This is a genomic window from Caproiciproducens galactitolivorans (genome assembly GCF_026672255.1).
GTDB lineage: Bacteria > Bacillota > Clostridia > Oscillospirales > Acutalibacteraceae > Caproiciproducens > Caproiciproducens galactitolivorans_A.
Window position 1 is genome coordinate 115,343 of record NZ_JAPOHA010000004.1, and the last position, 115,343, is coordinate 230,685.

Below are 115,343 nucleotides of genomic sequence, written 5' to 3' on the forward strand. Positions count from 1 at the left end.
CCGGAGCGGTGCTGCTCGGTAAGGCCCAGACGCACGAGTTTGCTGCGGGAATGACGACAAGCAGTAAGTACTTTGGCCCTTGCCGAAATCCGTGGAACCTTGATCGGGTTCCGGGAGGATCGAGCGGCGGTTCGGCGGCGGCCGTTGCAGCGGGGCTTGCTTATCTGGGCACAGGTTCGGACACGGGCGGGTCAATCCGCATTCCCGCAGCCTGCTGCGGAGTGGTTGGAATGAAACCGACCTACGGTCGGGTCAGCCGATATGGCATTATAGAAATGGCATGGTCGCTTGACCACGCGGGTTCCCTGACCCGCAGCGTGGTGGACGCCTCCCTGTGTCTGGATATCATGTCCGGCTTCGACCCGAAGGACAAGGCAACGGTTGATCTTCCAGCCTCTGGGATGCGACAGTATTCAAATGAACTAAAGGGCGTGCGTATCGGGCTACCAATGCGACATTACTATGAAAATCTGGATTCTGATGTGCAGGCGGCGATGCAGGAGGCAATAGAGAAATTTCGCGAGCTGGGAGTGGAGATCGTTGAGGTTGACATACCGTCTGTCACACAGATGCGCGGCGCGGCAATGAACATCATGATGGGCGAAATGCTGGCGGTCCACAAGCATTGGCTTGACACATGCCCCGATGATTACGGTTCCGATGTACGGATGTTTCTGGAAAGTGCCGGGCAGGTTCCGCTGCTGGATTATTTGCAGGCGCAACGAGCCCGTCAAGCCTTTACGGATGAATTTTTGAACGCACTGTCCAAAGTCGATGTCCTGCTTACGCCGGCAACACCGCTGACGGCGCCAACCGCAGACAATTATGAGGACGCGCTCCGCCTGACAAGTTTTACAGCGCAGACCGACCTGACAGGACTGCCCAGCCTGTCGATGCCCTGCGGCTTTTCCTCCGCTGGAATGCCTGTAAATATGCAACTGATCGGCCGCCCCTTTGATGAAGCAACCGTACTCGGTATTGGCTACGTTTATGAGTTAAACACAGACTGGCATACAAGGCACCCGAACTTATAGTCGGTTAAGACAACACCTTCTATCTGCTTGATACTTATTTTTCTTGTTACTTGTTTAATTTTCGAACCCGTTTTGTTAACGTTTGAACAGACCGATTATAACTAAATTACACCTGAGGCAGACAGTTTTCGCTGTCTGCCTCAGGTGCAGTTTATGCAATGTTTTCCTATTCTATATTACAGTACAGTACTATTTTATCACTTTATCATGAATTTATCGTATACACAAAAGTACGCCATACCCCCGAATTATCTTTTATATTAATCCCTCTTTTCCCGCCGGAAGCGGAATCTAAATAATAAGGATAGCCTTTCCCTTTGGTAAACATCTTACTGAAATCTCCAGAAAAAACGACTGTGATTGCATCAAACTGCAGCTCTTTTTCTGTCAATTTCAGAACCTTTGTAGTATCCTTTGAGTTCCCATAATTCTCCTCAAATATTTTTTGATCACCGCTATCTTTCACATACGATCCCGTTGCTGGTTCCTCAGCTTTTTGGCCGCTGCTATCCGAATTTCGCTCTAATTCAAAGTAGGTTCCTCCGGCTATGAAAATAATCGTATTGTTACTCTTTATTAAAAATGTGCCGGCAGTCTTATCTGATCCGGTCACATTCACCATTGTTACATAATTTTCTTTTATACCAAGCTTATCGAAACTAATTTGATAATTCGTCTGAAAGTCGGAGTCTGATTCAGTTGTTACCTGATACTTCGGAGCAGTGATACTTACCAAAGGGTTGGACGGCTCATCAGTAATGATAGTGGCTTTTGCTGATGAAAAGTTCACGCTCTGGCCAATAAGTTTTTCAGCGCTGTCGCTGCTGTACGTCCCGCTCGAACCGTAAGCCAGAATTTTTTGAATAACCCATTTCCCATAGTAATCCTTTTCATTACTCTTGCTGCTCTGCTCGGTCATCGTGTCGCTTGAAGATTCAGCCGCGCTGCTTGAAGGAGTGGACTCACTGGCCGAAGAAGCAACCTCACTTTTCAAATTTTCCACAGCTTTAGGCGTGGTCGCACAGCCTACAAACAGAAATGTCAGAAGTGCTGCTGATACGACTGCTAATGTTGATTTCTTTTTATTATATGGCACAATATTTGCCAACCTTCCTTTCGAGCTCCGCATAATCTTGTGAAAAGTACCCTGAGAGACAATTTTGAAGTAATATAAAAAATGCACTGTGTTTGTCTTATGAATTTTGAATTCAATATGGAGCATTGACAAAAAAACGGATCGTAATGTGGTATTTAAAAATCAACAGTCAGCAGATACAATGCAAAGGTTTCCTTTGTCGTTGTATCATAATTGAGAGATAAAAAAATGTCATTATACTTAAAGTGTATGTCACCATTTCGGTCACTTACAGGCTTCCCGAATACCTCCTCGAATTTATCAATTGTGTCGCCAATTTTGACGCCGTTGAGATCAATATCCTTGTTTTGTGTAAATAGCTGGTTCACCGTACCGGATTTTGCGTCAAACCAAACACGAATATCCGCCTTTTTAAAGTCCTGCCCTCCCTCATCGGAGGAATCCGGTTTTTCACCCACCGCTTTCACCAGTTCGTCCTTGTCAAGGCCCAGTAATTTGACATAACCGTCCAAAGTGTTTTCAAGCGTCTTGTCGCCTGATTCGGCCGGCGCGTTTTGGGTGCTCTGTACGGGCGGCACCCCTTCGGTCGTTTCTGCGTCCGATGAAGCGCTGTTATCCGTTGCACTGCCCGAAGCTGTGACGCTTGTATTCGCCGATGGACTTGCTGACGTTTCTTTTGCGCCGCAGCCGGAAAGGACCGCCAGACCGGCCGTCAGGAAAAGGGCCGCACTCAGTGTGATCAGGGAAACGTTATTGCGTTTTTTATTCATTTTCAGTACTCCTTGTATTTATGACTAATTCAAATTATTTAAGTGTAATGATATACGTATTGTCAACGAGCGTCATCTCCTTGACGGTGCTGATGCTCGCAAGTAATTTATTACCGGAAGGACTCCAGAAAAGACCGCTATCGGCATTCAGAAAGTCGCGGGAAATATACAAATCTTCGCGGCTCATCACATCGAAGATATGCAGCCCATTTTTGCTTTCGTCGCTGGACGTTACGAGACAGGCCAGCTTACTTTGATCCGGTGACCAGCTGATGCCGAACACCTGATTTCCCTCTGTCAGCGTGACCGTTTCTTTTCCGGACAAATCCGTTAAAACCAAAGCGGTTTTGCTGTCGCTCACCCTCTTTTGAATCGCAAACAGGTTTTTATCGGGCGAGAGCTCGAACTCCAGCACATTGCTTTTCACCACGGAGCTACGCTTGCTGGGAATATCATAAGCAACCAGGCTCCTGTCGGTTGAAACATAATAGATGGTATTGCCGACTTTAGAAGCATGGTCTGTCTGCATCAGCCCGATGTTGCTTACTTTGGTAACATCCGAATTCACATTGATCAGGCAGACGCCGTTATCTGAGGACGGGACAAGAACTTCCTCGTTATTTACCCACTCCGCCTGCCTGAACGACAGGTTGAGTCCGTGTTCGGCATCCACAGGAACCGATGCAACCGCGGCGCCTTCTAGAGTTGCGAGGATACCGGTATACTGACCCGCTTCAAATTTTTCGTAAAATATGTGCTTGCCGTCAGGCGAAACAATCGGTGCCCAGATATATGCCGTTTTTTCCGCCATGCCTTTCTCTTCGCCCGTCTTCAGATCATACGCATAGAGATTCCGTACGCGGCTCATTTGATCAAATACCTGTATGGGGGCGATCTCCGGGTTTTCCTGAGTGACCAGAATCGAATCGTCGCTCAACCAGCCCTCGCTCTTAATTCCTTCATACCGATCAATCTTTCCATAATCCAATGTATCGGAGGCGGCTGTATAACCCGCTCCTGATTGAGGCTTGGCATCCAGGACGGTGATCTTCTGGCTCCCAACTTGAATTTCCTCGCGCCCCGCCGCCGTAGAGGCGCAGCCGGAGGACAGCGTCAGCGCTGCGATCAGTACCGTCCCGATGAGGCCTCTCAGCCTGAATCTGCTCATGTTTTTCTCACATCCTTTCGTTTGCAAGGCAATTCTAAGAGACAAACTTCTCAGCAGAATAAACAAATATTTCAAAATTGTAAACATTTCATCGAAGGGGCAGCTTTATTTCAAACGCTGTCCCGTCTTCCACGGTGTCGAGTACCAAAATGGTGCCTCCATGCTTTTCAACGAGACCTTTTACAAGCGCTAGACCCAGTCCCGTTCCGCCGATCTCGCTTGAACGGGCCTGCTGTGCCCGATAGAACGGTTGGAACACGTTGTCCCTCTCTTTCAGGGGGATGTTCATGCCCGTATTCCGCAGGACAATGTTCAGCCAAGGGGCTTCTTCGGCGCAGGTGATCCAGATTTCTCCGCCCGGACGGTTATACTTGATGGCATTATCCATAAGATTGATAAAAATCTGAGTCAGGCTTTCTTTATCGGCAGCAATGATATGATGCTCCAGGCTTGTGTGCAGATGCAGACCGAATTTTTGAATTTTTCCCTTGACATTACCGCAAATTTCGGTCAGCACGTCAGCAATGTCAATATCGACCATTTGCAATTCAAAATCATACTTCTCTAAAGCGGACAGCTCGAGTATTCTTTCCACCATGACGGATAAGCGCTGCGTCTCCCGCTCGATATTGTCCCTGGCCTCCGCAATCAGATTGGGATCCTCTGCATACATACTCATCAAATCGGTATAGGCTTTGATCACCGTGAGTGGGTTCTTAAATTCATGCGTCACATTGCCGATGAACTGCTTTTGCTGATTTCCCAAAATCTCAAGCTTGTTAACCGCCAAAGAGAGCTTGTCTTTCTCCTGCCTCATCTCGTCGATATTTTTCTCAATCGTGTGTCCCATGTAATAGATGCCCTCGCTCAGCTCACCGAGCTCATCATTTCTTTTCAGACGGGGGAGCTGGTCAAAGCTGCCGTCCTGAATTCTTTTTACCGCGGTTTTCATGCGCATTATCTCCCGCGTCAGGCGATGGACGTAGATGTATGCCGCAATGAGGCATAACGCAAACGCAAAAGAAGCGGAAAGCAAAAAAAGGCGCTCAGTATCCTTATAGAAGCTCTTGCCCTTTTCAACCGAATAGACAAACTCCACCGCGCCGATCTGCTCATTCGCGCTGAAAACAGGCGACATAAAGACAATACTGCTTCCTTGTTCATAATAGGCGTTTTTGCCCTGGAGGGCATAAGTCAGCAGACTGCTTACATCTTCCTTGTCTTCGGCCGGCCTAGAACTCGATAATTCGTTTCCCGTGCCGTCAAAAAGAGCAACTTCCATACCGCTCATCAGCTCCAGTTCTTTCGCCAGCGCCTGAGATCGTGCGGAGAGATATTCCCGAACGTTTGATACGGCCGTCTGCATCAGATATGTCTTTTTGATATAGTTGTTTGCCGCCTCGCCCTGCTGTGTGAGATATTCTTCATATTGCTGCTTTTGATTGTTTTGGATACCGCGCAGCACCATAATGCTCAACAGTCCGACGGCTGCCAGCAGCATGATTGCAAGAAATACACTCAGCTTGACTTTTATACTGATTTTCATACTATTCTCCAAGCGCTTTATACCCGATGCCATAAATGGTCTGGATCATATAAGCATTTTGCTCTCCAAGCTTGCTTCTCAGCCTTTGAATATGAATATCCACTGTTCTTGTGCCCCCAACGTAATCAAACCCCCAGATGGCATTGAGCAATTCATCCCTTGTGTAAACCCGTTCGGGATGCGATATGAGAAGATAGAGCAGGTCGAATTCCTTAGGGGTCATTTCAAGCGCATCGCCGCTCAGAAGCACCCTTCTCTGGCTCGGAAAAATCACGAGCCGACCCGCTTCAATTTTTTGGACGGGCTCCTCGGCATTTTTTTGAAGCCTCCTGATGATCGATCTTGTTCTGGCAAGCAATTCCCGTACATCAAAGGGCTTTGTAATATAATCGTCCGCTCCGAGCTCAAGGCCTAAAATTTTATCCACGACATCGTTCTTTGCTGTAAGCAGAATGATACCAATATCTTTTTTGTCACTGAGCTGCCTGCACACTTCGAGACCCGTCATTTTCGGCATCATTACATCAAGAATTATCACATGAGGACAAAAGGCTGATAACTTCTCCAGCGCCTCCTGGCCGTTACCTGCCGTTTCAACGAGATACCCTTCCTTTCGGAAAGCAAAAGCGATCGCATTGACAATTCCAAATTCATCATCAACAATTAGAACCTTTTCTTCCATACTTATAATCATTCCTTTCCGCTGCGCTCAAATGCACAAAAGGGTACAAAACGAGGAAACTGCCCGCAGCTCTGCGAAATTTATTACAAAGTGTACTCGATAAAATAGCCACACTATCAAAGATCATTTTTTCATTGCCTATATATTAAGTATATATTCATTTCCATTTGTGCGTACTCGCGACTGAATCTAAATAGATCTTTTACGATCACCAAATTGATGTTTCCCGGCTCGACATCGTCCGACATCCGCTTGAAGTCTAGAAGGTCGAAGCTTGTGCCTGACCAACCACCATCGTAAGGATATCCTTCGATGGTAATGTGGTGGTTGCTGCAGCATTGCTTAAACAGTGTTTTTGCGTCTGAGTATTGCCCGTTTTATCTGCGCTGCCGTTATTCTAGCTGATTCGGTAATAAATCACGGCTGTTGTCATACTATTGCTCCCATTCGCAACACACAATACCGTTATTCTTTTTCCAAATCCATACTGGAATCCAACAAAATTTCATTTGTAATTTCGTCAGGTTAAGATGCTTAAGCGGAATCGAAAATTAAATCTAATGTGTACACCCAAGAAATAATAATAAATTTCTCATTCGCAGGTGTTTTGGGACAGGTGTATATTGGTTTGACGCTTACGGGCGCTATGGCGCAATAATTAAGAATGACAATGCCTGTGAGAAATCCTGCCTACTTACAGACAACCGACACATTGTCCAGGTAGTATTCAGTAAAGCCTTCAAATCCCGAGTCCGTACCGATCAGCAGGTAGACGCAGCCGTTCGAATCAGACTCAGAGTTGATCTTTGTGCTGAAAGATTTCCATGTGAAGCTGTTGTCCGATTTCCTGTCCTCTCGGGCCAAATTCCCGATGACGAGTGCGTCTTCTCCGCTTTGACTCTGGCGACCGATATCAATATTGCTAAACCGCAACACTCCCGTTGCGTCCTTTTCAAGTTTTGGCTCCACTGAAAGAATTCCGGTTTTTACGTAGACGCTGTCGGAGGGACTTCCGCCAATCCCGAAGCTCTCCGCGGTGACATTGGTGGCCAGCTTAAACGTAATGTTGAACTGATATCCGGTATTCGGCTTGAGACCTTCTAGCTTCTTAACATAGCCCATAAATAGGTCATCGCTGCGGTTGGCAGAGCAAAGATACAGGCTTTTGCTTTCCGCGTTCGATACAGGAGCTGTCGCATATTCCGATTTCATCTGATAGCTTTCGTAGTTGTTGCCATCATCATGATAGTCGGCAAACAACGACTGAAAGCCGCTGTCATCCTGAGAAAACTGGAAAGAAAAGCTCACCTTGCCAAAAGTCTGATCAAACTTCATGAGGAGGATGGCAAGCTGAGCGCGGGTAACGGTTTCCCCGGGATCAAAGCTGCCGTCTTCCTTCCCAGAAAAAATTCCGTTCTTCGTAAGCCACGCCACGCTTTCGTAAGCGCCGTCAGAAATTTTGCTTCGATCTGAATAATCCAGGGAATATGTCCAGTTTCCGGTGAAGCCCTTACCGAGAGACTGCGCGTAGCGATAGAGGACGGCAGCTATCTGCTCTCTGGTTATGGAATTTTCCGGTCCAAATCTGCCATCGCCGTAACCTTTGATTAGATTGTTTTCCGCAGCCCAGCCGACGGCGTCTTGATAATAGACGCCATTTTTCACATCGGTGAAGGGATTGCCGCCCGAAAACTCCGCGCCATCCAGTCGGTAAATGGCCTGTACCGTCATGCCCCGACTGACTGTTTCGCCGGGTTGGAAGACATTTTCCGATACGCTATCCATCAGGGAATGGCTTGTCACATACTGAACAGCTCCAAAATACCAATCACTTTTCTTTACATCTGAAAATTTTGAATCAATGGAGCCTCCGTTTGTTGTCGCAAAGGCTGCTGTCGGCAGGATGGCCGCCAAAATGCATAAGCATAGCAGCCACGATACAATTCTTTTTTTCACGATAAATCTCCTTCCCGATTCTGCATCCACAGAGTTCTATCATTTAGATGCAGCGATAAGCTGTTTTTGCTGGCCTTTTTTCGAATTTTTTAATTGCTTGACTGCATTTGCGGCAGAAACTCATACCTTTAAAAAGAACGGTCTTTTCCCGTATTTGAATACAAGAATCCAAAAAACACTTCGAGGTTTCTGCTATAAATGCAGTCAAAGGCTTATTTGTCAGACTTTTTGAACCTGACAGTATGGCGGATGACACGACAAAGTGGGATCAAAGAGAGAAGAAATGCGATGCCCAGCGCGATGGCAGCTAGACTGACGGTAGGAATACTGGAAATGCCAATCATACCGGTGTCGACAGGATGCAGATCTTTGTAGAGCTTTCCCGCGAAACATAAGCAGAGAATGACGCTGATCGCTGTCGAGACTCCAATCTTGGTGCGTAGCTTTACCATCGCTGTGCTGTAAATCCAACGGACAGTTCCAGCCTTCATATGGAGTTGCTGGGCAATTTCCCTGTAAGTCATATTACCACTCAGTTTCAGGGTAATGATTTCTTTCTGCCGTTCATTCATGCCGAAAAGGATGGAGCGGAAGTATTCCATATCTACAAATTCATCGATTTCCGTATAGGTCGACGGAAGATCGAAGGACTCGCTCAGGGGCAGCGTACCTTTACCCCTGCGCATTTCCTGAAGTGCTTCGTTTTTCGTAACGGTATACAGCCAAGTCATTTCGCCGGAAGAAGGAAGTTTGTCATTGGCGAGCGTTTGCAGCCGAATCATGACATTCTGAACAATGTCATAGCTTTGTTCCTGATCTTTGCAGATGGAAAAAGCCACTCCGTAAATGGTTTTAAAATAAGACTCGTACAGTTGTGTCAGCGCTTCATTCCGGGATGTCTTCATCTCAGAAAAAATTGTTTGAATATCTTTCGTTTGTTCCATTATCATAAATCCTTAAAATTTCTTATTTGCTATTCGGACATTATATCATCCGTTGACACATTTTCCTATCTTTTCATAGGCTCGTGTCAAAGAATAGCTTGGCAGGTCCGACATTTTTCTGCGTATGTGATCGAGATGAAAAAAGTCATGCTTTCGAGAGGGAAAGCATGACTCCGGAAAAGTACAGGGAAAGGAAAAAGCAGTCTATCCATATGATTATCTGAATTTTCTGGTGCCGAATCCTGCCTTTTACCTTTCCGCGCCAGCCGAACCCCTTTTTCTGCCCAATCAGGTGCTCCCAGTAAAACAAGCATACAGCACAACTGCCCTGCATGAACCTCAACTATCCATTATGGAAGTTTTATAAAATAAAGCAGAATCCGAAAGAGAAGGGGGATTTGCGAGAGTAGTTTTTTCTTGTCTGATTGAAATAGCAAATTTCTTCCACTGCGATCTTATAAACTATAAATTAAAAAGATATTCTGCATTTCCGTGCTCGATACGCTCTTTATCAATTAGACTTATTGGAAGCTGATTTAAGAAGGTGAGTGCTGCAGTCATTGATCCGTATGGATAATCTGTTGAGAACATGATTCTACCATCGATACCGCCGCCATCAGCGCCCGAATTGAGGAAGTGGACAGCGTCATGATGGATTTGGTGGAATTAAGCTCCCGCTCCTCCGCCAGCGCGGATTATTTCGACGCAAAATTCAAGGAGATTTCCGATGAACGCACAGAACTGCAGAACAGGCTGAGAGGTCACGAACAGCGGCAGGTCATCGCCCAAAACAACAATGCCCGGATGAAAGAACTGTTCGAGATACTGGAACAGGCAAATTTCAATCTCAATGAATACGACGAAGCACTGGTGAAACAATTGATCGCCAAGGTGACTATAGTTTCCGCAGAAAAGATACAAATCACCTTCAGGGGTGGTTTTGAGGTGGAGCAGGCATTATGAGTCGGGCATAGGCACAAGGAAAAATCGCACCATAAAGATATGTACGGGTAAAACACGGAATTCTTGAAATATAATGTTCGTTCGCAAATTTGTGTATAACGTTCTTGATTTATTCCATAATAATTGATATATTTTAATAATCGTTCTTTACATTTTACAATCGTTCGTATATAATATGGATAGAGGTGAGCAAAATGAAGTACTCAATAGAAATAGGAAAGATAGTAGAGGGGGCTTTGAAACATGATCAACTAAAAGTGCTTAATTATACAAAACAACTTATAGCGAAATTAGAACAAGACCGCGAAACCCGTGCAGCTAATAAATTCAGTAATATGCTCGCGATGCAAAATGAAACGTCTCTTTCTGCTATGGGTATGAATAAGGAAACTAATGTACCTGTGGACGCTGAATCCCGTACAAGGCTGGCTGATGTAATCTATCCCACAGAAAATAACATTGAAGTTATTTTATCAAAAAGCAATTCAGAAAAACTGAATTCCTTTATTTTGAGCTATAAATATGCCGATAAACTAAATTCTTTAGGCATCGGGGTTTCCAATACTTTACTTTTATATGGCCCGCCGGGATGTGGAAAAACAAAATGTGCTTATTTGATTGCCAAAGAATTGCATTTGCCTTTAGTACTTGCGCGTTTAGATAGTTTAATATCTTCCTATTTAGGAACTACCGCAAAAAACATCCGAACATTATTCGAATTTGCGCAAAAAACACCTTGTGTATTATTTCTTGATGAGTTTGATGCTATCGCAAAAGCTCGTGATGATAGCAATGAACTCGGAGAGCTAAAACGAGTGGTAAACAGCTTGCTGCAAAATGTAGATTCAATGAGTAGCGACAGTTTGTTATTAGCTGCAACAAATCATGATAGTCTGCTTGATCCCGCTGTTTGGCGACGTTTTGATTATAAGTTGGAGATTGAATTACCAGACACGGAGGCCATTGTTAAAATGATTGATCTATTTATCAATGGGGTTGTGGAGTTTAGTAATAAAGAAAAACATGAATTAGCGGCCGCTTTTTTAGGATTGAGTGGTGCAAATGTTGAAGAAATAATTAAAAAATCTCTACGAAATGCAGTCATCCATGAAAATGATTTCTCCAAGATGAGTATATATGAGGAACTCTTTAATTTTAAAAAAATACTGCCCCAAAGCAGTGCAGATGAAAAGGTTCTTTTGAAAATAAAAGCTAATTTTTTGCGCGAATGTAATGAGAAGGTATTCAGTTACGCAATTATTGCAGATATATTGAATGTTTCAAAAACGACAGTATCAAAACTAATTAAGGAGGAGGATGGACAATGAGTGAAAAGAATTTACCTATAAAAGTGGTTCTTCAAAAAGCTACAGATACACAGAAGAATCTAGGAGGTGGCGGCCCAAAATTTTTTGGAGAAGTGACTCCAGAATTGCAAGCCGAAATTTCACACAAGTTTCAAGATGTTCTTGATTTTTACGACGATGTCTTTACGGAAAATGAACTTGTACCTGCTGTTGGCAAAATCACTGTTAAGCCTGAAGCTATAGCTAAATCGCACAAGCCAAGCGATCTCTGCCGCAAATGCCCTATTATTGGCAGTGATGATTTAGACGAAATTTATATAAGGGTTACTAAAAAGGCAATCGAAGAAACTGTTGCATTGATTCAAAATCCACCAACCAAAGCATTTCGTGCAAATATGACAGCCGTCTCTGATATTCAGCCTATAAGAACAGACGAAAAAATATCAGAAGACCTTGTTGAAATTTCAGCTCAAGGAAAATTTGAAACAATTAAAAATAAAATTAAAGTAAAAATCTTTAATTTCGATGATGCCTTTGATGATAACCAAATTATGAGCTATATTATGAAAAAGCTTTCAGATTATGGTTTTTTAGAAAATCATGAACTTATCACATACGGAGATCGTATTAAATTTATAAAAATTGAAGTGTCTTCATATGAGGATATAGTAAAAATAGCTTCAATAAATGGCGTAAAGTCAATTGATTTTTTTCAAGAATACTCGCTTCCATTAAGTGAATTTATTAAAACCAATTTAAAATCATTTCTGGACGACGAGCATTCTAACAGCGATATTATGATAGGAATCATCGATGGTGGGATAAGCGATGACAATGCATTTCTAAAACCTTACGTTGTAGCCCGCGAAAAATATGTGAATGAGGCTTACCAAAATTCAAGCCATGCAACATTTATTGCATCCACCATACAATATGGTAACAAGTTAAATGGAATCATAGCAACCAACAAACAAAGATTCAAGTTTGTTGATATAATCGCCATGCCAAATAGTAATCCGGATTTTGGCCCAACAGATACTATCGGCGAAGAAGAACTAATGGAAATCATAGAAGAAGTAATGCAGAAATACTCTTCCAACGTTAAAATCTGGAACCTTTCACTGGGAATTGAAAGCAAAGTTTGCAAAGGGTCTATGTCTGATTTAGGCACTTTCTTAGACTATATTCAAGATAAATACCAAGTCCAGATATTTGTCTCAAGTGGTAATCTAAATTCACTTCCTCTAAGAGAATGGCCAACTCAGACAAATATGGGGGAACGAGATAGAATTATTTCGCCTGCCGATTCTGTTAGGGCAATCACAGTTGGATCTGTAGCTCTTTACGACTCCGAAAATTCGATTGTAAAAGAAAATGAGCCATCACCTTTCAGCAGGAGAGGCCCTGGTGCAAACTATATAGTCAAACCTGATGTGGTTGATTATGGTGGCAACCTTACAAAAGATTTACATATCAATGGACTTGGTATGAAAGGTTTGGATATAAAAGGAAACGTTATTGAAGGAAATGGTACAAGTTATTCTAACCCTAGAGTGGTACAAAAATTTGCTTCTGTCTACGACGAAATGATTGAAAAAGATATTTTGTTAGCAAAGGCAATGATTATCCATTCTGCCAGAATGACATCTCGTGATCTTTTGGAGAAAAATCAGGATAATATTAAATACTATGGCTTTGGCATGCCAGCCGTTAATGTGCAAGACATCTTACAATGCAGTGAGGACGAGGTGACTCTTGTATTTCGTCAAAAAGTACCTCAAGGATCACACCTAGAAATGTTCGATTTCCCCTATCCCAATTCGCTAATTAATAATGGGAAATGCTATGGTGAAATAGGAATGACACTTGCTTATAATCCTATTCTAGATGATCGCTATGGCAGGGAGTACTGCAGAACCAATATTGATGTAAGCTTTGGCACTTACAAATATAATTCGAATTCCGGAAAGATCGATTTTTCTGGAGAGGTTCCTCTTGAATGCTCGTGGGATGAAAAATTTGAAAAAGCCAGAGTTGAGAACGGGTTTAAATGGAGTCCGATTAAATCTTATTACAGAAAAATAAGTAGAGGAATTCAACTTGGAGATGGATGGAAAATTCGTATTGATATGAATCCAAGAAACGGGTTAAATGTCTTATCTCAGGAATTTGTTTTGATTTTAACCATAAAAGATCCTACAGGACATGATATTTATTCAGAAGTAGTAAATGGGCTTAGAACAAGAGGATATGTCACCAATAACCTCGAAACCAGACAACAGATTCGTCAGAGGCAATAACACTATGCATCTAAATTGAGCAAATGACACAAGAAATCAGCTCAGTCCGCAGGACTGGGCTGATTTCTTTGTTGCCGAACGCTGGGTGAGAACCCACCGGCACAAGTACGGAGATACAGGCGGGTTATTTGCCCCTTCATAAAAAACGGAGGGAATCGCGGTACGCGGGCTATTTCCGCATCACCTTCGAATCCCACCGCTTCCGCCACGGGCACAGCCCGTTTCGTGGTACTCAGCTAATCGCTGAGTACCTTTGCTATGGTATAAAATTTGTCAATCTTAAAAATCAAAGATCGGTTCAATATACTCTTTAATAAGCCCTATTCTATCCTTAGCGTCCGGCATAAAAAGAGAAGCAATCGAAACCACTATTTTTTTCTTTGTATTGACATAGATTACATTGCCGCCGTCGCCCAGAGCCGCGTAGCTATCCCCGTCAATGATCCACCAAAGATAGCCATAGGCCAGATTGCCCCATTGGACGCATCGGCTATGTTCGCTTGTGCTCTCAGCAATCCACCCGGCCGATACAATTTGTTTACCATCCCACATTCCGCCATTCAGGTACAATTGGCCTATCTTGGCCATCTCCGAAGGCGTCAGGAAAAGACCCCAGCTTGCCGTGTTTATCCCTTGCGCGTCAACAGCCCAGCCACTGGTGTTTTTATTATTCATAACGGCGATATGCTCTTCTTTATTACGCAGCACCACGTTGTGCGGAACATTGATTCCCAGCGGCAAGAATAAATTTTCTCTAGCGAAATCAAGTATGGACTGTCCTGTCGCCCTTACAAGGATCCCTGACAAAATGTGGGTTCCTCCGATGGCGGAATAATTGAATTCCCCGACGGCTCCATCCCCGCCTAATAAATCGAGTGCATCCTGAATCGGGTTCCGGCTTGCAAAGAACTTTTCGTATGGTTCCGTCTTATATTTATACGGAGCCGTCATGGTAAGCAGATTTTTAATCGCAACGCCCTGTATTGTTTTTTCGCCTGTTTGAACAGTGTAATCCGGAAAAAAGTCCAACACCTTCCGGTCTACACTTTTGATATAACCTTTATCAATGGCGATGCCAACCAACACGGAAAAAACGCTCTTTGTCACCGAATACACATGAACGGCGTTATCGGCGGTATATCCATTAAAGTAATTTTCATATGATTTCATGCCGTTTTTTTGCATAACAATGCCTGTGATATTGCTATAATCACTGTTTATTGTTTTTTCAAGCTCTTTGATTTTTTCCTGATGCATAATCAATTGCCTCCTTTAAGTTATAAAGGATATCCTTGAAATATAGGATATATCGATTAAAAATATTTTTCAAGAATTATTTTTAAATAATGAAAAACTTGATAACTACTTACAATTTCCGGTAAGTTTTTCTTAATCTGCTCTATACGAATCCTTCATGCAAAACGAGGGAATCGCGGCACGCGGGCTGTTTCAGCGCCACCTTCAAATCCCACCGCTTCCGCCAAAAAAGCAGCGCAGTCCAAAGGATTGCGCTGCTTTTTTGTTGCCGAACGGCTGGGTGGGAACCCACCTGACTTTATCTTAATGCGACGTAAATATCGATGTCTGCACTCTCCCAGTCACTGTTAAGATATTCCTCAAAATCGCCGGTAAAGCTTCTGTCCAAATCCATTTGCCAGATTTCGCCCCAGGCCTCGGCGACTGCTTTTACCATATCTCCGTGTACGGAAAATTTCGCATATTTGCCTGCCGGAATCACCTTTACCGTCAGTTCCTCATTCTCCGGCTTGGAGACCTCATTTCCGACTGTAACGCAATATTGGTCGTTTGCGTAATCCGAATAAAGCCCGATGGCATATTCGTTCACTTTGTTTTTGATCGCGGCATTTACTCCGCCCTGGTAGAGCTTTTCCCAAAGTCCGCTAATGACTTCGCCCATTTTGGGATCGGCGTTTCCTGTAATTGCGCTGAGCCCTACCACTGTTTTTTGCTCTAAATTTACGATTTCATAATTCATACGGATAACCTCCACATATTTGATGAGGCTATTATACTTTGTTTAATATGACAACTGCGTGTCGTATTAAAGATAATGATTCAATGTTTTTTGCAGTTCTGCTTTCACATCATTCCGCACGTTCTCCGGCTCTAAAACTTCACAATGGCTGCCGAAAGTTGCGATATAGTAAACGACCCATTCCCCTTTCGGATAGTCAATTTCCGCAAGAAAACTTCCGTCCTCCTGCTGTTCATAGCGGTCAAATTCATCATATATCCTGTAAGCAACCTCCGCAGACAGCTTTAATTTTAAGGTAACGTACTCTTCCTGAAACACATTCCTGCCGGAAAAAATTTGTTTTGGGGATTTCCGCTGAAAATTTTGCCCGGATACACAAAGCTCCCGGATTCGGCTTAATTTAAAGAACCGGAAATCATCTCGCGACTTACAATAGCCATATAGATACCATGCACCGCTTTTAAAGCAAAGCTTTAACGGCTCGACTTCACGTGACGTCCGCTGTCCTTTTGCACTGGCATAGGAAAAGGAAACCACCCTTTTGCCTATGATTGCAGGTTTCATTGTATTGAATGTTTCCGTTTCGTTCTGCGCGTTGGCCCAGGAAGAAAAATCGACTTCAATCCAATCGGTGTTGGATTCACCGAACAAACTGCTGAGTTTCTTAAGCGCGGTATCTGTTTTGCTGGGATGAACCGCGTTTACCGCTTTCAGCGAAGACAGAATATCTTCTTTTTCTTCATCTGTGATAACCGCTTTATTCAGCACAAAATCAGGCAGCAGGGATATACCGCCGCCCTTCCCTTTGCTCATATAAACAGGGATTCCGGCAGAAGACAGCGTTTCAATATCACGATAGATGGTTCTTTGGGAAACCTCGAATCGCTCTGCAAGGGCCCTCGACGTAACTGTTTTTTGATCAAGCAGGATATATAAAATTTCGAATAACCGATTAATTTGCATTTTACCACCCTGTTTCAGTATACGCCTATAACATGACATCATCAAGTCATATTATAGGCATGTATTACCGGTGGTTTTGCCATAAAGAAAAGGGCCCAATTTGCTGCTGTTAACGGAATGGTATGCACCTAAGTTGCGGGGGGTTGTTTCTTTTAACGGCCTGATGATAACCTGAAATTCACGCGGGATACATTCCACATGAATCGTTGGGTAATCTATATATAAAGGCCTCGTTTTAAAACCGGCGGCGGGTGGCTGCAAAACGGAAGGAAACGGCGTAATCTTTATGACTGCAAAACTGAACGAGTACAACCAAAAAAGGAATTTTGAACGGACCGGGGAACCGGAAGGTGAAACGGCAAATCACGAAGAACAGCTCCGGTTTGTCGTGCAGCACCATCTGGCCCGCAAAGATCATTATGATTTCCGCCTGGAATGGGACGGCGCCCTTTTAAGCTGGGCGGTTCCCAAGGGGCCTTCCTACAATACCCGCGACAAGCGGCTCGCCGTACAGGTGGAGGAGCACCCTCTGGAATACCGGAACTTTGAGGGAACAATCCCCAAAGGGGAATACGGCGGCGGAGTGGTCATGCTCTGGGATGAAGGCTATTGGGAACCCTATGCGGATGTGGAGGAAGGTCTCCGCCAGGGTTCGCTGAAGTTTGTTCTGAAAGGAAAAAGACTCAAAGGGAAATGGGCTTTGGTACGGATGAAGGCGAAAGCGGGCGAAACGAAAGACAACTGGCTTCTGCTCAAAGAAAAAGATGAGTACGCCCAAACGACCGACGGTATTTCCGAATTTATTACCAGTATCCGGACCGGACGCACCATGGAGGAAATTGAAAAAGGGGAAGATGAAAAAATTACGCGGAACCCTTTCAGCAAAGCCGACGTGCAGCTTGCCAAACTGGTAAATACGGTCCCCGAAGGCGACGACTGGCTCTATGAGCTGAAATACGACGGCTACCGGATTCTCGCGTATCTTGAAGGCAGCAGCGCCCGGCTGATAACCCGGAACGGCAGTGACTATACCAACCGGTTTCAGAGCGTCGCCTCCTCCCTCCTTGATTGGGCCGCCGGAAGGGCAATGGTTCTGGACGGCGAAATGGTCGTTACGGACGCATCGGGCAAAACAGATTTTCAGGCTCTGCAAAACTATATAAAAAATCCCACAGGCAAAAACCTCACCTATATCGTCTTCGACCTCCTTGCGCTGGACGGCGGAGACCTTCGGGAACGCCGCCTGAGCAAACGGAAAGAAACGCTTGAAGCGCTTATGAAAAATGCCCCGAAAAACCTCTGCTACAGTCAGCATGTCAGCGGAAACGGAAAGGAAAGTTTCGCCGCGGCCTGTAAGGCAGGGTTGGAGGGAATCGTGGGGAAAAAAGCCGATTCCGTCTACAGCGGGACAAGAAACGGCGATTGGGTTAAGCTGAAATGCGGAAAAAGGCAGGAATTCGTGATCGGAGGCTATACGCTTTCCGATAAGAAAACAAGCGGGGTAAGCTCCCTGCTTCTCGGCGTTTATGAAGGGGACGAACTGATCTATGCCGGACGCGCCGGAACCGGCCTGAGCGGGCGCGCCGTGAAAGAACTGGAAGTCGAATTTGAAAGCCGGAAGAGAACGGAGCCCCCCTTCAAACTTGCGCCCAAGCCCCGGTCGAATGAAAAAATTACCTGGCTTGAACCGGAACTGGTTGCGGAAATTCAATTTGCCGAATGGACCGAAGAGGATTTATTAAGGCATGCAAGTTTCAAAGGCTTGCGGACGGATAAAAATCCCCGCGATATAAAACGGGAAAAGGCGGATGACAAAGTCCCCTCATCCGTTGAAGAAAGGGAGACGCAAATGGAAACAGACGGAAACAGCATTATCATTCAAGGAATCAGGATCACCAACCCGGATAAGGTTATGTTTGACGACCCCGCCATCACAAAAGCGGACGTCATCCGTTATTATGAAAAGGTTTCGGAACGCATGCTGCCGTATGTGGGCCACCGGATTCTCAGCATTGTGCGCTGCCCCAAGGGAATATCCCAAACCTGCTTTTATAAGAAGCATCCCGGCGCGGGCAGCAAAGGAGTCGTCACCATACCGGTCTCCAACAGCGACGGGGAAACGGAGGAGTATTTCTATCTTGAGAACGTATCCGGACTGATATCGGAAGCACAGATGGGTACGCTGGAATTCCATATCTGGGGAAGCCGTGTGGATGAGCTTGAAAAGCCGGATATGATGGTATTTGATCTGGACCCGGATGAAGGAATGGATTTAGGTACGGTGCGTCAGGGTGTAAAAGACATGAAAAGTATTCTGACCGAGCTTTCGCTGAACTCGTATCTCAAGACCAGCGGCGGCAAAGGGTACCATATAGTCGTCCCTTTAACCCCGTCCGTTTCGTGGGATACGTTCCATGATTTCGCAAGGCGCGTCGCCGAAGTAATGGAGAAGAAGTGGCCCGACCGCTACACAAGCAACGTCCGAAAAGCCAAGCGGTCCAACAAGATTTTCATCGACTGGATTCGAAACGGCAGGGGTGCCACGAGCGTTGCCCCCTATTCGATCAGGGCACGAAAAGGAGCCGGAGTATCCATGCCCATCGCATGGGAGGAACTCGACACCGTCGCCCCCAACGGCATCACAATGGCGGACGCCCTTAAGCGGATCGAAGGCAGCGACCCGTGGAAAGATTTTTTCCAAAACCGTCAGCTTCTGAAATAATCCCGCGGGTGCGAATCCCACTGCTTCCCCCGCGGGCGCAGCCCGTTCTGTGGCACTCAGCTAACCGCTGGGTGCCTTTGTCATATGGAGCTTATTTCGGCAGGTAAGAACCCACCGGCGCAAATGCGGAGATATATACTGGCATTTATCCTTAAAAGCGGAAGCTGCACGGCATGCGGACATCTTTAAGCGAAAAGGTTCCTGTTGTCGTTTTATTCCATAACCGGGAATCTTTTTTGTACCGTCCGACAAATTTGGAAGTAACGAAAAAAATAATTAGTTAGCTATCTATTGTTTTTCGAAAATTTTTATGCTAAACTCATATCATAGGAAATCCCGTAGATAATATGATTAAAAAAGAGGAGATGCGCATATGTTAACTACATTTAAGGCTGCTGCCAAAAAGTGCCCCGAAGGGCTCAAAGTCGAAACAAACGCGAGAGGTTTTAAGATCGTTTTAGACGAACCGGAGGAAATGGGCGGAACCAACACCGGCATGAATCCGGTAGAGGCAATTCTGTGTTCCCTGGGCGCATGCCAGTCAATCGTTGCCAGCGCTTTTGCCGAAATGCAGGGCTTTTCGTTTGAGGAATTCCATGTTGAACTGGAAGGGGATCTGGACCCGGACGGGTTCATGGGTCTTGCTGACGTGAGAAACGGGTTCCAGGAAATTCGCTTTACCATGTACTTCAAGACAAAAGAAAGCCAGGAAAAGGCCGAAGCTTTCGCAGATTTCATTCAAAAGAGATGTCCTGTTGAAGACTGCCTCGTAAACGGCGTAAAGTTCGTCCGGGCCGGCGTTGTCAGAGAATAAAAAATTCGCGAAGGGGCTGCAAACGCAGCTCTTTCTGATTTTAAAGGAGGCTGGATCGTGGAGATTAAAATGTCTTTAATTCCCGGAAACAAAACGGGCAAGGTCGGGAAGATCAGCGTGAAACCCGGGGACAGCGTACAGGCGGGGGATATTCTGGCAAACGTGGAAACCGGGAAAGGGAACCGCCCCGTCAAGGCTCCCGAATCGGGAACCGTTACGAAAATAGTGTGCGGGGAAGGCGGCGAAGTTACAACCGGGCAAGTCCTTTTTGAACTGGACGCCGCCCAGCCCGAAACCGTACAACAGGCGGAAGCTCCGTCTGAGGCAAAGAAAGCCACCGATTTGGAAACCGAGCTTCTGATTATCGGCGCGGGCCCGGGCGGATATGTCGCCGCCATTTACGCGGCGAAAAAAGGGATAAAGACCACCCTGGTGGAAAAAGAGGAGCTCGGCGGCACCTGCCTGAACGTCGGCTGTATCCCAACCAAGGCGCTTATAAAATCCTCGGAAATCTGCCGGAACGTACGCAGTTCGGCGGAATTCGGCATTGTAACGGACGGCGCCCCGCGCGTGGATATGGCGCAGGTCATCCGGCGCAAAGACGCGGTCCGGGAAAAGCTGGTTTCCGGCATTGCCGCTCTGCTGGAGGGGAACGGCGTTCAGGTTCTTCACGGCAGCGCGTCTTTTCTGTCCGAAAACAAGGTTTCCGTGGAAGGAAAGGAAAATTACACCGTTTCCGCGCGGGACATCATCATTGCCACGGGGTCAAAAATTTCAAGAGTGAAAATTCCCGGAATCGATCTTCCGGTCGTCATGAACAGCACGAAAGCTCTTTCCTGTACGGAACTGCCGAAATCCATCACCATCATCGGCGGGGGCGTTATCGGCATGGAATTTGCTTTCCTGTACAATAATCTGGGCGTTAAAGTCCATGTCGTTGAATTTCTGGACTCCCTGCTCGCCATGCTGGACAAAGATATTTCGGAAAGCATCCGGGATTCGGCGGAAAAAGCGGGAATTTGTATCCATACCGGTTCGAAGGTAATGAAAATTCAGGAATCGGACGACGGGCAGGCCATTATCACCTACGAAGGCAAAAGCGGAGAAGGGGTTCTGGTCAGCGATAAAGTTCTGGTGGCCATTGGAAGGGAACCGAACCTCGACGGCCTTGCGATCGAAAAATCCGGCGTGCAGCTGCGGGGCAAAGGAATCGACGTGGACGCCCACATGCGTACAAATGTGGAACATATCTATGCCATCGGCGACGTAACAAACATCCTCCAGCTCGCCCATGTTGCTTCCCATCAGGGCATGGCGGCCGTAGACAACATTTCGGGGAAATCCGTATCGGTGGACTATTCCGCGATTCCCAACGTGGTTTTTACAAGCCCGGAGATTTCCAGCGTCGGCCTGACGGAAGAAGGATGCCAAAAACAGGGCATGGATTGCAGCGTAAGCACGATCTCCTATTCCAGCAACGGAAAGGCGCTTACCATGAACGAACCGGAAGGGTTTATTAAAATCGTACGGGACAACGCGACCCGCCGCATTGTGGGCGGTTCGATCATCGGCGCGGACGCCTCCTCCCTGGTCAGCGTTCTCACGCTTGCCATTTCAAACGGGATGACCGACCGGCAAATCGCGGAAACGGTTTTCGCCCATCCGACCACCGCGGAAATCATACACGAAGCCGCGCTCGGATTCGGGGTTGGAGCGATTCATCAGCTATGAGCCGGATTTACATTTCAGCGGAAACCGACCCTTACTTCAATGTTGCGGCGGAATATCAGCTATTGAAAGACACCGCCGGGGGAACCTCCCTGTTTTTATGGAGGAACAAGCCGTCCGTTATTTTCGGGCGGAACCAGAATGTTTTTGCCGAATGCGACGAAAAGCTCCTGAAAAAATACGGCGTTCTGCCGGTCCGGCGCTTTTCCGGAGGGGGCGCGGTATTTCATGATCTGGGGAATGTGAACTTCACGTTTCTGTCGAAGGAACAGGATGCGGATACCGATCGATACCGGAAGGTTCTTCGGCACGCCGTTTCTTCCCTCGGCATTTCCTGCACATTCGGCGGCAGGAACGACCTTCTGGCCGAAGGGAAAAAATTTTCCGGGCAGGCTTATTATGCCGAATGGGGAAATCTTCTCTACCACGGAACCGTTATGGTAAACGTAGACCTTGACCTGCTCTCCGCCGTGCTGAAGCCGTCCTTTCTGAAACTGCGTTCCAAAGGGATCGATTCCGTGCGAAGCCGCGTAGTCAACCTGTCGCAAATCGACGCGAGAATTACGCCGGAGCGCGTACAGGAAGCCCTGATGATCGCGTTTGCGGCGGAATACGGGGCGGAAAGGCCGGTATCCCGTATTGACCGCCGCAGTATGCAGCCGTCCGTTTATGAAAAAATCAGAAAGGACGACTGGATTTACGGCGAGTCCCCGGATTTTGACGTCCGTTTCGAAAAGAAGCTGTCCTTCGGGAATGTAACCGTTTTCGCAGATATCTCCGGCGGAAAGGTCTCCCGCGCCAAAATTTATACGGACAGCCTTGCCGCCCTTGATTTTTCCCCGTGTGAAAAGTCGCTGGCGGGGCTGTTGTTCCGCGAGGACGCGCTGGTTGCCACAATTGAGAATTTTGTTCAAAACAAGGCTGGATTTTAGGCCAAAGAAACGGTATCCCATTTGGAAAGTAAGGGAAAGTATGGTATAATAATAAAAATGTTTCTTGTAGGGGACTTGCAGGTGAATGAGATGTTCAATTTAGACGATTGCCTCGCCTTTATAACCAGCCAAAGCGCGAAAATCTTTGCCGAATCGATGGAGCAGAAATTCCGGCCGTATAACATTACAAGGACCCAGTGGATCGCCATGTATTATATTGCGACGGGCGAGTCGATCACGCAGCGGGAACTGGCCGACAAAATGTCCGTAAAAGGTCCCACCGTGGTGCGGCTGCTTCAAAAATTAGAACAGGACGGCCTTTTGGTTCGTTCCGGCATTGATTCCGACAAGCGGGTTAAGCAGTTGGTACTTACGGAAAAGGGCACCCGCCTTTACCGCAGTTTGCTTCCTGTTGCGGAAAAATTTAAAAACGACACCATCGCGGGAATCAGCGAGGAAAATCTGCAAATTTTAAAAGATGCGCTCGATACAATGGTGAAAAACGCGCAGGAGAAAGAGCCGGAGGATTAACATCCCGTTTCCTTACATAAACCTTGTTCGCAGCGAAACAACTGCAAAAGTATGTTATTTTGCATGAAAAGAAACAACACAAAAGCACTGTCCGTCCGGGCGGTGCTTTTTTTGTGGCGGTAACCGACAGCATTGCGGAAAATAAAAAAAGAATTTTTAAAGACAGCCGCCGGTCTGGCCGAACCGGATTCTTTTATAATTCCCATAAATAATCTTATATTTTGCATATTTGAAATATTTTCCCTTGCCTCAGACCGATATAATAGAAAGAGAATCATTTTGTCAACCAAAAATCAAGAAACATGGAGGACGTTAAAATGCAGAAAACATTAAAAATCGGATGCGCAGAAGGAATTGTGGATACTTTTGGCGGAGAACTGATCTCTTATAAAAATGGTGGAAAAGAATATATCTGGACGGGCGACCCGAAATACTGGAGCGGGCATGCTCCGATTCTCTTTCCGTTTGTCAGCGCGCTGAAAGACGGGAAAGTTTTGTTTGACGGAAAAAGCTACTCCATGGCGGGGAAACATGGATTTGCGCGGAAAAGTCAGTTTGAACTGACGGAGTGCACGGATACAAAGGCCGTTTTCACACTGGTCTCCAATGACGTGACAAAGGCGCAGTACCCGTATGACTTTGTTCTTGCCGTTACGCATGAAATTTCCGACGCCGGGTACAAGACCACCTATTCGGTAAAAAACACGGGAAACGGCGCTATGCAGTTTTGCATCGGCGGACACGCCGGTTTTTGCGTTGACGGTTCGGCGGAAGATTATGAGCTGAAATTCGAGAAAGCGGAAGACCTCAACCTTTACTATACGGACGCCAACAGCCTGTTCAGCGAAAATTACAAATTTAAAAAACGCCTCGAATCCGACACCTTCCCGATCGTTTACAGCGACTTTGACGTTGACGCGCTCATTGCAAAGGATATCAAGAGCCGCAAAGTAAAGCTCGTAAAGAAAAACGACGGGACGGGAATCGAATTTGATTTTAACGGCTTTGAGGTTCTCGTATTGTGGACGCCGCCGAAAAAGCAGGCGCCGTTTCTCTGCCTGGAACCGTGGAACGGGCTTCCGGCGCTGACGGACGAAAGCGGCCGTTTCGAGGACAAGCCTTACCGGATTGTGCTTCCGGCCGGTTCCGAATATTCCGTCGGATACAAAGTTTCAGTTATTAAATAAAAAAGATTTTAATCAGCCAAAATTTTAAATTTCAATCGAAACAGCATACGGAGCATAACGCTCCAAGGAAATTACATATAACGCATGTAGAGAATTGATCAATTTATTCAAAAAACGCCGTTCGAAAGAGCGGCGTTTCTTTTTTGCACTTTTGCCGAAGGAATACAGCGGGACGGAAATGGACAACCTATTTTATACGCAATTTATTTTACACAAAACCAACGAACAGCCATCTTATGTCTCGGATTTTGGAATGGACGGTTCGTTTTTTAAAGGAGATGTTTCCAATGAGAAAAGTTGTTTTAGCCGGTGCCTGCCGTACCGCGATCGGAAAAATGGGCGGCACCCTCAGCAATACCCCCGCCGCCGAACTGGGCGCTGTCGTTATAAAAGAAGCCATTACCCGCGCGGGTGTTCAACCGGAACAGGTCGATCAGGTCTACATGGGGTGCGTAATTCAGGCCGCGCAGGGGCAGAACGTCGCGCGGCAGGCTTCCATTAAGGCGGGGCTTCCCGTTGAAGTTCCGGCCGTCACGGTGAACGTAGTCTGCGGCTCCGGCCTGGAATGCGTAAACACCGCCGCCCGCATGGTTGAAACCGGCGACGCCGACATCGTGGTGGCCGGGGGCACGGAAAATATGTCCATGGCGCCCTACGCCATCAAACAGGGGCGCTACGGTTACCGTTTAGGCAACGGCACCTTGATCGACACGATGGTAAACGACGCGCTATGGGACGCTTTTAACGATTACCACATGGGTATCACCGCCGAAAACGTGGCTGAAAAGTGGGGGCTTACCCGCCAGCAGCTTGACGAGTTCAGCGCCGCGACCCAGCAGAAAGCCTGCAAAGCCATTCTGGACGGCGAATATCGGGACGAGATCGTCCCCGTTCCCGTGAAGATGAAAAAGGATATTGTGATGTTCGACACCGACGAAGGCCCCCGCCCCGACACCACGGTAGAGGTCCTTGCAAAATTAAGGCCCGCCTTTAAGCCGGACGGCGTCGTTACCGCCGGAAACGCCTCCAACATTAACGACGGCGCGGCGGCGGTCGTAGTGATAAGCGAGGAGAAGGCCAAAGAGCTTGGCGTTCAGCCCATGGCGACGTGGGTGGCCGGTGCGCTGGGCGGCGTGGAACCGTCCATCATGGGCGTCGGCCCGGTTGCCGCCGTGAAAAAGGTGCTGGCAAAAACCGGCATGAAGGTGGAAGACTTCGACCTGCTCGAAACAAACGAAGCCTTCGCCGCCCAGAGTCTCGCCGTTATTAAAGAACTGAACCTCGACACGAGTAAAATTAACGTGAACGGCGGCGCAATTGCCCTCGGCCATCCGGTGGGCGCTTCCGGCTGCCGCATCCTGGTCACCCTGCTGCACGCCATGAAAAAGCGCGGCGCGAAAAAAGGCCTTGCTACCCTGTGTATCGGCGGCGGCATGGGCTGCGCAACGATTGTGGAAATGGAATAATTGAGAACGGGGAGGACTGCCGCTTGCATTTCTTTGTCCTTCCTATAACGAAAACAAAAGGGGCTTGAATCATATGGTTCAAGCCCTTTTCCCAATCAATGAAAAACAAAAAAATATATTGCAAAAAGCCGCTAAGTTTTTTATCTTATTTTCAGAAGCGGATACTTTCTATGAATTTTTTCTTGCCTGTGGAATTTGCATGGGATATACTTTTAAAGAAGCTTTATGGGAGGGATATCATGAACAAAGAATTATCGGAAATGACCTTGGAAGAACTGTGGCAGTTGTTTCCGATTATCCTGAAAGAGCATAATGAAAAATACAAAGACTGGTACGCCGCCGAAAAAGAGTATCTGCTGAACTGCATTGACGCAAAATACATAAAGCGCATCAATCATATTGGAAGCACCTCTGTGAAAGGGCTGATTGCAAAACCGACCGTTGATATCCTTCTGGAAATTTCGGATGACTGTGATCCCGAAGCACTGGAAAACACCCTGGCAAACAACGGCTGGCTGCTGATGTGGTCGTCATCCGGGCCGGAACTTGATCAGACTTACAACAAAGGATACACGAAAAACGGCTTTTCCGAAAAAATATACCACCTTCATGTACGGCATTTAGGCGACTGGGACGAGCTTTATTTCCGGGATTACCTCATGGAGCACCCCAACGTTGCGGCGGAATATGCGAAACTGAAACTTGCGCTCTTTCAGAAATTTGAGCATAATCGGGATGCCTATACGGACGCAAAGACCGGATTCGTGCAGCATTATTCAAAAATAGCCAAAGAAGCATATCGGAATCGTTATAAGCCGGAGGGCTGATGGCAGATTTAGCATGGGCAACCGCATAAAGGAAGGGGACGGAATCCGGTTTTTGCCGGACGCCGTCCCCTTCTATTTTTATTTTATCTAAGGATGGTTGCCAACGCTTTGCATCACTGGTTCCGGAACCGTGCCAAAAACTCTTTTGTACTTTCCTGTTTCGGGTTGCCGAAAAGCGCCGACGGCTCGCCTTCTTCGGCGACGACGCCGTCCTTCATGAAGACCACATGGGAGGAAACGTCGCGGGCGAAGGCCATTTCATGGGTAACGATCACCATGGTCATGCCTTCCTCCGCCAGTTCGCGCATAACCTCCAGCACTTCGCCGACCATCTGCGGGTCCAGCGCGCTGGTGGGTTCGTCGAAAAGCAGCATTTCCGGTTCCATTGCCAGCGCGCGGGCGATTGCCACACGCTGTTTCTGTCCGCCGGAGAGCTGGTTCGGTTTCGCGTTGATGTATTCCGCCATACCGACCTTGGAAAGGTATTTCAGCGCGGTTTCCTCCGCCGTTTTCCTGTCCTTTTTCAAAACCTTCGTAACGCCCGCCATGCAGTTTTCCAGCACGGTCATATTGTTGAACAGGTTAAACGACTGGAACACCATGCCAACCTTGGATCGGTAGGTATTGATGTTCGTCCCCTTCTCCGTAATATCCCCGCCGTGGAACAGAATCTGGCCGGAAGTCGGGGTTTCCAGCATGTTAATGCAGCGCAGGAGCGTGGATTTGCCCGAACCGGAAGCGCCGATGATGCAGATCACGTTGCCATGATACGTTTCAAAGTCGATATCTTTCAGCACCTGATGGCTGCCGAAGCTCTTGCTCAGGTGCCGCACCTGCAAAATGGGGGATTTTATTTCGCTCATATCTTTTCGCCTCCAAGGTGAACGGGGTTGTGTCCGGTCGGGTCCGCCATCATATCGCTTTTTACGAGCGAGTAGTAGCTGGAGCCGTCTATTTTGTGTTCGATCCAGCGCAGCAGGCGCGAGCAGGTGAAGGTCATGATAAAGTAGATAATGCAGATAATAAAGAAGACCTCAAAGTACCGCATGAACGCACCGGCGGCGGAGTTGCCGGAAAAATACAGTTCCGTAACCTGAATCACATTCAATACGGAGGTATCTTTGATATTAATGATGAGGTTGTTGCCGATCTGCGGCAGAATGTTGCGAAGAGTCTGCGGCATAACGACATACGCCATAGCCTGCCAGTGGGACATCCCGATGGCCTTGGCCCCCTCCGTCTGGCCGATATCGATCGAGCCGATGCCCCCGCGCACCGTTTCCGCCATATAGGCGCCGGTGTTGATGGAAACAACGAAAAATCCGGCGAACATGGGCGACATATCCATTTTAAAGAGCTGCATGGAACCGAAATACACAACCATCGCCTGTACGATCATCGGCGTGCCGCGGAAAATTTCTATGTAGGCGGCAAGGATAAATTGCAGGAGCCCGTGCCCTATTTTTGCAAACAGGTTTGCATTTTTACGGATGGGGAGCGTCCGCAGGACACCGACCAGAAGGCCGATCACGCAGCCGATCAGCGTGCCGACCAGCGCCAGCTGGAGCGTTACGCCCGCGCCGTGAAGAAAGATCGCTCCGTACTTATGCAGGATTAAAAAGACCCAACCGAAGAAATCATTATCACTGGGAAGATTCATAGATGACAACTCACTTCCTGTATTCTCGCATTACTGCGCCAAGGGCTGCTTTGCGATTGCGTCCTGCATGATTTTGTCGCGGTCGGCCTCGCTGATGCCGGAAAGGGCCTTGTTGACGGCGGCCTTTAATTCCGGATTCGATTTGGAAACCGCGATACCGAGGTTCACGTCCGCATCCGTGGCCTTAAAGCCGTTTCCGTCCTGAAAGTCGAGCATGACCAGCTTCTTGTTCGCGTACACGGCGCCCATTGCGGTGGGCTTGTCCGTTACAAAAACATCGGTTTTGCCGGAAGTCAGGGATACGATCAGCGCGGGAACATTCTTCATTGCAGGCTGGATAGCTGCGTCCGGAATCTGCTTAAGCATGTCATACCAGACGGTGTTTTGCTGGGAGGTACAGGAAGCGCCTTTCAGGTCCTCCACGCTTTTTGCGGAGGCATATTTGCTGTCGGAGCGCACCAGCGCGTAGATGGTGGCTTTGTAATACGGGTCGGTGAAATCAACGGTTTTCTTGCGTTCTTCGGTAATGCTCATACCGGCGATGACCGCGTCCAGTTTGCCGGAAACAACGCTCGGCGCAAGGCCGTCCCACTCCGTTTTCACAATTTGCAGGTCATAACCGATGGAATCGGCGATTTTTTTGGCCATCATAACGTCGTATCCGTTGGTGTATTCGCCGCTGCTGTTGGCAATCGGGATCGCGCCGTTGGAATTGTCCGCCTGCGTCCAGTTGTAGGGCGCGTAGTTGCACTCCATCCCCACCTTCAGCACTTTTTTGGAACCGTCTGCGGCCGGTGCTGCCGTCTCGGACTTCGTGCAGCCGGCCATGGTTATCAGTCCCGCCGTTAGTACCGCGCAGAGCAGCACGGGTAAAATTCTTTTTGTAAATTTCATAAGTTTTACTCCTATCTGTCATCAAATGAATCCTGTTTCCCGATGGAAATGCGACCGGCGCCATAAATATGGCGCCGGGCAAAACCTGTATCGAAAATTGGGGGGAACGTCATAATTGAATTTAGGTAATAGGGTATTTCAAAGTTCTTATGTTTGCTTTTTGATCAGACCGGAAGCATACCGGAAATCGCCGTAAACGTAAGGCCGAGAACCGTCATGACGATGAACAGCTTCCAGCAGGTCTTCCACCACTGCTGGAAAGAAATTTTGCATACCGCAAGACCTGCAACCGTCATACCGGCGGTCGGGCTGATGGTGTTGATGCACTGGTTTGCATACTGGAGGCAGGTAACCGACGCTTCGGGGTTCACGCCCATCAGTCTGGTAAGAGGAGCCATAACCGGAATGGTAAGGGCAGCCTGGCCGGAGGAGGAAGGAATCAGCAGGGCGATCAGGCTCTGTGCAAAGTACATCATGGTCGTGAAGATCACGGTCGGAACACCCTGCAGGGAAGTTGCCAATCCGTTCAGAATGGTGTCGATAATCAGGCCGTTTTCCGCAACGTAAAGAATTCCGCGGGCAATGCCGATAATGACGGCCGCATAAGCAAAATCCTTTAAACCGATTACAAACTGATCCGCAATGTCTTTTTCTTTCAGACCGCCGATGATTCCGGCAGCCAGTCCCATTCCAAGGAAGACCATGGAGATCTCATCCATATACCATCCGAACTTTACAAGGCCGAAAATAATGAGACCCATGCCGATTGTGAAGGTAAGAAGAACGAGCTTCTGCCGTACTGTGAATTCACTCTCTTCTTCCTGTGTATCCACAAGGAATTCTTCTTTTTTTGCGATATCGTCGCGATACGTGATGGAGCTTTCCGGGTTCTTTTGGACTTTCTTGGCATACCACATGACGAACACGATACCGACCGCCATGAAAATAATCCACTGGATAAAGCGGAATCCAAGCTGCGGATTGCCGGCGATCCCCGCGATTCCCTGCGCAATCAATACGTTGAACGGGTTCGTTGTGGAGGCGCAGTATCCTAACTGCGGCCCCAGGAAAACGATCATAAACGCCGTCATGGAGTCGTACCCCATGCCCATAATGATCGGCATAAAGATGGCATAGAACGGAAGCGCTTCTTCGGACATGCCGAAAGACGTACCGCCAAGCCCGAACAAAAGCATGGAAATCGGGATAATCAGAATTGCTTTTCCGTGAAGCTTCTTTACCACGCGCTTCATACCGGCGTTAATCGCGCCCGTTGTGTTGATGATCTGGAAGGTGCCGCCGATCAGCAGGACAAACGCCACAACATCGGAAGCCGCCTGAATCCCCTTGGTAGGCGCCTGAAGGATATCGGCGATTCCCTGGCGGTGGTCGGTGCCGTCCTCGTCCACCTTCGGAACAGTATGATACGTTCCGGCGATGGCAATCGAACGGGTGCCGGCCGCTGTTTCAACTTCTTTGCGGTCAAATTCGCCGCTGGGCACGAACCATGTGAGAATAGCAACAAAAACAATGAGCATAAAGGCAATGGTGTAAACATGGGGCAGTGTGAACTTTTTCTTTTTTAATAGAGCTGAAGTTCCCGTAGACATAATTCTCCTCCTTAAAATCAGTTCCGCTTTCTGTGAGTGCGAGCGACGTCGTAATCGTATTAGCATGTCATATGTCGTAATACATCGTCATATAGAGATTAGCAATTTTCACATGGAATGTCAAGACCGATTTAACAGATTTGTTGATTTATTAAAAAATTCGTTCACATTTTCGTCATATCCGTCACTTTATTTGTCCCATATGAATCATTAACCTGTATCTCTTTCATTTTTTGCCTGTTTCCCCTTTTCTATACGGGAGAATCCGGTCCGTTTATAAAAGATCGTTTTAACAGAAATTCAGGAGAAAGAAACCCAGGTAGGTTTTTTTTGCACAAAAAAACAGCATTCCCGGAAAAGAATGACTTTTCAGGGAATGCTGCGGTTCTATTTTGTACAAATCAGGGAAGATTGAAGATATACCGGCTGCCGACAATATACTGCCTGCCGATATGTACCGGGCGGTTATTCGAGTCCATGATGTTCGCGATCATATAAAAAAGCGGCTCGCCGAGCGAAACATGGAGCAGCTTGGCCGTATAAGCGGTAGCGCGCACCAGTTCCAGCGTACAGGTTTCGGAACCGGCGGGATAGATTCCTTTTTTGTTCAGAAGGGTATATAACGAACTGTCCAGCTTTTCTTCGAGCAGAAATTCGTAGCCCTTGATTGGAAAATAGTTGTTTTCCAGCATGATGGGGTCGCCGTCCGCCGTCAGCACTCTTTGCGTAAAAATGATTTTGTCGTTGCTTCCGTGGTTTAAAAAGGCCTTTTCGTCCACGCCGGGCTTGATGATTTTCCGGTCAATCAGGGTATGCCCCGGCTTCATACCGCACGCAATGCAGGCGTTTCTAAAGCTTAAAACATTTTCGATTTTCCGCTTGAGCTTGGGCTTGTTTACGAAAGTGCCCTTCCCCTGTTTTTTCACGAGGTAGCCTTCCGTAACAAGCTCCTCCACCGCCTTGCGCACCGTAATGCGGCTGATGGAGTAGATATTCATAAATTCGGGTTCGCTTGGAATCTTATCGCCGTACCGGAATTCCCCGATGTCAATTTTCCTCTTAATTTCTTCCATTAGCTGTTGATACAGCGGAGTTTGTGACTCTATATTTAAAGAAAGATCCATAAAACTTATCCTCTCAATAACTTTCCTAGAATAACGTCCTAATTCAACTTATATTCATTATAATATATATTTTAGTTCTTTACAATCTATTTTTAATTCAAATATGGAAATATTTCCTTTAAAAATAGCTGGATTCTCCAGGATTCGTTACAATAGATTAAATTATATTTATAAATTATACAAATTTAATGATTGTATTCCGGGAATTCATATGCTATATTATAAGAGTAATCGTAGAATGAAATTGTTGAAATTGGTTCGTATGCTCGTTTTGCCCGGTGCAGAATGGGCAATTTTCTTAGCCCTTCATATGTCGTTCTAGCACGTCATATTGTTGAAGATGTTGGAGGTACAAAAATGTCCTGGATAAAGGATTTATTTCACACGGAAAAACCGATTATCGGGCTGCTGCATTTAAGAGCATTACCCGGTGACCCCTCGTTTTACATAAACAGCAGCTCCATGGGCGAGGTAATCAAGCGGGCAAAGGCGGATTTAAAGGCATTGCAGGACGGCGGCGTGGACGGCGTTCTGATTACCAATGAATTCAGCCTGCCGTACCAGAAAAAAGTTTCCGCCGTTACCTTGGCGGCAATGGGCCGCGTGGTCGGCGCGCTGGCGGACGACCTGAAAATCCCCTACGGCGTGGAGGCGATTTACGACCCGGACGCCACCATCGAAATCTGCGCCGCAACCGACGCGCAGTTTACCCGGTGCATGTTCACCGGCGGCTGGGTGGGCGACCTTGGCGTGGTCGACCGCGACATCGGGGAAACCATGCGGTTAAAAAGCGCACTCCGGCTCGATAATCTGCGCCTTACGTATTTTATTAACGGCGAAGGCGAAGTATATCTGAATGACCGGAGCCTTTCGAGCATTACACAGACCATGATTTTCAACTGCGCGCCGGACTGCCTTGTGGTGGCGGGAGGAATGGCGGGAAGCGGGCCGGAAACATCCCTGCTCGCCCAGATAAAAGCCGCCGCGGGCGAAACGCCGGTGTTCTGCGGAACCGGCTGCAACATCAGCAATGTGGAATCCGTCCTTCGTATCGCGGACGGCTCCTATGTCGGCACAACATTTAAGGAAAACGGGGAATTCGACGGGAAAATCGACGGAAACCGCGTTTCCGAATTCATGAAAAAAGTACACGCATTCCGAAAAGATTTATAATGGGTCATAATGGAAAAGAGGATAGAAATGAACTCTCAATTTTTCATGGGAATTGACGTCGGTACCAATGAAACGAAAGGTGTTCTGATTGATGCGGACTGTAAAGTCGTTGCGTTCCAGTCGAAAACGCACGATATTGAAAATCCGCGCCCGAACTTTTTCGAGCATGACGCGGAAAAAATCTGGTGGGGCGACGTTTGTGCCGTAAGCCGCGCGCTGCTTGCGAAATCCGGGATTCCGCCCGCAAAGGTCGCCTGCCTCGGCATCAGCGCGCTGGGGTGCGACTGCGTTCCGGTGGACGAAAACTGCACGCCGCTCTGTAAAGCGATTCTGTACGGGATCGATTCCCGGAGCCACAAGGAAATGGATTACCTGAACGAGTACTACGGAGAGGACGCGGAAGCCGTCTTTGGGCATCCCATTTGTTCCTCCGACATCGCCCCGAAAATCCTGTGGATTAAAAACAATCTTTTCGAGGTTTACACGAAAACCTATAAATTTCTGACCGCGTCGTCCTATATCACGGCGAAGCTGACCGGGCGTTACTGCATTGATAAATATCTGGCGGAAGATTTCGCCCCGCTGTATGACTTGAAAACCAACTCCGTAGACGAAAAAATGTGCGGCATGTTCTGCAAACCGTCCCAGCTGGCGGAGGTCATGAAGGCAACCGAGATTGCCGGCGGCGTCACCGCGCAGGCGGCGGCGGAAACCGGGCTTCAGGAGGGTACCAGCGTCCTTGTGGGCACCGGGGACTCCGGCGCCGAAGCGATCAGCACCGGCGTGTTCCAGCCCGGCGATATCATGGTTCAGCTCGGCTCCTCCTGCTATTTTGTTTATCTTGCGGACAAGCTTATCCACGACAGCAGGGTCTGGCCGGGTACGTTTATCATTCCGGACACGTACAGCGTCTGCGCCGGTACCAATACGGCGGGAACCCTGACAAAATGGTTCCGCGACAACCTGTATTTCGATCTGGCCGCGGTGCAGGCGGCGGGCGGCGAGAATGCGTTTGCCGCAATGGTGAAGGACATTGAAGCCATCCCCGCGGGCAGCGACGGGCTGATTACCCTGCCCTATTTCGCCGGGGAAAGAACGCCCCTGAACGACCCGTTTGCAAAGGGAATGTTCTTCGGCCTCAATCTCAGCCATACCCGGTCGCATCTTTACAAATCCGCGCTGGAAGGCATCGGTTACTCCATTGCGCAGCATTTTGATATTCTGGAAGAGAACCATCTGCCCGTCAAAAAGATTATGGCGGTCGGCGGCGGAACGCAAAACCGGGTCTGGCTGCAAGTCGTGGCGGACATCCTCGGCAAAACGGTCTGCACGTCCAGCATCACCTTCGGCGCTTCGTACGGCGACGCCCTTATGGCCGCTCTGGCCGCGGGAGCCTATCAAAGCTGGGGCGAACTGGAAAAGGTGATGAAACCGGCGATGGAAATCAAGCCGAATATGGAAAACCACGCGGTTTATCAAAAGAACCGCAAAATATTCGACGGACTGTATGCCGCAACAAAAGACCTGATGCATACTTTATAAAACGCAAAGGGCGTGATACCGATTCCGAAACAGTACTTATTTTTTGATATTGACGGTACGATCGCTGAAAACGACAACGCTCCCTCCAGACTGACAAAGTATGCCTTGCGGCAGCTTCGCCTGAAGGGCCACCGTATCTTTATCTGTACCGGCCGGACCCTGTGCGACGTATATCCCGCGATTACATCGATCGGTTTTCACGGGATTATTTCGGGAGCGGGCGCCAATATCACCCTGGAAGAAAAAACGCTGTTCCAAAGTACCATCCCGCGCGCTTTGCTGAAGGAAACCGTGTCCAGAATGCTCGCCCACAACATCTCCGGCGTTTTGGAAGGCACGAAGCAAATGTATATTGTAAAAGGGGAAACGCCGCTGGGATGGCACATCCCCATGCCGGTCATCTGCCGCTTGGAACAGCTCGGAATCGCGCAGAATATTGAGAAGTTTACCCTGCATATGCAGAACCCCGCGCAGATTGACCCCATAAAAGACTTTTTAGAACGGTATTATGACCTTTACTCCCATGAGGACGGGACGTTTTGCGAGCTCGTCCGCAAAGGCTGCAACAAAGGCTCGGCCATTACCCGCATCCTCGGGTATTATCATACACAGCCGCAGAATGCGGTCGCCTTTGGAGACAGCCTGAATGACTGCACCATGTTCGAAAGCGTGGGAACAGCCGTCGCCATGGGGAACGCACCCCAGGCGCTTTTGGATATTGCCGCCATGGTTACCGGAACCATCCGGCAGGAAGGCGTTTACCACGCGCTTGCACAGCTCCATTTCATTGAAGAATGTCCACAGATGAAGAACGACGAGGTATAAAAATGGGATATTGTGTGATTTGCGGAAACGAAACGCAAAACAAAGGAGACATCCATGTGGGAACTCCCCGCGCCGAACAGCCGGACCCTGCGCACAGCTTTGCATTCGACGACAGCCTTTACAGCGATTATGTTTGTGCGGGCTGTATCAATAAGAAGCTGAGCCGCGACTTTTCGGGGCTGGGCCTGTATCTGTTCCTCGAGCTTCTCTGGTTTAAAGTAGCCCAGAACGGGTTTTCAAATATCTGGGGGATTCTGTCCTTTCTGGTTGCGACCGCCGCCCTGATCCGGATTCTGCTGGTTCTGGCGCGCAAATTCATGCAAAGATTTTTCAGTGAAAAGGCGATTCCCCCGCTTCTTGACTGGGGGGAAGACCGGGAAGAAACGGCAAGCGCCCTGCTGAAGCAGAAAATGCTGGCTGAATTTCAGGCGGAAGGAAAACGGGTTCAGACGCTTTCCGAATACAAATCCGGCAAAAAGGTTCCCCGCTGAACGAATACACTCCTGTTTGTCCGTCCTTTCTTAAAACGGCAAAAGGCCGGCACCCCTTTTCGGAGGGTGCCGGCCTTTTGTCGACTGTGCGAACAGTGTTTCGGTTATTTTAAAATTTCTTTCACCCTGTTCCCGATTCCTTCGCAAAGCGCCGCATGATGCTGCGGATCGTAATGGATTTTATCGCAGCCGAGGCCTTTTACATAGTCGGCCGCATCCAGGAAATGACAGCCGAACCGCTCCGCAAGCTCCTGATAAATCGGCGCAAGCCTGCGGCTTTTTTCGATCGACTGCGCAGTAAACTCCACCGAATCGGTTTCCCCGATGGGAACCGGCGCGACGATCATAATCTGCGGCTTCTGCTCGCGGAACTGGAAATACCCCGTGATTTTCATCACTACTTCTTCCATCCCGTAGCCGATTTCCTCCGCGCATACGTGGTAGCGCTCTTTTATATCGTTGGTGCCCAGCATGATGATGATTAAATCGACAGGGGAATGGCTCATTACGCAGGGAAGGATATAATCCAGCCCCTTGCGGTAGGGTTCAATATCGTCGCCGAAAGCGGTGGTGCGGCCGTTCAGCCCTTCCTCCACCACATAATAGCCTTCTCCCAGCAGCTTTTGAAGCCTGCCCGGCCAGCGCACATCGCGGGGATAGCGTTCGCCGGAGCCGGGAATATAACCGTAGGTATTGGAATCGCCGAAGCAAAGAATTGTTTTCACCGAATTCACTCCATGTATTTCGTACTTTTTAAGAAAGGCTTATTCTCCCATAACCTCTACAAAAATGCGGCGTGCCTGAGGGCCGTCGAATTCCACAAGATAAATATCCTGCGCGCCTCCGCAGACTATTGTACCATCAATCACCGGAAAAAGGCAATGATTCCCGCTGAACATACTCTTGATATGGCCGGTAGAATTATTGCCGGTCGCTCCGTAACTGGGCAGAAAATGCGCATGCGCGTAAGGCGCTTCCAGCGGAACAATTTTGCTGAGCGTGTCGGCAATATCCACTTCCACGCAGGGAAGCCCTTCATTAACCATGATTCCGGTCGTCGTATGGGCGGTGATCACCGCCACCATCCCGTTTTTTACCCCGCTGTTTTCCACAATCCGATGAACCTGCCCGGTGATGTTAATAAATTCTTCCACTTTATGGCTCATTGTTTGAATCGTTTCAAGTACCACCATTATGCTTCCCCCTTCAAAAACCGGATTGCGTTTCCGCTGTAAAGCGCTTCCCTCGCATAATCACGCATGGGTATTTTGTCCAGCGCACGTTTAATCTTAAATGCGCGGAACCGGGGGCCATTGGATGCAAACAGCACTTGCTTATAGAAGCTGCGTTCAAACCAGAGCGGCCCCATATCCACCGTAAACACCCGCGCAATCGATTCTTCCGGAGAATCCAAATACAGTACGGACGTATCCGTATAGATATTCGGATATTTGATCATCAGCATAACCATCTCGCGTACCCACGGCCAGGCAAAATGGGCGAGGCAAATACGCAGATCCGGATGGTTTATCGCTACTTCTTCGAACGCGACCGGGTGGCAGTATTTTGTGGGGGTGTTGGGTTCCCAGGACAAGCCTGCGTGAAAGAGGATCGGTTTATTGTACTCGATACATTTCTGATAAATCGGCTCCATAAACGCATCAGTAGGATAGAATTTTTGCTTGGCGGGATGAAGCTTCAGGCCCTCGAGCTTTAAGGTTCCAAAAGCATAATCCAAAACCTCCAGCGCATCTTCCCTGTGCGGGTCCACACTGGCAAAACCAATAAACCGTTCCGGGTGGACCGATACAATTTTCGCAATCTGATCGTTATTAACAACCCATCCCCCCGCTGTGGTCGTTAAATCCAATGGGAGCAGCGCGGCTTTATCCACCGAGCCGGCCTCCATTTCGGCAAACAACTCGTCGAAGCGCATCGGGCCTTGCTTCCACACGCCGAATGTATCTTTGCGAAAGCCAAGCTCCTTTTCATTTTCGCAGATGATATCGTAAAATATGGGGTGAATATGCATATCAATCAGCATTTTTATTCCCTCGTTTCTTTAATACGGTTCAAACTGTGCAACGACTTTTGACGAAACCTCCGCGCCTTTTTTCATGCATTCCGGAATGTCCCAGCCGTAGATAATCCCGTAGGTGTACCCTGCGATATAACTGTCGCCCGCTCCCACGGTATTCACCACTTTCGCGGGCACAATTCCATAACGGTAAAGATGCTTACCGTCCCAGCTGATGCTTCCATTCTCTCCTAAAGTCGCGGTTACGATTTCAGGCCCATAGCTTTGTATTTTCCGAATCCAGTTTTCAATATACGCATCGTCCTGCTCATAAGAGAGGAACACATAGTCCACATAGGGGAAAATCTCTTCACAACGGTATTCCGGGTCCGCTGAAAAGGTGGAAAAATCCATTACAACTTTCACGCCCGCCTGGTGGAATTCCGGTAAATGGTCTAAAATTTTTCCGAATAAATCGGTGTGCATGTAATCATGGCCTTTGATAAATTCGATTTCTTCATCGGTTAAAGAATAATTTGCCATGACGCCTTCAATTTCCTGAAGATGGACGCGATCGGTACCGTTTTTCAGTTCCATCATCATTTTACAGGTGTCTCCCGGTTCCGTCCTTAAATGGGAAACGTCTATGCCTTCTTTTTGCAGGGCCTCTTTCATCCGTGTTCCATACTGATCCGTACCGACAACACTGACGATGGAAACCGGAATCCCCATCCTGCTCAGGTGCACACCCCAGTCCACCCCGTTTCCGGTCGGATAGAATTTATTCAGTTTTTCATAGACATCCGCGCAGCAAAAACCGACACCGGTAACCTTTACCATGACATTACTCCTCCCTTTTTAGAAAAGGGTAAAATGGAAAACCATTTTACCCTTCATTCCGAATTTTATTCGTAGATTTTCCCGTGGCCCCAGGCTCCGGCCATCCCGCAGACCTTGGAAGCGAACCCCGCGGCTTTTTCCAGGCATTCCGCTATCGCATTCTGGTCGGCTTTTTCTTCCTTTACCTTTTCCATATAGCTGACAAGGAAGGAGGTGAGCAGGCTGTCGCCCGCGCCCATGGTGTCCACCATCTTCTCCACGGGCAGCGCGCGCTGCTTATAGAAGCGGCTGCCGTCAAAGGCAATGCAGCCTTCGGCCCCGCGGCTGGCAACCGCAATTTTCACGCCGTAGCCGGTCACCTTTTTCAGGTGCTCCTCAATGGCGCTTTCGGGCATTTCACTGCACGACATAAACGCATAATCCACCAGCGGGGCAACCTGCTCATAATATTCGGGCGTGGAGTCATCCGAAAAGTCAAAGGAGATCGGGATTCCCGCCTCTTTGATTTTTGGAAGCTGGCGCTCGGTAAAGCAGTAATTTCCGCTGTGCACCAAGTCGAATTGTTTCATATATTCCAAATCGAAGCGGTCGAGCACGTACAGGGTTTCGCCGCGGATTCCGCCTTCGTTTGAACCCAGAAAGACGCGGTCGTTGTTAATAACGGTAGCGCGGGCACAGCCGTTTTCGCCCACGAGCTGTTTGCATTTCATCGTTTCGATTCCTTCCTGCCGAAGGGATTCGATGACATGCTCCGCTTCTTTATCGTCGCCGAAATAGCCCATATAGGCGCTCCGCTCGGCGCCGAACATTTTCGCGTAAACCGCGAAATTCACGGCGTTTCCGCCGGGATACATTGTTTTAATATGCTCATATTTGTCGACGACGTTGTCGCCAAAACCGAGAACTTTTACCTTATACTCCGCCATTTGTCCACCTTTTCTCCGCGCGTTCTATAATCTTTTGTAACTGCCTGCGGATTTCGCGCGGCAAATTCCGCAGGCAGATTTTTTATCCTATAAAACTTAGTAAGCAACAACGCCCATGTAGCGGCGCGTTTCCACCGGATGGTTATGCTTCTTTGCCAAAGCCTCGCGGAATTCGCAGTTCATGGCGTAGAACAGAATCGGATTGAAGTAGTCCACAACATCCGGGTCAATTTTATCCATTCCCAGCTCCAGCGCATCCAGAACCATGAGCTTATCCGTATGGGTTTTCAGGAAGTCTTCGGCGCGCTGATCCATTACGCGGCATTTTCCGGCGGATTTCTGAAGGAAATAGAACACGCCTTTTTCCGTGCACTCAAACGGGCCGTGGAAATATTCGCCGGAGTGGAGGTACGCGCAGTTTTTCCACTGCATTTCCATGAGAGAGCAGATGGAAAACCCGTAGGCCTGGGAGAAAGCGGTGCCGCTGCCTAAAATATAGAAGAAAGGCTCCTCCCCGTATTTTTCCGCAAATTCCCGCGTCATTCCGCTGTTCACCTTGGCAACAGCGCCTTTGATAATCTCGTCCATCCTGGAAACAGCGTCCATCATCTTCCCGTGGTTTGCAAAGCCCTCCTGCGCGGCGAGCAGTTCACTTGCCAGCGCAAGCGTAATGCAGCCCGGCGTTTCGCTTACCGAAACGCCTTCGCCCCATGGGTATACCCAGGAAATGAACTCCGGATGATCGCAGGCAGAACCGGCCTTGTCCGTTAAGGTGATTACGGCCGCGCCTCGCTCTTTTGCCAAATGGGAGGCATCTACCGTTTCCTTCGTATTGCCGGAGTGCGAGCAGGCAATGACAAGGCTGTCTTTGCCAAGCTTTTTGGGAGCGGCAATGATGAATTCCTTGCTGGTATACCAGCCGGACTCAATCGTGGAAGATTCGGCGTTCATCATATAGTGCGCGGGATATAAGTCGATTAAGGAGCCGCCGCAGGCAACCCAATACACCTGTTTTATCCGGCCCTTCTCCTTTAATACGTCTGTTATTACATTCTTTGCGTTCATTTTATTTCCTCCAAAAATATTGTTATATGGAAACAGAAATTAATCCATATACCTTTCAAAATTTCGCATGTTGCGTAAATCGTGTCCGGCGGGATCCGCGTAGTACCGGCCGTCGGTAATTTCCTGCCCGAGATACCCCTCGTAATGGTAATCATTCAGGGTTTGAATGAATTTTCCGAGGTGGTGCTTCCCGTCACCCCAGATCAGGTGCCCATAGGGTTCGCCGTCGATAAAATGCATATGCCGGATGTCGCCGCCGAACACCTTGAACCAATCCTCCAGCGTTTCCCCCGCCACGCCCATGGCGCAGGTATCCACCATCACTTTAAAGTTCGGATGGTTTACCTCGCCGAACATCCGCTTCGCGCTTTCAAGATTGATAACAAGCTGGGATTCCTCCGGCCGTATGGATTCCATAACCAGCGTAATGTCCTCCCGCGCGGCAATGTCCGATAAGCGGCGCAGCATCTCCCGCGAGCGCTTCCACGCTTCTTCCTTATCCTCATTCCAATAGCCCCAGCCGGAATTGACCTCCATATACCTGCACCCCAGTTCCGCGGCCACGCGGATTCCGTTTGCGAAATAGCGGAAGCTCCGTTCCCTGTGGGCAGGCTCCTTCGCGGCAAACTGATAGGGATAGGTGCAGTTTTCGGGGGTAAGCACCTGCACGGTCAGGCCGCGGTCCTTTATCTTTTTGCCGACCGCCTTTGTATCGGAATACGTCATATGATCCAGCCAGAAATGCGGCGCGGCACACCAAAGCTCAATCGTTTTAAAGCCGGCGCGCTGCTGGGCGTCCAGAAAATAATCAAGGGAATAGTTGATATAGTGGATATTCATACCCGCTACCTGTTCACGCCGAATCGTTGCCAAACCAGTTACCTTCTTTCTCAATCTACAAAATAGGGTTCAAAAGCCCTGAAATTACGAAGATCCGCCGCCTCGGGGTCATCCAAATAGTGGCCGTCCGTAATTTTCTGGCTGAGGTATCCCTCGTAATGGAAGTCATTGAGCACCTGAATATACCGGTCCAAAGGATATAATCCGTCTCCCCAGACAAGATGCCCGTAGGGCCGCCCATCCGTAAAGTGGCAGTGTACAATCTCTTTGCCGAACGTTTCAAACCACTGGCGGGGCGTCTCCCCGGCAACCCCCATCGCAGCCGTATCCAGCGCAACCTTTACCCCGGGATGATTGACATCTTTATAAAGACGTTCCAGTTCCGACAGCGTGTTGATGATTCTCGCCTGTTCGGGGCATGCCGTCTCCACAGCGAGGGTCACGCCGTTTTCAGCGGCCACGGGGCCAAGCTCGGCAAGGCTTTTTACCGCGCGCTCATAAGTAGCCTTCGGGTCTTCATCCCAGGTGCCTCCCAGGCAGCTGATCGGCATGATTTCTGCCCCCAGTTCGCCGGCCGCTTTGATTCCCTGCTTAAAATATTCCATGCTTCGTTTATGAAATGCCGGATCGGGCGAGCACAGAAGAAAGTGATATGCCGCACATTCCGGAGTAAAAGCCACGATTTTCAGGCCATGATCTTCCACCTTTTTGCGGATTTCTCCGGTATCCTCAAATCCGGTATAATCCATTAAAAAGTGCGGAGCGGCTCCAAGCAGCTCGATTGTTTGAAAACCTGCATTCTGCTGTACTTTCAGAAAATAGTCCAGCGGGTAATAGACATAATGGGCATTCATACCCGTAACCTGTTTTCTTTTTAAATGAGCCACGATAAATCCCCCTTTACCTTAATGTGTTGTGCACAATCCGTCCGTCCGAAATGGTAAGGCAAACCTTTGCATCACGGATTTTTTCAACAGGCGTGTGGAAAACATCCGCGTCCAGTACGGCGATATCCGCCAGCTTTCCAACCTCCAGCGTGCCAAGGCGGTCTTCGTTATAGCAATTGTACTGCCCGTTTATTGTCCATGCGGTAAGGATTTCCTGCACCGTGAGCATATTCTGCCGGTTAAAGCTTTCCCCGTCCTTGAAATAGCCGCCCACCGCGCAGTAAATGGATTCCGGGATATCCGGAATCAGGAGCGGAAGGTCCGTACCGCAGGTTACGCAGACCCCGCTGTCCCACATTTTACGGCGGTTCCAGTAGTTTTTGCCGCGGTCTCCGCCTAGCTGGGTTGCAATCATGTCCAGAATGTCCTGCTTCTTATCCAGCGATTGAATCTGCGGATAAACCTCCGCGATAACGCCCAGCCTGCCCATACGCTCCAGATCGGCGGGATTCGAGTATTCCAAATCGGTAATGGCATGGCGGTTTTTCAGCCTGCCGTTTACTTTTTCACATTTTTCATAAAGATCGACCGTATGGCGGACGGCCCCGTCGCCCTGGCAGTGCAGGGAATAGCGGAAACCGTGCCGGTCCGCTTCCAGCGTTTCCTTTTCGATCAGCTCCCACTCCACAGGAACAAGGCAGGTCGTTTCCGGCTTGGAGGCGTAGGGCTCGATCAGCTCGCCCAAAAAGCGGGCGATTCCGCGGTCGGTCATGCGGTTAAAGCCTTCAAAGCGGACAAAATCGCCCTTGAATTTTTCCCGCATCGCTTCGCCGTGGGCGAGATTGATTCCCTCCCCGACCGGCTGTGACATAAAGGCCACGCGCATGTTCAGGCGGTCTTCTTTTTCCAGACGCTCCATTACGTCCGTAAAGCCGTAGTACGTGTCGAAGCTCATTTCCTTAATGGCGGTTACGCCGCGTTCGTTCAGCATCTGTATGTAATCCAGATACTTCTGCTCAATGCCCTCTTCATTCAAATATTCGGGCATCATGCGGTAAATTTTTTCGGCGTAGCATTCTTCGGGCGTAAATCCGTATTGATCGCGCGCCGCCTGATTCATCCAGCAGGTATCGCGGTCGAAGGTAAAGATCACGACCGGTAAATCCGGGAATTCTTTGCTGAGCAAATCTTCCCCGCTGTACTGAAAATCGGCGGGTTCCCAGCAATGGCCGAAAACGGGCTTATCGGCAGGCCGGTTTTCCCGATATTTCTGAATGGCGGCGATTCCTTCCACATCCGAGCGGATTCCCGTAAAGTCAATTCCGATACTGCGCAGAACATAGCCTGTAAAAAAGGTGTGATTGTCCACAAAACCCGGGGTAACAACCCTTCTGCCAAGGTCAATCACGTGCCTTGCCTTCTGAACCCAGACTTCTGATTCGCTTCGCGGGCCAATCGCGAAAATCCGGTTTCCTTTTACCACAAGGAATCCATCCAACGGCTTTTCTCCCGTCGCTGTAAAAATATTCTTCGACAGCAACACCAGAAACTCTTCTCTTTCAGTTCGCATAAAATCCACCGCTTTCTTCATATGTTACTGTAACATACTATATCATACTATAACGTTATACGACAAGTAATAGATTGCCAAAATATTTTTCGCTTTTTTGTGGAGTTTGTTTATTTCGGCAGGATTTATGAAAGCGCTGGGATGAAAAATTGTTATATTCCGGAAAAATGGATTGTATGATGGGTTCAGCAGGCAATATTTCCGCTTCGATTCACTAAGGCTAGAGAGGATTTCCGCGCGCATTTCTTCCGGAAAAACAAACCATACCATAAAAACGCCCCCAAATCACGCTTACGATTTGAGGGCGTTTCAATCCGTGTTTTTCGATCAACAAGCTGTATAATATTCCATAAAAATTACCATTTGTCGTGATGGATTCTCGCTTTGTCGAAGCGGCCGGCCGGTTCTTTGTGCTCGGCGGGGTATCCCACCGACACGATGGAAAACGGATAGACGGTGTCGGGCAGGCCCAGCAGCTCTTTCAGGCCGTCCATCCGGTCTTTTTCCGGGTAAACACCCAGCCAAACCGCGCCAAGGCCCTTTTCCTGCGCCGTAATCAGGATATTTTCGGTGGCCGCGGCGCAGTCCTGCACCCAAAGCCCTTTGAATTTCTCCCTCGAAACATCCCCGCAGACGAGAATTGCCGCGGCCGCACCCGGCAGCATCTGGGAATAAGGATGAATCTTCGTAATCTTTTCACGCAGCTCCTGATCGCGTACAACAACAAACTCCCACGGCTGTTCATTCCCGCCGGAGGGGGCCGCCATCGCCGCCCGCAGCAGGTCTTCGACCAACGCGTCGCTGACTTTTTCGCCCGTATACCTGCGGATACTTCTTCTCTCTAAAATTGCATTCATTTCCATACCTCCTGATTGCAGTTTCTAACTTATGATATTATAATAAATAGTAATTTCAGGAAAATCAATACCGTTTGCTATGATCTTTCCCTTGAACAGCGTTCTTTTATGCGGCAAATAAAAAGGAGGCGGTAATACGCCCCCCTTTTTCACTTTAAAGATTGCTTTTTTACCATGTCCAATTCCTGTTTCATTTGTACAATTTCCGCTTCCCGGCTTTGTATGTACATCTCCTCTGTTTTGCACTGAACCTGTTGAAGGTCTTCTATAATATCGGTAACCTTATTAAACAAAATCGTATACATTTCTTTATAATCCACCATTTTATCACCTCGAATGCTATTTTAAAACATTATCCTTAAAAAATCATAATATAGAATAATCTGTTCTAAGTTATAATTTTCTCGGTGATAAAAATGCAGGTATATACACGAATCCGCAACCTCAGAGAAGATCACGATCTGACGCAGGCAAAAGTCGGCGCCGTTGTTAATGTATCCCAAAGGACCTACGCATACTATGAATCCGGCCAAAGGATGATTCCCCCGCATGTTTTATGCGCTCTCGCAGATTTTTATCAGGTCAGTGTCGATTATCTTCTCGGGAGAACCGAAAAGAAGGAAACCAATCGCTGATGAACCCATGAGTACCGTCTGCGGACGGTACTTTTTCTATCAATTTTAAAAATTCCTGTTGACTCTGACGTAACGTCATAGTGTATGGTATACTCAGACGGTAAGGAAAGAGGGAAAATCAAAGGCGTAAACACACTCCTGCCGATGACCCGCAAAAAACAAAACGGGGGGTACCAAAAATTGAAGATCAATGAAGTGGCAAAGCTGACGGGCGTAACCGTGCGCACGCTGCACTATTATGACGAAATCGGCCTGCTCAAACCAACGGAAACAACGGAATCCGGCTATCGCATTTATGATGAAAGTGCGCTGGTCAAGCTGCAGCAGATTCTGTTTTTCCGGGAACTGGGCTTCCCTTTGGACGAAATCCGGAAAATTTTATCCAGCCGTTCGTTCGACCCATCGAAAGCGTTAAAAAATCATAAAGACCTTCTTACGAAAAAGCGTGACCGTCTGAATCATTTAATTGATCTGACAGACAAGATCATGAAGGGAGAAACAACGATGAGTTTTCAGGAATTTGACACAACGGAAATTGAAAACACAAAAAAGAAATATGCCGAGGAAGCCAAAAAGCGCTGGGGAACTACCGACGCATACCGCGAAAGCGAAAAGAAAGCCGCCAATTACAAAAAAGAGGACTGGCAGAAAATCGAAGCGGAAAGCGGCGCGATTCTGAAAGCTTTCTCCGAAGTCCGGGAAAAACCGGCGGACTGCGCAGAGGCACAGGAGCTGGTAAAACGCTGGCAGGATTTTATTTCCGCAAAATTCTATGCCTGCACGAAAGAAATCCTTGCAGGTCTTGGCCAAATGTACACGGCCGATGAACGCTTCCGGAAAAACATCGACCAATACGGCAGCGGCACAGCGGAATTTCTGGCGAAGGCCATCGCGGTTTACTGTGCGAAAGAAAACACTTTCGATTACAGAGAATCGAACGGCGTATCCTAAGAATCGTTTTATCCGCAACAAGAAGCACCGTCCAAATCGGGCGGTGCTTCTTGTTTGCAACTATTTATTTGGAAAGGATTTTTTTGAGATCTTCTTCCGGTGTGGAAATCGGGGAGATCTGGAAGTTTTCCACAAGGTAGTTCAGTATATTCGGGGAAATGAACGCGGGCAGGGTTGGCCCGAGATAGATATTTTTGATTCCGAGCGACAGCAGCGTCAGCAAAATGCAGACCGCTTTCTGCTCGTACCAGGAAAGAACCATTGTCAGCGGCAGTTCGTTTACGCCGCACTGGAAGGCTTCCGCAAGGGCAACGGCAACACGGATGGCGCTGTACGCGTCGTTGCACTGTCCCATATCCATCAGGCGCGGCAGGCCGCCGATTTCTCCAAGGTCCAAGTCGTTGAAGCGGTATTTTCCGCAGGCAAGGGTAAGAATGACGCTGTCCTTCGGCGCTTTCTGCACGAATTCCGTGTAGTAATTGCGGCCGGGCTTCGCGCCGTCACAGCCGCCGACAAGGAAGAAGTGCTTGATTGCTCCGCTCTTCACCGCTTCCACAACCTTATCCGCAACGGACAGCACCGTCCCGTGGCCGAAGCCGGTGGTTACCTGTGTGCCGCCGTTGATACCCGTCATGGGGTGATCGTTTTCGTAGCCGCCCAGCTCCAGCGCCTTCTCGATGACCGGAGTGAAATCCTTCTTATCATCGATATGTACCATTTCCGGGTACTCCACCACTTCGGTGGTAAAGACGCGGTCGCGGTAGCTTTCTTTTACCGGCATCAGGCAGTTGGTGGTAAACAGCACGGGGGCGGGGATATTCTGGAATTCCTTCTGCTGGTTCTGCCACGCGGTACCGAAATTGCCTTTCAGCTGGGGATAGGCTTTCAGCTTCGGATAAGCGTGGGCGGGAAGCATTTCGCCGTGGGTGTAAATATTGACGCCCTTCCCTTTGGTCTGCTCCAGAAGCAGATACAGATCGTGCAGATCGTGGCCGCTGACCACAATGAACGGGCCTTTCTCAATCGTAAGCGGAACCGTGGTGGGAACCGGCGTGCCGTAGGTTTCCGTATTGGCCTTATCCAGCAGTTCCATGCATTTGAGGTTGACCGTTCCGGTTTCCATTACAAGGGGCAGGAGCTCATCCATGCCCCAGTCCTCGCCGATGGCAAACAGGCCCTTGTAGAAGAAACGGTTCACTTCTTCATCGGTATAGCCCAGCATCAGCGCGTGAAACGCGTAAGCCGCCATCCCGCGCATGCCGAACAGAATGAGGGATTTCAGGGAACGGATATCTTCGTTATCTTCCCACAACTGCTTCATGTCGTAATCGTCGGTACGGGAACAGTGTGAAGAACAGCAGCCGCAGCCGGGAACCAGCGCGTTCTTCTCCCTGTGGACAGCCTGAATCTGACGGCGCACGGCCTCGTCATCGAAATTTACATTGGTTATGGTGGTGAACATGCCTTCCAGCATCACACGGTTGGTGGAAGCGGTGGGTTCCTCTCCCGACACCGCACGCGCAAGGCCGATCAGCGCCCCGGTCAGCTCATCCTGCAAATTGGCGGTTGCCGCCTGCTTGCCGCAGACCCCCGCTTTTCCGGTACAGCCAGTGCATCCGGCCGTTTGCTCACACTGAAAACAAAACATATTGGACATTTTTATTCCTCCTGATTCTATATTTGAATGTTTAACATATCCTTTTGTATCCCTTTCCCGCAAATTGGAACGGGAAGGGGAGGATATGGCTTTGCTTATTTTACGCTTCTTCTAAAATTTCTCCGTCGGTGGATATGGTGACAATCTGCCAAGGAATCAGCTTGCCGCAGTTCATCAGCGCGCTTTTTACCGCGTTCACAATGCCGCCGCAGCAAGGAACCTCCATCCGCACCACCGTAACGCTTTTAATCTCGTTGTTCCTGAAGATTTCCGTCAGCTTGTCGGCGTAGTTTCCCTCGTCCAGCTTCGGGCAGCCGATTAAAGCAATCCGGTTTTTGATAAAACGGTTATGGAAATCGCCGTAAGCGTAAGCCGTGCAGTCCGCCGCAACCAGCAGGTTCGCATTCTCGTAAAACGGCGCTTTCACCGGAAGCAGCTTGATCTGCACTGGCCACTGCATCAACTGGCTTTGTATGTTCGCCGGAGCCTTTTCCTCCGCGGGCGCCGCTTCGCGCCGAATGGTTTTTGAACGGGAACCGGGGCATCCGCCCGCGTGGCACGGGGTTTTCTGCTGCATCGCTTTCTGATGCTTCTTCACGGATTCCTCGTCATACTCCGCCGCTTCCCTTTCTTCAAAGGTGATGGCTCCCGTCGGGCAGACCGGCAGGCAGTTTCCCAAACCGTCGCAGTAATCGTCGCGGATCAGCTTCGCTTTCCCGCCTACCATCGCAATGGCCGCTTCCTTGCAGGCATTGGCGCAAAGGCCGCAGCCGTTACACTTTTCCTCGTCAATATGAATAATCTTGCGTATCATAAAAAACACCTCTGTTTCCGTCTTTTTTCGAATTTTCCTTTACTTTCTGGCCTTAGTGTACTATACTTTTAAGCAGATTTCCGTTGCGGATGCAACAAAAACAGAAAAGAGGGAATTTTCATTATCGATACGGACGTTTTAAAAGGGAATAAGCTGTTTGCAAATATGCAGGAAGCCGACATCCCCAATATGCTGAAATGCCTTGGAGCGCGAAAGCAGAGCTTCCAGAAAGGCGAATATATCTGTATGGCCGGCCGGACAGAGCCCGCTGTGGGCATTCTGCTTTCCGGCGAAGCGCAGATCACGAAAGAAAACCGGCAGGGGGACGCGATGATTGTCGGCACGCTCAAAACCGGCGATCTGTTCGGCGAAGTTTACGCCTGCATGGGGGAAAACGTTCTGCCGGTTTCCGTTGTCGCGCTGGGAAAATGCGACGTACTGCTTGTGCACGTGGAACGGATTGTCCACACATGCCAAAACGCCTGCCCGTTTCATCAGCAGCTCATTATGAACCTTCTGCGGATTATGGCGGAGAAAACCGCCATACTGAGCCGGAAAATGGAGTTTATCGCCTACAAAACCATCCGGAGCCGCTTGGAAGCCTATTTTTACGATCGGATGGAGCGAAGCGGTTCCAGCGAATTTATTATTCCGCTGAACCGGAACGAGCTGGCCGATTATCTCTGCGTGGACCGGAGCGCCCTGTGCCGTGAGCTTTCGCACATGAAATCCGACGGGATTCTGGATTACAAGGGGAATCATTTTTACTGGCTGAAACAAGACGTTTAAAAAGACCGGCAGCTTCGGCCGTACCCGGAAAAAAGGATGATAAAATTGAAAGCAATAAAAGAAACCGCGATGGAATATTTATTAAAGGAACCCCTTCTGCATATGGATATGATGGAAAACATCCGCAGAGGCGGCGCGGAAATCCTCCATGCTTCCGAAAAAGGCGTTCTGCTCCTGAAAAGCGGCGCATATTTTATCAGCGCACGGGACAGAGAAGCCGCCCGGCATCTGCTGTCTTTTGCGGGAAACGCCGATCTTTTCAACGCGCACCAAAGCCACTGCGCGCGGGCGGTCGCTGAAAAATACCGGTATCCGCGAAAAATTGTCTGTCATCAGGCGGCTTACCTTGAAAAGGAGCCTCTGAAAGCGGAATATCCCGCGGAAATCCGGCCGCTGGACGAATCTTTTCTGCCCTTTATTATGGAGAATTACACGCACGCGGATGACGAGAAGTATATCCGAAACCGCCTGCAAACGGGGAATCTGTTCGGGGCGTTTGAAGAAGGAAACCTGGCCGGGTTCATCGGCGTGCACGACGAGGGTTCGATCGGTTTTCTGGAGGTTCTGCCGCCGTACCGCCGCAGGGGGCTTGCGGTGACGCTGGCGGTCTACCTTACCAACTCTTTTCTCGAAAGAGGACAGATTCCGTTTTCCCAGATTGAGACGTTCAATACGGCCTCCCTGCGCCTGCATCAGAAATTACGCTATACCGTATCCGAACAAAAAATCTGGTGGCTGATGAACAATTAACCTTTGGTTGGTTTGTAAGAAGAAACGAAGTACTCTGTTAAAACAGGAATGATAAAATGAATTTCTACTCCACTCAATTGAAAGGGGAATCCACCATGTCGCTGCGGCTTAAAAAGGCGCTGTTTGATATCGTCGGCTTTCTGCTGATTCTGTTCCTGTTCCTCGAATGGAAAGAAAAAGCCTATCAAAATTATATCCGCCTCACGGGAAATCCCTATTCCCTGATTGAGGCAATGGCGCTCAGTTTCGTTTTGGGAATTCTTCTGAACATGGTCGGCAAATTCCGGTTTCGCCGGATATGGAAGCCTTTTTTCCTTGTCATAGCGGCTTTCTGCCTTCTTGTGGCTCTGCTGCCGTTTCCGCTGATCGCCCCGCTTTTTCCGCCCCTGATTGCGCGGAATTTCCTGACCGTTCAATTCCTGATCGCCGCTTACGCGGGCGCGAATTTCATTTCGGCTTTTCTGGAACCGAACGGAATAAACAACGGCTGATGCTTGCAGCTTATCATCCTATAGAAACAGGCTTCTTTTTTATCCGTAAGATCGCTGTACGCAATCCGCAGGATAAAAAAGAAGCCTGAAAGCATTCCCTATTTACTTTTCCGCCATGCACAGCATTTCGTCCGGGTCGCCGATTCCCTCCATGAAATCGCCCCGCAGCAGCTTCATGACTGTTTTTTCATTCTGGATTTCCTTCGCCGTGCGGATGCCCGACCGGCGGATAACCGGAATGGAAGGGCACCAGCCCTGAACGGCATGCTGCAAAAGGCAGTACCCCACCGCGCCGGTAAACAGGAAGCAGGGACATTTGGTCTTTAAATAACCGACTAGCGATGTGGTGGTAATCAGCATGGCCGCGTTGGTTTCCAGAACCCGTTCCGTGTCCCATTCTTCATCCAGTTCCTGAATCCGGTCGGTCAGGTCGTCCTCGTCGGCGTCCAGATAAAAATGAATGCGGCACACCGTACAGTTCCGGATTTTTTTATTTATTTCCTCGCAGGTATGCTGCGGTACTCTTTCCGTTGTGGAACAAACCCATTTTTTCATAATACAATCCTTTCCTGATCAATTGAATTTCAAAAATATTGTCTCCCGAAAAAGGCGGGTTATGAACGCTTTTCAGCAAATCCCTTTTATTCCTTTTTCACATAGATACGATCAGGAAGGAGAAGATTGTCTTGGGAGCCGATGAATTGCCCGCTGTTCATACGGGAAACAAAGTTGTTCCTATTATTCCCATACGCCGGAAATGGAAAGCGGAGCATTACAACGAAAAAAAGCGGGCAAAACGCCCGCTTTCCTTATTTATAATTTTTTATTTCCAAATATTTTGTGTGGAAGCTTTTAAACGGTACCGCTGAATGATATTAGCCGGCCAAGCGTATCGATTTTCATTCTTCGTCCAGCACGATCCGCCCGGTTTCTCGGGTACGGTTTAGATCGATAATGCGCTGGTTGCGGCTTCCCTTAAAGGTAAGCGTCAGATCCTTTTCCGCTAAAAGGAACGGGCCGTCGATCAGAACGTCGGTCTGGGAAAGGAGCGCGTCTACGTCGGGGTCATGGCGGTTCACCAGTTCCGCATAGGTGTACCCCGTAAAGACAGTTACATCCAGCTTCTTTTCGTGTACCAGCTTCGCAAGCTCCGAAAGCGGGCGCGGCTGGCAGAACGGTTCGCCGCCGCTGAAGGTTACGCCCTTCAGGAGCGGATTTTCGCAGATTTCCGTAAACAAATCTTCGATATCCGCCCATTTCCCAGCCTTAAAATCGTGCGTCTGCGGGTTGTGGCAGCCCGGGCAGTGATGGGGGCAGCCCTGCGTAAAAACGACGTAGCGGAAGCCTCTGCCGTCTACGATGGACTCGGGTTCCACGCCGCTGATTTTCAGTTTAGAGGCCATGCTTCACTCTGTCCCTCTCTTCGGCGCGCTTTGCGTTGTTGAAACGGTCGGTTGTGCCGACAAGATAGCCGGTAATTCTGCGGATACGCTCGAATTTCGGGCCGCCGTCGTTTTCGGTGCGGTGGCACTTCGGGCATTCGTTGTCGATAATGCCGTTGAAGCCGCAGATCGGGTCGCGGTCGACCGGGTGGTTCACCGAACCGTAGCCGATGCCGCTTTCCTTCATGCAGCGGATAACCGCTTCAAAGGCTTCGATATTCTTGCAGGTGTCGCCGTCCAGCTCGACATAGCTGATGTGCCCCGCGTTGGTAAGCGCATGGTACGGCGCTTCCAGCTTGATTTTCCGGAATGCCTTAATCGGATAATAAACCGGAACATGGAAGGAATTCGTGTAATATTCGCGGTCGGTAACGCCCGGAATTTTTCCGTATTTTTTCTGGTCAATGCGGACAAAGCGGCCGGAAAGGCCCTCCGCCGGCGTTGCAAGCAGGGTAAAATTCAGCCCGGTTTTCGCGGATTCTTCGTCCATGCGTTTGCGCATATAGCCGACGATTTCCAGCCCCAGCTTCTGGCTTTCCGCACTTTCGCCGTGGTGCTTGCCGGTTAAGGCTTTTAAGGTTTCGGCAAGGCCGATAAAGCCCATGCTGAGGGTACCGTGCTTCAGAACCTCTCTTACGCTGTCGTTCGGGCCGAGCTTTTCGGAATCAATCCAAACGCCCTGTCCCATCAGGAACGGATAATTATATACTTTCTTCGCACACTGGATTTCAAAACGGTGCAGAAGCTGGCGGACAACCATATCCATCCTCTTATCCAGAAGCTCATAGAATTTCTTGACATCGCCCTTCGCTTCAATGCCGATACGCGGCAGGTTCACGGAAGTAAAGCTCAGATTTCCGCGTCCGCAGGTAACTTCCTTCGACTTGTCGAAATTGTTGCCCATTACGCGGGTGCGGCAGCCCATATAGGCAACTTCCGAATTATAGTCGCCCTTTTTGTAATACGGAAGGTTGAACGGCGCGTCGATAAAGCTGAAATTCGGGAACAGGCGCTTCGCGCTGACCTTGCAGGCAAGCTTGAAGAGGTCGTAATTCGGGTCGCCCTCGTTATAGTTGACGCCTTCCTTTACCTTGAAAATCTGAACGGGGAAAATCGGGGTTTCGCCGTCTCCCAGGCCCGCGGAAGTGGCGTTCAGCAGGTTGCGTATCACCATGCGCGCTTCCGGGGAGGTATCTGTTCCGTAGTTTACGGAGGAAAACGGCACCTGCGCGCCCGCGCGGGAATTCATGGTGTTCAGGTTGTGGATCAGGGCTTCCATCGCCTGATAGGTCGCCCGGTCGGTATTGCTGATACCGGTTGTCACCGCGTACTGATGCGCTTTGAGCGCCTGCTCGCCGCTGATTTCCTCGAAGCCGTTCGCCCGCTGGTGCTCCGGCAGATAGGCTTTCAGCGCTTCGCCGTACCGGTCGGCACCCGAAAGCGTGATCTCCTCTTTCACATCGCTCCGGACTGCCGCGCACAGCGCGTCGGCGTCGGTATTCTTCATGCCGTTCGCAATCTGGAAATATTGGGACAGCGCCTTGAAATAAGCCTTTTGAAACGTCTTCGCAACGCCCGGCGCCATGGAATAATCGAAATTCGGAATGGACTGGCCGCCGTGCATTTCGTTTTGGTTCGCCTGAATCGCTATACAGGCAAGCGCGGCGTAGGAACGGATATCGTTCGGCTCGCGCAGCGCGCCGTGGCCGGTGCAGAAGCCGTTTTTGAACAGCTTGATCAGGTCGATCTGGCAGCAGGTTTCGGTCAGCATATAGAAATCTTCGTCGTGAATGTGGATATCGCCGCCGATATGGGCCGCCGCAATATCCTTCGGCAGGACGTAGTTATTGATAAAATATTTGGAACCCTCCGAGCCGTATTTCAGCATGGTGCCCATGGCGGTATCGGCGTCGATATTCGCGTTTTCGCGCTTAATATCCACGTCCTTCGCGTCGCGGAAGGTCAGTTCCTTGTAAATATCCATCAGGTCGCTCTGCGCCTGGCGGATTTTCCCATGCTCCGCGCGGTAAAGGATATAGGCCTTTGCGGTTTTCGCGTAATCAACGGCAATCAGCTTTTCCTCGACGGCATCCTGAACCTGTTCCACGGTGGGAATTTTGCCGTCCGGAAAAACGGAGGAAACCCTGTCGGTGAGCTTGTTCAGCAGGTCGTCGCTCATAGATTCTTCTTCAACCGCCTGATTTGCTTTATAAATCGCATTGCGAATTTTCTGTTTGTCAAACGGAACAACCACGCCATTGCGCTTTTTTATTTCAATTGCCAATTTCATGCACCCTTTCAACTTCCATAATTTCACTGTTTCATTTCCCGAGCACTATGCATTTTACAGGATTTATTTATACTTGTCAAGGGTAAAAAACCACAATATATAGGCATCAAATTTTACTGTTGGAATAATGAGCCCCATATCTATTATTTAACAATCTTCTGTTAACCAAAGGAAAATGCCCCTCGAAAGGGCCCGGACGAACGCCTTCCGGGGCGGTCCGGGCCCTTTTTTGCGGGATGCAAAAGGATTTTAAGTCTATTTTTTCAGAATCTGATCGATTTCTTTGAGCTCGTCTTTCGTGAAGGAAAGATTCTTCAATGCGCCCACGTTTTCCTCCAGCTGGGAAACGCGGCTTGCGCCGATCAGCACGCTGGTCATCACCGGCTGGTGAAGCACCCAGGCAAGGGCAAACTGCGCGGTGGTCTGGCCGCGGCGCGCCGCCATTTTGCCAAGGGCAACCACCTTTTCGATAATCTCCGGCGTAACGTTTTCCTTTTTCAGAAATACGGATTCCCCCGCGGCGCGCGAGTCTTCCGGAATGCCGTTATTGTATTTGCCGGTTAAAAGCCCCTGCGCAAGCGGGCTGAACGCGGTTGCGCCCATGCCGCATTTTTGGAGCGTGTCGAATAAACCCGCCTTTTCAATATGGGTATCCAAGAGGCTGTAGCGCGACTGGCAGATCAGGCAGTGCACACCCATGTCTTTTAAAAGAGCGGAAGCTTCGGCCGCTTTTTCGGGGCTGTAATTCGATATGCCTACGTAGAGCGCCTTGCCGCTTTTTACGGCCTGCGCAAGCGCGCCCATGGTTTCTTCCAGCGGCGTTTCGGGGTCCATGCGGTGATGGTAGAAAATATCCACATAGTCAAGCCCCATGCGCTTCAGGCTCTGGTCAAGGCTTGCAAGCAGAGATTTCCGCGAACCGAAATCCCCGTAAGGGCCGGGCCACATGGTGTAGCCCGCCTTGGTGGTGATCACCATTTCGTCGCGGTAAGGATGCATATCCTCCCGCATCAGGCGGCCGAAGGTCTCCTCCGCGCTGCCGGCCGGCGGCCCGTAGTTGTTGGCAAGGTCGAACACGGTGATGCCGAGGTCAAAGGCGCGGCGCGTAACCGCGCGGGCGGTTTCGTACTGGTCGTAGGTTCCGAAATTATGCCAGTAACCGAGGGAAACGGCGCTGAGCTTCAGCCCGCTTTTGCCGCACCGGCGGTACTCCATATCCTCGTAACGGCCTTCATCGGCAACATAGGGGGGTACAATCGTAACTCTTTCCATCCTTCTATTCTCCTTTCATTTGTTTCAGGGCCCACTCGTAAAGCGATTCCAGCGTCGGAATCAGGTCCAGCCCGTTCTGTGTAATGCAGTATTCCACCTTCGGCGGAATCTGCTGGAACTGCCGGCGGACGATCATGCCGGAAGCCGCCAGTTCACGAAGGCTCTGGCTGAGCATCATGTCTGTAATCGAAAAAATCTGCTGCTTGATTTCGCCGTAGCGCAGGCTTTCCCCGCCGCGCAGAGTCCACAGAATGCGGATTTTCCACTTTCCTCCCACAACGGACAGAGCGTATTCCAGCGGTTTCAGCGAGGTTTCCGTTTCCGCGGGGGGCGGCGTCTTTTCTACCGGCACCGCGATCGGCTGCGCCTTTTTTTCCCGCTTTTTCTTTTTATCCTTGTCCTTTTTCATATGTCTCCTCCAATACCCCAGCCTATCCCATTTCGGCTGCGCTGGCGCGGCTCCTGAGAATGAGCAGATCATGAAATCAAGCCTATCATAGCACCGCCATGGGGCAAAGTAAACAGAAATTTCGGCGGCCGCCTTCACCCCGGGGCACAGCCGGAAGGAGTGCAAAAGTGCCGCGGGAAACAGAAAAGGCAGTATCATTTTCTAAATTATATTGTTTTTAGAAATTTCCCGGCCTTTTCGGGAAAGTTTTCCAAGTTTTCAACATGGTTTTCAACAGCTGTTGAAAACATTGGGAAAAGAAAGGACAATCCATAGCGGGAAACGGTTCATAACGCGGATAATAAATCATTCCCGCGTAAAAGCAAAGAAACCTTTCCGAAACGAAGAAACCGGTCTGCCGCAAAGTTCCGTAGGGGCCCCTCTAATTTCCTTTGAATGCAAAAAATCAGACCCCTGCGGGCCGTGATTCCGTTTTCATTTTTACGTCGGACGGTTTTCCACCGTTTCCCCTCCCTCTGTGGAAAAGTTTTGCACTTTTAAACGGCGGTCGCGCTCCGCTTTGGAAAATACGCAGCCGCAGTAATCCTGACGGTACAAATGGTACTGCGCCGACAGTTCAATGGAACGCTTATACCCGTTGCGTTTCTTAAAATCGGAGGTCAGATACCGCACGCCGTATTTCTTTTCGAGCGCCAAACCGATTTCATTCAGCTTTTCGGCGTTTTTGTACGGGCTGATGGAAAGCGTGGTCGTAAAATAATCGAAACCGCCCGCTTTTGCCGCCTGCGCGGCCTCCTCAAGGCGCAGGGCATAGCAGGAAAAGCAGCGCTCGCCGCCCTCCGGTTCCTGCTCATGCCCCTTTGCAAGGGCAAAAAAGCGCCCGGCATCATACGTCCCTTCCTGAAACCGCACCGGGTATTTCACCGGCAGTTCGGAAAGGAGCCGTTTAACTTCCTCGACGCGCTTTTGGTACTCATCCAATGGAGAGATATTCGGATTATAGTAAAACAGGGTAATCTGAAAATATTCAGAAAGATATTCCAGCACATAGCTGCTGCACGGCGCACAGCAGGCATGCAGCAAAAGCGTCGGCGCTCTGCCGTCCAGCCCGTCGATGAGGTTCTCCAGATCTTTCTGATAATTCACCTTTCCCATGCGGTATCCCTCCTTTTCAAAAGGACGGCAAGCCGCGCATCCGCTGATTCTGCGGCCCGCGCGAAATGCCCGTCCGTCTCTCATTTAATATGATCGATTGGCCGTTATTCTTTGGGAAGAATCGCAATGCCCAGCTCCGCAAGCTGCGCCTCGTCGACATCGGTCGGCGCGCCCGACATCAGTTCTGAAGAGGAAGCAACCTTCGGGAACGCAATCACGTCGCGGATGCTGTCGCAGTCAAGCATCAGCATGACCAGACGGTCAAGGCCGAACGCCATGCCGCCGTGCGGCGGCGCGCCGAAGCGGAACGCGTCGATCAGGAAGCCGAAGCGTTTCTGCGCTTCTTCCGGCGTTAAGCCCAGCGCCTTGAACATGCGCTGCTGCAATTCGGGGTCGTTGATACGGATGGAACCGCCGCCGACCTCGTTGCCGTTGAGCACCATATCGTATGCAATCGCGTTCACACTTCCGGGGTCGCTTTCCAGCTTGTCGATATCTTCGACGCACGGGCAGGTAAACGGATGGTGCATAGCCATGAAGCGGTTTTCCTCCTTGCTGAACTCGAACAGCGGGAAGTCGGTAACCCACAGGAGGCAGGGCTTGCTCTTGTCGATCAGGCCGAAGCGCGCGGCAAGTTCACAGCGCAGCGCGCCCAGGGAATCAAACACAACCTTGTTTTCGTCGCTGGCAACGATCAGCAGAACGTCGCCGGTTTCCGCCCCAAGCGTTTTGCGCACCGCCGCGGCCTCTTCGGGCGCGAGGAACTTTTCGTAGGAGGAGGTTTCCCCGTTCGCCGTCAGCCTTGTCCAGGCAAGACCCTTCGCGCCGTAGGACTTGATCCATTCGGTCAGCTTGTCGATTTCCTTCCGGCTTAGCTTGTCCGCAAGGCCTTTCAGATTGATGCCGCGCACACTGCCGCCGCCGTCGATCGCGCCTTTGAACACGCGGAATTCCGTATTTTTCAGGTCGTCGGTGAGGTCAATGAGTTCCAGGCCGAAGCGAAGGTCCGGTTTATCCGAACCGAAACGATGCATGGCCTCGTGCCAGGTCATGCGGCGGAACGGCGTCACTAAGTCGATATCGAGTACTTTTTTATAGACAAGTTTCATGAAGCCTTCGGCGATTTCCATCACGTCGTCCGCGTTGACAAACGACATTTCGAAGTCGATCTGCGTAAACTCCGGCTGGCGGTCGGCACGCAGGTCTTCGTCGCGGAAACACCGCGCAACCTGCATGTAACGGTCGAAGCCGGAAAGCATCAGAAGCTGTTTGTAAAGCTGAGGAGATTGCGGAAGGGCAAAAAAGTTTCCGGGGAACATACGGGAAGGAACGAGGTAGTCGCGCGCGCCCTCCGGGGTGGATTTAATCAAAACCGGGGTTTCGATTTCAACAAACCGGTTGTCGTCAAAATAATCGCGCGCAACCTTGACGATTTTATGCCTGCCGATGATCTTATCCTGCACATCGGGGCGGCGCAGGTCGAGATAGCGGTATTTCAGGCGCAGATCCTCTTTTACGTTTGAATCTGCCACGATTTCAAACGGCGGCGTCTCGCTTTTCGCCAGAACGCGCAGGTCGGCTACTTCTATTTCGATATCGCCGGTCGGAATCTCCGCGTTTTTCGAGGAACGCTCGCGCACGACGCCGGTTGCTGCCAGAACATACTCGGAGCGTGCGGAAAACGCCTTATCAAAAACAGCGCGGTCGGTCGCGTCGTTGAATGCAAGCTGTAAAATGCCGGTACGGTCGCGCAGGTCGATAAAAATCAGCTGACCCAAGTCGCGCTGGCGCTGTACCCAGCCGCACACCGTCACGGTCTTGCCGATATCGCTTGCGCGCAGTTCGCCGCAGTAGTTTGTCCGTTTAATTCCCGTCATGAATTCTGCCATAAATTAGCCTCCAAAGTTAAATATAATGATGTTTTTGACAAGCCGAACCTATCCTTTGGTTCTTAATATTGAATTACAGTAATAATTTAGTCTGCCCTCAGGCCGGGCAGGGCAGTCTGAGCCTGCACGCAAATTCGCACGCAATTAAGATTGGTGTGTATCTGGGCGAAGAGCAGGTTTTTTATCTTTTAGAAAAGCCAAAGTCGTGAATGCCGTAGGCATGTAAGACGCTGTGCGTCCGTCCGAAAGTAGGCAAAGGACGAGCAGGGGGCTTTTAAATCCCGGCGAGAGGGGTCCATAAAAGCCCCCTGCACCCCGAGGTATCCCCAAAGGGCCTTTCGGGTACACGCCATTCTATGTGGTTTTCATTGACGTTCCTCCGCGGCAGCTTTGAGAAAAAGGTACCTTATTATAAAACGTGCGTGCAGGCTCAGCCTGCCCCACATGTGGTTTTCATTGACGAAAGCCTTCGCATTCCGTTGGAGGAGCGTTGCACCGCAACGCGGGGGAAACGGCCTAAAAGGGCACTGTGTGCCCTAAAAAGCGATGTCGTCCTCGTCCTTTGTTTGCAGGATGACAAACTGTTCCACGAAATCCTTGCTCAGGTCAACTTTCGATTTTTCGCCGGTCTTCATGTTTTTAACAATCGCTTTTTTGGTTTCCAGTTCGTTGTCGCCCAGCACCAGCATGTATTTTGCGCCGATTTTGTCGGCGTATTTCATCTGTGCTTTCAACGCGCGGTCATTTATATCGCAGGACGCAATAATGGAATACTCCTGAAGGCTGTGCGAAAGCTTAAATGCTTCCGTCTTTGCCGCGTCGCCCAGCGCCGCGATAAAGATATCGCAGGTTTCGGGTTCGGGAAATTCGATTTCCTGCTTGTCCATAATCATCAGCAGGCGCTCCATGCCAAGGCCGAAGCCCAGCGCGGGCATGTGCTGGCCGCCCATTTCTTCCACCAGTCCGTCGTAGCGCCCGCCGCCGCAGACCGTGCTCTGCGCGCCGAGGTCGTTGGAAACGAACTCGAACACCGTATTGGTGTAGTAATCCAGTCCGCGCACGATGGACGGATTCACGTTGTATTCGATCTTTACCGCGTCCAGATAGCCTTTCACGCTTTCAAAATGCGCCTTGCAGTCGTCGCAGAGATAGTCGAGCATACGGGGCGCGCCCTCGGTGATCTTCGAGCAGACCGGGCTTTTGCAGTCCAGAATCCGCATGGGGTTGCGCTCGAGCCTGCCAAGGCAGGTATCGCAGAGCTGATCCTTATACCCGCTGAAATAAGCCCTGAGCGCCTCGTGGTATTTGGCGCGGCAGGTGGGACAGCCGATGGAATTGATCTCCAACTTTAAATTGCGAACGCCGAGGCGGTCGAAAATACTTTTCGCAATGCCGATCAGCTCCGCGTCGGCCATTGGCGAAGGAGCGCCCAGCATTTCCAGCCCGAACTGGTGAAACTCGCGCTGGCGTCCCGCCTGTGTGTTTTCATAGCGATAGCAGGAAGTGAAATAATACAGCTTCTGCGGCAGGCCCTCGTTGTAAAGGCCATGTTCCAGAACGGCGCGCACCGCCCCGGCCGTGCCTTCCGGGCGAAGGGTAATGGAGCGATCGCCCTTGTCGTTAAAAGTGTACATTTCCTTTTGAACCACGTCGGTCGTTTCGCCCACCGAACGCTGAAACAGGCGGGTATCCTCGAAAACCGGCGTGCGGATTTCGCCGAAGCCGTGGATTTTCGCCTCGCTGCGCATCACGTCTTCGACAACCTGCCATTTCTCCGTCTGAACCGGCAGCAAATCCTGTGTTCCCTTTTGTGCTTTAATCAGTTCCATAGCGTTTCTCCTTGAAAAATAAATTCTTGGCTTTTGTTTTTCTAATAAAGTTCTTTTCTATTCAACCCCGAGCCCTTCCCGTTTGGGAAGAAAGGGGTGGATTTCCAATAATAGGGTGTAAAAAAACACAAAAACCCCCGTCCCACAAAGGGACGAGGGAAATCCTCGCGGTGCCACCCTTTTTCAAGGGCCGAAGCCCTCCTCAAAAAATCCCCGGTAACGCGGGGAACGCCGGCTCGCGGATGTCTTCGCCGAAAGCGCCGATGCAGGCGCGCTTACAGTCACGACGCGCCCTCCCTTTGCCGGTCTTTCAGGTACTCTTTCCGTTCATTGCCTTTCTTTTTATGCTTTCGGGTTCAAAATATTGCGCCAATCCAAATCACCGCGCTCCAAACCGTGAATCAGCACCTCGGCGGTCGCGATGTTCGTGGCAACCGGAATATTGTGCATGTCGCAGAGCCGCAGAAGATTCATATCGTTCGGCTCGTGCGGTTTGGGGTTCAGCGGGTCGCGGAAAAACAGAAGCAGGTCAACCTCGTTGCAGGCGATCCGCGCGGCAATCTGCTGGTCACCGCCCTGGGAACCGCCCAGAAAGCGCTGGATTTCCAGCCCAGTCGCTTCCGATACCATCTTGCCCGTTGTACCCGTAGCACACAGGTAATGCCGGCTTAAAACGCCGCAGTATGCGATACAGAACTGAACCATCAATTCCTTTTTGGCATCATGAGCAATTAATGCGATATTCATACTATACTTCCTCCTATATAAGGAATATGCGTTAAAATTTTTGCAGCGAGGCAAGGGGCACGTGTTCGCCCTCCAGCCTTGCGGCAAGCCGGCCCAAAGCCATTGCGCCGAACGACTTCGGCGAGGCCGGTACACTGTTTGCGGCAGCCGCCGCCAGAAGCGCATCCTCCGGAACAACGGCAATCAGCCGAATTCCGGCAGCGTCAATAACAGAATCCAGATCCGGATAAACATTCTGCGTACGGAAGTTCCGGCTGCTGAACCGGTTGATAATCAGCCGCTGCTGCCGTACCCCGTACTCCTCCAGAAGCGTACGCGCCTTCTTCGCGCCGTTCAGGCAAACCGGGTCGGGGGTGGAAACAACCAGCGCACGCTTCGCCGCGGCGATCGCGCTCTGGAATCCTCCGCCGACACCCGCTGGGCAGTCGATCAGCACATGGTCGTAATATCTGCCAAGCACGGAAAGAAGCTGTTTCATAATGTCGGGACTGATTAAATCGTCTTCCGTTGCGGGAGCGGGCATCAAAAACAGTCCTTCGGAAAAAGGACAGGAGTAAACCGCCTTCAGTGGTTCCACGCGGCCGGAAACCACATCCGCAATATCGAAAACTTTCTGCTCTTCAACACCGAGCATATGGTCAAGGCAGCCAAGGCCCGCGTCCCCGTCGATCAGCAGGACGCGCCTGCCCCTTTTCGACAAGGCAAAACCCAGGCCGGATGTTAAAGTGGACTTTCCCACACCGCCTTTTCCGGACGTAATTACGGTAATAGCACCCATTTCATGACCTCATTCTCATACTACCACAAATTTTCAAGGTAGTCAAAGCGTTTTTCTTGTAATAATTGACCAAATTTAAAAAGTTTATAAATTCTTAACAATTCCTGTTTTTGGATGGAAACACCGGTTTTCCGGCGATATACAAACAGCCGGGGGGAATTTTTGTCCGGCAGGTCAAACGCGCTCGCATCCTGCCGCATTCGGAATATCCCGAACGCTGTCCAAAATAAACCGTGTTCCTTCTATTAATGTGACGCGGAAGAGGCGGAGCCGGAAGACGCGCCCGACGCCGCCGAAGAAGCGGACGGCATCACGATATTCCCTTTATCATCCACGGTTTTTCCGTAGAAGTAAGCGTCCAGAACATCCTTTGCAACGGAGTTCGCGTACAGGCCGGTCGCGCCGTGCTCCAAAACAACCGCGACGGCAATTTCCGGGTTGTCAAACGGCGCATACGCGATAAACGTAACGTTATCCGAATGGGGGGTCTGCACCGCCGTACCGGTTTTCGCGGCCAGCGGGATTCCGTAATTTTTAAACATGCTGCTGGCCGTACCGTCGGTTGCAACGCTGCGCATTGCCTGCTGCACGTAGGTGAGGTACGACGGGGAAACCCCGATATTATCCACTTCCTGCGGCTGGGTCTGCGATATCACGTTTTTTTGGGTGTAATCGGTCACTTTGCTGACCAGATGGGTTTTGAGCCGAACGCCGTTGTTCGCAATGGTCGCGGTATAGGCCGCAAGCTGGAGCGGGGTGAACTGGTTGTCGCTCTGTCCCACCGCGGCTTCAACGGTATCGGCGTCCCACCAGGAACCGCCCGAAGCGGCGCGCTCCTCGCGGCCGGCGAGGATACCGGCGTTTTCGCTCAGTTCAATCCCGGTTTTTACGCCGAGCCCGAAATGTTTCGCGTAAAGGTTCATATTCGTAATTCCCAGCCGGTATCCCACTTCGTAGAAGAAGGAGTTGCTGGATTTTTCAATGGCGTAATCCATGGTGATCATTCCGTAATTGCCGATACTTCCCAGGAGAAGGCCGGTGTCCGCAAAACGCCGGTAAACGCTGTTTCCTTCCAGCCGGGTGGAGGTGGTAACCGCGCCCTCCTGCAAAGCCGCCAGCGCGACATAGGGCTTTACAACAGAGCCGGGGGTAAACACGCCGTTGAAGGCGCGGTTGATCAGCGGCTTTGTTTTATCCTGAATCAGCGAGGTATAGTAGTTCGTATCATTCAGGTATTCCGTCAGGTCATAGGAAGGATAGGTGGAAGCGGCAAGCACGGAAAAGTCCTTGACCCGCAGCACGACCGCGGCGCCCGCCACGCAGTCTTCGCCGTGCGCGCTGGACGAACCCTTGTAATGCTGGGCGCAAAGCTTCAGGCCGTTGGCGCGCGCAGCCTCCACATTCTTTGCAAGCGAAGCGTTCAGCACCTTCTGAATCCGGCTGTCGATGGTTAAAACCACGGAGTTGCCCGAAACAGGCGCCGTTTTCACGGTTTCGGCCGCCAGCGAGCCCGAACCGGTGGTTTCCACCTGCTTTTCACCGGATTTTCCGCGGAGCATGCTTTCAAACGCCTGCTCAATACCGCTTTTTCCAAGCCGGTCGTTCAGCGCGTAGCCCTTGCTGTGCAGTTTGTCGTATTCCTCCGGTGAAATCGCGCCGATGGTTCCGATAATATGCGGCGCAAGGCTTCCGTCCGGATACTGCCGCACCGTCGTGACCTTTGCCGTCGCGCCGGGCAGCTGCGAAGAATTCTCGCTGATGATTCCGACCGTATCGCGGCTGACGTCGGGCGCGAAGGTATACGGCGCGGAAATGCCGAAAGCGGACTTCGTCATATTATAGCGGACGGAAATAATATTGCGCGTGTCCGCCGGGGAATACCCGTTCACTTCATACCGTTTTATCATTTCCGCCATGCATTCGTCGGCCGTGGCGTAGGAGTTCATATTCAGAAAATCCTTGGATTTCATCGTGGCGATTTCTTTATCCTCGCCCGGGATAAATTCATATTTCCCCTGCGCGTTAAGCCGGATGGGCAGAATATCCGTCCATTTTTCATTGCGCTGGGAAAGAAGATGAATCAATTGGTATATGGTCTTGTTCTGCGTCTTGGTAGGCATGTACGCCTTATCGAAAACAATGGCATAGCCCGTTTTGTTTACAGCCAGCCCGACGCCGTTCACATCGACGATTTCGCCGCGCGCCGCGTCCATAACAACCGTTGAAGAGGTGGACCGATTTGCCGTTTCCAGAAAAGAGGCGCCTTTTAAAATCTGCCAGTCAACAAGGCGCAGCGTATAAACGGCCATAACGACGAAGACGATTGCTCCGCAGACAATGGCACGCGAATATTCTTTTAATTTCTCCATGGCGAAACCTCCTTTTCCATGTACAAATCATTCTTCCTTTTCGCGGATCTGCATCGCAAGCGCCCGGTTGAAAAAATAGGTGATGGGCATGACTGCAACGGTATAGCAAAAACGCGGGATGTAATGGGCGGTTAAAGCATAGGCGGCATAGTCGTAGTTATAGAGCAGGTAGAAAAATACCCAGTGCAGAAAAAGCAGAACCCCTGTTACCACGACCGCGGCAATCATCGAAGTTAAGAAATTGGTCTGAATCAGATTGGCCGCGAAAAGGCCGATCGCGTAGCAGGTTACGGAAAGCAGAAGCCCGTGGTAGCCCAGCACCGCGCCCCCGCCGAAATCGATCAGCAGGCCGCCGAGCAGGCCGAAGCTCATGCTTGCCACCTCGTTTTCAAACATGCTGATGGAAAGGGCCGCGGGGATTAAGAGCACCGGCCTTGCGCCGAACAGGCTTGGAACAAGCCCGGGCGTTTCCTGTACCATAAACAGTACCAGCAATTCGATTGTATAGGCCAGATAGCGGATGTACTTCATCTTTTGCATTTACTTTCCTCCGGAGGCGGAGGAAGCGGCGGAAAGCGCCTGCCCCTGTCCTTCAAAAGAAGTGATGACCATTACGTCACGCACGCTTTTTACGTCGACAAAGGGTTTCACTTCCGCGTAAAGCGATACGTCATATGGATCGTTTTTCAGCGCCGTAACCGTTCCGATCGCAAGGTTGCGCGGATAAACGCCGCCCAGCCCGCTGGTAACAATGATGTCGCCCGCTTTCACCGTTGTGCCGGCGGCAAGATAGCCGAGCTTTAACAGGCCGCTGTCCGCAAGCTTGATGTCGCTGCCGACAACGCCGGAGTCACGGTTCACCTTGTCGATGGCGCTGATTTTGGTGTCCGCGGAAAGAATCGTGGTCACGCGGCTGTAGCTGGCGTTCGCGCTGGAAATCCAGCCGACAACGCCGTTTTCGGTAATGACCGGGTCGTTGACGGAAATCCCGGAGGAGGTTCCCTTGTCGATCTGGAAATTGTAAAACAGGTCGTTCGGGTCGCGGCCGATTACCGCGGCGGAAACCGGCTTAAAGTCCTGATTTTCGCTTTTCAGTTCCAGAAATTTGCGAAGCTGCGCGTTTTCCTGCTGATACGTATAGTATTTGATTAATTTCTGATTCAGCTCGGCAACCTGCTTTTTCAGCGCGGCGTTCTCCGCCATCAGGTCGTCGTTGGAACGGGTCGTGGACTGCGCGGCAACCGTCGCGTTATTCGTTACAACGGTGCTTACCTTCTGCATCGGCGTCGACACAAAGCTGATCAGGTTCGCCGTGAAGGAGCTGTTGTTGCTCGCTGTAAAAAGCATCAGCCCGAACATAATAAAGATAACGGCGATTAAAATTTTAAAGCTGTTGGAATGGAAATAATCTTTCAAAGCGGCGCCTCCTTTATGATCGGCCCAACCGCGGGCAGCGGAAAAATCCGGAAAACGCCCGCCTAAAAAGTGCAAAAAGCGGAGAGTGGCAACCCTCCGCTGTATTTTCTGAGAATTTATCTTTTGTTGTTTTTATAATAGGAAGCCGGCATGCTCACTTCAAGAAGCTTGCCTGTTCCGTCCACAACACAATCCAGCGGGCTTTCGGCAATATGGACGGGCATTCCGGTTTCCTGTTCCACCAGTTTGTCCAGTCCGCGGAGCAGCGCGCCGCCGCCGGTAAGCATAATGCCGTGGTCAATGATATCGGCGGAAAGCTCCGGAGGGGTTTTTTCCAGCGTGGATTTTACCGCGTCAATAATCAGCGCGAGCGGATCGCTCAAAGCTTCGCGTACTTCCTCGGCGGAAATGGTTACGTTCTTCGGCAGACCGTCTACCAGGTTGCGGCCCTTGATTTCAATGGTTGCATTCTCATTGTCTTCGGTCGGGAAAGCGGAACCGATTTTGATCTTGATTTCCTCTGCGGTGCGTTCACCGATCAGAAGATTGTATTTCTTTTTCACATAGGAAATAATGGATTCGTCGAATTTATCACCCGCTACACGCACGGAAACGGAGGTAACAATATCCCCGAGGGAAATAACGGCAACTTCCGCGGTACCGCCGCCGAGATCGACCACCATGCTTCCGGTCGGCTCGCTGACGGGAAGTCCCGCGCCGATTGCCGCAGCCATGGGCTCTTCAATGAGTTCCACGTTATTGGCGCCTGCCTGACGGGCGGCGTCCTCCACCGCGCGGCGTTCCACTTCGGTTACGCCGGACGGGATGCAGATGATGATGTGCGGGCGGGAAAATGCGTTCGATTTTACTGCTTTGCGGATAAAATGCTTGAGCATGGTGGCGGTAATGTCGAAGTCGGCGATCACGCCGTCTTTCATCGGACGAACCGCGACAATGGAACCCGGGGTACGGCCGATCATATCCTTCGCCTGTGAACCGACGGCGAGCACGGTATCGGTGCGTACGTCAACGGCGACAACGGAAGGCTCGCGCATCACGATGCCCTTTCCTTTCATAAAAACCAGCGTGTTCGCGGTGCCTAAATCGATCCCTATATCTTTTGAAAACATGAGTTTTATTTCCCCTTTCAAGACCTGGCAAAATTCAATCGTTCTTATTATAACCTTTATAGGTTGATTTCTCAACTGTTAAATTGTGAACAGGTAATATTTCTCTATTTTCCATCTTCGGCTGTTTTCATGCCGGCTAAAATTCGATTAATTTTACCAATCGGAAGACCCATTACATTGTAATAGTCCCCGTCGATCCGCTTAATAAACAGCGCGCCCCGGCCCTGAATGGCGTAGGCCCCGGCCTTGTCGAGGGATTCGCCCCGCGCGACATAGGAATCGATTTCGCTTTCACTCAGCGGATAAAACTCAACGGAAGTGCTCTCGTGGCCGCGTAAATATTTCCGGTTGTTGATAATGCAGTATCCGGTGTAAACCTGATGCACATTGCCCGCGAGCAGTTTGAGCATCGCTTTCGCTTCTTCCTCATTCTTCGGTTTGCCAAGTACGCGCCCCTTCAACACAACGATGGTATCCGCACCAAGGACAATATCCTGCGGATGGAGCTTTGCCACCGCTTCCGCTTTGCGGGCGGCAAGAAGCTCTACAATCTGTATGGGAGGCGTTCCCCGGAGATATCCCTCATTGATATCGGCGGGTACAACGGTAAAATCATAGCCGGCCATTTTCAAAAGTTCGCTGCGGCGCGGCGATGAAGATGCTAACAGCAACATGATACTCCTCCTATTCCCTCACTTTAATTTTTATATAAGCCAGTATCGCGGCAAGCAGAAGTATCGCCTGCGCGACATTGATGCTGACAGTCATTCCAAACGTGAATTTTACCACGGATAAATCCAGATCCACGGGCGAAAGCCCGAATTTCGCACAAGCGCCGAGCCAGGAAAGGGTTTTCATCCCTGCGCAGGACGTACCGATCACTTGCCCCAAAACCACGGCCAATACCAGCAGGATCATCAACAAAAGCGTCCGGATACCATTCTTCTTCATTTCTTGATCTTCCGTTTTCCGGTGGACCCGAACCCGCCGTCGCCCCGCGCCGTTTCGCCGAGTTCATCGGTTTCCTCCAAAACGGGAAGAAGTACCGGCATTACGACCAGCTGCGCGCAGCGTTCACCCGGCTGAATCGTATAGGGTTTATCGCTCAGATTGGTAATTCCCACCAAAAGCTCGCCGCGGTAATCGCTGTCGATCACGCCGACCGCGTTGGGAAGCGTAATTCCGTGTTTTACGCCCAGTCCGCTTCGGCCAAAAACCAGCCCCACGGTGTTCCTGCCCGGCAGTTCAATGGCAATCCCCGTCGGGATTTTGTAAAGCCCGCGCGGTTCAATCGTGACGGGCTCGTCCATGCAGGCATATAAATCCAAACCCGCCGCGCCCTCGCTTCCCCGCGTCGGCAAAACGGCTTTTTCATTCAACTTTTTTATTTTTAATGTTTCCATAAGCCACCCCAGTTTATGTATCAGGAAAGAACTCCCTCTTTTTGTGAAAATTATAGCAACAACAGAAAACGCATATATGCGTTTTTTCAAACAATGTAAAAATTTTTTTCTTCAGCTTCCTACCTTTTTTCCTCTAAACTGCCGCGGAGGAACGTCAATGAAAACCACATAGAACGCGTGTCCCCCAAAGACCTTTTGGGGATACCTCCGGGGTGCAGGGGGCTTTTATGGAACCCTCCCGCCAGGGCAGGCTGAGCCTGCACGCACGTTTATAATAAGCTACCTTTTTTCTCTAAGCTGCCGCGGAGGAACGTCAATGAAAACCACAAAGAACGCGTGTCCCCCAAAGACCTTTTGGGGATACCTCCGGGGTGCAGGGGGCTTTTATGGAACCCTCCCGCCGGGGCAGGCTGAGCCTGCACGCACGTTTATAATAAGCTACCTTTTTTCTCTAAGCTGCCGCGGAGGAACGTCAATGAAAACCACATAGCACGCGTGTCCCCCACAGACCTTTTGGGGATACCTCCGGGGTGCAGGGGGCTTTTATGGAACCCTCCCGCCGGGGCACGCTGAGCCTGCACGCACGTTTAAAATAATCTACCATTTTTATCTAATCTGCCGCGGAGGAACGTCAATGAAAACCACAAAGAAAGCGTGTACCCCAAAGGCCCTTTGGGGATACCTCGGGGTGCAGGGGGCTTTTGTGGAACCCTCTCGCCGGGAATTCAAAAGCCCCCTGCTCGTCCTTTGCCTACTTTCGGACGATTCCGAAAGTAGGGGCCCGCCCGGCCTGAGGGCGAACTAAATCATTCCTGTAATTTGATAGGAAGGATAAAAGGAATAGGTTCGACCTGTCCGAAAACAGCAGGCAAGATGCAGGCTCAACCTTTTCGGGGAACCCCCGGCGAGGGTTCCCCACGCGAAAACAATCCACTGGATTGTTTTCACTCCCTTCCTGCGCTTTTAAAAGGCAAGGGAACGATGGGGCTCCGCCCCAAACCTCGCAAACTCTTGAAAAAGTTTGATTAAAACTTTCAATTTTTTTGACCTTAGCTCTTCCGTTGGAGGAGCACTGCCTGTGGCGCGGGGGAAATGGTAAAACAACACTGTGTGTCCACTTATTCAATCCCCCGGTAATACAGCCCGCGCGTATACTCGCCTTCCCCCGGCGCGCCGGTGAGATACCGGCTGATGACTGCTTCGGCTTCTTCTTTCGTTTCGATCGTGAAACGCAGAACGCCGAAATCCTGATTGCGAACCTCCCGAAGCCGGTCGGCCATATCGAGCGGCACGGAATTCAGAACTTCGCTGCAAGCCCCGTCGCACTGGATGGGAAAACGGATGCCCCTGCGGTCGGTTAAAAACGGTGCGGTTTTGCAGTTCCGGCATCCGCCCGCGTTCGCGGCGGGACAGTTCCTCGTCAGCATCAGCGGCAGCCTGCCGTAAAGCAGAAGCCCCCGGGGCAGCTCCCCGCCGATTGCCACGGCCTGCTGGAGCGTCAGCTCAAACGAAAGCTCCGCGTCCGAAAGACCGTACCGGCGGTACCATTCCATTGCCGCCGTATTCGTAATGTTGAGGGAAAATCCGCCGTGCACGGCAAAACCCAGCTCTTTTGCCAGCTCCGCCGCGCCGAGGTTCCCGGCCCAGACGTCGGTAATTCCGGCTTCTTTTGCGGCCGCCAGCCGGGCGCGCAGAGTGCTTTCCATTCCGAACATGCCGCGCGGGATTTCAAGGGCGACGGGATAGCCGTTTTCCCTCAATTCCTTTATCTTTTTTAAATCCGTATGATAGGGAATATATACTATTTCACATTCTTTTGCAAGTGCCGGAAGGTCCGCGTTTGCAAACCGCGCGCGAAGCTTCCGTTTGCCCGCCGCATGCGTCCCCGGTTTCGGGATTTCACACATCTGAAACGGGATTGCCGGGCGCACGGCGCGCGCCTGCTCCAGCTCTTCCAGCGCTTCGCGGCGAAGCCGGTTCAGCGCGGAAACCGGAACGGAAAGCCCGTCCCCGATTGCGCAGTCGATTTGGTCGGCGTAAAACGGCGTGCCGCCCGTCTTTTTCAGCTGTTCCGTGCAGCGTTCCGCGTCCATCGCGCGGTGAAGCGCCGGCTGGGGCGGTTCCGCGAGCGAAACGGATACGGTATGGCCGTCCCTGTCCGAAGCGGTAAGGGAAACGGGTTCATCTTTTTGGATCGTAATCGAAAAAGCAACGGGAATCCGCTGAGATTCGTCTTTATAAAGATTATGCAATTCGGAGAATACGGCATTGGTCGCGCCGGTTACATCCTCCCGGGAACGGATGCCGAACATCTCCCGGCCCCGCTGTGCGTCGACATAGCCGGTGGTAAAGCCGGAACGCGAAAAGACCGCGCCCAGATTCTTCATCAGGTCTTCCGGGACCGGCTGGCCGTCCGCCGCAAGGCGGCAGGCGCGCGCTGCGGCCGCAACATATTCCGGGCGCTTCATCCGTCCCTCAATTTTCGCGCTGACAATTCCCGCGTCAGCGAGTTCGTTAATCCGGCATATCATGGATAAGTCCTTTAAACTCAGATCATGCCCCGTTCCGCCGTCGACGGAAAACGGAAGGCGGCAGGGCTGGGCGCAAAGGCCGCGGTTGCCGCTGCGGGAACCGAGCACGGAGCTGAAATAGCATTGCCCGCTTACCGACATGCACAAAGCGCCGTGGACAAAGGTTTCCAGTTCCACCGGAACCGCCGCATGGATTTCGGCGATTTCGGGAAGCGAAAGCTCGCGCGCGAGCACCACCCGCCGGATTCCCGCGTTGTACAGCGCCCGCGCGCCGAGCGGCGTATGGATGCTCATCTGGGTGGAAGCGTGCAGCCGAAGCTGGGGCGCACAGGTTTGGAGCAGCAAAAGAAGGCCCGTGTCCTGCACCAGCAGGGCGTCCACCGGCAAGGTACAGGCATAGGCGATAAAATCGAGCGCTTTTTGCAGCTCGTCCTGCAAAAGCACCGTATTGACCGCAAGGTAGACCTTCACCCCGCGGACATGGCAGTAGGAAACCGCTTCTTTCAGCTCGTCATCGTTAAAATTTTTGGCGCTCGCCCGTGCGCTGAACGCGCTTCCGCCAAGGTATACCGCGTCCGCCCCCGCGCGCACCGCGGCGAGAAGGCTTTCCGGCGACCCCGCGGGAGCCAGCACCTCAATCGGATTACAGTTCATCATTTTTCTTTTCAAAGAAGTTTATAAAATCGTCCTGCTCGGCGGTTGCCCCCTCGCGGACTACGCGGGAGTAGCTTCCGGCCTGCGGCCTTTGAACAGGCGAACCGGCGGCAATCGGCTTTTGGACGCGCGGTTCTTCGCGGGGCTTGTCCTCTTCCTGCCCTTCGTTTTCGGCAAGGCGGCCGCGCAGGGTCTGGATTTCCTGTTTCAGGCGCTCCACCTCGCGCTTTGCTTCCTCGGCTTCCATTCGGGCGTGGGAGGAATCCTCCAGATAATCCTTGATCTGCGAGCGGAGGTTGTCGGCTCCGCCGGAAGATTTCTGCGCTTCGTCGCAGAAGCGCAGCGCCGTGATAATCGCCGCCATCGTGATGGAAACCCGGTCGTTTTTTCCGGTAATATCCTCTATGGCTTTTTCCACTTCATCGCCGAGGGAACGGACGTAGCTTTCGCTGTCGTCCGACCCGATGACGCATTCGCATCCGCAGATATTCAGCCGAACTCTATTTTTACTCATGAGGCCATACCCCTTTCAATGAAAATAAATATTTCCTGACCTTCCCGCCGGAACAGCCGGGGCGGTCTATCGTTTTCTGATACGAAACTGGTTCTTTTCATTATAATCTATTTTGCTATAAGATGAAAGGGCTTTCCCGATTTTTTACACTCTGTTTCCAATAGCGTTTTTTGGCGGATTCTGTAATCTGTCTGTTTTGACGGCAAAACTTCCGGAACCGTTTCCTAAAAAGTTAAGGTTTGTGTATATTGCACAAATAACCTGCCAAAATAAATAGTAATAACATCCGAAATAAATTTCGGTTAAAATGCTGAAAAACTGCGATAAACCTTTGAAAATCGCTGTTTTCAAATAAATGAAATGCTTTGTTTATTGCTCTTGAAAATCAACGATTATTGGTATATAATATACACAACTTGGATAATTGCATTTTACGAACCAAACCAGGTCAAGATAATATATTACTATTCGGGGCATCGTAATATACGGTGCTATCCCGCCTTGGGAGGACGGTTTATGAACTACAGGCAGCCGATCGGCAAGATCAAAGAGACCATCGAAACCACACTGGACCGTGTTTTCGGCGTAAGCCTTGAAAACGCGACAGACGAGCAATGCTATAAAGCCGTTGCACTGACCGTCCGCGATTTAATGGCCAAGGGACGCAGTGAGTTTATGGCCGAAGCCGAAAAAACCCATACCAAGCAGGTGTATTACCTCTGCATGGAATTTCTTCTCGGCCGTTCCCTGCGGAACAACCTTTACAATCTCGGCATTGAAGAAGACTACCGCACGGCCCTGAGCGAAATGGGGCTGAAGCTGGACGCGCTTTACGACCAGGAACCCGACGCGGGTCTCGGCAACGGCGGGCTGGGCAGGCTGGCGGCCTGTTTTCTCGACGGTCTTGCCACGCAGGGTTACCCCGCGACCGGCTATTCGCTCCGCTACGAATACGGCATCTTCCGCCAGAAGCTGGTGGACGGCTGGCAGACCGAGCTGCCGGATTTCTGGCTGCCCGGCGGAAAAATCTGGCTGCAGGCCGTTCCGGAAAAGAGCGTGGAGGTTCACTTCAACGGACATATTGAAGAGTACTGGAACAACCAGTACCATGTGGTAAACCACAAGGATTACACAAAGGTTCTCGCCGTACCGTACGACATGTATGTTTCCGGCATGGACGGCCGCGGCATCAGCCGCCTGCGCGTTTGGGCGGCAAGCTCCGCCGAGTTCGACATGAAGCTTTTCAACTCCGGCAATTACATGCGCGCCATGGAACAAAACGCCATGGCCGAAGTAATCACGAAAGTGCTCTATCCCGAGGACAACCATCTGGAGGGCAAGAGCCTGCGGCTTTCCCAGCAGTATTTTCTGGTTTCCGCAACCATACAGGACATTATCCGCCGCCACCTGTTCCGGTACAGCACGCTCGACAACCTGCCGGACTTGGTCGCCATCCATCTGAATGATACGCATCCCGTGCTGGCCATTCCCGAAATGATGCGCATCATGCTGGACGAATGCGGCTACGGATGGGATGCGGCGTGGGATATCGTCACGCGCACCATCGCCTACACCAACCATACGGTCATGAGCGAGGCGCTCGAATGTTGGGGCGTCGAGCTGTTCCAGTCGCGCCTGCCGCGTATTTACCAGATTATTGAGGAAATCAACCGCCGTTTCTGCGCCAAAATGCACGAGCGCGGCGTGGACGGCTACAAGGTCGGCCGCATGGCGCCGCTGAACGACGGCTACGTGAAAATGGCGAACCTCGCCGTGGCAAGCTGCCACAGCGTGAACGGCGTTTCCCAGCTGCACAGCGACATCTTAAAAGACCGTGTCTTCCACGATTTTTATACCGAACTTCCCGAAAAGTTCACCAATGTTACAAACGGCATTGCGCACCGCCGCTGGCTGAACCAGTCGAACCCGGCTCTCGCGGCGCTGATCACCGAACTGATCGGGGACGGCTACATCCGCAACGCGAAGGAGCTTGAAAAGCTGAAGCAGTTCCAGAACGACACCGCCGTCCTGAAAAAGATGGCGCAGATCAAGCGCTCGAACAAGGTACGCCTTGCCGATTACATTAAAAAGGAACTGAATGTGGAGCTGGACCCGGATTCGATTTTCGACATGCAGGTCAAGCGCATGCATGAATACAAGCGCCAGCACCTCAACGCGCTGCATATTTTATCCGTATACCAGCACCTGCGGGAAAACCCGGGCGAGAATTTCACCCCGCACACCTATATTTTCGGCGCGAAGGCCGCGCCGGGCTACTACTTTGCAAAGCAGATGATCCGCTTTATTGTCGATCTTGGCAACACGATCAACAACGACCCGCTGGTCAATAAAAAAATGAAAGTCGTATTTCTGGAGGATTACCGCGTTTCCCTCGCCGAGCTGATGATTCCCGCCGCCGACCTGAGCGAGCAGATTTCCCTCGCGGGAACCGAAGCTTCCGGAACAAGCAATATGAAATTCATGATTAACGGCGCGGTCACCATCGGCACGCTCGACGGCGCGAACGTCGAAATCCACGATTCCGTCGGCGACGACAACATTCTTCTGTTCGGCATGACCACCCCAGAGGTGGAGGCGCTGAAACGCAATTACAACCCCCGCACGTTCTTCAACAGCAATCCGGTTATCCGGAAAGCGGTGGACGCGCTCAACGCGGGCTTTTCCGGCGTATCCTTCAGCGATATCGCCGATTCCCTGCTGAATTCCGACCCCTACATGGTGCTTGCCGACTTCGATTCCTACGACCGTGCGCAGAAGAAGGCGGAAACCCTTTACGGCGACCGGTATAACTGGAACCGCATGTGCCTGATCAACATCGCGAACGCCGGACGTTTCGCCGCGGACCGCGCGATCCGCGAATACGCCGATCATATCTGGAACGCCAAACCCGTTCCGGAAAAAGAACCGGCAAAGCACACCGCATTTGCATTAAAGAAATAAAGAAACGGCCGTCCCGCCGACGATCGTTTTTTCGGTATGACATCTTTCGAAATGGGTATTCTAAAAGGGCGGGTTTCGGCCCGCCCTTTATGCGTTTGGAGGAATTTCCATGTTCAATTCCCGCAACTCGGTGTACCGCTGCCCAACGGGGGCGGTCCCAAACGGGATTCCGGTTCATTTTAAAATCACTCTGCCCCGCGACCTGCACTGCAGCGCCGCGCGCCTGATTGTACGCAGCGACCAGACCGGCGGGGAACAAACCCTCGGCATGTTCTGGTGCGGTATGAACGGCGACAATTACGAATGGTGGGAATGCCATTTCTCCGCCGGTGAACCGGGGCTGTATTTTTACTGGTTCAGCCTGGACACCTGGCGCGGAACGCTGCAAATGACGCGCGGCTTCGGCGGCGAAGGCATTCTTCAGGAATCCGCCCGCGTGTGGCAGCTTTCGGTTTACGAACGCAGCTTTAAAACCCCGGACTGGCTTTCCGGCGGCGTAATGTATCAGATCTTCCCGGACCGGTTCTTCCGCTCGGGCGAACCGAAAACCGGCGTGCCCTCCGACCGCAAACTGCACGAAAACTGGAACGAAACGCCCGACTGGGAGCCGGACGAGGACGGAAAAATCACCAATAACGACTATTTCGGCGGCGATCTTCGCGGAATCGAGGAAAAGCTCGGCTACCTGAAATCGCTCGGCGTAACCTGCATTTACCTAAATCCGATTTTCGAATCGCATTCCAATCACCGTTATGATACGGCGGACTATTCCAAAATCGACCCGCTTTTAGGGGACGAGAAAGATTTTTCGCATCTCTGCACCGCCGCGCGCCGGATGGGAATCCGCGTGATTCTGGACGGCGTTTTCAACCATACGGGAAGCGACAGCGTTTATTTTAACCGCCATAACCGCTACGCCGGAAAGGGTGCGTACAATTCCAAGAATTCGCCCTATTACCCGTGGTATACCTTTCGGAACTGGCCCGACCAGTACGAATGCTGGTGGGATTTCCTTACGCTTCCGAGCGTAAACGAGCTGAACCCGCAGTACAACGAATATATCAACGGGCGCGACGGCATTATTAAAAAATGGCTTTCGGCGGGCGCGGGCGGCTGGCGGCTGGACGTTGCCGACGAGCTTCCCGACGCGTTTCTCGAGCAGCTCCGCGTTGCGGCGAAAACCCGCAGCAACAACGCGCTGATTCTGGGCGAGGTCTGGGAAGACGCGTCCAATAAAATGGCCTACGGAATAAGGCGCCGGTATTTTCTGGGCGGCCAGCTCGACAGCGTGATGAATTACCCGTTCCGAAACGCAATCCTCGGTTTCCTTACGGGCGGGAATCCCGCCGACATGATGGAAATCATCCTGACCGTGCTGGAAAACTATCCGCCGCAGGTCATCCGGCTTTTAATGAACCATATTGGCACCCACGACACCGAACGCGCGCTCACCGTTCTTGCGGGCGAACCGCTCGGCGGCCACGGCCGCCGCTGGCAGAGCACCACGCACCTTTCGAAGGAGCGGCGGAACCACGGAAGAAAGCGGCTGCGTCTTGCCGCCGTGATGCAGTTCACCCTGCCCGGCGTTCCCTGTATTTATTACGGCGACGAAGCCGGGATGGAAGGGTACCGCGACCCGTTCAACCGCGCTTGTTATCCCTGGGAAAAGGAAGACACGGAATTGATCGAATGGTACCGGAAGCTTGGCGCTATCCGGCGCGGCTGCTCCTGCTTAAAAGAAGGCGCGTTCTACCCGCTCGTATCCATTGACCACTGTCTGGCGTATATCCGGAAAGATGAAAACGAAAGCCTTCTCTGCGCGCTGAACGCGGGCTTCGAAGGCCGCAGTATCTCCGTACCGGACGAATGGAAATATGCGGAATCGTTAATCGGTCCGTCCCCCAGCGCGCACAACGCGCTTTTCCTGGAACCGGAAAGCTGCGCCCTTTTGCGTCTGAAACAGGAACCGGTTACTGATACGGAAAGCGGCGTTGAATCTTCTCGGCCGGAGAGCGGGGATGCGGCAGCGCCGCCTATCGAAAAAGTGTAATTCCGAGGAAAACGCGCTCCGCTGACGGGAAGATTACCGGCTCGAACGCTGAAACCGTTTCAGCGCCTTTACAATCGGAAAAACAATAAGAGCCACACCGATCGTTTTATAAAGCGTGGTCGTTGAAATGGCCGTAAGAATCAGGCTCAGCGCGGGCTTGCCCGACTTTTCAAAAATCTGCTGCGCATAAAGGATGTACAGCATAAAATAAACGCCGAACGTGTTCGTCAGGTTGCCGACCACCGCGGCGGTAATAATGGCGATGTTTTCTCCCTGACGCAGGTTTTTCAAAACCTTGCACAGGCCTTTATAAGTAAAATACGCGGTTACCGGAATCAGTGCTCTGGGCAGCACGGAGACCAAAGGATTCACAAAAAAGGGGTCCAGTATGGAACCCGGGGCGCTGATCGCCAGAAAAAGGCTGGAAAGGCCGAATGTCAGCGCCACGGCGAAGCCCTCGGACAGCCCCAGCACCAGTGCGGCAATAATGGCTGGAATGTGTGCGATGGTAATGCTGACCAAAGGCAGGCGGATCATGCCGATCGGCGTAAAGGCCAGAATTAAAGTCAGCGCGATCATTACGGCGGTAAGAGTGAGCGTTTTTGTGGAAGAGCGTTTTTGAGCGATTGCAGTCATCATAAAATCCTCCTGTTAAAGATTGTTATGTTCCGGTTTACTTTGACATAATTTTAACACATTCAAGCAGAAATTACCATACTCCGGGACGGAATATTTCGAAAATTTCATTTCTTTTTGTTTTCCTGTATCCGCTCCCTTTCTCTTTACTTATTATGGAACTTTAACAAACCAATTTATGATAAATGCGAATATTTTATTCAAATTAAATAATTCATCTTTCTTCTTTCGACATCTAATCTTTTAAAAGAATCTTACGATAAACTAGTTAAGGAACCCTTTTCTCAATCTTCCCGCCCCTGCGGCAAGCTTTGAGCCGACGGCGCGGAGAAATCCTTTGATTACAAGACCTTCTCATAACTTTGGGCTGCTGATTGAAAAACTTTCTTTTATACCGGGATGAAAACTTCCCGCGTGTGGCGGAGCGTTTTTTATGAGGCAGCCAAATCCCCCCTTACCGAAGTACGCAGCAGGCACTCCTGCTGTGTACTTTTTATGTATTCCGGCAATGACGGAGGCCGCCGACCGGGATTCTAAAAAAGGCTTGCATTTTCGCCGTATCTTAATATACTATAAAAAAACAGCGGCCCGGACTTCCGCCCGGGCCGCTGCCACGCAAATACAACGAACTATTTTATAGAAGTAGGAAAGAACAAATTAGAATCGCTGCGATTGGTTATGCATCTTAACCAACCGTTGCAACGAAGATTCTGGTGCCGTTTACATAAATACCGGCCTGTGAACCTTTTGCATTGTTAGAGGTAATTTTGTAGAAATAATCGTTGCCGGATTTGGAAGCCAAAGCAAGCTTGAATGTTGCGGAACCAACCGTAACATTCGGAGCTACGGCAGAAGTAACCCGGAACTGATATGCGCCCTTAACGGTCGTGTTCACTGTTGTATCGGTTGTAAAAGCAACTCCTTTTACAGTAGCAACAAAGATCTTTGTTCCGTTGAGGTAGATACCGGAAGCAGCACCAGCCGCACCGGTCGCAGTGATCTTGTAGAAGTATTCGTTCCCGTTCTTGGAAGCAAGTACTATGGAGAACACCCCGTTCGTACCGGCATAAACGGAAGGAACGGTTGAGGAAGTAACTTTCATCTGATAGCTTGCGCCCTTTGCAATGGACATGTCGGCGTTTGTATCGGATACGGCTGCCGGAGTCGCTGTTGCAGTAACTTCGCACTTCGCCGGCTGGTAATCGTCCAGCTCATAGCCGTCTGCATCATAGAGTGTTGCCGTTAATGTTGTTTTGTTCTCGGAAGCGAAAGTGGAATCAACGCTGTTAACTTTAACCGTTGCGGTGTTGCCGGAAGAAGTTAAAGTAAATACATCGCTGCTGCCGCCGTCGAGTGTCCACTGAACCGTGTAGCCGGCCGGGATAGCTGTGCCGCCCGGATAAGAGGAAGCAGTGAATGTTTCGGAATAGCCCTTCGCAATGCTGGAAGAATCTTTGTTGATTGCAATGCCGGCAAAGGAAAGGGAATCGATCTTGAAGGTATCAACCGAAGAGCCTGCGCTCTTGGCAAGGGTAAAGCCGTAGGTGTTGAAGCTGTCAACATCAACTGCGTCCGTGTCAGCCTTGAAAACGACTGTGCCGGGAATCAGTGTTTTGTCGGAAAGCTTTAAGGTAACGCTGGAAGCGCTGTTGGATACATAAAGTTTGCCTGCGGCAATCTTCATTGTGCCGTCGCCGTCAATTGTCTTAACGGTTACAGCACCGTCAAAAGCAACGTTCGTATTGGAATCCAAAGAAATGGTATCCATATTTACGGTGCCGCTGACTGTTGCATTGGTATCTTCGTTTGTAGTATCGAGTTTGCCGTTTACCGCATTGGTCGGAGCCGCAACTTTGCCGGTGAAGGCATTGTCTTCGTCGCCGAGGTTCAATGTGGTGTCACGGTAGTCAAAATCAATTGCGCTGACATTTGTATCATCACCTAATAAAGTGATGGTGCCGTCCGCACTTGCTTTAATGCCTGCGGTGGTGACTTTTGCTTCATTGGAGAACAGGGAAACTGTCGGGGCGGTAATCTTGCCTGTAACAACTGCATTGTCTGCATCTGTTGCATCAACGGTTACGGTGCCGTCCGCGCTGATTGTTCCGACTGTGCCGGAATTAACCGTTACGTTGCTGTCTGTGTCATTGTCTTCGCTTGTAACGTCGATGTTGCCAACTTTGCCGCCGCTTACAAGAACAGCGTCGCCGCCTGCAGCAACCGGTGCGCCGTCGGTTTTAATATCGCCGACTTTACCGTCTGTTACGTCTACCGTACCATTGTCAATATCAATGGAGCCAACGGTTGCATCGCCAATTGTAAGAGTTCCGACCGTGCCGGAGATCTTCTTTACATTGGTCTTTTCATTAACGGCAACACTTGTTGTGCCAACCGGGAATACGACTTCGCAGTCTGTTACTACAGCGGAATCCGCGGTAGCGTCGCCGGTCAGAACGCTCTTGCCGTCCGTCTTGGAAATAGAGAATACTTTGCTGCCAGGTAATACGGTTTTCGCATCGCATTTCTTTTCAATCTTTGTCTTAAGGGTGTACTTGTCGCTGGAATCGGTGGAAGCCTTATAGGTTGTGCCGCTTGCAACAAGCTTCTTAACCGTAATGGTTACATTGCCGGTTGCAGCGTCTTTCGTATACTTGCCGTCTACAGCGGTCTTTCCAACGATAGCATCCGGGAACTGTGTGGATGCTGAAGCTGAAGTTGCATCAATTTTCGGAATATGTACATCCGTGCCGGTGATGCTGAAGCTGTATGCATTCTTGTTTGCATCTGTAATTCCTGTGGTTTCTTTCGTTAAGTCTGCAGCAGCATATGTAGCTAACGCAGAATCGGCAGCCGGCTCTGCCTTGTAGATGCCAAGAGTCTTTGTGCTGTTGGCAGTCTGTGCAAACGTTTCGAAATCATCGAAGCCTTTGCCGGAATCCTTTTTGGCATAATTGGAATCATACTCGCCGAAAACGATCTGATCTTTGTCATAAACATATACGGTCAGGTCATGTCTTCCCTTAACGGTAAAGTCATTGCCGTCGTCGTCGGTGTAGCTGCCTTCGTAAAGAACAGAGATAACTTCCTTACCGGAAGCGGAGCTGCTCTTCAGTTTGAGTGTTGCTACGTCCGTAGAGCTGTTTACGCTTAATGAAACGAGCTTGTCACCCGATACATGAGAAATTGCGTTAATCTTCTCGTCTGTAACCGCATGGTGATCGACTGTCTCAAATTTAAAATCGCTGCCTTTGTTGAGCAGAAAATCCGTGAGGTTTGCTGTTGTTACCGCGCCACCGTTTACGAGATAAATCGAATCTTCGTTGGTGCCGGTAATTGCTCCGGTCATCGTCTTGGTAGCCGCTTGAGCGAAGCTTGCCGAAAAGCTTGAAACAACAAGTGCCAACGCAAGCACAAGTGAAACAACTTTTCCTGTGATTTTTTTCATCCTGTTTGTCCTCCTTAATTAATTAAAGTGAGTGAGCACGAGTGAAATAACTTTTCCTGTGGTTTTTTATCCTTTTTGTCCCTTAAATGGTTAGTTGTACGTATTTGCATGTGCTATGAGAATGAAACATACATACTCGCCGTGGGTGCTAACGGAACTTCATCTTGACTCCCGGTACATGCTGCAAAAGCCCACACCAAAAGTCCATGTTATTCCATACGCCAGCGGTGATTTGATCCTGCTTACCATTAAATCTCAACCTGACAAAAAGTCGCAGTACCGGCAGCCTGCCATTTCGCATAACCGATAGGTAAAATCACAGGAATGCTTCTGAACGGAACCGGATGTCCCTTTTTTCGCATGAAGCATAAACATACCTATACTGCAAATTTTATTAAAAAAATCGCACAAATTATTCCACCATTGCGCTGTGCTCATTATATCTGATTTTTGTATGTTGTCAATAATATGCTATAGTATTACCAGAAACTTCTATATATTATTACCATTATTTAGCAGGATTTCTACCAATTCCGATCATTATTGCAAATTGGATAAATACCCCTTTTTTCTTAATATTTTGAATGAAATATAAGACATCTATGCAAATACGCATAAAATATTGTAAGAGAAATATGAAAGCTCTCTTAAAATTCTCTATCGATATCAACCGTAAAAAAAGCTTTTCTCCGTGCACAAAAATAAATAAGGAAAAGGAAACGCGGGCGCCGCGGCAAGCTTCAAAGCGCTTTTCCCGAAGCCGGACTTACAACATTTCCGCATAGTTCCCGCAACACCTGTCCAATCATAAGCCGCGCAGGGCGAAGCCGGGGCGCGCCCGAAAACCGCTTTTTAAGCCTTTCCGGGACCCATTTCAGAAAAATCGATAAATCCCCATCTATTTATGAAAAAAACTTGACTTTCGTCTGCGTATCTACTATAATAGTAAAGCTGTCATATGTTGGCGGCTAAAAATTGCGCTCGTAGCTCAGCTGGATAGAGTGCTTGACTACGAATCAAGAGGTCGCGGGTTCGAGTCCCTCCGGGCGCGCCAAAATTAAATTAGGGAAACCCGCATGGTTGCTGATTTTTTCAGTAAATCATGCGGGTTTCCTTTTTTTGCTATAAAATCGCTGAAAAATGTTAATAATCGGGGCGGTTACTACCACGTTACTACCGCTTTTCTCCACCCCACTTAGTCTCCTCCAACCATAAAAATGCCCCGCCAACTTAATAATCAGCAGGGTATAAGCTCTATTCTTTTCTTTCCCGTCCCGAAAGCTTTTTCTCAATCTCCAGCAATTCACAATATAGCCTTGCCTGATTTTCTGCAATCGTATTCAAATTTGCGTTAATCCATTCAAGCTGTTTCTTTAATTCTACGTCCATTTTAATAACCTTCTTTTATCGTATTTGCTATTCAGCATATAGATATTATAAGGATATTTCAGCAGCATAAAATGATAATTTTTATCACATAGAAAAAGCCAGTCGATCACTCGGCGGGCATGTCGCTCTGTTAATAATGGAAAAAGGCCCCTCTCGATCACGAGAAGAGCCTTCCCATCCTCCTTAGTGTTAACAAAAAAAGAAAAAATCAAATAAAAAAATCTCATAAAAAATAAAAAATTCATTTAGTTAAAAAATTTCTTTTGAGAAGTAAAAATAAAAATAGTAAAAAAAATCATAAGAGCTCAACCGTAGTTTTTCACTACATTGTCAGTATATACTTAATAATTTAATTTGTCAATAGATTTCTATGGCCTTAGCCATTCGCTATCGGGGCGGGCAATTAGCCTAGCGTTATTATAAGCCATATCCATCGTTAAGCAAGTATGCCCTAAATAATGTTTATTTTCTTCATCTTTTGTCACAACCAGAGCTAAATCAGGTTCATTAAGGTTCGTAAGATAAATAGGTATTAATAATTGAATTTTCCCATTAAAATATTGTGGAACTGCTGTTTTATAGTTTGCGTCAATTCTTTTTCTTGCCTCATCCAATGCACCATTAAACAAGGCTATTCGTCTTTGGCTGTTGCGAACGGTTTCCGGAATTCGCTTTATATTTTCTTCATCTCCAAAAATATGCTCATATTGCGGAATTATAGTATAATCAAAATTAAATACAAAGTCATTTGAATTTTTAAAAAAATTTGCCTTCTTGGGAAATACGTCCACACCTAAAATTGATAGTGAATATTGGGTGTAAAATCCGTCTAAAAACCACTTTAAATCCTTGCTTGGTCTTGAAATCGGTACAAAATAAGCATATATACTTTGAAAGTTTTGATCGTAAAGGCCAGTATTAAACACGCAATATTTGTCTTCCTTTATATTTAAGATGCTTTTTTGATCGTTTGGGTCTGAAACGTTTTCATAATCCTCATACGTCTTAGAAAATACATGTTTAATGTAATTGTGGAGTACTGGATTATTAATCGGGTGTCCTGTATAGCTATATTTAGTTTCTCCCCAGTTTTCAGGGCATAATTGCGATAAAGCTTGAATTTTATTATTGAAATTGACGCATAGAGCAAAGTCAAATAACTTCATCCTATTTACCCTCCGTTTTTCATAATTAAGATAAGTATATTTTAACATTTAATGTCGAAAAATCAATAATATAAATAAAAAAAGCCGCACTGGGTAATTAAATCCGATGCGGCTCATTTCATATATTCAGTTATGCTGCAGGCGTCGTATTTACCTCGGCCCCGTTGCCCGGCGTATCGCTCGCGGTTGCCTCAATTGCTTCACGGCCCTTGTTAACTTCCCCAGCTACCGCCTGCCGGAGCATTTCGATTTCTTCATCGGTAATACCGGGAATCAGTTTTTTAATCTGGACTTCAAACTCCGCTTGCTTTGCGGCAAAGGTCTTTTCCAGCGCGGGCGTGATGCGGAAGTTTTCATCGGTCATGTTCCATGCGCTCCATGCATATTTCATATATTGATCGTATTTGTCCGCGCCTGCCTTAGCCTTTACTGCCTTGGCTTTTTCCTCAATAAGTTGCACCCCTGCGTTACCTACAGCCTTAACAATTGCCACCAGAACGCCAGTAAAGGCGGTAATAAGTACGGGAACCAATGCGTTAATAATCTGCTGATACATAAATAATACTTCCTTTCGCCGGGTTTACCGGCTATTTTAATATGAGTGCCAATATAGCTGCCGCCACACCCGCGCCGATTGCGCCAATAATAGCTGCAATCAATTTATCCCACCATTTACCCGGGCGGCCGGTAATTGCTTTTACATCCTGTTTGATTTCCTTAACGTCACTGTCAAGACCGTCGACTTTGGTATCCATCCGAGCCATAGCGGCAGTCAGGCCGCGTATGTCCTTTATTTCTGATTCCAACCCATCTATACGGTGATGAGCTGATTTTGCACTGTCCAGCGCTTCCTGTGCAATGTCAGGCACAATACCGCCCCCTATTTAATCGTCGCCACCGCAACCGGCGTTTTGCATCCATTCAAATAGAATCCCACGCCGGTGCCGGCCTTTCCGATGGCCTGAAATTTAAAGAACCATGCTCGTCCGCAATGAGATTGAGCAACCAAACGGAAACCCGAACTGCCCGGAATAAGCGACGGCTGCGTGTCCGATGTAATCTTAAACTGATATGTACCACCCTGCTTTACTGCGAATGGTGCGGTAGTAGTGCATTGAAAGGAGAAATTTAAAATGAATGATTTGCAGATTTTTGATTACGACGGAAAGCTTTATGCAGATAGCCGCGAAGTGGCTGAAATGGTTGGGAAACGACACGACCATCTCGTCCGCGATATTGACAGGTACGTTGAGGTAATCGGTCATTCCTCAAAACTGAGGGCTGATGATTCTAACGTCCCCAATTTTGGGGCGGTTGATTTCTTTGCAAAATCTACATATCAAGATGCTAAGGGAGAAATTCGCCGTTGCTACCTCATTACAAAGAAAGGCTGCGAATTCGTTGCCAACAAGCTGACCGGAGAAAAGGGCATTTTGTTCACGGCAGAGTACATAACCGCATTTCATAGCATGGAAGATAAATTACTAACTCCAAGTAAAGAATTTTCTTTCCTGCCTAAAGCAAGCTCTGTTGGAGAGGGCGCGAGCGTTTTAAAACTCGTGGACAAAATTATGGTTGCACAAAAAGCGTCTGGATATGAGCGCGCAATAGCCTTTAAGCAAGCTGCAGAAAAATTGCATATCCCGGTTCCAGATAATTTCATCCAGCCTCGCCCATTTGAACAAACCGTTTTAATGTGCGTTTCTACAATTAAAGTTTAAAAGTAGGACGGCTCACTTTTGAGCCGTCTATTTTTTTTGGGGGGGGCGACCGCGCAACTTTGCGCGCTCCGATTTTTATAGCGGAATCCGGCTTTACTTTTTAGAATTATGTGGTAAGATATGGGTGAGGAGGGATTTCGATGAAAAAGATATACATTGGGGCATTAGCTCTATTTTTGAGTATTGCACTCATGGGGTGTTCTTCAAACAATACTGTATCGAGTAGCAACGATAGCGCCAACAGCATCAAAGAAAATTCGTCTGAAAACAAATTGCAAGAGGTTTACAGTGACGACCTTATTTCTATGTCATTTGTGAAAAAGTATGACATGCCGGAAGTGAAAGACATGTTTTACTTTGATGTAAAAGCCAATAATAAATCTAATAGGGAAATTTCTGTATACTTGCAAAATTCCTATATTAACGATACAATGTTTACGGTTGGAAGCGGCGTTCCGTTGGATTTACTTCCGAAGAAAAGCGCAACGCATTCGTTTTTCGGCAAGTATGAAGGAACCGGAATTAAGTCTACCGAAGAAATAAATAAAATCAGTTTCAAAATTTGTGTAATGGATAAATCTTCAAATGTTTTAGAAACCACGAAAAGCATTGAAATCAAATTCTAATGTAGCCGCTATGAGCGCCCGAATATTTCACCGGGCGCTTATTTTATGTCTAAAATAATTCTCAGAAGTACTTCATATTGATACTTCATTACTTTCGCTGTAGAATTATAGCGAAAGGAGGTGTTTTTATGTTGGAGGAAAAAAAGAAACTGGAATCCGAAATGCGCCGCGTTCTAACCCTTATCAGCAATGGGACCGACGCAAACAATATGTCAAACGCAGACAACGAACTCCTGTGGAAATGCTCGCACCGCGGATATCTTGAAGGAATTCAGTTCGGTTACAATGCAAACAACGAAGTCATAGGACAGAAAGTAAGTTCTGGCACGCGCGTAACAGACGCAGGCAAAAAGTTCATGCAACAAGAGTAATCTTGACCGCCCCGGCTGGCACCGAGGCGGCTATTTTTTAGTAGGGATATTTTTCCACAACCGGTGAATTCTGCCGTGCAAGGTGGTAAACATACTTAAACACGGTTTTTGCATCGTCAGGCGCGATCTTATGTTTCAAAATAGTATACACAATTTCTTTGCAAAGTTCAGAAAGGTCTTTATCCCATAAAATTTCGCCACCATGCCCGGAAAGTATGTTGTTGGAAAAAGTCAAGGCTGTATTCAAATCCCACATACAGACCTTATGCTTGACCAAAACGTCCAGAATTTCTTCGCAAGCTTCGGAAAATGTTTGATTCCAGTAAATTCGTTTCCCCCGCTCCATAGAATTGCCTACAGAATGACCGTCAAATGCGCTATTATCTTTGTTCGACGCCGGAATCTCAAAATCTTCTTTGGGCTTAACATCGAGTTTGATTTCTAAATTTTCAATTTCGCTTGCTTCCTCCTGCTCCGCTTGCAGGCCGGGGTCATAGTTGGCTTTGCTTACAGCGTTAGCAATTGCTTTCCCGTCTAAAGTAACCGATTTCTCGCTTTCTTCAATGGTAACTTTCATTCTTCTCAATCTCCTTTACGTTGACTGCAAACCGAGGTTGTATCCACGATTTGCATTATATTTGTTATTGCTGTCACTGATCTTCTTACCGTCAAGATTAACCGTCGTATCTTTTTCTGCTATCTTCTGAGCTACTTCCAATATTTGTGCAAGTACGGCCACCATGCCTTCGTTGCCCTCTGTAACTGTTTCCCGAATGATCGACTGCGGAGCAACAATTTCCGGGTTTGTAGACGCACCAGCATATTCGCCTATGGGAAAGCTCGCCATATGGCGTTTGCAGTCACACAGTGCCTTCGGCGGCACTTGGCTGAGTGATTATCTTCCCAACCGGCTGGGCGTTCATATGGATGAAGCAACTGCACAACAGGACGGCGGCCTTGAAATGAAACAAAGCTACTAACAATTCCAAGCATTTCACCGGCGGAGCTTGCTCTGCCGGGTACATAAAAAAACAGGCTCCCACGGAGCCGGAAAGGAGAAGTCTATGAAAGCATTGAAAAAGAACAGTGCCCTGTATCTGGAACAGGTTGCCTCTGCGGTAGCTGAATGCTATAAAAAAGACGAGAAGCCCTGCAATCGGGCACTGCTGGAGCTTTATACACGGATCGGTCAATGTATCTGCCGTCAGGGAGAAAAAGCATTTATCCCACATTTGGCTGAAATGCTTGCTGACCAATTTCCATCGCTGAAAGGCTTCTCTCTTCGTAATCTCCGCAGGATGCGTGATTTTTACCGCACTTATGAAAACAACCAGGTTCTTATGGAAAGGGCACAGTCCCTTGGCTGGACACAGAACGCCGTGATACTGGAATGCTGTGAAACCGATGAGCAGCGTTCGTTTTATATTGACCTTGCGGCAGAACGGAACCTTTCCAAGCTGGCGCTCATGAAAGTCATTCAGGAGGATGCCCTTGCTGAAGCTATGCATACAGAAAATTACGCCACGAATATGGAACCCAGCTTTGCCCCTGTAAGCGATAGCCGCATCGATGAAGCAGTAGACACTACTGCGTCCGTTGGAACGGTGTGTGAGCCGTTTGTGACAGCGTGTGAGCCTCCCCGCCAAGGGGATGCTCTGCACCGAAGCAATGACAGCAGCTACAGCAAAATCCTCGCAATGCTTCCGACCGACAGAAGAATGAAAAATATGCGAAAACATTCTTTTTTATGCTGGCGGGATTATCCGTTTCTTGAACGCTCTGTTTCATCAAAAATATTGGCGCAGAAACAAATCATCTATTTGAAGCCACCGCCCGACACAGTTCAGCCGAACAAGTTCCCGCCGTCTTTCAGCAGAAAGCAGAGCAGGAATGATCAATGTCGAGTACACCGACCGAAAACAGTCGCATGAATGTCTGAACACAACAGTGAAAAGCCTGAGGGTTTATGATATCATAAAATTGGTCATTGCCTGCGGAGAATCCGATTTATTTTGAGGACTGGATGCTCTTTTTTGAGAAAGATAAGAAATCTTTTTTCCACGGTGTCCACAAAACAAGGACAAGGCTTTTGCCTTGTCCTTGTTTTTTGCCGTCACGGGGCGAGAACCCGGTGCAGGTTGGGAGCATAATCGGAAATCTTTCTATAGCAAAACAGCGAAGGGATTCGCGGAACGCGGGTTAAGCGTGCCAGCACCCGCGTCCCTCCGGGCGTGCCACGAAAAACTGCATGGATACTGAGAAATCAGTGATTCAGGCAGTTTTTGTTTTCTCTAATATGCAGTAACACAGTAGTAGTTTATAGGCTATTATTTTGCCTCCGCAAACCGCTGTGTCTCTTTCAACCATAAATACGTCCGCTTACCCATGATCCGGCACGTATAACGTGTCCCTGCGCCACCAACTTTTAGGGAAGTGTGCGGAAATATGGATATTTTAATTCAAGAACAAATAAAGCCCTCTCAGCTGCCATAAAGCAGTTAAGAGGGCACGTTTATAGGGTTCTCCGATTACTCGATAGACCAATAATTATTTACACAAAACCAATTTAGCGCATTTCACAGAATCTTGCAACACAGTTTTAGGCTTATGAAGTTTAAAAACTTTCCTTTCGGGTACTTCTTCCATCCAACCGCATTGTCTACAATAATACGCCTTAAAATAGGGGTCATAATAGATAAGAGCTTATGTGTTGGCCACAAATCAGATTTTTGGAACTATTTTATGGAATATATTTAAATCCCCACTTCGTCATGGCATAAAAAATCGGCAAAAGATCTTTTCCTTTTTCAGTAAGAGAATATTCCACATGAGGCGGAATTTCATTGAATTGTTTTCTGGAAACTAAACCGTCATCTTCCAGTTCGCGCAAGGATGAGGTCAGCATGGTGTTCGTGATGCCGTCTATGTTCTTTTTCAACTCACCAAAGCGTATTGCGTCTTTCATGCATAACTCGTAAATGATTTCAAATTTCCATTTTCCTTGAAGCATCCTAAGTAGCGGTATCACGGGACAGTTTCCGGATTCTGTAAGAATGCCGAGTTTTACTTTCTCCATATATTCCTCGTAGGATATATCGTATTTCATATTCGCATATAGCTCCTTTCGTTTTGTGTAATTCCTCATTTCTTTTGCAGTACGGTACGCCATACTATGTAAGAACAATCTGCGTACTTGAATTATTTAATATATCAAGTATAATTTTTATATCAGTAAAAGTCAATATCGATGCCGGTACATTTAAAAAATTGGTTCATGCAGAAAGGATGGTTTACACCATGAAGGAAATCAACATTGGCAAAGCTACAGAATTTACTTCTCCGAATCCCCTGACGTTCATTTGCTCAGAGAAGCCGGATGGCACTACAAACATCGCTCCAGTATCCTTTGTGAGCTATCTCTCTTTTAATCCGCCAATGGTCGGGTTCGCTATGGGCAAGGCAGCTTATACAGGTGAACGGGTACGTGAAACCGGTAAGGTTATCATTACTGTTCCCGGCAATAGTCTTCGTGAGGCGGTCATGTCTTGCGGCTCATCCAGCGGCAGAAACACAAACAAGGTGAAGAAATTCGGAATTAAACTTACCGAAGTTCCGGGATGCAGCATCAAAATTCCTGCAGATACGAAATTAGCTCTCGTTGCAAAGCTCAATCAGACAGTTGAAACAGGTAATCACTACCTTTATATCTGCGATGTTGAGCAGATATACGGTGATGAAAGCAAAGAAGCGATTTTTGCATGGAATGGATATGCAGAAGCGGCTCCTGCGCAAAAAAAATAACCCCTATAGGATACAGCCGCATGTCTTGCAATTTCCTAAAGTGTCGTGCATCTTTTTTGACCGAACTTGCCATCTTGAGCCTCACCCAAATCCTTTTTTCAAGGATTTGGGGGGCTTTTATGCCGTGCTTTATTCTGCATCTAAATTGAGTAAATAACACAAAATAAGGACAAGGCTTTTTGCCTTGTCCTTATTTTGTGTCGTCATGGGGCGAGGACCCCGGTCAGGCAGCACTCCTTATTTCAGTACAACACTATGAATATTTCCACCAATTTACACCCCAATTTGATTGCTTTATTCGCCGCTATAATATACAATATTTATTTAACCAGGATATTTCAATGAATTATATGACAGCAGAAGAATCAGGAATTACGCCGCACCCGGCATAGGTGCTTTGTACCTATTCGAAGATACCGGGTACTGCTTATTGCAGAATATATGCCTATACCGTTCGATTACGACAATTTATAAAGCAATTAATCTGAGAAGATGATTTATTTTGGTTAATACGAAAGGACAAATCCATACCGGCCGCATAATTAATTTTACAAACGGTTTATCGTGAAGGGTGTAAATATGAATCATTTAGTTTTAAAAACAATATCTGGATTTCTTATACTTATAATTACTATGGGGCTATTACTTTTTATTCCTGCATGGACTGTTCGTTACTTGCAGGCATGGCTTTACCTGTTTACATTTGCTGTATCTACAATATTGATTACCCTCTATTTGTTCAAGAACGACCCGGAACTTTTAAAACGGCGGGTTAAAGCAGGCTCAACCGCTGAAAAGGAAAAAGCCCAAAAAGCAATCCAGGCGATTGCAAACCTGTTTTTTTGCCTGATATACATTGTTGCCGGGCTTGACTTCCATTTTCATTGGTCGAGAATCCCTGAATTAATTAGTATTTTAGCGAACGCTTTTGTCTTTTTAGGGTTTTATATCGTGTTTCTGGTATTCAAAGAGAACAGCTATACTTCCGCCATTATAGAAGTCAATAAAGATCAAAAAGTAATTTCGACCGAAGTGTACGCGGTGGTTCGTCATCCTATGTATTTTGGAGCCATACTGATGTTAGTTTTTTCATCCGTGGCGCTCGGATCCTATTGGTCTTTACTCTGTGTCCTAGCTTTAATTATATCAATTATCGCGAGACTTCTTTATGAAGAAAAGTTTTTGTCGGAAAATTTATCAGGTTATAAAGAATATTGTAAAAAAGTAAAATATCACTTAATTCCTTATATATGGTAGTCCGTCAAATGGCCGGGTGTGCCTATGGTTTACACTGAGCGAAGAAAGCCTGATCTGATACTCAACCCGATTGTTTTGGCCGTCACGAGGCGAGAACCCCGGTACAGGGGATCGGGGAGCCATAACCCGGTTTGCGGGGCTATTCAAGGGCAATTTCTGTCCGACTAGGTAATCGTCTACTATTTTTTACGATTCTCTCTTTGCATCCAAGCCATTTTTCGGTATTATTTTCCGGTATTAAAATTACAGAGCATATCCGTGGCCTTCAAAATGGTGATTGTGGGCAATTCCCATTTGAAAGGTTTTTTTATCGGATATGCTCTGTTTTTTTTATCTTCTGTTCAGATTTTCATTCGCTCTTCCCCAACATTATAGAGCTTTTTCTTTTTAAGCCGGTGGAAAAACCAAGGCCCGCTATTAAAAATTCAATTATGCCACGTCACCGTTTACGGATTCCGGATGAGCGGCAACATACCGCCTGTTCATCACTCTAAGGGCGATGGCAAGTAAGAAACCGGCAGCGGACAGTGCGGCCATCGTATAGAAGCATATCTGATAGCCCGCTATGCCAGGATGATTATCGAGCGTTGAACCAACAAGTGTGTACAGGAAAATTTCCGGGGCATAACCGACAATTGAAATAACACCGGATGCAGTACCCGCCAGTTTTTTCGGTATATGTACTTCATCGATCGTAGCGAAATACATTGCCTTAACACCCAGAAGGAAGAGTCCCTGCAGTACAAAGTTAATGACTAAAACCCATAACATTCCACGGTTTACAGGGATCAGTAAATAGCCAAATGAAAATACCGCCATACCGACAAATCCATATTCCATGAATTTAATGGTGCTCTTCAGCTTATCCGCCAGAAGGCCTGCCAGCAGGGATCCGCCAAACATAAGCACATAGGCACGTATTACTCCCAGGATAGCCACAGTGGAGCTGTCTACTTTATAAATTTCACTTAGGTACGGAGTCAGGTAACCAAATATAATAACTGCGGAATAGTTGCATATTACTAAAAGGCCGCACATCCAGATACGCGGAATCTTGACGACTTCTTTAAAATCAGCCCAGTTAACTTTATTTGCATTTTCTTTCATCTTATCCGACGCTTTTGGCTGCGGATCGCTGATAAAAAGAATGGCAAGGATTCCGGCAACAATCAGTGCAATACTATAGAAAGTAATCGCACCCTGTAATCCGAGTTTTTCATCGGCAAACCGGGAAAAAACATAAACAGACGCAAGAGAGATAATGGTTCCTACGAGACCGCGTCCGCCCTCCAAGAATCCGAAGATTCGGCCCTGTTCGTTTTCATCTCCCAGATTATTCGCGATCTTGACCATGGAAGCCCAAAACGTGAATACGGTTGTGATTCCGAACAGTGTATGGATAATAAGCAATGAGGTGTACCCCGGCAGGGTAGCATACCAGAAGCCGATCAGCGCTGTTGCAAAACAGGAAAATACGATCAGCTTTTTAGGAGAAAATTTATCTGCGATCATACCGCCGGGAAAATAAAGAATGAAATTCACAATCCCGTACATGGAAAGCAAAATACCCAGCTGCTCTTTTGTAGTCCCTGTTGATGATTGAAGCGTTGTGAAATAGATGTCCTTTAAATACGGCAGCTTTGTTATAATTCCGCCTGCAAATGCCACAATAAACAAGATTACCCAACGTTCTACTTTCGGTGATTTAAATTTAATCATCTTTGTCAGCCTTCCTTTTACTGCGCACAATGGAAACAGGGTCAAGCCCGCCCGCGTTATTGTGCGGCAGTTTCAATAAATTTGAGATGCAGTAACAGCCCGGTTCTCAAACCTCCCCTCCTTCTTCCCGGTTATTTTGTATCATCGCAAGATATGCCCGCTGATTTTCGGTTGACTGCTAACCTCCTTCTTTCTATCGCCAGCTTTTTCAGGCAGCTTCTTATCGGATATTTTATGATTGAGCCGCCCAATACTCATCAAGCGCTGCCTGTGCGATTTTCTTTTCCCGTGTCAGGGCCTCTTTCGCCGGAACATTTTCGATCAGAACCAAATCCAGGGCATCCTTGATAGCCTGGCTGACTTTTCCTCCCGTTATATCGACAAATAAGGGAATGGCAATTTTCGTTTGGTCAATCGCAACGCCCATTGCGGGAACTCTCTCCACATATGCTTTAAATTGCTTATCCTCACGGCAGGAAGTCCGCACGGGAAGATAGCCGGTATTAATGGAAAATTTGGAATTTTCTTCTGTACTGGAAAGATAGGAGATCCATTCGAAGGCCGCCGCTTTCTGCTGTTCCGGCGCCGCCGCCAGAACAGAACTCATAACCGCGTCAATATAGGGCTTCGCCGGTTTATCCTTCCATCCGGGCTGGACATGGGCGTCTACAATATTGAAATCCAAATCGCTGATATCGGCAGTGGACCCCGTGTAGCCTGCGGTTCTGCCCTGCAAAACATCGTCCATGGTTTTATACCAGAATTCCCAGCCTTCCCCGCCGAAATTAAATTTCATAATATGATCCTGATTAATCCATTTCCGCATGGATTCCCAGCTTTCAACCCACTCCGGCGAATCAAAGGTCACTGTTTTCTGGTCCTTGCTCAGCACCTGGCCTCCGGCGGCGCGCGCAATATCAATAAAATGAACCGGTTCATACATAGGGTCCCAGCCGTAGGATACGGTTTCGCCGTTTTTCTTCACGGATAATTTTTTGGAAGCTTCCGCCAGGGACTGCCAGCTCTTCAGGGCTTTATCGGGATCGATTCCTGCTTTTTTGAAGGATTCCTTCCGGTAAAATAAAATATGGGTGGTACTGTATGCGGGAAGAGCGTAAATATGTCCGTCGCTGCCCGTCCCGTAATTTAAAAGAGCCGGGATGATATCGTCCTTATGAAAGTCCGATTTTTTTTCAATATACCCGTCTAAATTCTGCAAAGCCTTTCTTTTCATAAACTTATTCGTGTATTCCGGGGGCATAAGCACGGCCGCTGGGGGCTGGTTCGCCGCAATTGCCGCCTGAAGGAGCTTGGAGGTTTCGGTATAATCCGCCTGCTTTACCCCTTTTACGGTGATTCTGTTCTGGGACGCATTAAAGTCATTGATAATATTATCCATTTCTTTTCCAAGCGTTCCGCCGAGCCCGTACCAGTATTCTATTTCAATTTTAGAGTTCCCGCTCTTATCCGTTCCTTTTTGGGAAGGTGCATTCGAATTGCAGGCCGATGTGGAAACGACCATGCCTGCCGCAAGAACAACACAGAGGATTCTTTTGAAAACGCCATAAATCTTATTATTTTCCATCATAAATTCTCTTTTCCGGATTTTATCCTTTTATTACGGCATCACTTGTAATGCCGTTGATAATCCACTTCTCTCCAATAAAGAAAATCAACAGCAGCGGCAACACGATAACACAGCAGGCTGCCATAATCGCCCCCCAGTTTAAGCCATAGGAACCCTCGGCGGAAAAGAAAGCCTGAATCCCCATGCTTACCAAGTATTTTTTTTGATCTTTCAGGATCAATGAGGACCAGAGATAATTGTTGTAGCTTCCAACGAAAGTGAAAATGCCCAGAGTTGCAAAGGAGGAAGACGACATTGGCGCTACAATATGCCACAGGATGGTTTTGTGATCTGCGCCGTCGATCTTTGCGGCTTCAAAAATCGACTTGTCAATCTGCATAAACGCCTGGCGGAAAAAGAAGATCGTAAAGATACTTGCCGTGCAGGAAAGAATATAGCCGGTATGGGTGTTGATCAGGCCCATTCTCGAAATAATGATATAATCCGGTACATAGGTCGCGGCCACGGGCATCATATAGGTTATCATGACAATCACAAATAATAAATTTCTCCCCTTGAATTTTATATTAGTGATTGCATAGGCGAACATTGCCGAATTGATTAAAACAATGACGGTGATAATGGCGGAGGTATAGGTACTGTTCCATATATAGGTAAAAAGTGTTCCGTCGGCGAGAGCAATCGCATAGTTATTCCACTGCGGCGTGCTGGGAAGCAGCTTCGGAGGGATTTGCCAAATTTCCGCCTTGGTTTTAATGGAATTCGTCAGCATCCACAAAAACGGAAACGCAATCACGATGCTGCTGACCAAAAGGATCGTATGCACCGCTATCCCTTTTATCGCTGAGGGCATTTTCCTTTTCACTGTAATCACCTCCTGTACAGTTAATTATAATGCACTGTTTTTTTGGAAACAGCAGTTTCTATCAGAGAAAAGATCACGGTAAGGATAACAAGAAAAACAGCGATTGCCGAAGCCTTTCCCGCGTTGAAGACTTCAAACGCTTCCTGGTAGTAATAGTACAGCATCGTTCTGGTTGCTCCGGCCGGACCGCCCTGCGTCAGCACCTGAATCTGGTCATAAGCCTGAAGCGAATTGATCGTGGAAATGATAATCAAAAAAAATGTAGTGGGAGAGATCAGCGGAATGGTGATTTTAAAAAACTTACTGAATACGCCCGCTCCGTCAATCGTAGCGGCCTCAAGCAGGCTTTTCGGTACCCTGCGGATTGCCTGTAAGTAAAAAATCATAATCCATCCGAGCTGCTTCCAGACCGTTACGATAATAACAGAAAGCATAGCGGTGTCCGCGCTCTGGAGCCAGTTTAGTTTGGGAAGGCCAAAAATGGAAAGCACAAAATTCAATAAACCCACGCGGGGTTCAAAAATCCATGACCATACAATACTTACCGCAACCATAGGGGTAATATAGGGAGCAAAGATAACCGTGCGGTAAATTCCGGTGCCCCGGCGCGTACCGTTCAGCGCCATCGCGATCAGCAGGCCCAAAATAATACTGGGAATCGTTGTCCCCACCGCAAAGGTTAACGTATTCAAAAGCGTTTTGTAAAACGCGGGATCCTTTAAAAGACTGGTATAATTATAAAATTTTACAAAATGGATTTCCGGCGTCATCATATCCCAGTTTGTGAAACTTAGAAAAAATGAATACAACAATGGAATAATCCAAAACAAAACCAAGGGCAGCAATGCAGGCAAAATAAACAAAAATCCTGTTATATTTTCATTGTTCCGCCGTTTCAAGTTCCCCTTCATCTATTCGTCCTCCTGCATTTCCGCTTTCAATCGTTCCATCAGTTCCATTATTATAGCAACCTGCGGCTTCCTTGAACATATCACAGTTTAGGAATGTTTATCATTTATTGGCTTTTTGCTTGAAAATCAGGATATACTCGTCCTAATTTAAGTCATTATATCTAAATTCCGCCATCAGCATTAAACTCTTTGCGTGATACTATAAAATGTTTTATAGTTATAAAATAATAAAACGTTTTATTTTACGTTGAGGGTGGGAAAATCGCCATGCGTTTATTCAATTATAAAAACCTTCGTATTACTCAGAAAATTACGATCATGTTCATCTTTTTAATTGTATTGCCGGCCGGAAGTTTCTCCTGCTATTTTTATTCCAGCCAATTAAGCCGTTTGTATGGGCAGGCGCTGCAGGACAGGCAAACCTCCATCGATCAGCTTACAAACAACCTGAATACCACTTTCCTTTCGGTTGAAGAACTTTCCCGGGATCTGGCTTACAAAAGCTCGATTGTCGGTCTTTTGTCCAGACGAAATCTGGATCAATTTCCTACATGGTATGCCAATTACTTTGATCAAAGCGTGCTTGCGTTAAAATATTCTTTAAAATATCAAAATTTAGGCATTAACAACATTGCCGTCTACAGCAATAATCATTCTGTGAAAGAAAAGGATAATTTCTATCACAGCACCCGCATTTTTGGTCAGGACTTCTACCGGGATTTTAAAGAGAATAAAAAAGACTTTGATTTTTACCTACTGGAAAAGGAGAAAGCAAAGTCTTATTTTGAGGCGAAGGACGGTGAAAAATTTTCACATCCGGACAGCATCGTTCTTTGTGTCCGTAAAATTCTGGACAGTTCCTCCGAACACGAGCTGGGGCTTCTTGTTTTTGAAATGTCACCCGATCAGTTGTTTGACTCTGTGGAAAAAGCGAACCAGAAAGGAGGAAAATATTCTCTTTTGCTGCCGAACAAAGGATTTTACGGCGCCAGCCCGCTGGCGGAGGTCTTCAGCGGCGACCCCAGCCATTTAAAAGGCAGCGGGCAAAGCAGCCTCCATGAAGAGAGCCGGGACTATTTTTATTCAACGATCAATCAGTTTGATATTATCGTTACAGATTCCAATTATGTTGATAAAAAGGCGTATACCTCTCCCACTTTGCGTATTTCCCTGATTTTTGCCTGGATCGCATTAATTCAGTTTTTCATTATGAATATTTTAACACGCCGTATTTTCGCCGCCGTCAATCACGATATCAGCCAGATTGATTCGATCATTCAAAACGATTTTAACGGCCAGCTCCCCGAAACGCGGAATGATGAAATCGGCGATCTTGAACGCCGGTACAATATTCTGCTGAATAAGATTAACACGCTGATATCGAATATTGTACAAAAGGAAATCGCCAGTAAAACCGCACAGCTCAAGGCGCTTCAATATCAGATAAACCCCCATTTTATTTATAATACCCTGAATGTTTTTTCAGGGAATGCGGAAAAAAACGGGAATTACGAGCTTTCGGAAGCCATATCCTATTTTGGGCATCTGCTCCGTTATAATATGAAGGACGACGGGATTTATTCTACGGTGGGACTGGAACTTGAAAACGCGGTTTCCCTCATTAAAGTGTACTCTATGAAATATCTTGGCAAGCTGCAGTTACAGCTGGAATGTACGCCGGAGGTTAAGAAATGCAAAATCATTAAATTCCTGATACAGCCGATCCTTGAGAACTCGGTGCTTCACGGATTCCGCAGCAGGAACGACGATATGAATATCACGATAACCGCCGTACATAAAGGAGAATCGCTGGTGATTAAGGTGATGGATGACGGCATCGGAATGAGTGCGCAGCGTCTTTTGGATGTACGCGGAAATATTTTCCGGGATGTTCCGCTTCAGGATTTATCAAATGAAAATTCATCTTTTATCGGATTAAATAATGTTTATAAACGCATCATGCTCTTTTACGGTGAGAATTCGTCTTTGGAGATTGACAGCAGGGAAGACTCGTTTACCTGCGTTACCGTGCGCATTCCTTATAATAAAACAAGGGAGGAAACGTGATGTATTCGGTGCTTATTGTGGATGATGAATATTATATCTGCGACGGTGTGGCATCGAAGCTGAAACGGCTTCATTTGCCGTCGATCGGCGAAATCAGGACATGCTACAGCGGAGAAGAGGCGTTTGACATCTGCCGCACCTATAAACCCCAAATCGTTATTACCGATATAAAAATGGGCGGCATCAGCGGAATTGAGCTGATTAACCGGCTCAATCAGATTTTGTTCCCCGTCCGTTTTCTGATTTTGAGCGGATATGACGATTTCGATTTTGTGCATAACGCGTTTCGGGAGGGCGCTTACGATTACCTTTTAAAGCCTTTGCTGTCGGAACAGCTCAAAGAAGTGGTGCTTCGGGCCTGCAAAAGCTTAGACGAAAATCAGAACTATGAGGTTCATACCCGCGCGGGGAAATTTGAATTGGCCCGTACCCTTCCGGAACTTTTGCAGCCGGATACCGCGCCGCTGAAATCGGACAGGCTGATTGAAAGTTTATTGGAGTATATGAAGCACGGCCTTTTTTCGGTGATCATCCTGGCCTTTGATCATCCGCAGGAGGAAGCGGTGATCAATTCCTCCATCAATAATGTTTATGACTATTTTGAAGCACAGCGGGATTTTCGTGTTTTATGTTCCCCTGTCCCATACGATAAACTCTTTATCCTATTAAATTTCAGTAAATACAATACGTTTGATTCCTTATACGGCGCCGTCAAGGATTTGCTTCATCGGATCACAACGGATTCCACGGTGGCGGCTGTCAGTGCCATCGGGAAGGCAAAGGAGATTGTTCCGCTGTTTTATCAGGCCGACGGCCTGCTTGCGCGCAGGATTTCCGAAGGCTACGGGCATATCTTTACGGATTCGCTCCCGAAAGAAACCCCGTTATCATCGAAATTGATCGAGCAGGTAACCACTTTGTTTGAAACACTCGATCTGCGCAGCATAAGCTGTTTGGAAACAAACATGCGCTATTGGTTTACCAAAATGTCTTCCGGTGAAATTGAGAATTTCTATAACTACACGGCAAATTACGCGGGAAAGATTCTTGCGGAGCGGAAAACGCAGCAGCAAGACAGTATTGTTTTTCCTCCATTCAGTTCTTTCCACAACTTTGCTGAATTGGAAGGAATGGTTTTCAGTAAATTGCGGTCGGTAATCGAATTATTGACCAAAGACCGGGACAATATGAAAACCATGGCCCAGATGGTTCAGAAATATATTGACGAAAACTATGATAAAGGAATTACTCTTTCCGACATCGCCGCGAATTTTTCAATCAGCTATACGTATCTGAGCAAAATGCTTCATGAGCATCTTGGGATGTCGTTTGTCGAATATGTAACATCCTTAAGAATGCGTTTGGCCGTACAGCTTTTGAAAGATCCGAAACTTTCAATAAAGGAAATTTCGGCAGAAACCGGATACGACAACCAGTTTAACTTTTCGCGCGCCTTTAAAAAGCAATTCCGGGTATCTCCAAGTGAATACCGTAAATTGTAGCCTCCTTGCCCGAAGCGTTTTCGGTATAACAAACATAAACATAAAAAGGGACAAACATTCATAATTTTTGATATTTTCATCCAAATGCGCAAGGTGGTATGATAGAAACAAAGTTTATGGCTGCGCCCAGCCGGCAATCAAAAAGTGAAATACTTGGAGGAATAAAAAATGCTGGATTGTAAAGGAATAAAATCTGTTCGCCAGACTGTTGTTTATACTGCCGCAGGAACTGCACCGAAACTGCCGGAAACGGTAACCGCAGAATTTAGCAATGGGACGGTTCAGCCGGTTCCTGTAATTTGGGATGTGATTCATCCATCGGATTATTCCAAAGCGGGAAGTTTCTCTGTAAGAGGTGTTCTAAACGGGACGGCGATTGTGCCTAAGGCAAGCATTACGGTTACGGAAGGTGCCGGCCCCTTACTGAGCATTTCCGTTATTTCCGATACCCATGTGGATACCGGTATTTCTTCCAAAAACGGTAAAAAACTCAAAAACGCGCTGCTTGATTTGAAGGAAATCAATCCAAAAGCGGAAGCTTTATGTGTGGTTGGCGATATGACCGACCACGGCAATGACGATGAGTATGATCTGTTTATGAAAATACTGGACTCGGTCGATCATCCGAAAACCTATTTTGTAATCGGGAATCATGATATCCGGTGGCATGACGGAGGATACAAAGAGACGTATCAGCGGTTCCTGACGAAAACCAAAATGCCTGCGGGACATTATGACGAGATAATCAAGGGTTTTCATTTTATCTTTCTGTCAACCGATCAGGATCTGAAAGATCAGGCGAATATTTCAGACGACCAATTGAATTGGCTGAGCGCAAAATTAGCGGAAGGCGCGGATCGGAACAAGCCGATTTTTGTATTTCTGCATCAGTCGCTGGCTAACACCTCTGTGGGTTCCTACCCGGGAGACGGATACGGGACGTCGGGCTATCCGGACGGCGTGGTGCAGGATTCCCAGCTAAGAAGCCTTTTGGCAAAATATCCACAGGTTATATTCCTTACGGGACATACGCATGCGGTAGTGGATCATCCAAAATGCACAATTTTTACCTCCGGATTCTGGTGTGTAAATACCGCAACTACTTTCTCTACCATACCCTCCGACGGTTATGGGCCGGATAACGGAAGCCAGGGGCTGTGCCTTGACATCTATCCGGATAAGGTACTTATGAAAGGCAGGGATTTTGCGAAACAGGAATGGCCGGTAAACGGACAGTGGACGATCCCATTCCCGGGCGAGCATGCAAAATAAAATAGGAAAATCCTATATTTTACAGATAAACGCTTGGAAACGAAAAATGGATATAACTCTAATTAGAGTTATATCCTGTAGACAAAGCGCCGTAAGGGGGTAAGCCCAAACGGCGCTTTGTCTGTAATCTGAAACAGGACAAGGCTGATTGCCTTGTCCTTGTTTTTTTGCCGCCGCGGGGCGGGAATCCCGGTGCAGGCCGGGGGCATAACGGCGGCAGGAAATATCTGGGGCGCAAAGGCCCGCCGGCCGCAATGCCATCCCGAAAACCCGCTGATTTTAATTTTACAAACCGCGCGCAGAAGTTGTCATTTCGCTTGAAATGATTTATAATGAAGGAAATTGTACACCCGTGCGCAGGGTCGCACGGCGGGTTCTCTGGAGGAAGCCATGCGGAACAGAAATTACAGACATATTGGCAAGGAAGTTGGCCGGGCTGTTCGGGACGCCATCCGCTCCGGCAACTGGGAAGAAGTTGGCCGCGCGGTCGACGACAGCGTCCAGGAATTCACCATGTATGGGAATGAAGTCCTTGACGATCTGAAAAACGCGGCTCAGCGCCCGCCTGCCTACACACAGAACCGGCCGCGCGGCGCTTGCCAAAACGGAGCGGACGGCCGCCGGCCTTCTGCGCCCGCTTATCAGGAACCGGCCGCCGTACCTTTCGCATTCCGCAGCAGGATGCCGGGCAGCATTTCCGGGCTTGTCTGTGCGATCATCGGGGCTGCTGCCGGTATCCCGATGCTGATCGCCGATCTTGTGACGCTGATCATGGGCGCCGTCGGATATGTGCCTTTGCTGCATTTGGCAGTGGCCGTTTCGGTTTTACTGCCTGTTACGGCGGTTTTCTTAGGCTTAATGGTTTATGGCATCGTCCTGCGCCGCCGCGCCCGCCGCTTTACACGATACCGCAATGCAATGGGCGGCGCCGCTTTCTGCATGGTGGACCGGCTTGCCGACATGACCGGAGAAACGCAGGAACGCACGAAAAAGGACCTTCGAAGGATGATTTCCAGCGGCGCCTGCCCGCAGGGGCATCTGGACCGCAGGGAAACCTGTTTTATCGTGAACGACGAAACCTATAATGATTATCTGGAAGCGGAAAGGGCGTATACCGCCCGCGCGCAGGCCGCACAGGAGGAAGAACAAAAGGAAGCGGCGGACCCGAAGGAAGCGGAGCTTGCGGCCGTTATAAAAGAGGGAAACGAATATTTGCAGCAAATCCGCGCTGCAAACGACGCTTTGCCGGGCGAAGTGATTTCCCAAAAGCTCGACCGGCTCGAAAACGTAACGGCCCGCATTTTCATATGCATCCGACAGCATCCCGAAAAGCTGCCGGATATCCGCCGTTTTATCCGCTATTATATGCCCACGACCCTGAAGCTGGTAAAGTCTTACGAAGAATTTGAGAATCAGCCGGTGCACGGCGAAAATATTTCCAAGGCAAAGGAAGAGATTGAGCGGGCGCTGGATACCATCAACACCGCTTTTGAAAACCTGCTGGATACCCTTTTTGCGGACGACGCCCTCGACGTTTCCGCAGATATTTCCACTTTGGAAACCATGCTCAAACAGGAAGGCCTGACCGGCAGCGATTTTAAAGCACCGGAAGACAGCAAAATTTCGTAAAAAATTCGATTAGGAATATTTGGTATGGAGGTTTACCATGAATCAGAACGAGATCCCTGCTCCTGAACTTACGCTTGACCCTGTTCCCGAGCAGCCCGTTACCGCGCAGGCCATCCTCGCACAGGCGGCTCCCGCAGCCGGGACGACGCCGGAACCGCAGCTTACCCCTGCCGAACAGAAAATGGTGGCTGATTTTGCCGCGAAGATCGACCTGACGAACAGCAATCAAATTCTGCAATACGGCGTGGGCGCCCAGAAAAAGATGTCCGACTTTTCCGAAAGTGCGCTGGAGAACGTGCGCACCAAGGATTTGGGCGAAGTCGGGCAGATGCTCTCCGGCGTGGTAGCCGAGCTGAAAAGCTTTGATGTGGACGAGGAGGAAAAAGGGTTTTTCGCGCGCTTCAAGCGCGGGGGCAACCGGATTGCCGCCCTGAAAGCCCGCTACGCAAAGGCGGAAACCAACGTCGACCAAATCTGCGACGCGCTGGAAGCGCACCAGGTGCAGCTTTTGAAGGATATCTCCGTTCTGGATAAGATGTATGAGGTCAACAAGACCTATTTTAAAGAGCTTTCCATGTATCTGCTTGCCGGAAAAAAGAAGCTGGAGCAGGTGCGTTCCGTCGATCTGCCCGCCTTGCAGCAGAAGGCGCAGGCCTCCGGCCTGCCGGAAGACGCGCAGGCGGCGAACGACCTTTCCAATATGTGCTCCCGCTTTGAAAAGAAACTGCACGATTTGGACCTGACCCGCACGGTGTCGATTCAGATGGCGCCCCAGCTGCGTCTGGTGCAGAACAACGACCTGATTATGAGCGAGAAAATCCAGTCGACGATCGTCAACACCATTCCGCTGTGGAAAAGCCAGATGGTGCTGGCACTGGGCGTGGAACATTCCACCCAGGCGGCCAAAGCCCAGCGTGAGGTCACGGATTTGACCAACTCCCTGCTGCGCAAGAACGCCGACACGCTCAAAATGGCGACGGTCGAAACGCAGCGGGAATCCGAGCGCGGCATTGTGGACATTGAAACGCTCCAGCATACCAATGAAACGCTCATTTCCACACTGGATGAAGTCATGCAGATTCAGCAGGAAGGCCGCGAGAAGCGCGCGCAGGCCGAACAGGAGCTTCGGAAGCTGGAGACCGACCTGAAAAACAAACTCCTGCAATTGCGTTAAGTCCGCCTCATAATACCGGTTTTTTTCTCTCTGCCGTATCGGTGAGAGAAAATGAAAAGACAGGGCAAAAGCCCTGTCTTTTATTTTTAAAAGGCGGTACACGATTCCCCGGAACCGGTTGGGGCGGGGAAGACGGAACGCCCCCGTTATTCGTCTGCGAAACGGTAACCGACGCCGATTTCCGTCAGAATATACCGCGGTTTGGCCGGGTCTTCTTGCAGCTTGCGGCGGATATTCGCCATAAACACCCGCAGGGACTGGTTATCGCTTTCCAGATACGAGCCCCAGACCTGCCGGATAATAAAGGTATGGGTCAGCACTTTTCCCGCGTTTTGAACCAGCAAAGCCAGCACATTGAACTCCATGGGCGTAAAGTGGATTTCCTTGCCCGAAAGAAGCACCTGATGCTTGTCGAGGTGAACTTCCAACTCGCCGATTTTAAAATCGCTCTGTGCGGGGGCCTCGTCCTTTTTATGCAGGCGCCTTAAAATGACCCGAATCCTTGCCAGCAGCTCGTTAATGCTGAACGGCTTTGTCAGGTAGTCGTCCGCCCCCGCGTCCAGCGCTTCGATTTTTTCGTGATCCTGATCGCGCGCGGACACAACAATAATCGGCAGATCGGAAACCGCGCGCGCCTGCCGGATGATTTCCAGTCCGTCCATATCCGGAAGCCCTAAATCCAGAATCATGATATCGGGGTGCAGGGTAGCAAGGAAATTCATCGCTTCTTTTCCGGTGGTCGCCTGCACGGAGCGGTATTCCTTTGATTTCAGGGAAAATCCGATAAAGGATAAAATCTGCCGGTCATCTTCCACGATTAAAAACAGTTCGTTTCCCGTCAATTTTTCATACCTCCCTGATACGGAAGCCAAAAGCGCAGGGTCGCCCCGCCTTCCGTATTATTTTCCGCCAGAATGGAACCCCCGTGGGCGTCGATAATGGATTTGCAGATCGTAAGGCCCAGCCCGATTCCGCGTTTGGAATCCGCCTGCCCGTGATCGGCACGGTAAAACAGGTCGAACACATGGGGAAGCTCGTCTTCCGGGATTCCCGTTCCATGGTCGGCGACGTTAAACCACACCTTATTGTTTTCGGGGTACACCTCCACGCGGATTTCCTGTTCCGGCGCGGAATGTTTCACCGCGTTGTCGATCAGATTAATCAGTACCTGTATAATGAGCTTGCCGTCCATGGGGACGAAAAGGACGTCATGCGGAATTTTTACCGTGATCTTCTGCTTTTCCGCGTATTTTGCCGCGCGCTTCACCGCTTCCGCAACGATTTCCTCCACGGCTTCCTGCTGTATATTCTGAATCATTTTGCCTTCCTGTATTTTGGTCAGACTTAAAATATTTTCAACCATATGGGTAAGCCAGTTCGCGTCGTCATAAATTGCCCGCGCGATTTCCCGGTTTTCGTCCTCCTCCAGATTGTATTGCAGAATTTCCGCCAAACCCGAAATTCCCGCGAGCGGCGTCCTTAAATCATGGGAAATCGAGCGGAGCAGGTTACTTTTCAGTTTTTCCCGTTCCGCCTGCGCCTCCACTTTCTTTTTTTCATCCGCCAGATGCTCGCGCTCCATTGCAACGCAGATCTGAACGGCAACCGAACGAAGCAGCTTTTCCTCGTCCTCTCCGGCCGGGGCGGCGCCGTCCGGAAAACAAAGCATACCGTACCTTTTGGCGTGGCTGGAAACAGGAAGGACGTATTTCCCCTTTTCCTTCGTTTCCGCTTGCGGAGCCGGTTTTGAAATCACCCTGTGCTCCGCAGCGGAATAGGTGTATTCCCAATCGGGAACCCCGTCTTCGCCCAGCGTGACAAAGCAGGTGTCGCAGTCCATCAGATTCGAAATACAGCGCACGGAAACGGATGCCACTTCCGGTACGCCGGAAGCTTTCGCCAGCGAACTGGTGATCTGATAAAGCATCCGGGTAATCCCTTCGTTTTTGCTCGCCAGAGCGGACGAATCCAGAATTTCGCTGGTAAGCGTACTGGTTAAAACGGAGGCCAGCAGCATAACGACAAACGTCGTAAAATAATTCCGGTTGTACACATGAAGCGTATAATAAGGCTCCGTAAAGAAATAGTTGAAGCATAAAATATTCGCCACGGACGCGGCCAGCCCGTACATGTAGCCGCGCGTAACGCGGGCGATGATCAGGACGCACAGAATATAAACGACCCCGATACTGATTTCCGCAAAGCCCCAGAACCGGAAAACCAAAGCAACCAATGTTGTTAATAATATAACAATCACGGATACGGTAATCTGCGCCGCAACGGAATGCATGGTGCTTTTCCCCGCGCTCAGCTTTAAGATCTCCAAATCAAACCGATCTTTCATTTTCGCACTCCCACCGCCGTCTGCCGCAATACGAGGCTGAAGGCAGTCCGTTTCCAACAGGATTTATCGTGGTATTATTATGCTCCCGCGGATAGGGAAAGTCAATCTTTCTCAAGGCTTTGAGCGGCGGAAGGAGAGCACGGCGCCGGGGATGTTTCCGCGCCGCCAAAGGGGTAAGCTGCCTGCGGTCTTAAAAGAAGAGATCTATTGGGAGAGACCGGAGACGGACAGCAAAAACCGGAAGCAAAAACGCGCACAAAAAAAGCAGCCCGGCCGAAGCCGAACCGCTTTCCTATTTTTAATTTTTTAGTTTGAATCTTTCAACCAGCTCTTTCATGGATTCCGCCTGACCGGAAAGCTCCTGGCTCGCCGCCGCGCATTCTTCCGAAGTTGCCGAATTGGTTTGAACCACACTGGAAATCTGATCGATACTGAGCGTTATCTGTTGAACGGAGCTTGCCTGCTGTTCCGAAATCTGTGCGATCTCCTGAACCTGCTGAACCGCCTCCTGCGTTTCGTCCACGACTTTACGCAGCGCATCCGCGGTGGTATCTGCAATCTTTGTGCCGTTTTCTACTTCCGCGATGGAATTCTGAATCAGGATGGTTGTGTTTTTTGCCGCGTCCGCGCTTTTGCTTGCCAGATTCCGGACTTCATCCGCCACAACGGAGAATCCTTTTCCGGCCGCGCCCGCCCTTGCGGCCTCCACCGCGGCGTTTAAAGCCAGAATGTTGGTCTGGAAAGCGATATCCTCAATCGTTTTGATAATCTTGCCGATTTCATTCGAGGAAACGCTGATTTTATCCATGGCGGCCAGCATTTCCTGCATATGCCGGTTGCTGTTTTTCAGCTCCGCATTGACATTGCCGACATTTTTGCTCGCGTTCACGGCATGATCTGCGTTCCGTTTTATGTTTTCCGATATTTCCGTAATCGCCGCGGACAATTCCTCTATGGAGCTTGCCTGTTCCGTGGCGCCCTGCGCCAGCGCCTGCGCGCTTGAGGACACCTGGTCGGAACCGCCGGAAACCTGTTGCGCAACCTGCCGGATCTGGGCAAGCACGTTGTCCAGCGAATCGACAATCCCGAACATCGATTCCTGAAGCTGAACGAAATTGCCTTTAAATTCTACGGTGCTCTGTATACGAAGGTTCCCCTGCGCCAATTTCCCCAGATTGCCATTTAAATCCGATATGTAGGCTTTCATGCTCGCGTTGGTTTCCTCCAAAGCGGCGCTCAACTGACCGATTTCGTCCGCGGAGTGATTCGCGATTGTTATGTTCAAATCGCCCTGCGCCATTTTCTTCGCCGCGTTGGTTACGTCGTTCACCCTGCCGCACACATCTTTGGATATATACAGGGCAATCAGTACGGAAGCCACAAAGGATACTGCCAGCACAATGATAATCGGCAGGGACGTTATCCCCGACCGTACCCCGAAAAGGCTGTACACGCTTCCGATACTGGAAATGATAAATACCACAAGAAAAGCAGCGACCAGTTTTCTCTTAATTGGAATATTTCTGAACATTCATGAATCCTTCTTTCATGCTAAAATGTTTTTAGAACATGTACCCGATTTTTTAGAGTATTTTCTTATATTATAATAAACAAAAATGTAGAAATTTTGAACGAACAGCAAAATAATGCCAAAAATTTGGATAAAAGAGGATAAAAAATCCCGCGGCGCCGGTTGTTTCCGGCATCCCACGGGATTTTCCTTATTTTGTAAGATTATAGAACGCCAGCATACCCGGATAGTTTGCGGTATGGCCGAGGTCCTTTTCAATCCGGAGCAGGCGGTTGTACTTTGCCACCCGTTCGCTCCGGGAGGGCGCGCCGGTTTTAATCTGCCCCGCGTTCATGGCGACGGACAAGTCCGCGATCGTGGTATCCTCCGTTTCGCCGGAGCGGTGCGAAATCACCGCCGTATAACCTGCCCGCTGTGCCGTGCGGATGGCTTCGAGCGTTTCCGTCAGGGTGCCGATCTGGTTCAGTTTAATCAGGATGGAATTCGCCGTGCCGCTTAGGATTCCCTTTTTCAGCCTCTGGGTATTGGTGACGAACAGATCGTCGCCGACGAGCTGGATTTTCCCGCCCAGCCGTTCGGTCAGGGTCTTCCAGCCGTTCCAGTCCTCTTCGGCAAGGCCGTCCTCCAAAGAAACGATCGGATACCGGGCGGCCAGGGCTTCCCAGTACTGAATCAGTTCCTCCGAAGTCATCTTCTTGTTTTTCTTCGGCAGTAAATACGTCCCGTCCTGCTGGTACCACTCGCTGGAAGCGGGGTCCATCGCAATCTTGAACTGCTCGCCGGGCTGATAACCGGCCTTTTCAATCGCTTCGAGAATCACTTTCAGCGCTTCTTCGTCATCGCTTAAATTCGGCGCAAAACCGCCCTCGTCGCCAACCGAAGTGGCAAATCCGCAGCCGCCGAGAACCGCTTTCAGGCTGTGGAACACCTCCGCGCACCAGCGCAGCGCTTCCGCAAAGCTTTCCGCGCCGACCGGCATGATCATAAATTCCTGAATATCCACGTTATTGGAGGCGTGCACGCCGCCGTTCAGGATATTCATCATGGGTACGGGAAGGATGCGCGCGTCGCACCCGCCCACGTATTTATAAAGCGGCATATCGTAGTTTTTGGCGGCGGCTTTTGCGCAGGCCAGCGAGACCGCCAGAATCGCGTTCGCTCCCAGCCTTGCCTTGTTCGCCGTTCCGTCCAGCGCCTGCATAATACGGTCGATTTCGGCCTGTCTGGAAACGTCCAGGCCCTTCAGGCTCTGGTGGATTTCCGTATTGATATTTTCCACGGCGTTCTGCACGCCTTTTCCCATGTAGCGCGCTTTGTCGTTGTCGCGCAGCTCCACCGCCTCAAAAGCGCCGGTAGAAGCCCCGGAGGGAACCGCCGCTGTTCCGACCGTGCCGTTTTCCAGTATGACCTCCGCTTCCACCGTGGGGTTTGCCCGGGAATCGAGAATTTCCCTTGCCCGAACCAACGCAATCGTACCTGATTTCATATTTTACCTCCCTATTCTGTTTCCGTTTTTGCCCTGAAAGGGTATTCCTCCGGTTATAAACATTTCCGAAAAGGTACCGTTTATACTTCCTCGTTCCGTGCATCCTTCGGGGACTGCCGAAGTGCGGGCGCAGCACCGGCGGAAAAGCCCTTCCGGCCGGCAGGTACGTCCGGTTCACACGTCCCCCATTTGGATAATCATAACAGGAATTTTATTTTTATTCAAGCCGCCGTCAAGGATTTGAATCGCATTTTGGGAAAAGCCCTGCTCCTCTTTTTTGTATTTGATATATGTATTTTTTATTTCCCCTTTCCTGAACTCCCTCCGGGTTTTTGTAAGCTCCGTGTATTCTTCCTTTGTCGCCGCCGCAAAGCCGTCCGCTTTCAAAGCTTTGTCGATTTGGGGCATCATATCCGAAAACGCAACGCCCTTTGTTACAAACGTGAAATCAACGACGCCGCCATCCGTCCAAATTTCATACGGCGGCAATCCGATCACATCGTCCAAGTTTGGATACGCGGAAAGGTCCGGCATGTAATAACCCGCGTTTGCCCGCGCAACATCCCCAATGCGTACGGTGTTATCCGTTTTCTCATACGTGATTTTTGTGCGGAACAATCGGGAGATATCGTTCAGATTCATATAGACGTTCCCGTTCATTTTATAGGCGGCCGCGTCGGTTTCGGCGTCATAATACTTTACGCTTACCCTGCTTTTGGGGTCCGGAGCTTCTTCACTCTCCTTCTGTTTTGAAGCATTTTCATTCACATTGATGACCGGACGGGAAAGACCGGAGGAACCGCCCGCTTCCGGCCCGGCCGCCGCTTTTTCCCCGCCGAACGCATTGCAGCCCGCGGCGGCAAAAAACGCTAAGAAGCAAACTACTAGAATTTTACGGATTTTCATAGAATACCCTCCTAAGGCTATCGAAAAAATCAGGGAAACGGCCCTTTCCATTTTCCGATTTTTCGGCCGCATACGGGAATGCTGAGAAAAGAATCGGCAAGCGGTAAAAAGAACGTTTTTTATTATACGATATAGCCTTTCATTTTTATTCGACAATAGGTATAGACAACCAAGGAAGGAATTTGCAACAATATTATGAAAAGTATTCTACTGCCAGTCCGTCCATTTTCGAAGCCGGATGGGGCGCGCCGTGCGGCCGGACGATCTTTTCGCCCGTTATGCGCCCTTTTCCTTCTTGGAAGCCTTTTTTGCCTTTGGCGGCGTTTTTTCACCCTGACTCTGCTCGATACTCGCTTTCAGCGCGTCCATCAGGTTGATCACGTTGCCGGCTTCCGGTTCGTCTTTCGCCGCGACGACTTCCTGGCCGCTGATCTTCTGTTCCAGAACCTGACGCAGGCGTTCCTGATATTCATCATGGTACAGTTCGGGTTCAAACGGCTTTACCATGGAGTTGATCAGCATTTTTGCCATTTTCAGTTCTTCCGGGTTCACTTCCGGCTTCGTATAGGTTTTCGGCATCTCTTTCATTTCATCCTTGTAAAACATGGTTTCCAGTAAAATACCGCTTTCCGAAGGCATGATTACGAGCAGGGCCTCCTTCGTTCCCATCACCGTTTTCGCCACCGCCACTTTGTTTTCGTCCTTCATCGCCCGGCGGAGCAGCTCGAAGGCTTTTTCCCCGCCCGCGTCGGGCGCAACGTTATAGGTTTTATCGTAATAGATCGGCTCAATATTCCCGATGTCCGTAAAATGCAGAATCTGAATCGTGCGGTCTTTTTCAGTTTTAATTTTTTCGAAGTCTTCGTCCGTCATAATCACGTAATGGTCTTTATCGTATTCATAACCCTTTACAATATCCTCCGGCTTCACTTCCTCGCCGCAGTGCGGGCAGGTTTTCTTGTACCGAATCCGCTCCTTTGTTTCCTTGTGAAGCTGATTGAAATGAATATCGCTGTCCTGCGTCGCCGTATAAAGCGAAACGGGAATATGCACCAGTCCGAACGAAATAGCGCCTCTGTGCGCAACAGCCATAAAAACACTCCTTGCTTTTTTCTTTATTATGGCTGGATTCTGAAAAATTATAGAAAGAATTGCACCGGCGGAAAGAAAAGAATATTTTTGGGGAAATACTCTTTTTCGTTTAAAAATAAAAAAACTCGGCACCCCGGCAGGCTGAGTTGCCGGGGTGCCGATAAATCTACTCTCCTAGGGGGGAGAGTATAGGGACACGCTTTCTAAGTGGTTTTCACTGACGAAAAGTCCTATGTTCGCTTTCCGTTGGAGGAGCACCGCCTGCGGTGCGGGGGAAACGGCAAAAAGACACTGTGTGTCCCCCGGCCTTGCTCCCGGCATGCGGCGCCGGGAGGCCGGAGTCTGTGGTTTTATTCACACCAAGGTGAAAATGTGTAGAAAGCTTATCGAATCAGGCGGCGGGAAGAAATTGGACCTAGGGCAGATGGAACAGTATGGGAAAAGCATTCCGCCGCCCGAACGCAAGGCATAAAAAAACGCCGTACACGGACTTTCATCCATATACAACGCCACCATGCACAATGCGAAATTCGAAAATACCTCTGTACAAAACTGTAACCAGGGGGTATAATAGGAAACGCAATGTGCTGATTATATCAGTTGCGTATGGAGCTTTGGTCTCCGTATGCAGGGGACAGGCGCGCCAACGCTTGTTCCTGCATTGCACTTTTATATTTTTATGCCTTACAAGCAGATTATAGCTCTTTTATTCGAATAATGCAACAGGAATTTTGAATTTAAATGTCTAAACAGGAATTTTTATAAAGCAAGCGCCGGAAATCCGGCGCTTGCTCTATAATTTATGTGATTTATAGATTGAGCGTACACATTGTTCCTCCAGCGGAACGCTAACGTAGGACTTTCCGTCAATGAAAACCACAAGGAAAGCGGACACCTGAAAGGTCTTTTAGGGATACCTCGGGTCAAGGGGCTTTTATGGAACTTTCTTGACAGGGGAGGTTAAGCCTGCACGCACATTTATAATGGGGTACTTTTTTTCCTCTAAACTACCTCGGAGGAACGTCAATGAAAACCACATAGAAAGCGTGTACCCCACAGGCTTTTTGGGGATACCTTCGGGGTGCAGGGGGCTTTTATGCAACCCTCCCGCCGGGAATTCAAAAGCCCCCTGCTCGTCCTTTGCCTACTTTCGGACGATTCCGAAAGTAGGGGCCCGCCCGGCCTGAGGGCAAACTAAATCATTTCTGTAATTCAATATTAAACATAAAGGAATAGGTACGGCCTATCCGAAAATATACGCAGCTCCTCGGCCTGAGGGCAAGCTAAATCATTTCCGTAATTCAATGTTATAAACAAAGAATCAGATTCGACCCGTCAGAACAAAGTCTGCGTCGCTTCATTCCCCCCCTTTTCCAGCGCGTTGACAAATTTAATCGGTGAACAGCCGATGTATTTTTTAAAGACCTGTATAAAGTATTTATAATCCTGAAATCCAACGGCCTCCGCGATTTCATAGACCTTCATATCGCTGTCTTTCAGCATCTTCACCGCCCGCACAATACGGTACCGGTTCAGAAAATCATTGAAAGTATAATTTGTTTCTTCCTTGAACTTTGCATTCAGGTAAGTTACGCTGACGTTCAGGCGGCCGCACAAATCGGAAATCGATATTTTCTCGCAGTAATGTCTGTCGATATAGTCAAGCATTTCCTTCCCGTATTTCGACTGATGATTCCGGCAGGCCATGCCGGCCAGCAGGATATCCGTTTCCGCCGCAATCTTCCGGGACCGGCGGAATGCCTCGATCTCCCCTTTTTCCGCTATTTTAGCCGCCGTCTTTTTTAGCGCTTTTCCCAGCAGGTCCATGTCCAGCGGTTTTAAAAGGTACTCCGTAACGCCGAGCGAGACCGCTTCCTTGGCATAATCAAATTCACTGTAACCGGAAAGAATGATCGCTTCAAAGCCGTATTCTTCAATGCTTTTTTTCAGCATTTCGATTCCGTCCAGAAACGGCATTTTTACGTCCGTAATGACAATATCCGGACGGAACCCGGCGATTTTGTCCAGCCCGTCCTTGCCGTTTACCGCTTCGCTTACAATCGTACAGCCGTATTCCGCCCAGTTCATCATGAACATCAGCCCCTTGCGGATAATGTCCTCGTCTTCGACCAATAAAACTTTATACATTTGCTTCACCGCTTTCAACCGGAATTCGGATTGTAACTTTGGTTCCTTTTTGAATCTGGCTTTCAATTTGCAGACCGTAATCTTCGCCGTACAGAAGCTTCAGCGCCCGGTGCGCATTGTACAGGCCGATGTGCTCCGGCTGGATGCCCTCCCGCGAAAGCTGAGCCTTGATCCGGTTCAGCTTTTCTTCTTCCATCCCGGCCCCGTTGTCCGCAACCGTTATTTCCATAACGTCGCCGGACATACGCCCGGCAATATGGATATCGATGCATTCCACATTTTCCGCTCCGTGGGAAATACAGTTTTCCACGATGGGCTGGATAATCAGCTTGGGCACTTTATAATCAAGCAGTTCCCCGCCGATCGCAATGCTGTAGGTAAGACGTTTGTTATAGCGCATTTTTTGCAGGGCAAGATAGTCGGTTACATACGTGATGTCCACGCGCAGGGGTACCTGGGCGTACCCGTAATTGATGCTGTACCGCATAAGGTTCGCGAAGGATACAACCATCTGGGAT

General features: G+C 49.1%; 104 protein-coding genes and 1 tRNA gene (2 of these 105 running past the window's edge). 37 read left to right on the forward strand and 68 right to left on the reverse strand.

Features of this window, described 5'->3' with window-relative positions; genetic code table 11:
- On the forward strand, positions 1-1,034 hold the 3' portion of the coding sequence (locus OUY18_RS05200) for an amidase (RefSeq protein ID WP_268057673.1). Its footprint begins 355 nt before the window's first position; the window shows 1,034 of its 1,389 coding nt (coding positions 356-1,389); its start codon lies beyond the left edge, outside the window; its stop codon occupies positions 1,032-1,034.
- Between the two features lie 205 nt (positions 1,035-1,239).
- Here OUY18_RS05200 and OUY18_RS05205 read toward each other — a convergent pair whose 3' ends face one another.
- The 7 genes from OUY18_RS05205 to OUY18_RS05235 form a co-directional block, all read right to left on the reverse strand.
- Positions 1,240-2,142 carry a hypothetical protein gene (locus OUY18_RS05205; RefSeq protein WP_268057674.1) on the reverse strand — a complete coding sequence of 301 codons (903 nt, stop codon included), beginning with the start codon at positions 2,140-2,142 and terminating at the stop codon, positions 1,240-1,242.
- 143 nt (positions 2,143-2,285) lie between these two features.
- Positions 2,286-2,900 (reverse strand): hypothetical protein, encoded by a 615-nt coding sequence (locus OUY18_RS05210; protein ID WP_268057675.1) that lies wholly within the window; start codon positions 2,898-2,900, stop codon positions 2,286-2,288.
- Between the two features lie 34 nt (positions 2,901-2,934).
- A complete protein-coding gene (locus tag OUY18_RS05215) occupies positions 2,935-4,068 on the reverse strand; it encodes a hypothetical protein (protein WP_268057676.1) in 1,134 nt (377 codons plus the stop codon).
- Between the two features lie 88 nt (positions 4,069-4,156).
- Complete coding sequence (locus OUY18_RS05220) at positions 4,157-5,614, reverse strand: sensor histidine kinase (protein ID WP_268057677.1); 1,458 nt, start codon at positions 5,612-5,614, stop codon at positions 4,157-4,159.
- 1 nt (position 5,615) lies between these two features.
- Complete coding sequence (locus OUY18_RS05225) at positions 5,616-6,296, reverse strand: response regulator transcription factor (RefSeq protein WP_268057678.1); 681 nt, start codon at positions 6,294-6,296, stop codon at positions 5,616-5,618.
- A 690-nt stretch (positions 6,297-6,986) separates the two neighbouring features.
- Positions 6,987-8,252: an S-layer homology domain-containing protein gene (locus tag OUY18_RS05230; RefSeq protein ID WP_268057679.1), complete on the reverse strand. Its 1,266-nt coding sequence runs from the start codon at positions 8,250-8,252 to the stop codon at positions 6,987-6,989.
- Between the two features lie 212 nt (positions 8,253-8,464).
- Entirely contained in the window at positions 8,465-9,196 is a 732-nt protein-coding gene (locus tag OUY18_RS05235) for an RNA polymerase sigma factor (RefSeq protein ID WP_268057680.1), read from the reverse strand.
- Positions 9,197-9,844: 648 nt separating this feature from the next.
- Between OUY18_RS05235 and OUY18_RS05240 the strand changes: the two genes are divergently transcribed.
- The 3 genes from OUY18_RS05240 (at position 9,845) to OUY18_RS05250 (ending at position 13,766) form a co-directional block, all read left to right on the forward strand.
- Positions 9,845-10,159, forward strand: a complete 315-nt coding sequence (locus OUY18_RS05240; RefSeq protein WP_268057681.1) for a hypothetical protein — start codon at positions 9,845-9,847, stop codon at positions 10,157-10,159.
- 194 nt (positions 10,160-10,353) lie between these two features.
- Complete coding sequence (locus tag OUY18_RS05245) at positions 10,354-11,487, forward strand: AAA family ATPase (RefSeq protein WP_268057682.1); 1,134 nt, start codon at positions 10,354-10,356, stop codon at positions 11,485-11,487.
- Entirely contained in the window at positions 11,484-13,766 is a 2,283-nt protein-coding gene (locus tag OUY18_RS05250) for a S8 family serine peptidase (protein WP_268057683.1), read from the forward strand. Before OUY18_RS05245 ends, OUY18_RS05250 begins: the two co-directional genes overlap by 4 nt.
- A gap of 279 nt (positions 13,767-14,045) precedes the next feature.
- On the opposite strand, the gene OUY18_RS05255 is transcribed toward OUY18_RS05250, so the two are convergent.
- The 3 genes from OUY18_RS05255 to OUY18_RS05265 all read right to left on the reverse strand — a co-directional run bounded on the left by OUY18_RS05255 (position 14,046) and on the right by OUY18_RS05265 (position 16,725).
- Complete coding sequence (locus OUY18_RS05255; RefSeq protein WP_268057684.1) at positions 14,046-15,023, reverse strand: serine hydrolase domain-containing protein; 978 nt, start codon at positions 15,021-15,023, stop codon at positions 14,046-14,048.
- A 298-nt stretch (positions 15,024-15,321) separates the two neighbouring features.
- Positions 15,322-15,762, reverse strand: coding sequence for a GyrI-like domain-containing protein (locus tag OUY18_RS05260; RefSeq protein ID WP_268057685.1), 441 nt, complete (start codon positions 15,760-15,762; stop codon positions 15,322-15,324).
- Positions 15,763-15,828: 66 nt separating this feature from the next.
- Positions 15,829-16,725 carry a helix-turn-helix transcriptional regulator gene (locus OUY18_RS05265; RefSeq protein WP_268057686.1) on the reverse strand — a complete coding sequence of 299 codons (897 nt, stop codon included), beginning with the start codon at positions 16,723-16,725 and terminating at the stop codon, positions 15,829-15,831.
- Positions 16,726-17,011: 286 nt separating this feature from the next.
- Between OUY18_RS05265 and ligD the strand changes: the two genes are divergently transcribed.
- From ligD to OUY18_RS05310, 9 genes are all read left to right on the forward strand, one after another.
- Entirely contained in the window at positions 17,012-19,447 is a 2,436-nt protein-coding gene (gene ligD, locus OUY18_RS05270) for a DNA ligase D (protein WP_268057687.1), read from the forward strand.
- Between the two features lie 373 nt (positions 19,448-19,820).
- Positions 19,821-20,261, forward strand: a complete 441-nt coding sequence (locus OUY18_RS05275) for an OsmC family protein (RefSeq protein ID WP_268057688.1) — start codon at positions 19,821-19,823, stop codon at positions 20,259-20,261.
- Positions 20,262-20,318: 57 nt separating this feature from the next.
- Positions 20,319-21,992, forward strand: a complete 1,674-nt coding sequence (gene lpdA / locus OUY18_RS05280) for a dihydrolipoyl dehydrogenase (RefSeq protein ID WP_268057689.1) — start codon at positions 20,319-20,321, stop codon at positions 21,990-21,992.
- Positions 21,989-22,921, forward strand: a complete 933-nt coding sequence (locus OUY18_RS05285; RefSeq protein ID WP_268057690.1) for a lipoate--protein ligase — start codon at positions 21,989-21,991, stop codon at positions 22,919-22,921. The genes lpdA and OUY18_RS05285 overlap by 4 nt, the downstream gene beginning before the upstream one ends.
- A 90-nt stretch (positions 22,922-23,011) precedes the next feature.
- Complete coding sequence (locus OUY18_RS05290) at positions 23,012-23,452, forward strand: MarR family winged helix-turn-helix transcriptional regulator (RefSeq protein WP_268057784.1); 441 nt, start codon at positions 23,012-23,014, stop codon at positions 23,450-23,452.
- A gap of 317 nt (positions 23,453-23,769) precedes the next feature.
- On the forward strand, positions 23,770-24,639 hold the full coding sequence (locus tag OUY18_RS05295; protein ID WP_268057691.1) for an aldose 1-epimerase family protein: 870 nt from the start codon (positions 23,770-23,772) through the stop codon (positions 24,637-24,639).
- Positions 24,640-24,926: 287 nt separating this feature from the next.
- Positions 24,927-26,105: an acetyl-CoA C-acetyltransferase gene (locus tag OUY18_RS05300; protein WP_268057692.1), complete on the forward strand. Its 1,179-nt coding sequence runs from the start codon at positions 24,927-24,929 to the stop codon at positions 26,103-26,105.
- Between the two features lie 73 nt (positions 26,106-26,178).
- Positions 26,179-26,418 carry a hypothetical protein gene (locus tag OUY18_RS05305; protein WP_268057693.1) on the forward strand — a complete coding sequence of 80 codons (240 nt, stop codon included), beginning with the start codon at positions 26,179-26,181 and terminating at the stop codon, positions 26,416-26,418.
- On the forward strand, positions 26,345-26,932 hold the full coding sequence (locus tag OUY18_RS05310; RefSeq protein ID WP_268057694.1) for a GrpB family protein: 588 nt from the start codon (positions 26,345-26,347) through the stop codon (positions 26,930-26,932). The genes OUY18_RS05305 and OUY18_RS05310 overlap by 74 nt, the downstream gene beginning before the upstream one ends.
- 113 nt (positions 26,933-27,045) lie before the next feature.
- Here the strand turns inward: OUY18_RS05310 and OUY18_RS05315 are convergent, their stop codons facing one another.
- From OUY18_RS05315 to OUY18_RS05335, 5 genes are all read right to left on the reverse strand, one after another.
- Entirely contained in the window at positions 27,046-27,795 is a 750-nt protein-coding gene (locus OUY18_RS05315) for an amino acid ABC transporter ATP-binding protein (RefSeq protein WP_268057695.1), read from the reverse strand.
- Complete coding sequence (locus OUY18_RS05320; RefSeq protein ID WP_268057696.1) at positions 27,792-28,592, reverse strand: amino acid ABC transporter permease; 801 nt, start codon at positions 28,590-28,592, stop codon at positions 27,792-27,794. Before OUY18_RS05320 ends, OUY18_RS05315 begins: the two co-directional genes overlap by 4 nt.
- 30 nt (positions 28,593-28,622) lie before the next feature.
- Positions 28,623-29,486 (reverse strand): transporter substrate-binding domain-containing protein, encoded by an 864-nt coding sequence (locus tag OUY18_RS05325; RefSeq protein ID WP_268057697.1) that lies wholly within the window; start codon positions 29,484-29,486, stop codon positions 28,623-28,625.
- A gap of 164 nt (positions 29,487-29,650) precedes the next feature.
- Positions 29,651-31,096 (reverse strand): YfcC family protein, encoded by a 1,446-nt coding sequence (locus OUY18_RS05330; protein WP_268057698.1) that lies wholly within the window; start codon positions 31,094-31,096, stop codon positions 29,651-29,653.
- Between the two features lie 401 nt (positions 31,097-31,497).
- Positions 31,498-32,220, reverse strand: a complete 723-nt coding sequence (locus OUY18_RS05335; RefSeq protein WP_268057699.1) for a GntR family transcriptional regulator — start codon at positions 32,218-32,220, stop codon at positions 31,498-31,500.
- Positions 32,221-32,577: 357 nt separating this feature from the next.
- Here OUY18_RS05335 and OUY18_RS05340 point away from each other — a divergent pair, with 357 nt between their 5' ends.
- The 4 genes from OUY18_RS05340 to OUY18_RS05355 are packed head-to-tail and all read left to right on the forward strand — an operon-like array spanning position 32,578 to position 36,251.
- The gene (locus tag OUY18_RS05340; protein ID WP_268057700.1) at positions 32,578-33,393 is read left to right on the forward strand and encodes a BtpA/SgcQ family protein; all 816 of its coding nucleotides are present in this window, start codon (positions 32,578-32,580) and stop codon (positions 33,391-33,393) included.
- A 27-nt stretch (positions 33,394-33,420) separates the two neighbouring features.
- A complete protein-coding gene (locus OUY18_RS05345; RefSeq protein ID WP_268057701.1) occupies positions 33,421-34,935 on the forward strand; it encodes an FGGY-family carbohydrate kinase in 1,515 nt (504 codons plus the stop codon).
- Between the two features lie 12 nt (positions 34,936-34,947).
- The gene (locus OUY18_RS05350) at positions 34,948-35,760 is read left to right on the forward strand and encodes an HAD family hydrolase (RefSeq protein ID WP_268057702.1); all 813 of its coding nucleotides are present in this window, start codon (positions 34,948-34,950) and stop codon (positions 35,758-35,760) included.
- 2 nt (positions 35,761-35,762) lie between these two features.
- A complete protein-coding gene (locus OUY18_RS05355; protein ID WP_268057703.1) occupies positions 35,763-36,251 on the forward strand; it encodes a hypothetical protein in 489 nt (162 codons plus the stop codon).
- Positions 36,252-36,355: 104 nt separating this feature from the next.
- Here OUY18_RS05355 and OUY18_RS05360 read toward each other — a convergent pair whose 3' ends face one another.
- The 11 genes from OUY18_RS05360 to OUY18_RS05410 all read right to left on the reverse strand — a co-directional run bounded on the left by OUY18_RS05360 (position 36,356) and on the right by OUY18_RS05410 (position 45,576).
- Positions 36,356-36,976: an SGNH/GDSL hydrolase family protein gene (locus OUY18_RS05360; RefSeq protein WP_268057704.1), complete on the reverse strand. Its 621-nt coding sequence runs from the start codon at positions 36,974-36,976 to the stop codon at positions 36,356-36,358.
- A gap of 39 nt (positions 36,977-37,015) precedes the next feature.
- Positions 37,016-37,444 (reverse strand): secondary thiamine-phosphate synthase enzyme YjbQ, encoded by a 429-nt coding sequence (locus OUY18_RS05365; RefSeq protein WP_268057705.1) that lies wholly within the window; start codon positions 37,442-37,444, stop codon positions 37,016-37,018.
- Complete coding sequence (locus tag OUY18_RS05370) at positions 37,444-38,295, reverse strand: amidohydrolase family protein (RefSeq protein WP_268057706.1); 852 nt, start codon at positions 38,293-38,295, stop codon at positions 37,444-37,446. Before OUY18_RS05370 ends, OUY18_RS05365 begins: the two co-directional genes overlap by 1 nt.
- 18 nt (positions 38,296-38,313) lie before the next feature.
- Entirely contained in the window at positions 38,314-39,108 is a 795-nt protein-coding gene (gene frlD, locus OUY18_RS05375) for a fructoselysine 6-kinase (RefSeq protein WP_268057707.1), read from the reverse strand.
- A 65-nt stretch (positions 39,109-39,173) separates the two neighbouring features.
- Positions 39,174-40,034: a PfkB family carbohydrate kinase gene (locus OUY18_RS05380; RefSeq protein ID WP_268057708.1), complete on the reverse strand. Its 861-nt coding sequence runs from the start codon at positions 40,032-40,034 to the stop codon at positions 39,174-39,176.
- 96 nt (positions 40,035-40,130) lie between these two features.
- Complete coding sequence (locus OUY18_RS05385) at positions 40,131-41,099, reverse strand: SIS domain-containing protein (RefSeq protein ID WP_268057709.1); 969 nt, start codon at positions 41,097-41,099, stop codon at positions 40,131-40,133.
- 39 nt (positions 41,100-41,138) lie between these two features.
- On the reverse strand, positions 41,139-41,972 hold the full coding sequence (locus OUY18_RS05390) for a sugar phosphate isomerase/epimerase family protein (RefSeq protein ID WP_268057710.1): 834 nt from the start codon (positions 41,970-41,972) through the stop codon (positions 41,139-41,141).
- A gap of 17 nt (positions 41,973-41,989) precedes the next feature.
- Positions 41,990-42,826, reverse strand: a complete 837-nt coding sequence (locus OUY18_RS05395) for a sugar phosphate isomerase/epimerase family protein (protein WP_268057711.1) — start codon at positions 42,824-42,826, stop codon at positions 41,990-41,992.
- A 13-nt stretch (positions 42,827-42,839) separates the two neighbouring features.
- Positions 42,840-44,396 (reverse strand): amidohydrolase, encoded by a 1,557-nt coding sequence (locus OUY18_RS05400; RefSeq protein WP_268057712.1) that lies wholly within the window; start codon positions 44,394-44,396, stop codon positions 42,840-42,842.
- Positions 44,397-44,752: 356 nt separating this feature from the next.
- Positions 44,753-45,253 carry a nitroreductase family protein gene (locus OUY18_RS05405; RefSeq protein ID WP_268057713.1) on the reverse strand — a complete coding sequence of 167 codons (501 nt, stop codon included), beginning with the start codon at positions 45,251-45,253 and terminating at the stop codon, positions 44,753-44,755.
- A gap of 149 nt (positions 45,254-45,402) precedes the next feature.
- Positions 45,403-45,576, reverse strand: a complete 174-nt coding sequence (locus OUY18_RS05410) for a hypothetical protein (protein WP_268057714.1) — start codon at positions 45,574-45,576, stop codon at positions 45,403-45,405.
- A 93-nt stretch (positions 45,577-45,669) separates the two neighbouring features.
- Between OUY18_RS05410 and OUY18_RS05415 the strand changes: the two genes are divergently transcribed.
- Both OUY18_RS05415 and OUY18_RS05420 read left to right on the forward strand, forming a co-directional pair.
- Positions 45,670-45,888, forward strand: coding sequence for a helix-turn-helix domain-containing protein (locus OUY18_RS05415; protein WP_268057715.1), 219 nt, complete (start codon positions 45,670-45,672; stop codon positions 45,886-45,888).
- A gap of 180 nt (positions 45,889-46,068) precedes the next feature.
- Entirely contained in the window at positions 46,069-46,839 is a 771-nt protein-coding gene (locus OUY18_RS05420; RefSeq protein ID WP_268057716.1) for a MerR family transcriptional regulator, read from the forward strand.
- Between the two features lie 64 nt (positions 46,840-46,903).
- Here the strand turns inward: OUY18_RS05420 and hcp are convergent, their stop codons facing one another.
- Positions 46,904-48,496, reverse strand: coding sequence for a hydroxylamine reductase (gene hcp / locus OUY18_RS05425; protein WP_268057717.1), 1,593 nt, complete (start codon positions 48,494-48,496; stop codon positions 46,904-46,906).
- Between the two features lie 100 nt (positions 48,497-48,596).
- Positions 48,597-49,310 (reverse strand): ATP-binding protein, encoded by a 714-nt coding sequence (locus OUY18_RS05430; RefSeq protein ID WP_268057718.1) that lies wholly within the window; start codon positions 49,308-49,310, stop codon positions 48,597-48,599.
- A gap of 165 nt (positions 49,311-49,475) precedes the next feature.
- On the opposite strand from OUY18_RS05430, the gene OUY18_RS05435 reads away from it, so the two are divergent.
- The 3 genes from OUY18_RS05435 to OUY18_RS05445 are packed head-to-tail and all read left to right on the forward strand — an operon-like array spanning position 49,476 to position 51,340.
- Complete coding sequence (locus tag OUY18_RS05435) at positions 49,476-50,099, forward strand: Crp/Fnr family transcriptional regulator (RefSeq protein WP_268057719.1); 624 nt, start codon at positions 49,476-49,478, stop codon at positions 50,097-50,099.
- A gap of 45 nt (positions 50,100-50,144) precedes the next feature.
- On the forward strand, positions 50,145-50,849 hold the full coding sequence (locus OUY18_RS05440) for a GNAT family N-acetyltransferase (RefSeq protein ID WP_268057720.1): 705 nt from the start codon (positions 50,145-50,147) through the stop codon (positions 50,847-50,849).
- Between the two features lie 56 nt (positions 50,850-50,905).
- The gene (locus tag OUY18_RS05445; RefSeq protein ID WP_268057721.1) at positions 50,906-51,340 is read left to right on the forward strand and encodes a hypothetical protein; all 435 of its coding nucleotides are present in this window, start codon (positions 50,906-50,908) and stop codon (positions 51,338-51,340) included.
- 102 nt (positions 51,341-51,442) lie between these two features.
- On the opposite strand, the gene OUY18_RS05450 is transcribed toward OUY18_RS05445, so the two are convergent.
- The 19 genes from OUY18_RS05450 to OUY18_RS05540 form a co-directional block, all read right to left on the reverse strand.
- On the reverse strand, positions 51,443-51,895 hold the full coding sequence (locus OUY18_RS05450) for a YgaP family membrane protein (RefSeq protein ID WP_268057722.1): 453 nt from the start codon (positions 51,893-51,895) through the stop codon (positions 51,443-51,445).
- 344 nt (positions 51,896-52,239) lie between these two features.
- On the reverse strand, positions 52,240-52,743 hold the full coding sequence (gene nrdG, locus OUY18_RS05455; RefSeq protein WP_268057723.1) for an anaerobic ribonucleoside-triphosphate reductase activating protein: 504 nt from the start codon (positions 52,741-52,743) through the stop codon (positions 52,240-52,242).
- Complete coding sequence (locus OUY18_RS05460; protein ID WP_419196117.1) at positions 52,733-55,066, reverse strand: anaerobic ribonucleoside triphosphate reductase; 2,334 nt, start codon at positions 55,064-55,066, stop codon at positions 52,733-52,735. The genes nrdG and OUY18_RS05460 overlap by 11 nt, the downstream gene beginning before the upstream one ends.
- Before the next feature lie 261 nt (positions 55,067-55,327).
- Complete coding sequence (gene mgrA / locus OUY18_RS05465) at positions 55,328-56,344, reverse strand: L-glyceraldehyde 3-phosphate reductase (protein ID WP_268057724.1); 1,017 nt, start codon at positions 56,342-56,344, stop codon at positions 55,328-55,330.
- A 4-nt stretch (positions 56,345-56,348) separates the two neighbouring features.
- The gene (locus OUY18_RS05470) at positions 56,349-56,753 is read right to left on the reverse strand and encodes a winged helix-turn-helix transcriptional regulator (RefSeq protein WP_268057725.1); all 405 of its coding nucleotides are present in this window, start codon (positions 56,751-56,753) and stop codon (positions 56,349-56,351) included.
- A 480-nt stretch (positions 56,754-57,233) separates the two neighbouring features.
- Entirely contained in the window at positions 57,234-57,908 is a 675-nt protein-coding gene (locus OUY18_RS05475; protein WP_268057726.1) for an epoxyqueuosine reductase QueH, read from the reverse strand.
- A 104-nt stretch (positions 57,909-58,012) separates the two neighbouring features.
- Positions 58,013-59,797, reverse strand: a complete 1,785-nt coding sequence (gene aspS / locus OUY18_RS05480; protein ID WP_268057727.1) for an aspartate--tRNA ligase — start codon at positions 59,795-59,797, stop codon at positions 58,013-58,015.
- Positions 59,798-60,333: 536 nt separating this feature from the next.
- Positions 60,334-61,626: a histidine--tRNA ligase gene (gene hisS, locus OUY18_RS05485; protein WP_268057728.1), complete on the reverse strand. Its 1,293-nt coding sequence runs from the start codon at positions 61,624-61,626 to the stop codon at positions 60,334-60,336.
- A 342-nt stretch (positions 61,627-61,968) separates the two neighbouring features.
- Positions 61,969-62,373 (reverse strand): methylglyoxal synthase, encoded by a 405-nt coding sequence (locus tag OUY18_RS05490; protein WP_135658565.1) that lies wholly within the window; start codon positions 62,371-62,373, stop codon positions 61,969-61,971.
- Positions 62,374-62,404: 31 nt separating this feature from the next.
- The gene (locus tag OUY18_RS05495) at positions 62,405-63,151 is read right to left on the reverse strand and encodes a P-loop NTPase (RefSeq protein WP_268057729.1); all 747 of its coding nucleotides are present in this window, start codon (positions 63,149-63,151) and stop codon (positions 62,405-62,407) included.
- 245 nt (positions 63,152-63,396) lie between these two features.
- Positions 63,397-65,520, reverse strand: coding sequence for a penicillin-binding transpeptidase domain-containing protein (locus OUY18_RS05500; RefSeq protein WP_268057730.1), 2,124 nt, complete (start codon positions 65,518-65,520; stop codon positions 63,397-63,399).
- 27 nt (positions 65,521-65,547) lie between these two features.
- Positions 65,548-66,060: a rod shape-determining protein MreD gene (gene mreD, locus OUY18_RS05505; RefSeq protein ID WP_268057731.1), complete on the reverse strand. Its 513-nt coding sequence runs from the start codon at positions 66,058-66,060 to the stop codon at positions 65,548-65,550.
- Positions 66,061-66,936 carry a rod shape-determining protein MreC gene (mreC, locus tag OUY18_RS05510; protein WP_268057732.1) on the reverse strand — a complete coding sequence of 292 codons (876 nt, stop codon included), beginning with the start codon at positions 66,934-66,936 and terminating at the stop codon, positions 66,061-66,063.
- A 116-nt stretch (positions 66,937-67,052) separates the two neighbouring features.
- Positions 67,053-68,066 (reverse strand): rod shape-determining protein, encoded by a 1,014-nt coding sequence (locus OUY18_RS05515; protein WP_268057733.1) that lies wholly within the window; start codon positions 68,064-68,066, stop codon positions 67,053-67,055.
- Positions 68,067-68,170: 104 nt separating this feature from the next.
- Entirely contained in the window at positions 68,171-68,740 is a 570-nt protein-coding gene (locus OUY18_RS05520) for a Maf family protein (protein WP_268057734.1), read from the reverse strand.
- Between the two features lie 10 nt (positions 68,741-68,750).
- The gene (locus tag OUY18_RS05525; RefSeq protein WP_268057735.1) at positions 68,751-69,017 is read right to left on the reverse strand and encodes a DUF4321 domain-containing protein; all 267 of its coding nucleotides are present in this window, start codon (positions 69,015-69,017) and stop codon (positions 68,751-68,753) included.
- Positions 69,014-69,469 carry a dUTP diphosphatase gene (dut, locus tag OUY18_RS05530; protein WP_268057736.1) on the reverse strand — a complete coding sequence of 152 codons (456 nt, stop codon included), beginning with the start codon at positions 69,467-69,469 and terminating at the stop codon, positions 69,014-69,016. Before dut ends, OUY18_RS05525 begins: the two co-directional genes overlap by 4 nt.
- Positions 69,470-70,587: 1,118 nt before the next feature.
- Positions 70,588-72,657 (reverse strand): U32 family peptidase, encoded by a 2,070-nt coding sequence (locus OUY18_RS05535; protein ID WP_268057737.1) that lies wholly within the window; start codon positions 72,655-72,657, stop codon positions 70,588-70,590.
- The gene (locus OUY18_RS05540; protein ID WP_268057738.1) at positions 72,644-73,168 is read right to left on the reverse strand and encodes a cell division protein ZapA; all 525 of its coding nucleotides are present in this window, start codon (positions 73,166-73,168) and stop codon (positions 72,644-72,646) included. Before OUY18_RS05540 ends, OUY18_RS05535 begins: the two co-directional genes overlap by 14 nt.
- 516 nt (positions 73,169-73,684) lie before the next feature.
- Here OUY18_RS05540 and OUY18_RS05545 point away from each other — a divergent pair.
- Together OUY18_RS05545 and OUY18_RS05550 are read left to right on the forward strand one after the other, a co-directional pair.
- Positions 73,685-76,129, forward strand: a complete 2,445-nt coding sequence (locus OUY18_RS05545; protein WP_268057739.1) for a glycogen/starch/alpha-glucan phosphorylase — start codon at positions 73,685-73,687, stop codon at positions 76,127-76,129.
- A 109-nt stretch (positions 76,130-76,238) separates the two neighbouring features.
- Positions 76,239-78,179: a glycoside hydrolase family 13 protein gene (locus OUY18_RS05550; RefSeq protein ID WP_268057740.1), complete on the forward strand. Its 1,941-nt coding sequence runs from the start codon at positions 76,239-76,241 to the stop codon at positions 78,177-78,179.
- Positions 78,180-78,212: 33 nt separating this feature from the next.
- Here the strand turns inward: OUY18_RS05550 and OUY18_RS05555 are convergent, their stop codons facing one another.
- Both OUY18_RS05555 and OUY18_RS05560 read right to left on the reverse strand, forming a co-directional pair.
- Complete coding sequence (locus OUY18_RS05555) at positions 78,213-78,818, reverse strand: ECF transporter S component (protein WP_268057741.1); 606 nt, start codon at positions 78,816-78,818, stop codon at positions 78,213-78,215.
- Between the two features lie 682 nt (positions 78,819-79,500).
- Complete coding sequence (locus OUY18_RS05560) at positions 79,501-82,260, reverse strand: hypothetical protein (protein WP_268057742.1); 2,760 nt, start codon at positions 82,258-82,260, stop codon at positions 79,501-79,503.
- A gap of 977 nt (positions 82,261-83,237) precedes the next feature.
- Here OUY18_RS05560 and OUY18_RS05565 point away from each other — a divergent pair.
- Positions 83,238-83,314: transfer RNA gene (locus tag OUY18_RS05565), tRNA-Arg, on the forward strand.
- A gap of 200 nt (positions 83,315-83,514) precedes the next feature.
- Here the strand turns inward: OUY18_RS05565 and OUY18_RS05570 are convergent.
- The 4 genes from OUY18_RS05570 to OUY18_RS05585 form a co-directional block, all read right to left on the reverse strand.
- Entirely contained in the window at positions 83,515-83,649 is a 135-nt protein-coding gene (locus tag OUY18_RS05570) for a hypothetical protein (RefSeq protein WP_268057744.1), read from the reverse strand.
- A gap of 368 nt (positions 83,650-84,017) precedes the next feature.
- Positions 84,018-84,815 carry a DUF3825 domain-containing protein gene (locus tag OUY18_RS05575; protein ID WP_268057745.1) on the reverse strand — a complete coding sequence of 266 codons (798 nt, stop codon included), beginning with the start codon at positions 84,813-84,815 and terminating at the stop codon, positions 84,018-84,020.
- Between the two features lie 130 nt (positions 84,816-84,945).
- Positions 84,946-85,371, reverse strand: a complete 426-nt coding sequence (locus OUY18_RS05580) for a hypothetical protein (protein ID WP_268057746.1) — start codon at positions 85,369-85,371, stop codon at positions 84,946-84,948.
- 31 nt (positions 85,372-85,402) lie between these two features.
- Positions 85,403-85,684, reverse strand: a complete 282-nt coding sequence (locus OUY18_RS05585) for a hypothetical protein (protein WP_268057747.1) — start codon at positions 85,682-85,684, stop codon at positions 85,403-85,405.
- Positions 85,685-85,948: 264 nt separating this feature from the next.
- On the opposite strand from OUY18_RS05585, the gene OUY18_RS05590 reads away from it, so the two are divergent.
- The 3 genes from OUY18_RS05590 (at position 85,949) to OUY18_RS05600 (ending at position 87,533) form a co-directional block, all read left to right on the forward strand.
- The gene (locus tag OUY18_RS05590) at positions 85,949-86,536 is read left to right on the forward strand and encodes a Rha family transcriptional regulator (RefSeq protein ID WP_268057748.1); all 588 of its coding nucleotides are present in this window, start codon (positions 85,949-85,951) and stop codon (positions 86,534-86,536) included.
- Positions 86,537-86,676: 140 nt separating this feature from the next.
- Positions 86,677-87,162 (forward strand): hypothetical protein, encoded by a 486-nt coding sequence (locus tag OUY18_RS05595; RefSeq protein ID WP_268057749.1) that lies wholly within the window; start codon positions 86,677-86,679, stop codon positions 87,160-87,162.
- 128 nt (positions 87,163-87,290) lie between these two features.
- The gene (locus tag OUY18_RS05600; RefSeq protein WP_268057750.1) at positions 87,291-87,533 is read left to right on the forward strand and encodes a hypothetical protein; all 243 of its coding nucleotides are present in this window, start codon (positions 87,291-87,293) and stop codon (positions 87,531-87,533) included.
- Between the two features lie 37 nt (positions 87,534-87,570).
- On the opposite strand, the gene OUY18_RS05605 is transcribed toward OUY18_RS05600, so the two are convergent.
- Together OUY18_RS05605 and OUY18_RS05610 are read right to left on the reverse strand one after the other, a co-directional pair.
- Entirely contained in the window at positions 87,571-88,110 is a 540-nt protein-coding gene (locus OUY18_RS05605; RefSeq protein WP_268057751.1) for a hypothetical protein, read from the reverse strand.
- A gap of 15 nt (positions 88,111-88,125) precedes the next feature.
- Positions 88,126-88,380, reverse strand: a complete 255-nt coding sequence (locus OUY18_RS05610; RefSeq protein ID WP_268057752.1) for a hypothetical protein — start codon at positions 88,378-88,380, stop codon at positions 88,126-88,128.
- 7 nt (positions 88,381-88,387) lie between these two features.
- Between OUY18_RS05610 and OUY18_RS05615 the strand changes: the two genes are divergently transcribed.
- Positions 88,388-88,513 (forward strand): hypothetical protein, encoded by a 126-nt coding sequence (locus OUY18_RS05615; protein ID WP_268057786.1) that lies wholly within the window; start codon positions 88,388-88,390, stop codon positions 88,511-88,513.
- 84 nt (positions 88,514-88,597) lie between these two features.
- The gene (locus OUY18_RS05620; RefSeq protein WP_240082178.1) at positions 88,598-89,464 is read left to right on the forward strand and encodes a DUF1016 N-terminal domain-containing protein; all 867 of its coding nucleotides are present in this window, start codon (positions 88,598-88,600) and stop codon (positions 89,462-89,464) included.
- 809 nt (positions 89,465-90,273) lie between these two features.
- Here the strand turns inward: OUY18_RS05620 and OUY18_RS05625 are convergent.
- Complete coding sequence (locus OUY18_RS05625; RefSeq protein ID WP_419196118.1) at positions 90,274-90,609, reverse strand: winged helix-turn-helix transcriptional regulator; 336 nt, start codon at positions 90,607-90,609, stop codon at positions 90,274-90,276.
- 221 nt (positions 90,610-90,830) lie between these two features.
- Between OUY18_RS05625 and OUY18_RS05630 the strand changes: the two genes are divergently transcribed.
- Together OUY18_RS05630 and OUY18_RS05635 are read left to right on the forward strand one after the other, a co-directional pair.
- Positions 90,831-91,334, forward strand: coding sequence for a flavin reductase family protein (locus OUY18_RS05630; RefSeq protein WP_268057754.1), 504 nt, complete (start codon positions 90,831-90,833; stop codon positions 91,332-91,334).
- Positions 91,335-91,913: 579 nt separating this feature from the next.
- On the forward strand, positions 91,914-92,591 hold the full coding sequence (locus tag OUY18_RS05635; protein WP_268057755.1) for a methyltransferase family protein: 678 nt from the start codon (positions 91,914-91,916) through the stop codon (positions 92,589-92,591).
- 429 nt (positions 92,592-93,020) lie between these two features.
- On the opposite strand, the gene OUY18_RS05640 is transcribed toward OUY18_RS05635, so the two are convergent.
- The 4 genes from OUY18_RS05640 to OUY18_RS05655 form a co-directional block, all read right to left on the reverse strand.
- On the reverse strand, positions 93,021-94,310 hold the full coding sequence (locus tag OUY18_RS05640) for an MFS transporter (RefSeq protein WP_268057756.1): 1,290 nt from the start codon (positions 94,308-94,310) through the stop codon (positions 93,021-93,023).
- A 232-nt stretch (positions 94,311-94,542) separates the two neighbouring features.
- Positions 94,543-95,898 (reverse strand): ABC transporter substrate-binding protein, encoded by a 1,356-nt coding sequence (locus tag OUY18_RS05645; protein WP_268057757.1) that lies wholly within the window; start codon positions 95,896-95,898, stop codon positions 94,543-94,545.
- Between the two features lie 19 nt (positions 95,899-95,917).
- On the reverse strand, positions 95,918-96,763 hold the full coding sequence (locus tag OUY18_RS05650) for a carbohydrate ABC transporter permease (RefSeq protein WP_268057758.1): 846 nt from the start codon (positions 96,761-96,763) through the stop codon (positions 95,918-95,920).
- 20 nt (positions 96,764-96,783) lie between these two features.
- Positions 96,784-97,575 carry a carbohydrate ABC transporter permease gene (locus tag OUY18_RS05655; protein ID WP_419196119.1) on the reverse strand — a complete coding sequence of 264 codons (792 nt, stop codon included), beginning with the start codon at positions 97,573-97,575 and terminating at the stop codon, positions 96,784-96,786.
- A 366-nt stretch (positions 97,576-97,941) separates the two neighbouring features.
- On the opposite strand from OUY18_RS05655, the gene OUY18_RS05660 reads away from it, so the two are divergent.
- The 5 genes from OUY18_RS05660 (at position 97,942) to OUY18_RS05680 (ending at position 105,318) form a co-directional block, all read left to right on the forward strand.
- Positions 97,942-99,741: a cache domain-containing sensor histidine kinase gene (locus tag OUY18_RS05660; protein WP_268057760.1), complete on the forward strand. Its 1,800-nt coding sequence runs from the start codon at positions 97,942-97,944 to the stop codon at positions 99,739-99,741.
- Positions 99,741-101,243, forward strand: a complete 1,503-nt coding sequence (locus OUY18_RS05665) for a response regulator transcription factor (RefSeq protein WP_268057761.1) — start codon at positions 99,741-99,743, stop codon at positions 101,241-101,243. The genes OUY18_RS05660 and OUY18_RS05665 overlap by 1 nt, the downstream gene beginning before the upstream one ends.
- A gap of 168 nt (positions 101,244-101,411) precedes the next feature.
- Entirely contained in the window at positions 101,412-102,515 is a 1,104-nt protein-coding gene (locus tag OUY18_RS05670; protein ID WP_268057762.1) for an Ig-like domain-containing protein, read from the forward strand.
- 390 nt (positions 102,516-102,905) lie between these two features.
- Entirely contained in the window at positions 102,906-104,144 is a 1,239-nt protein-coding gene (locus tag OUY18_RS05675) for a 5-bromo-4-chloroindolyl phosphate hydrolysis family protein (RefSeq protein ID WP_268057763.1), read from the forward strand.
- Between the two features lie 37 nt (positions 104,145-104,181).
- Positions 104,182-105,318, forward strand: coding sequence for a toxic anion resistance protein (locus tag OUY18_RS05680; protein ID WP_268057764.1), 1,137 nt, complete (start codon positions 104,182-104,184; stop codon positions 105,316-105,318).
- A gap of 146 nt (positions 105,319-105,464) precedes the next feature.
- Here OUY18_RS05680 and OUY18_RS05685 read toward each other — a convergent pair whose 3' ends face one another.
- From OUY18_RS05685 to OUY18_RS05720, 8 genes are all read right to left on the reverse strand, one after another.
- Complete coding sequence (locus OUY18_RS05685) at positions 105,465-106,160, reverse strand: response regulator (RefSeq protein WP_268057765.1); 696 nt, start codon at positions 106,158-106,160, stop codon at positions 105,465-105,467.
- The gene (locus OUY18_RS05690; RefSeq protein ID WP_268057766.1) at positions 106,157-107,662 is read right to left on the reverse strand and encodes an ATP-binding protein; all 1,506 of its coding nucleotides are present in this window, start codon (positions 107,660-107,662) and stop codon (positions 106,157-106,159) included. Before OUY18_RS05690 ends, OUY18_RS05685 begins: the two co-directional genes overlap by 4 nt.
- Before the next feature lie 298 nt (positions 107,663-107,960).
- Positions 107,961-109,193 (reverse strand): methyl-accepting chemotaxis protein, encoded by a 1,233-nt coding sequence (locus OUY18_RS05695; protein WP_268057767.1) that lies wholly within the window; start codon positions 109,191-109,193, stop codon positions 107,961-107,963.
- A gap of 190 nt (positions 109,194-109,383) precedes the next feature.
- The gene (eno, locus tag OUY18_RS05700; protein ID WP_268057768.1) at positions 109,384-110,679 is read right to left on the reverse strand and encodes a phosphopyruvate hydratase; all 1,296 of its coding nucleotides are present in this window, start codon (positions 110,677-110,679) and stop codon (positions 109,384-109,386) included.
- Positions 110,680-110,853: 174 nt separating this feature from the next.
- Positions 110,854-111,585: a hypothetical protein gene (locus tag OUY18_RS05705; RefSeq protein ID WP_268057769.1), complete on the reverse strand. Its 732-nt coding sequence runs from the start codon at positions 111,583-111,585 to the stop codon at positions 110,854-110,856.
- A gap of 276 nt (positions 111,586-111,861) precedes the next feature.
- The gene (locus tag OUY18_RS05710; RefSeq protein ID WP_268057770.1) at positions 111,862-112,677 is read right to left on the reverse strand and encodes a Ku protein; all 816 of its coding nucleotides are present in this window, start codon (positions 112,675-112,677) and stop codon (positions 111,862-111,864) included.
- Between the two features lie 1,335 nt (positions 112,678-114,012).
- Complete coding sequence (locus OUY18_RS05715; RefSeq protein ID WP_268057771.1) at positions 114,013-114,825, reverse strand: response regulator transcription factor; 813 nt, start codon at positions 114,823-114,825, stop codon at positions 114,013-114,015.
- A protein-coding gene (locus tag OUY18_RS05720; RefSeq protein ID WP_268057772.1) for a sensor histidine kinase crosses the window boundary here: on the reverse strand, positions 114,818-115,343 show its 3' end. 1,181 nt of this gene lie beyond the right edge of the window; only the last 526 of its 1,707 coding nucleotides appear in the window; its start codon lies beyond the right edge, outside the window; the stop codon is at positions 114,818-114,820. The genes OUY18_RS05715 and OUY18_RS05720 overlap by 8 nt, the downstream gene beginning before the upstream one ends.

Excerpts from the sequence above, each read along its gene's own strand:
- OUY18_RS05210 (WP_268057675.1), bottom strand. The coding sequence starts at position 2,900 with ATGAATAAAAAACGCAATAACGTTTCCCTGATCACACTGAGTGCGGCC.
- OUY18_RS05215 (WP_268057676.1), bottom strand. The coding sequence starts at position 4,068 with ATGAGCAGATTCAGGCTGAGAGGCCTCATCGGGACGGTACTGATCGCA.
- OUY18_RS05220 (WP_268057677.1), bottom strand. The coding sequence starts at position 5,614 with ATGAAAATCAGTATAAAAGTCAAGCTGAGTGTATTTCTTGCAATCATG.
- OUY18_RS05225 (WP_268057678.1), bottom strand. The coding sequence starts at position 6,296 with ATGGAAGAAAAGGTTCTAATTGTTGATGATGAATTTGGAATTGTCAAT.
- OUY18_RS05235 (WP_268057680.1), bottom strand. The coding sequence starts at position 9,196 with ATGGAACAAACGAAAGATATTCAAACAATTTTTTCTGAGATGAAGACA.
- OUY18_RS05240 (WP_268057681.1), top strand. The coding sequence starts at position 9,845 with ATGATGGATTTGGTGGAATTAAGCTCCCGCTCCTCCGCCAGCGCGGAT.
- OUY18_RS05245 (WP_268057682.1), top strand. The coding sequence starts at position 10,354 with ATGAAGTACTCAATAGAAATAGGAAAGATAGTAGAGGGGGCTTTGAAA.
- OUY18_RS05250 (WP_268057683.1), top strand. The coding sequence starts at position 11,484 with ATGAGTGAAAAGAATTTACCTATAAAAGTGGTTCTTCAAAAAGCTACA.
- OUY18_RS05255 (WP_268057684.1), bottom strand. The coding sequence starts at position 15,023 with ATGCATCAGGAAAAAATCAAAGAGCTTGAAAAAACAATAAACAGTGAT.
- OUY18_RS05260 (WP_268057685.1), bottom strand. The coding sequence starts at position 15,762 with ATGAATTATGAAATCGTAAATTTAGAGCAAAAAACAGTGGTAGGGCTC.
- OUY18_RS05265 (WP_268057686.1), bottom strand. The coding sequence starts at position 16,725 with ATGCAAATTAATCGGTTATTCGAAATTTTATATATCCTGCTTGATCAA.
- ligD (WP_268057687.1), top strand. The coding sequence starts at position 17,012 with ATGACTGCAAAACTGAACGAGTACAACCAAAAAAGGAATTTTGAACGG.
- OUY18_RS05275 (WP_268057688.1), top strand. The coding sequence starts at position 19,821 with ATGTTAACTACATTTAAGGCTGCTGCCAAAAAGTGCCCCGAAGGGCTC.
- OUY18_RS05285 (WP_268057690.1), top strand. The coding sequence starts at position 21,989 with ATGAGCCGGATTTACATTTCAGCGGAAACCGACCCTTACTTCAATGTT.
- OUY18_RS05290 (WP_268057784.1), top strand. The coding sequence starts at position 23,012 with ATGTTCAATTTAGACGATTGCCTCGCCTTTATAACCAGCCAAAGCGCG.
- OUY18_RS05295 (WP_268057691.1), top strand. The coding sequence starts at position 23,770 with ATGCAGAAAACATTAAAAATCGGATGCGCAGAAGGAATTGTGGATACT.
- OUY18_RS05300 (WP_268057692.1), top strand. The coding sequence starts at position 24,927 with ATGAGAAAAGTTGTTTTAGCCGGTGCCTGCCGTACCGCGATCGGAAAA.
- OUY18_RS05305 (WP_268057693.1), top strand. The coding sequence starts at position 26,179 with ATGGTTCAAGCCCTTTTCCCAATCAATGAAAAACAAAAAAATATATTG.
- OUY18_RS05310 (WP_268057694.1), top strand. The coding sequence starts at position 26,345 with ATGAACAAAGAATTATCGGAAATGACCTTGGAAGAACTGTGGCAGTTG.
- OUY18_RS05315 (WP_268057695.1), bottom strand. The coding sequence starts at position 27,795 with ATGAGCGAAATAAAATCCCCCATTTTGCAGGTGCGGCACCTGAGCAAG.
- OUY18_RS05320 (WP_268057696.1), bottom strand. The coding sequence starts at position 28,592 with ATGAATCTTCCCAGTGATAATGATTTCTTCGGTTGGGTCTTTTTAATC.
- OUY18_RS05325 (WP_268057697.1), bottom strand. The coding sequence starts at position 29,486 with ATGAAATTTACAAAAAGAATTTTACCCGTGCTGCTCTGCGCGGTACTA.
- OUY18_RS05330 (WP_268057698.1), bottom strand. The coding sequence starts at position 31,096 with ATGTCTACGGGAACTTCAGCTCTATTAAAAAAGAAAAAGTTCACACTG.
- OUY18_RS05335 (WP_268057699.1), bottom strand. The coding sequence starts at position 32,220 with ATGGATCTTTCTTTAAATATAGAGTCACAAACTCCGCTGTATCAACAG.
- OUY18_RS05340 (WP_268057700.1), top strand. The coding sequence starts at position 32,578 with ATGTCCTGGATAAAGGATTTATTTCACACGGAAAAACCGATTATCGGG.
- OUY18_RS05345 (WP_268057701.1), top strand. The coding sequence starts at position 33,421 with ATGAACTCTCAATTTTTCATGGGAATTGACGTCGGTACCAATGAAACG.
- OUY18_RS05355 (WP_268057703.1), top strand. The coding sequence starts at position 35,763 with ATGGGATATTGTGTGATTTGCGGAAACGAAACGCAAAACAAAGGAGAC.
- OUY18_RS05365 (WP_268057705.1), bottom strand. The coding sequence starts at position 37,444 with ATGGTGGTACTTGAAACGATTCAAACAATGAGCCATAAAGTGGAAGAA.
- OUY18_RS05370 (WP_268057706.1), bottom strand. The coding sequence starts at position 38,295 with ATGCTGATTGATATGCATATTCACCCCATATTTTACGATATCATCTGC.
- frlD (WP_268057707.1), bottom strand. The coding sequence starts at position 39,108 with ATGGTAAAGGTTACCGGTGTCGGTTTTTGCTGCGCGGATGTCTATGAA.
- OUY18_RS05380 (WP_268057708.1), bottom strand. The coding sequence starts at position 40,034 with ATGGCGGAGTATAAGGTAAAAGTTCTCGGTTTTGGCGACAACGTCGTC.
- OUY18_RS05385 (WP_268057709.1), bottom strand. The coding sequence starts at position 41,099 with ATGAACGCAAAGAATGTAATAACAGACGTATTAAAGGAGAAGGGCCGG.
- OUY18_RS05400 (WP_268057712.1), bottom strand. The coding sequence starts at position 44,396 with ATGCGAACTGAAAGAGAAGAGTTTCTGGTGTTGCTGTCGAAGAATATT.
- OUY18_RS05405 (WP_268057713.1), bottom strand. The coding sequence starts at position 45,253 with ATGAATGCAATTTTAGAGAGAAGAAGTATCCGCAGGTATACGGGCGAA.
- OUY18_RS05410 (WP_268057714.1), bottom strand. The coding sequence starts at position 45,576 with ATGGTGGATTATAAAGAAATGTATACGATTTTGTTTAATAAGGTTACC.
- OUY18_RS05415 (WP_268057715.1), top strand. The coding sequence starts at position 45,670 with ATGCAGGTATATACACGAATCCGCAACCTCAGAGAAGATCACGATCTG.
- hcp (WP_268057717.1), bottom strand. The coding sequence starts at position 48,496 with ATGTCCAATATGTTTTGTTTTCAGTGTGAGCAAACGGCCGGATGCACT.
- OUY18_RS05430 (WP_268057718.1), bottom strand. The coding sequence starts at position 49,310 with ATGATACGCAAGATTATTCATATTGACGAGGAAAAGTGTAACGGCTGC.
- OUY18_RS05435 (WP_268057719.1), top strand. The coding sequence starts at position 49,476 with ATGCAGGAAGCCGACATCCCCAATATGCTGAAATGCCTTGGAGCGCGA.
- OUY18_RS05445 (WP_268057721.1), top strand. The coding sequence starts at position 50,906 with ATGAATTTCTACTCCACTCAATTGAAAGGGGAATCCACCATGTCGCTG.
- OUY18_RS05450 (WP_268057722.1), bottom strand. The coding sequence starts at position 51,895 with ATGAAAAAATGGGTTTGTTCCACAACGGAAAGAGTACCGCAGCATACC.
- nrdG (WP_268057723.1), bottom strand. The coding sequence starts at position 52,743 with ATGGCCTCTAAACTGAAAATCAGCGGCGTGGAACCCGAGTCCATCGTA.
- mgrA (WP_268057724.1), bottom strand. The coding sequence starts at position 56,344 with ATGGAAAGAGTTACGATTGTACCCCCCTATGTTGCCGATGAAGGCCGT.
- OUY18_RS05470 (WP_268057725.1), bottom strand. The coding sequence starts at position 56,753 with ATGAAAAAGGACAAGGATAAAAAGAAAAAGCGGGAAAAAAAGGCGCAG.
- OUY18_RS05475 (WP_268057726.1), bottom strand. The coding sequence starts at position 57,908 with ATGGGAAAGGTGAATTATCAGAAAGATCTGGAGAACCTCATCGACGGG.
- aspS (WP_268057727.1), bottom strand. The coding sequence starts at position 59,797 with ATGGCAGAATTCATGACGGGAATTAAACGGACAAACTACTGCGGCGAA.
- hisS (WP_268057728.1), bottom strand. The coding sequence starts at position 61,626 with ATGGAACTGATTAAAGCACAAAAGGGAACACAGGATTTGCTGCCGGTT.
- OUY18_RS05490 (WP_135658565.1), bottom strand. The coding sequence starts at position 62,373 with ATGAATATCGCATTAATTGCTCATGATGCCAAAAAGGAATTGATGGTT.
- OUY18_RS05495 (WP_268057729.1), bottom strand. The coding sequence starts at position 63,151 with ATGGGTGCTATTACCGTAATTACGTCCGGAAAAGGCGGTGTGGGAAAG.
- OUY18_RS05500 (WP_268057730.1), bottom strand. The coding sequence starts at position 65,520 with ATGGAGAAATTAAAAGAATATTCGCGTGCCATTGTCTGCGGAGCAATC.
- mreD (WP_268057731.1), bottom strand. The coding sequence starts at position 66,060 with ATGCAAAAGATGAAGTACATCCGCTATCTGGCCTATACAATCGAATTG.
- OUY18_RS05515 (WP_268057733.1), bottom strand. The coding sequence starts at position 68,066 with ATGTTTTCAAAAGATATAGGGATCGATTTAGGCACCGCGAACACGCTG.
- OUY18_RS05520 (WP_268057734.1), bottom strand. The coding sequence starts at position 68,740 with ATGTTGCTGTTAGCATCTTCATCGCCGCGCCGCAGCGAACTTTTGAAA.
- OUY18_RS05525 (WP_268057735.1), bottom strand. The coding sequence starts at position 69,017 with ATGAAGAAGAATGGTATCCGGACGCTTTTGTTGATGATCCTGCTGGTA.
- dut (WP_268057736.1), bottom strand. The coding sequence starts at position 69,469 with ATGGAAACATTAAAAATAAAAAAGTTGAATGAAAAAGCCGTTTTGCCG.
- OUY18_RS05535 (WP_268057737.1), bottom strand. The coding sequence starts at position 72,657 with ATGATGAACTGTAATCCGATTGAGGTGCTGGCTCCCGCGGGGTCGCCG.
- OUY18_RS05540 (WP_268057738.1), bottom strand. The coding sequence starts at position 73,168 with ATGAGTAAAAATAGAGTTCGGCTGAATATCTGCGGATGCGAATGCGTC.
- OUY18_RS05545 (WP_268057739.1), top strand. The coding sequence starts at position 73,685 with ATGAACTACAGGCAGCCGATCGGCAAGATCAAAGAGACCATCGAAACC.
- OUY18_RS05550 (WP_268057740.1), top strand. The coding sequence starts at position 76,239 with ATGTTCAATTCCCGCAACTCGGTGTACCGCTGCCCAACGGGGGCGGTC.
- OUY18_RS05555 (WP_268057741.1), bottom strand. The coding sequence starts at position 78,818 with ATGATGACTGCAATCGCTCAAAAACGCTCTTCCACAAAAACGCTCACT.
- OUY18_RS05560 (WP_268057742.1), bottom strand. The coding sequence starts at position 82,260 with ATGAAAAAAATCACAGGAAAAGTTGTTTCACTTGTGCTTGCGTTGGCA.
- OUY18_RS05570 (WP_268057744.1), bottom strand. The coding sequence starts at position 83,649 with ATGGACGTAGAATTAAAGAAACAGCTTGAATGGATTAACGCAAATTTG.
- OUY18_RS05575 (WP_268057745.1), bottom strand. The coding sequence starts at position 84,815 with ATGAAGTTATTTGACTTTGCTCTATGCGTCAATTTCAATAATAAAATT.
- OUY18_RS05580 (WP_268057746.1), bottom strand. The coding sequence starts at position 85,371 with ATGTATCAGCAGATTATTAACGCATTGGTTCCCGTACTTATTACCGCC.
- OUY18_RS05590 (WP_268057748.1), top strand. The coding sequence starts at position 85,949 with ATGAATGATTTGCAGATTTTTGATTACGACGGAAAGCTTTATGCAGAT.
- OUY18_RS05595 (WP_268057749.1), top strand. The coding sequence starts at position 86,677 with ATGAAAAAGATATACATTGGGGCATTAGCTCTATTTTTGAGTATTGCA.
- OUY18_RS05600 (WP_268057750.1), top strand. The coding sequence starts at position 87,291 with ATGTTGGAGGAAAAAAAGAAACTGGAATCCGAAATGCGCCGCGTTCTA.
- OUY18_RS05605 (WP_268057751.1), bottom strand. The coding sequence starts at position 88,110 with ATGAAAGTTACCATTGAAGAAAGCGAGAAATCGGTTACTTTAGACGGG.
- OUY18_RS05610 (WP_268057752.1), bottom strand. The coding sequence starts at position 88,380 with ATGGCGAGCTTTCCCATAGGCGAATATGCTGGTGCGTCTACAAACCCG.
- OUY18_RS05620 (WP_240082178.1), top strand. The coding sequence starts at position 88,598 with ATGAAAGCATTGAAAAAGAACAGTGCCCTGTATCTGGAACAGGTTGCC.
- OUY18_RS05625 (WP_419196118.1), bottom strand. The coding sequence starts at position 90,609 with ATGGAGAAAGTAAAACTCGGCATTCTTACAGAATCCGGAAACTGTCCC.
- OUY18_RS05630 (WP_268057754.1), top strand. The coding sequence starts at position 90,831 with ATGAAGGAAATCAACATTGGCAAAGCTACAGAATTTACTTCTCCGAAT.
- OUY18_RS05635 (WP_268057755.1), top strand. The coding sequence starts at position 91,914 with ATGAATCATTTAGTTTTAAAAACAATATCTGGATTTCTTATACTTATA.
- OUY18_RS05640 (WP_268057756.1), bottom strand. The coding sequence starts at position 94,310 with ATGATTAAATTTAAATCACCGAAAGTAGAACGTTGGGTAATCTTGTTT.
- OUY18_RS05645 (WP_268057757.1), bottom strand. The coding sequence starts at position 95,898 with ATGATGGAAAATAATAAGATTTATGGCGTTTTCAAAAGAATCCTCTGT.
- OUY18_RS05660 (WP_268057760.1), top strand. The coding sequence starts at position 97,942 with ATGCGTTTATTCAATTATAAAAACCTTCGTATTACTCAGAAAATTACG.
- OUY18_RS05665 (WP_268057761.1), top strand. The coding sequence starts at position 99,741 with ATGTATTCGGTGCTTATTGTGGATGATGAATATTATATCTGCGACGGT.
- OUY18_RS05670 (WP_268057762.1), top strand. The coding sequence starts at position 101,412 with ATGCTGGATTGTAAAGGAATAAAATCTGTTCGCCAGACTGTTGTTTAT.
- OUY18_RS05675 (WP_268057763.1), top strand. The coding sequence starts at position 102,906 with ATGCGGAACAGAAATTACAGACATATTGGCAAGGAAGTTGGCCGGGCT.
- OUY18_RS05680 (WP_268057764.1), top strand. The coding sequence starts at position 104,182 with ATGAATCAGAACGAGATCCCTGCTCCTGAACTTACGCTTGACCCTGTT.
- OUY18_RS05690 (WP_268057766.1), bottom strand. The coding sequence starts at position 107,662 with ATGAAAGATCGGTTTGATTTGGAGATCTTAAAGCTGAGCGCGGGGAAA.
- OUY18_RS05695 (WP_268057767.1), bottom strand. The coding sequence starts at position 109,193 with ATGTTCAGAAATATTCCAATTAAGAGAAAACTGGTCGCTGCTTTTCTT.
- eno (WP_268057768.1), bottom strand. The coding sequence starts at position 110,679 with ATGAAATCAGGTACGATTGCGTTGGTTCGGGCAAGGGAAATTCTCGAT.
- OUY18_RS05705 (WP_268057769.1), bottom strand. The coding sequence starts at position 111,585 with ATGAAAATCCGTAAAATTCTAGTAGTTTGCTTCTTAGCGTTTTTTGCC.
- OUY18_RS05710 (WP_268057770.1), bottom strand. The coding sequence starts at position 112,677 with ATGGCTGTTGCGCACAGAGGCGCTATTTCGTTCGGACTGGTGCATATT.
- OUY18_RS05715 (WP_268057771.1), bottom strand. The coding sequence starts at position 114,825 with ATGTATAAAGTTTTATTGGTCGAAGACGAGGACATTATCCGCAAGGGG.